99 protein-coding genes, 2 tRNA genes, 1 pseudogene and 1 other annotated feature are annotated in these 109,495 nt (G+C 57.1%); of the genes and pseudogenes, 9 read left to right on the plus strand and 93 right to left on the minus strand.

Going from position 1 to position 109,495, the window contains the following annotated elements; genetic code table 11:
* The first annotated feature begins 118 nt into the window (after positions 1-118).
* A tRNA-Val gene (locus tag ACO4XG_RS02375) sits at positions 119-191 on the plus strand.
* Positions 192-270: 79 nt separating this feature from the next.
* Here the strand turns inward: ACO4XG_RS02375 and ACO4XG_RS02380 are convergent.
* From ACO4XG_RS02380 to ACO4XG_RS02440, 13 genes are all read right to left on the minus strand, one after another.
* Positions 271-2,679: a PEP/pyruvate-binding domain-containing protein gene (locus tag ACO4XG_RS02380; protein WP_308508749.1), complete on the minus strand. Its 2,409-nt coding sequence runs from the start codon at positions 2,677-2,679 to the stop codon at positions 271-273.
* Positions 2,680-2,794: 115 nt separating this feature from the next.
* The gene (locus ACO4XG_RS02385) at positions 2,795-7,360 is read right to left on the minus strand and encodes a hemoblobin-interacting domain-containing protein (RefSeq protein ID WP_308508748.1); all 4,566 of its coding nucleotides are present in this window, start codon (positions 7,358-7,360) and stop codon (positions 2,795-2,797) included.
* A gap of 239 nt (positions 7,361-7,599) precedes the next feature.
* Positions 7,600-8,556 (minus strand): hypothetical protein, encoded by a 957-nt coding sequence (locus ACO4XG_RS02390; protein WP_308508747.1) that lies wholly within the window; start codon positions 8,554-8,556, stop codon positions 7,600-7,602.
* 34 nt (positions 8,557-8,590) lie between these two features.
* The gene (locus ACO4XG_RS02395) at positions 8,591-9,145 is read right to left on the minus strand and encodes a hypothetical protein (RefSeq protein WP_308508746.1); all 555 of its coding nucleotides are present in this window, start codon (positions 9,143-9,145) and stop codon (positions 8,591-8,593) included.
* Positions 9,146-9,817: 672 nt separating this feature from the next.
* Complete coding sequence (locus ACO4XG_RS02400) at positions 9,818-10,774, minus strand: hypothetical protein (RefSeq protein WP_308508744.1); 957 nt, start codon at positions 10,772-10,774, stop codon at positions 9,818-9,820.
* Between the two features lie 705 nt (positions 10,775-11,479).
* Positions 11,480-12,241 (minus strand): PspC-like choline-binding domain-containing protein, encoded by a 762-nt coding sequence (locus ACO4XG_RS02405; RefSeq protein WP_308508743.1) that lies wholly within the window; start codon positions 12,239-12,241, stop codon positions 11,480-11,482.
* 94 nt (positions 12,242-12,335) lie between these two features.
* Complete coding sequence (locus ACO4XG_RS02410) at positions 12,336-13,283, minus strand: hypothetical protein (protein WP_308508742.1); 948 nt, start codon at positions 13,281-13,283, stop codon at positions 12,336-12,338.
* A 70-nt stretch (positions 13,284-13,353) separates the two neighbouring features.
* Positions 13,354-15,966: a peptidoglycan-binding protein gene (locus ACO4XG_RS02415; RefSeq protein WP_485129642.1), complete on the minus strand. Its 2,613-nt coding sequence runs from the start codon at positions 15,964-15,966 to the stop codon at positions 13,354-13,356.
* A gap of 64 nt (positions 15,967-16,030) precedes the next feature.
* Positions 16,031-16,246, minus strand: coding sequence for a BhlA/UviB family holin-like peptide (locus ACO4XG_RS02420; RefSeq protein ID WP_308508740.1), 216 nt, complete (start codon positions 16,244-16,246; stop codon positions 16,031-16,033).
* A 41-nt stretch (positions 16,247-16,287) separates the two neighbouring features.
* Complete coding sequence (locus tag ACO4XG_RS02425) at positions 16,288-16,809, minus strand: RNA polymerase sigma factor (protein WP_485129643.1); 522 nt, start codon at positions 16,807-16,809, stop codon at positions 16,288-16,290.
* 489 nt (positions 16,810-17,298) lie between these two features.
* Positions 17,299-18,996: an amino acid ABC transporter ATP-binding/permease protein gene (locus ACO4XG_RS02430; protein ID WP_308508738.1), complete on the minus strand. Its 1,698-nt coding sequence runs from the start codon at positions 18,994-18,996 to the stop codon at positions 17,299-17,301.
* A complete protein-coding gene (locus ACO4XG_RS02435; protein ID WP_308508737.1) occupies positions 18,989-20,734 on the minus strand; it encodes an ABC transporter ATP-binding protein/permease in 1,746 nt (581 codons plus the stop codon). Before ACO4XG_RS02435 ends, ACO4XG_RS02430 begins: the two co-directional genes overlap by 8 nt.
* A complete protein-coding gene (locus ACO4XG_RS02440) occupies positions 20,731-21,090 on the minus strand; it encodes a nitrous oxide-stimulated promoter family protein (RefSeq protein WP_308508736.1) in 360 nt (119 codons plus the stop codon). Before ACO4XG_RS02440 ends, ACO4XG_RS02435 begins: the two co-directional genes overlap by 4 nt.
* 255 nt (positions 21,091-21,345) lie before the next feature.
* Here ACO4XG_RS02440 and ACO4XG_RS02445 point away from each other — a divergent pair, with 255 nt between their 5' ends.
* Positions 21,346-22,107: a formate/nitrite transporter family protein gene (locus ACO4XG_RS02445; RefSeq protein ID WP_308508735.1), complete on the plus strand. Its 762-nt coding sequence runs from the start codon at positions 21,346-21,348 to the stop codon at positions 22,105-22,107.
* A gap of 94 nt (positions 22,108-22,201) precedes the next feature.
* Here the strand turns inward: ACO4XG_RS02445 and ACO4XG_RS02450 are convergent, their stop codons facing one another.
* The 4 genes from ACO4XG_RS02450 to ACO4XG_RS02465 form a co-directional block, all read right to left on the minus strand.
* Positions 22,202-22,816, minus strand: coding sequence for a hypothetical protein (locus ACO4XG_RS02450; protein WP_308508734.1), 615 nt, complete (start codon positions 22,814-22,816; stop codon positions 22,202-22,204).
* A 467-nt stretch (positions 22,817-23,283) separates the two neighbouring features.
* Entirely contained in the window at positions 23,284-23,772 is a 489-nt protein-coding gene (locus ACO4XG_RS02455) for a threonine/serine exporter family protein (protein ID WP_308508733.1), read from the minus strand.
* Positions 23,773-23,805: 33 nt separating this feature from the next.
* The gene (locus ACO4XG_RS02460; RefSeq protein WP_308508732.1) at positions 23,806-24,621 is read right to left on the minus strand and encodes a threonine/serine exporter family protein; all 816 of its coding nucleotides are present in this window, start codon (positions 24,619-24,621) and stop codon (positions 23,806-23,808) included.
* Between the two features lie 25 nt (positions 24,622-24,646).
* On the minus strand, positions 24,647-25,510 hold the full coding sequence (locus ACO4XG_RS02465; protein ID WP_308508731.1) for a nitroreductase family protein: 864 nt from the start codon (positions 25,508-25,510) through the stop codon (positions 24,647-24,649).
* Between the two features lie 196 nt (positions 25,511-25,706).
* Here ACO4XG_RS02465 and ACO4XG_RS02470 point away from each other — a divergent pair, with 196 nt between their 5' ends.
* The gene (locus ACO4XG_RS02470) at positions 25,707-26,345 is read left to right on the plus strand and encodes an HD domain-containing protein (protein WP_308508730.1); all 639 of its coding nucleotides are present in this window, start codon (positions 25,707-25,709) and stop codon (positions 26,343-26,345) included.
* 72 nt (positions 26,346-26,417) lie between these two features.
* On the opposite strand, the gene ACO4XG_RS02475 is transcribed toward ACO4XG_RS02470, so the two are convergent.
* The 50 genes and pseudogenes from ACO4XG_RS02475 to ACO4XG_RS02720 all read right to left on the minus strand — a co-directional run bounded on the left by ACO4XG_RS02475 (position 26,418) and on the right by ACO4XG_RS02720 (position 76,148).
* Positions 26,418-27,059: a TlpA family protein disulfide reductase gene (locus ACO4XG_RS02475; RefSeq protein WP_308508729.1), complete on the minus strand. Its 642-nt coding sequence runs from the start codon at positions 27,057-27,059 to the stop codon at positions 26,418-26,420.
* Positions 27,060-27,081: 22 nt separating this feature from the next.
* On the minus strand, positions 27,082-27,747 hold the full coding sequence (locus ACO4XG_RS02480) for a cytochrome c biogenesis CcdA family protein (protein WP_308508728.1): 666 nt from the start codon (positions 27,745-27,747) through the stop codon (positions 27,082-27,084).
* Entirely contained in the window at positions 27,747-28,028 is a 282-nt protein-coding gene (locus ACO4XG_RS02485) for a glutaredoxin family protein (protein ID WP_308508727.1), read from the minus strand. The genes ACO4XG_RS02480 and ACO4XG_RS02485 overlap by 1 nt, the downstream gene beginning before the upstream one ends.
* A 13-nt stretch (positions 28,029-28,041) precedes the next feature.
* A complete protein-coding gene (locus tag ACO4XG_RS02490; RefSeq protein WP_308508726.1) occupies positions 28,042-29,724 on the minus strand; it encodes a phospho-sugar mutase in 1,683 nt (560 codons plus the stop codon).
* Positions 29,725-30,054: 330 nt separating this feature from the next.
* On the minus strand, positions 30,055-30,432 hold the full coding sequence (rplL, locus tag ACO4XG_RS02495; protein WP_308508725.1) for a 50S ribosomal protein L7/L12: 378 nt from the start codon (positions 30,430-30,432) through the stop codon (positions 30,055-30,057).
* A gap of 58 nt (positions 30,433-30,490) precedes the next feature.
* The gene (rplJ, locus tag ACO4XG_RS02500) at positions 30,491-30,997 is read right to left on the minus strand and encodes a 50S ribosomal protein L10 (RefSeq protein WP_009532859.1); all 507 of its coding nucleotides are present in this window, start codon (positions 30,995-30,997) and stop codon (positions 30,491-30,493) included.
* A gap of 23 nt (positions 30,998-31,020) precedes the next feature.
* Positions 31,021-31,155 (minus strand) — a sequence feature (ribosomal protein L10 leader region).
* Positions 31,156-31,191: 36 nt separating this feature from the next.
* Positions 31,192-31,887, minus strand: coding sequence for a 50S ribosomal protein L1 (rplA, locus tag ACO4XG_RS02505; RefSeq protein WP_009532860.1), 696 nt, complete (start codon positions 31,885-31,887; stop codon positions 31,192-31,194).
* A gap of 18 nt (positions 31,888-31,905) precedes the next feature.
* Positions 31,906-32,331, minus strand: a complete 426-nt coding sequence (rplK, locus tag ACO4XG_RS02510; protein ID WP_009532861.1) for a 50S ribosomal protein L11 — start codon at positions 32,329-32,331, stop codon at positions 31,906-31,908.
* Positions 32,332-32,398: 67 nt separating this feature from the next.
* Positions 32,399-32,932 carry a transcription termination/antitermination protein NusG gene (gene nusG, locus ACO4XG_RS02515; RefSeq protein WP_308508724.1) on the minus strand — a complete coding sequence of 178 codons (534 nt, stop codon included), beginning with the start codon at positions 32,930-32,932 and terminating at the stop codon, positions 32,399-32,401.
* Between the two features lie 15 nt (positions 32,933-32,947).
* Positions 32,948-33,151, minus strand: a complete 204-nt coding sequence (gene secE / locus ACO4XG_RS02520; RefSeq protein WP_009532863.1) for a preprotein translocase subunit SecE — start codon at positions 33,149-33,151, stop codon at positions 32,948-32,950.
* A gap of 20 nt (positions 33,152-33,171) precedes the next feature.
* Positions 33,172-33,321 carry a 50S ribosomal protein L33 gene (rpmG, locus tag ACO4XG_RS02525; protein WP_009532864.1) on the minus strand — a complete coding sequence of 50 codons (150 nt, stop codon included), beginning with the start codon at positions 33,319-33,321 and terminating at the stop codon, positions 33,172-33,174.
* Positions 33,322-33,454: 133 nt separating this feature from the next.
* Positions 33,455-34,195, minus strand: coding sequence for a ComF family protein (locus ACO4XG_RS02530; protein ID WP_308508723.1), 741 nt, complete (start codon positions 34,193-34,195; stop codon positions 33,455-33,457).
* The gene (gene recD2 / locus ACO4XG_RS02535) at positions 34,188-36,413 is read right to left on the minus strand and encodes an SF1B family DNA helicase RecD2 (RefSeq protein ID WP_308508722.1); all 2,226 of its coding nucleotides are present in this window, start codon (positions 36,411-36,413) and stop codon (positions 34,188-34,190) included. Before recD2 ends, ACO4XG_RS02530 begins: the two co-directional genes overlap by 8 nt.
* A 4-nt stretch (positions 36,414-36,417) precedes the next feature.
* Positions 36,418-37,434 carry a rod shape-determining protein gene (gene mreB, locus ACO4XG_RS02540; protein WP_040799757.1) on the minus strand — a complete coding sequence of 339 codons (1,017 nt, stop codon included), beginning with the start codon at positions 37,432-37,434 and terminating at the stop codon, positions 36,418-36,420.
* A gap of 423 nt (positions 37,435-37,857) precedes the next feature.
* Entirely contained in the window at positions 37,858-39,570 is a 1,713-nt protein-coding gene (locus ACO4XG_RS02545) for a hypothetical protein (protein ID WP_308508721.1), read from the minus strand.
* Positions 39,567-40,784, minus strand: coding sequence for a CCA tRNA nucleotidyltransferase (locus ACO4XG_RS02550; RefSeq protein WP_485129644.1), 1,218 nt, complete (start codon positions 40,782-40,784; stop codon positions 39,567-39,569). The genes ACO4XG_RS02545 and ACO4XG_RS02550 overlap by 4 nt, the downstream gene beginning before the upstream one ends.
* A 99-nt stretch (positions 40,785-40,883) precedes the next feature.
* Positions 40,884-42,323 (minus strand): proline--tRNA ligase, encoded by a 1,440-nt coding sequence (gene proS / locus ACO4XG_RS02555; RefSeq protein WP_308508720.1) that lies wholly within the window; start codon positions 42,321-42,323, stop codon positions 40,884-40,886.
* Positions 42,324-42,338: 15 nt separating this feature from the next.
* Entirely contained in the window at positions 42,339-43,523 is a 1,185-nt protein-coding gene (locus ACO4XG_RS02560; protein WP_308508719.1) for a ribose-phosphate pyrophosphokinase, read from the minus strand.
* Between the two features lie 35 nt (positions 43,524-43,558).
* Positions 43,559-44,572, minus strand: coding sequence for an ATP-binding protein (locus ACO4XG_RS02565; RefSeq protein WP_308508718.1), 1,014 nt, complete (start codon positions 44,570-44,572; stop codon positions 43,559-43,561).
* A 13-nt stretch (positions 44,573-44,585) separates the two neighbouring features.
* Positions 44,586-45,635, minus strand: a complete 1,050-nt coding sequence (locus tag ACO4XG_RS02570) for a DnaD domain protein (protein WP_308508717.1) — start codon at positions 45,633-45,635, stop codon at positions 44,586-44,588.
* 141 nt (positions 45,636-45,776) lie between these two features.
* Positions 45,777-47,186, minus strand: coding sequence for a UDP-N-acetylmuramate--L-alanine ligase (gene murC, locus ACO4XG_RS02575; RefSeq protein ID WP_308508716.1), 1,410 nt, complete (start codon positions 47,184-47,186; stop codon positions 45,777-45,779).
* A gap of 38 nt (positions 47,187-47,224) precedes the next feature.
* Complete coding sequence (locus tag ACO4XG_RS02580; protein ID WP_308508715.1) at positions 47,225-47,728, minus strand: QueT transporter family protein; 504 nt, start codon at positions 47,726-47,728, stop codon at positions 47,225-47,227.
* A gap of 61 nt (positions 47,729-47,789) precedes the next feature.
* Positions 47,790-48,998, minus strand: a complete 1,209-nt coding sequence (locus tag ACO4XG_RS02585; RefSeq protein WP_308508714.1) for a VWA domain-containing protein — start codon at positions 48,996-48,998, stop codon at positions 47,790-47,792.
* Positions 48,999-49,009: 11 nt separating this feature from the next.
* A complete protein-coding gene (locus ACO4XG_RS02590; protein WP_308508713.1) occupies positions 49,010-51,259 on the minus strand; it encodes a DUF5682 family protein in 2,250 nt (749 codons plus the stop codon).
* 17 nt (positions 51,260-51,276) lie between these two features.
* Positions 51,277-52,359, minus strand: coding sequence for an ATP-binding protein (locus ACO4XG_RS02595; protein ID WP_308508712.1), 1,083 nt, complete (start codon positions 52,357-52,359; stop codon positions 51,277-51,279).
* 14 nt (positions 52,360-52,373) lie between these two features.
* Entirely contained in the window at positions 52,374-54,200 is a 1,827-nt protein-coding gene (locus tag ACO4XG_RS02600; RefSeq protein ID WP_308508711.1) for a hypothetical protein, read from the minus strand.
* 16 nt (positions 54,201-54,216) lie between these two features.
* Positions 54,217-55,668 (minus strand): SWIM zinc finger family protein, encoded by a 1,452-nt coding sequence (locus ACO4XG_RS02605; RefSeq protein WP_308508710.1) that lies wholly within the window; start codon positions 55,666-55,668, stop codon positions 54,217-54,219.
* A gap of 91 nt (positions 55,669-55,759) precedes the next feature.
* The gene (locus ACO4XG_RS02610) at positions 55,760-56,452 is read right to left on the minus strand and encodes a flavin reductase family protein (RefSeq protein WP_485129645.1); all 693 of its coding nucleotides are present in this window, start codon (positions 56,450-56,452) and stop codon (positions 55,760-55,762) included.
* Positions 56,453-56,462: 10 nt separating this feature from the next.
* Positions 56,463-56,894, minus strand: a pseudogene (locus tag ACO4XG_RS02615) (shikimate kinase); the annotation flags it as partial.
* On the minus strand, positions 56,887-57,804 hold the full coding sequence (locus ACO4XG_RS02620) for a nucleotidyltransferase family protein (RefSeq protein ID WP_308508708.1): 918 nt from the start codon (positions 57,802-57,804) through the stop codon (positions 56,887-56,889). The pseudogene ACO4XG_RS02615 and the gene ACO4XG_RS02620, both read right to left, overlap by 8 nt.
* A gap of 94 nt (positions 57,805-57,898) precedes the next feature.
* Entirely contained in the window at positions 57,899-58,393 is a 495-nt protein-coding gene (gene greA / locus ACO4XG_RS02625) for a transcription elongation factor GreA (protein ID WP_308508707.1), read from the minus strand.
* A gap of 91 nt (positions 58,394-58,484) precedes the next feature.
* Positions 58,485-59,576 carry an N-acetylmuramoyl-L-alanine amidase gene (locus ACO4XG_RS02630; RefSeq protein ID WP_308508706.1) on the minus strand — a complete coding sequence of 364 codons (1,092 nt, stop codon included), beginning with the start codon at positions 59,574-59,576 and terminating at the stop codon, positions 58,485-58,487.
* A 124-nt stretch (positions 59,577-59,700) separates the two neighbouring features.
* A complete protein-coding gene (locus tag ACO4XG_RS02635; RefSeq protein WP_308508705.1) occupies positions 59,701-60,939 on the minus strand; it encodes a L,D-transpeptidase family protein in 1,239 nt (412 codons plus the stop codon).
* A 45-nt stretch (positions 60,940-60,984) separates the two neighbouring features.
* On the minus strand, positions 60,985-61,224 hold the full coding sequence (locus ACO4XG_RS02640) for a hypothetical protein (RefSeq protein WP_308508704.1): 240 nt from the start codon (positions 61,222-61,224) through the stop codon (positions 60,985-60,987).
* An 88-nt stretch (positions 61,225-61,312) separates the two neighbouring features.
* A tRNA-Gly gene (locus ACO4XG_RS02645) sits at positions 61,313-61,385 on the minus strand.
* 61 nt (positions 61,386-61,446) lie between these two features.
* Positions 61,447-63,501, minus strand: a complete 2,055-nt coding sequence (locus ACO4XG_RS02650) for a glycoside hydrolase family 13 protein (RefSeq protein WP_308508703.1) — start codon at positions 63,499-63,501, stop codon at positions 61,447-61,449.
* A 244-nt stretch (positions 63,502-63,745) separates the two neighbouring features.
* Entirely contained in the window at positions 63,746-64,282 is a 537-nt protein-coding gene (gene hpt / locus ACO4XG_RS02655; protein ID WP_308508702.1) for a hypoxanthine phosphoribosyltransferase, read from the minus strand.
* Entirely contained in the window at positions 64,267-65,664 is a 1,398-nt protein-coding gene (gene tilS, locus ACO4XG_RS02660) for a tRNA lysidine(34) synthetase TilS (RefSeq protein ID WP_308508701.1), read from the minus strand. The genes hpt and tilS overlap by 16 nt, the downstream gene beginning before the upstream one ends.
* Positions 65,665-65,672: 8 nt before the next feature.
* Positions 65,673-65,987, minus strand: a complete 315-nt coding sequence (locus tag ACO4XG_RS02665) for an FtsB family cell division protein (RefSeq protein WP_308508700.1) — start codon at positions 65,985-65,987, stop codon at positions 65,673-65,675.
* A gap of 131 nt (positions 65,988-66,118) precedes the next feature.
* Positions 66,119-66,358, minus strand: a complete 240-nt coding sequence (locus ACO4XG_RS02670) for an RNA-binding S4 domain-containing protein (RefSeq protein WP_308508699.1) — start codon at positions 66,356-66,358, stop codon at positions 66,119-66,121.
* A 1-nt stretch (position 66,359) separates the two neighbouring features.
* The gene (locus tag ACO4XG_RS02675; protein WP_009532893.1) at positions 66,360-66,635 is read right to left on the minus strand and encodes an HU family DNA-binding protein; all 276 of its coding nucleotides are present in this window, start codon (positions 66,633-66,635) and stop codon (positions 66,360-66,362) included.
* 29 nt (positions 66,636-66,664) lie between these two features.
* Positions 66,665-70,066, minus strand: coding sequence for a transcription-repair coupling factor (gene mfd, locus ACO4XG_RS02680; RefSeq protein ID WP_308508698.1), 3,402 nt, complete (start codon positions 70,064-70,066; stop codon positions 66,665-66,667).
* Positions 70,063-70,638 carry an aminoacyl-tRNA hydrolase gene (pth, locus tag ACO4XG_RS02685; protein WP_308508697.1) on the minus strand — a complete coding sequence of 192 codons (576 nt, stop codon included), beginning with the start codon at positions 70,636-70,638 and terminating at the stop codon, positions 70,063-70,065. Before pth ends, mfd begins: the two co-directional genes overlap by 4 nt.
* 79 nt (positions 70,639-70,717) lie before the next feature.
* Complete coding sequence (gene rd, locus ACO4XG_RS02690) at positions 70,718-70,876, minus strand: rubredoxin (RefSeq protein WP_009532896.1); 159 nt, start codon at positions 70,874-70,876, stop codon at positions 70,718-70,720.
* Positions 70,877-71,000: 124 nt separating this feature from the next.
* Positions 71,001-71,804 carry a putative ABC transporter permease gene (locus ACO4XG_RS02695; protein WP_308508696.1) on the minus strand — a complete coding sequence of 268 codons (804 nt, stop codon included), beginning with the start codon at positions 71,802-71,804 and terminating at the stop codon, positions 71,001-71,003.
* 63 nt (positions 71,805-71,867) lie between these two features.
* Complete coding sequence (locus ACO4XG_RS02700; protein WP_009532898.1) at positions 71,868-72,116, minus strand: DUF1858 domain-containing protein; 249 nt, start codon at positions 72,114-72,116, stop codon at positions 71,868-71,870.
* Between the two features lie 119 nt (positions 72,117-72,235).
* Positions 72,236-73,609, minus strand: coding sequence for a uracil-xanthine permease family protein (locus tag ACO4XG_RS02705; RefSeq protein ID WP_308508695.1), 1,374 nt, complete (start codon positions 73,607-73,609; stop codon positions 72,236-72,238).
* 16 nt (positions 73,610-73,625) lie between these two features.
* Complete coding sequence (locus ACO4XG_RS02710; RefSeq protein ID WP_308508694.1) at positions 73,626-74,840, minus strand: sensor histidine kinase; 1,215 nt, start codon at positions 74,838-74,840, stop codon at positions 73,626-73,628.
* Positions 74,841-74,856: 16 nt separating this feature from the next.
* Positions 74,857-75,528, minus strand: a complete 672-nt coding sequence (locus tag ACO4XG_RS02715) for a response regulator transcription factor (protein WP_308508693.1) — start codon at positions 75,526-75,528, stop codon at positions 74,857-74,859.
* Positions 75,525-76,148, minus strand: coding sequence for a GTP pyrophosphokinase (locus tag ACO4XG_RS02720; protein ID WP_308508692.1), 624 nt, complete (start codon positions 76,146-76,148; stop codon positions 75,525-75,527). Before ACO4XG_RS02720 ends, ACO4XG_RS02715 begins: the two co-directional genes overlap by 4 nt.
* A 79-nt stretch (positions 76,149-76,227) precedes the next feature.
* On the opposite strand from ACO4XG_RS02720, the gene aroD reads away from it, so the two are divergent.
* Entirely contained in the window at positions 76,228-77,013 is a 786-nt protein-coding gene (gene aroD / locus ACO4XG_RS02725) for a type I 3-dehydroquinate dehydratase (RefSeq protein ID WP_308508691.1), read from the plus strand.
* Here the strand turns inward: aroD and ACO4XG_RS02730 are convergent.
* The 13 genes from ACO4XG_RS02730 to ACO4XG_RS02790 form a co-directional block, all read right to left on the minus strand.
* Entirely contained in the window at positions 76,960-77,955 is a 996-nt protein-coding gene (locus ACO4XG_RS02730; RefSeq protein ID WP_308508690.1) for a glycosyltransferase family 2 protein, read from the minus strand. The two genes, aroD and ACO4XG_RS02730, sit on opposite strands and share 54 nt — an antisense overlap.
* A complete protein-coding gene (locus ACO4XG_RS02735; protein WP_308508689.1) occupies positions 77,952-79,394 on the minus strand; it encodes a lipopolysaccharide biosynthesis protein in 1,443 nt (480 codons plus the stop codon). The genes ACO4XG_RS02730 and ACO4XG_RS02735 overlap by 4 nt, the downstream gene beginning before the upstream one ends.
* Positions 79,391-80,368: a glycosyltransferase family 2 protein gene (locus ACO4XG_RS02740; RefSeq protein ID WP_308508688.1), complete on the minus strand. Its 978-nt coding sequence runs from the start codon at positions 80,366-80,368 to the stop codon at positions 79,391-79,393. Before ACO4XG_RS02740 ends, ACO4XG_RS02735 begins: the two co-directional genes overlap by 4 nt.
* The gene (gene trpS, locus ACO4XG_RS02745; protein ID WP_308508687.1) at positions 80,365-81,462 is read right to left on the minus strand and encodes a tryptophan--tRNA ligase; all 1,098 of its coding nucleotides are present in this window, start codon (positions 81,460-81,462) and stop codon (positions 80,365-80,367) included. Before trpS ends, ACO4XG_RS02740 begins: the two co-directional genes overlap by 4 nt.
* The gene (locus tag ACO4XG_RS02750; protein ID WP_308508686.1) at positions 81,452-83,299 is read right to left on the minus strand and encodes an alpha-amylase; all 1,848 of its coding nucleotides are present in this window, start codon (positions 83,297-83,299) and stop codon (positions 81,452-81,454) included. Before ACO4XG_RS02750 ends, trpS begins: the two co-directional genes overlap by 11 nt.
* Before the next feature lie 12 nt (positions 83,300-83,311).
* Positions 83,312-84,076 carry an exodeoxyribonuclease III gene (locus ACO4XG_RS02755; RefSeq protein ID WP_308508685.1) on the minus strand — a complete coding sequence of 255 codons (765 nt, stop codon included), beginning with the start codon at positions 84,074-84,076 and terminating at the stop codon, positions 83,312-83,314.
* A gap of 8 nt (positions 84,077-84,084) precedes the next feature.
* Positions 84,085-85,722 carry an ABC-F family ATP-binding cassette domain-containing protein gene (locus tag ACO4XG_RS02760; protein ID WP_009532910.1) on the minus strand — a complete coding sequence of 546 codons (1,638 nt, stop codon included), beginning with the start codon at positions 85,720-85,722 and terminating at the stop codon, positions 84,085-84,087.
* A gap of 19 nt (positions 85,723-85,741) precedes the next feature.
* Positions 85,742-87,088 carry a dihydroorotase gene (locus ACO4XG_RS02765; RefSeq protein WP_308508684.1) on the minus strand — a complete coding sequence of 449 codons (1,347 nt, stop codon included), beginning with the start codon at positions 87,086-87,088 and terminating at the stop codon, positions 85,742-85,744.
* Entirely contained in the window at positions 87,085-87,831 is a 747-nt protein-coding gene (locus ACO4XG_RS02770) for an MBL fold metallo-hydrolase (RefSeq protein WP_485129646.1), read from the minus strand. Before ACO4XG_RS02770 ends, ACO4XG_RS02765 begins: the two co-directional genes overlap by 4 nt.
* A gap of 119 nt (positions 87,832-87,950) precedes the next feature.
* A complete protein-coding gene (locus ACO4XG_RS02775; protein ID WP_308508682.1) occupies positions 87,951-90,713 on the minus strand; it encodes an SMC family ATPase in 2,763 nt (920 codons plus the stop codon).
* Complete coding sequence (locus ACO4XG_RS02780; protein ID WP_308508681.1) at positions 90,710-91,864, minus strand: exonuclease SbcCD subunit D; 1,155 nt, start codon at positions 91,862-91,864, stop codon at positions 90,710-90,712. Before ACO4XG_RS02780 ends, ACO4XG_RS02775 begins: the two co-directional genes overlap by 4 nt.
* 69 nt (positions 91,865-91,933) lie before the next feature.
* The gene (rpiB, locus tag ACO4XG_RS02785; RefSeq protein ID WP_009532915.1) at positions 91,934-92,392 is read right to left on the minus strand and encodes a ribose 5-phosphate isomerase B; all 459 of its coding nucleotides are present in this window, start codon (positions 92,390-92,392) and stop codon (positions 91,934-91,936) included.
* Complete coding sequence (locus tag ACO4XG_RS02790) at positions 92,389-93,744, minus strand: glucose-6-phosphate isomerase (protein ID WP_308508680.1); 1,356 nt, start codon at positions 93,742-93,744, stop codon at positions 92,389-92,391. Before ACO4XG_RS02790 ends, rpiB begins: the two co-directional genes overlap by 4 nt.
* 151 nt (positions 93,745-93,895) lie before the next feature.
* Here ACO4XG_RS02790 and ACO4XG_RS02795 point away from each other — a divergent pair, with 151 nt between their 5' ends.
* A complete protein-coding gene (locus ACO4XG_RS02795; protein ID WP_308508679.1) occupies positions 93,896-94,468 on the plus strand; it encodes a shikimate kinase in 573 nt (190 codons plus the stop codon).
* Here ACO4XG_RS02795 and ACO4XG_RS02800 read toward each other — a convergent pair.
* Positions 94,422-95,573, minus strand: coding sequence for a DUF4317 domain-containing protein (locus ACO4XG_RS02800; RefSeq protein ID WP_308508678.1), 1,152 nt, complete (start codon positions 95,571-95,573; stop codon positions 94,422-94,424). The two genes, ACO4XG_RS02795 and ACO4XG_RS02800, sit on opposite strands and share 47 nt — an antisense overlap.
* An 11-nt stretch (positions 95,574-95,584) precedes the next feature.
* On the minus strand, positions 95,585-96,310 hold the full coding sequence (locus ACO4XG_RS02805; protein ID WP_308508677.1) for an endonuclease III domain-containing protein: 726 nt from the start codon (positions 96,308-96,310) through the stop codon (positions 95,585-95,587).
* Positions 96,311-96,418: 108 nt separating this feature from the next.
* On the opposite strand from ACO4XG_RS02805, the gene ilvB reads away from it, so the two are divergent.
* A complete protein-coding gene (gene ilvB, locus ACO4XG_RS02810) occupies positions 96,419-98,041 on the plus strand; it encodes a biosynthetic-type acetolactate synthase large subunit (protein WP_308508676.1) in 1,623 nt (540 codons plus the stop codon).
* Positions 98,042-98,052: 11 nt separating this feature from the next.
* Positions 98,053-98,526 (plus strand): acetolactate synthase small subunit, encoded by a 474-nt coding sequence (gene ilvN, locus ACO4XG_RS02815; RefSeq protein WP_009532921.1) that lies wholly within the window; start codon positions 98,053-98,055, stop codon positions 98,524-98,526.
* A gap of 50 nt (positions 98,527-98,576) precedes the next feature.
* Here ilvN and ACO4XG_RS02820 read toward each other — a convergent pair whose 3' ends face one another.
* The 10 genes from ACO4XG_RS02820 to ACO4XG_RS02865 form a co-directional block, all read right to left on the minus strand.
* Positions 98,577-99,227: a trimeric intracellular cation channel family protein gene (locus tag ACO4XG_RS02820; RefSeq protein ID WP_308508675.1), complete on the minus strand. Its 651-nt coding sequence runs from the start codon at positions 99,225-99,227 to the stop codon at positions 98,577-98,579.
* Positions 99,227-100,108 (minus strand): YitT family protein, encoded by an 882-nt coding sequence (locus ACO4XG_RS02825; RefSeq protein ID WP_308508674.1) that lies wholly within the window; start codon positions 100,106-100,108, stop codon positions 99,227-99,229. The genes ACO4XG_RS02820 and ACO4XG_RS02825 overlap by 1 nt, the downstream gene beginning before the upstream one ends.
* Positions 100,109-100,271: 163 nt before the next feature.
* Positions 100,272-101,522: a M14 family zinc carboxypeptidase gene (locus ACO4XG_RS02830; RefSeq protein WP_308508673.1), complete on the minus strand. Its 1,251-nt coding sequence runs from the start codon at positions 101,520-101,522 to the stop codon at positions 100,272-100,274.
* Positions 101,523-101,630: 108 nt separating this feature from the next.
* Entirely contained in the window at positions 101,631-102,296 is a 666-nt protein-coding gene (locus ACO4XG_RS02835; RefSeq protein WP_308508672.1) for a nitroreductase family protein, read from the minus strand.
* Positions 102,297-102,343: 47 nt separating this feature from the next.
* Positions 102,344-103,162 carry a nitrilase-related carbon-nitrogen hydrolase gene (locus tag ACO4XG_RS02840; protein ID WP_308508671.1) on the minus strand — a complete coding sequence of 273 codons (819 nt, stop codon included), beginning with the start codon at positions 103,160-103,162 and terminating at the stop codon, positions 102,344-102,346.
* Between the two features lie 2 nt (positions 103,163-103,164).
* Positions 103,165-103,686, minus strand: a complete 522-nt coding sequence (locus ACO4XG_RS02845) for a nitroreductase family protein (protein WP_308508670.1) — start codon at positions 103,684-103,686, stop codon at positions 103,165-103,167.
* Positions 103,687-103,710: 24 nt separating this feature from the next.
* Positions 103,711-104,268, minus strand: a complete 558-nt coding sequence (locus tag ACO4XG_RS02850; protein ID WP_308508669.1) for a hypothetical protein — start codon at positions 104,266-104,268, stop codon at positions 103,711-103,713.
* A gap of 19 nt (positions 104,269-104,287) precedes the next feature.
* The gene (locus ACO4XG_RS02855) at positions 104,288-104,536 is read right to left on the minus strand and encodes a hypothetical protein (RefSeq protein WP_308508668.1); all 249 of its coding nucleotides are present in this window, start codon (positions 104,534-104,536) and stop codon (positions 104,288-104,290) included.
* 251 nt (positions 104,537-104,787) lie between these two features.
* Positions 104,788-106,092, minus strand: a complete 1,305-nt coding sequence (locus tag ACO4XG_RS02860) for an MATE family efflux transporter (protein WP_308508667.1) — start codon at positions 106,090-106,092, stop codon at positions 104,788-104,790.
* 112 nt (positions 106,093-106,204) lie between these two features.
* The gene (locus ACO4XG_RS02865; protein WP_308508666.1) at positions 106,205-106,864 is read right to left on the minus strand and encodes a cupin domain-containing protein; all 660 of its coding nucleotides are present in this window, start codon (positions 106,862-106,864) and stop codon (positions 106,205-106,207) included.
* A 152-nt stretch (positions 106,865-107,016) separates the two neighbouring features.
* On the opposite strand from ACO4XG_RS02865, the gene ACO4XG_RS02870 reads away from it, so the two are divergent.
* Together ACO4XG_RS02870 and ACO4XG_RS02875 are read left to right on the plus strand one after the other, a co-directional pair.
* Positions 107,017-107,727, plus strand: a complete 711-nt coding sequence (locus ACO4XG_RS02870) for a CPBP family intramembrane glutamic endopeptidase (protein ID WP_308508665.1) — start codon at positions 107,017-107,019, stop codon at positions 107,725-107,727.
* Positions 107,728-107,730: 3 nt separating this feature from the next.
* Positions 107,731-108,405 (plus strand): Crp/Fnr family transcriptional regulator, encoded by a 675-nt coding sequence (locus ACO4XG_RS02875; protein ID WP_308508664.1) that lies wholly within the window; start codon positions 107,731-107,733, stop codon positions 108,403-108,405.
* A 473-nt stretch (positions 108,406-108,878) separates the two neighbouring features.
* Here the strand turns inward: ACO4XG_RS02875 and ACO4XG_RS02880 are convergent, their stop codons facing one another.
* A complete protein-coding gene (locus ACO4XG_RS02880; protein WP_308508663.1) occupies positions 108,879-109,436 on the minus strand; it encodes an IS3 family transposase in 558 nt (185 codons plus the stop codon).
* Positions 109,437-109,495 lie beyond the last annotated feature (59 nt).

The raw sequence follows: 109,495 nt of genomic DNA on the forward strand, positions 1-109,495 counted from the left end.
CACGAGTTCGTCATCGGCTCTTTTTTATTGTCCTAGTTCATCTTACAATCATCCGCAAGAAAAAAAATTAAATTTCCGCTTGCTTTTTTCTTGTACCTCCGGTATACTAATCCTCGCTGGAGATATAGCTCAACTGGGAGAGCATCCGCTTGACGTGCGGAAGGTCGCAGGTTCGAACCCTACTATCTCCATTTTTTGTACCCAAAAAGCGCCGCACCTCACAAAGAACGCGTCTTTGCCGACTGTATCGGCAAAGACGCGTTCTGCTTTTTACACTTCCACTTCCTCAATGTTCTCGGTTTCCTCTTCAGAGAAGCGCTCCAGGATTCCGCGCCTGCCGTCGGCGCGCACCCACTCGCCCTCGCGCACACAGTCAAACAGATTCGGCAGGCCAAGTAGCGCAAGTATCCCGAGTTCGCGCGCAAGCACTGCCTCGTGGGACCAAATGCTGCCTTCTCCGAGGACCAGGCCGCAGCTCACAGCAAAGAGCGGCAGGAGCCGCTCCGAAAAGCGCTGTGCAAATAATACGGTTCCGCTGCGGCGTGGCAGGGACTCTCCGTCAAAGAACCCCGCCTCTCCCTCGGCGACAGCGCCGCCCGCCTCGACCGACACACTGTCTGTCTCCGCACTCGCCTTGGCCTCTCGCCGTATCACGCTCATATTTTCCCGCGCGAGCATACCGAAGCAGCAGAGCTCCCGGTAACGCGGCAGCGCGGCATTCCGCTCCTGCTCGCGCTTTCTCTCGTTGATGCGGGGCTGCAGACTCCGGAAAAAGTCCGCTTGCGCTATCTCTCCCGAAAAAGCGCGCCCCAACTCCTCGCGGCGAAGGTAGAACAGATCCTGCGCCTCCGCGAGTTCTCCCAGTCGCACCAGCTGTTTTCCGAGCCACAAAACCTTGCGGCGAAGGCAATCCACGCGCCGCTGCGCGAGAAAATCCAGATTTTCACGGGCGCGAAGGAAAAAGACCAGTTCCTGCAGAAGTCGCTTTCCAAAGAGGCCGCCGAAGAAACCGAGCTGTCGCATCAGCTCTTCCTGTGCCTGCTCGCTGACTGCCCGCTGTTCCGTGCGGATTGGCACCGGTTTCGCGTCGGCGTAGCGCTTCAGGAAGCGAAAGAGCGGTTGCGGATTCTGCCGGAGACTCTCCCGCTCCAGCACATAATCGGCCGCGCCGTAGGCGCCGAACTGTTCCAGAAAGCGATACAACTCGGTCGCAAAAACACTGCGCTCGCGCTGCGCCTTCCCCTCCTCCGCGCGAAGCCGCCAGCAAATGCCCTCCAACTCCTGCGCCGTGTGTGCCGCAAAGAGTCCGCGCAAATCGTCGCTCTCCTGCACGGTGCGGAGCAGGGCACTGAGCGCCTGCACAAAGGCTGCGCTCTTCATACCGCCCTGCGACATAAGCGCCGCGTGTAAAAGCCCCTCGGGATGCTCTGTCTGCCGCACCTTCAGTTCACCGAGCAGCGCCGCATAGCAGCGCTTTGCGCTCTCTTCCGCCTCTGCCGCAAGCTGTCCGAGTTCGCCGAGTGCGGCGCTCTCGGTCTCTATGGCCTTCCAGCGCTCCGCGGCAGTGATATCCGCCTTCTCCTCAGGCTGCTTTTTCTGCTCTGCCTGTTGCAAGTAGCGCGAGATTGCATAGTGCTGCGGCAGTCGCTGCAGGAGCTCTGCCGCCTGGGAATTCTCTCTGTCTTCCTCTGCATTGCCCTCGCGTCGCATGTAGAGCCGCCCTTCAAACAGCACAGTTCTGCAACCCGCCTTCTGATACAGTCCCTGCAGCAGATCAAAGCCGAGCGGTGTGAGCAGCGCACCCGCTCGGCCGTCCCGCGCGGCAGCCTCCAGATAGAAATGCGGCTCCCGCTTATCCAGGTGACGGTATACGGCCATCTCACTCTCCTGGACCAGCCAGAGACTTCCGCTCTTTCCCTCGACGAATTCAAACCGCCGCGCGGTTGTAGGCACATTGTCTCTCTCAAGTTCTCCCGCGAGCGTAGCAAGACGCACAAACAGCACCTCATCCGCCTCGTCCGGCACGCCGGATACCGTGCTTCGGCGTATTTCTCCCGTTCTGCTTAGCACCGTCCGCTGCCGCCCCGCGGCATCGTCATAGACGACAAGCAATTCTTCCGGATCGCCGCTGTCCGGGTTTGTCGTATAGACCACAAAATTCCGTACTGTCGCAATCATCTCCTGGAGAATCACGGCAACCGCCATGTCTTCGTCAAAAAGACCGTAGCGCAACATATAGCCGGTCGCGCGCGCCGAGAAGCAGGAGAGATAGCAGTTCTTCACCGCCGTGAGAATCTCCTCGCCGCACGGCACATGCAAATAACTCTGAAAAATCCCCTCAAAGCTGTGGCGTTCTTCTCCGGGCAAGATTAGGCTGCTCCGCACCGCAAACCGCTCTGCCCGCGGTACAGCGGTCGAAAGTTTCGCAATGAGCTCGGCGGCATCTTCCGCCGTAAACTCACATTCCGCGAGCAGCGCCGAAATCGCCGCTCCCGTCTCCGCATCGGGATGCCGGAGCAGCTCTTCATAGCGCGCCCGGCGCTCGCCCAGAAAGTGAAAAAAGAAATTCCGGTCCAGGACAAAAAAAGCTGGCACGGCGTAACCCAGTGCACGCCTGCGGAGTAATTGCCACGCCTTACTGCCCAGCAGTTGCTTGCCTTCTTCCTCTTTATTCTGCATGTTCTTCCCTCCGACGCCGTCTGTTCTGATAGCTCTATCATCTCATATTCCGGACTTTCTAACAAGCAAAGAAGGGGCGGCGCGTTTCCGCGCTGTCCCTTCTTCCGTTTCTTATTTATTCTGCCGTAAGCGTGAAGCTGCCTACTTGATAACCGCCGGCTTTCACCGTCACCTCGTTGCTGCCGCTCTCAAAGAGATTGCCGCTCAGCGTGAGGCCCGCGCGGCGATAGCGCTTCAGACTAAAGGCAAAGCGATCGTCATACAGGTGGATGTAATTCGCAGAAACCGAACTCAGCTTCTTGCCGTTCACAGAAACTTCCAAGTCATTGCTTCGAAGCCAAGTATCGAGCGCTTCGTCCTCGAGCCCTTCAAAGCTGAGCGCATACGCGGGCTTCGTTCCGACGTCATAGCCCTGCCGCGGAATCACTTTCTCAATGACCGCGCCGGTCGGCACCGCCTTGCCGGCTGCCGCCTCGTTTTCACTCTCTTCCGCGGAAGCGCGCTCCACCGTGAAACGGAAGGGCTCGTAACCCTCTATTTCCAGCACCACTTCATTGCTCGCCTCGGTAAAGCCGTTCGCCGAAAGACGTATGCCGTTCTTCTTATAAGTCCTGTCAAAGAGCGTCACATACTTATCATCCATCGAGAAGAGATAGTTCTTGCTCTGCGCTTCCGTATAACGCTTTCCGTTCACCGTGAGCTTTGTCACCTTTGCGCGGAGGTAGGTATCCAGCGCATCCGCATCGAGCCCCGTGAAGGTGAGATCATAGACCTCCTTCGTGCCGCTGTCATAGCCCTGACGCGGCGAAACCTTCTCTGCCTGCGCGGCGGTCGGCGCGGCTTTCTTCGCCGTTTCGACCGGTGCAGCGCTTCCGTTTTGCACCGCAAATTCCTTCTCTGCGTAGCCCTCGGCCTTCACGGAAATGCGGTTTTCGCCCGCCGCCAAAGCCCCGAGCGCGAACTTGAGTCCGTCGTTTCTGCCGTAGCTGTCCTTGTGGAAAGCGTACTCGCTGTTCTCGAGACCGTAGCTGAAAGTCTTACGCTCGTAGACCGTGCCGTTTACGCTGAGCTCCGTGATCTTCGAGAGATAGCTCTCAAGCTCATCCGCCGAGAGTCCCTCGAAGTGAAGAAACCAGTTTTTGCTGAGGATACTCTCCTCCTTCGTGAGCGTTGCGCTTGTCGGCGCTGCCTTGGTTTCGACCGCCGGTGTCACCGGCGCGGAAGCGCCTCCCGCCGCAGGAATCGTTACCGAAAGTTTTGCATAGCCCTCTGCCGTAATTTCAATCTTCTTTTCGCCGGCCGCTGCCGCCGTGCTGCCGAGTGCCAGGGCATTGTTTCTGCCGTAAGCATCTTTTTTCAGCACATACGCGGTGGCACCGAGGCCGTAGCTAAAGTTGCTCTTTTCAAAAGCCGTGCCGTTCACACGGAGCTCCGTGATCTTCGAGAGGTAGTTGCCGAGTTCCTCCCCGGAAAGTCCCTCGAAGTTAAGGACGGTCTCGCTGCCAAAGACACCGCGATTCGTGCCGAGGGTCGCGCCGCTCGGCGCTGCCTTCTCCTCAACCGCGGGCTGCTCGGGCGTTGCCTCTGCCGCCGCGACCGTAAAGTCTAACTTCACCGGTATCTTGGCATCCGTAAACTTAAGGTAGAGCGCGTAATCGCCGGTCGTCTTAAAGAGTCCGCCCTTCAGAATGAGCTGCGTTCCGGAGAGCACATAGTAGTCGTCGGAACTCGTGCCGCCCTCCGTTGCCGTCATGAGTCTTCTGAGACCGCTCTCCTCCGGATTGCTGAGTTCCACTTTCGCAAGCTTTGCCGCCAGTCTCTCTGCGTTGAGGCCTTCCACGTTCACCCTGACATCCGCGTTCTGCTTTGCCGCACCTTGCAGCGCAAGGCTCGGCAGCGCCTCCGCAGCCGTGTAGCTGAGCGTAAGTTCCGCCGTTCTGTACTTCTGTCCCGCATCGATCTTAAGCTTGTGCTCACCGACCTCCGGCGTGTTGTAGAAGTTAAATGCGCCGCGCTTCACGGTGAGCGTGCCTGCCGCTTGATCCAGCACGTACTGCTTCTCGTAAGCGTCCATGAGGTTACGGCTCTCGCCGTCCACATAGAGACCGCGGATTGCCTCGAGGTAAGCGCTGTCGTCCGTGTGCAGCACAAAGTCATTGCCCGCGACCGCTGTCGTGCCGCGAAAGACCGGAACCTTGTCTCCCTGATAGAACTTAAAGCTTGTCAGTGCGCCGAGGCTGCCGTCCTCAAGGACATTCTGCACCTCGTTCGGGCCCGCATAGCTCGCCGCCGCGTGGGTATCCGTATATTCCTTGAAGCTGAGTGTCTTGCCGCCCGCAAGGCGCGCCTCCTTGTAGGCATCCATGTAGTCCGTGAAGCGATACAGCTTCTCCGCGCCGTCCTTATAGATGTAATCGCTCTCCGTCGTCTCAAAGTAGCGATCCCTCACCGCCTTCGCATCCTCGTTCAGCGCCTCAATCTCATTGAGAATCAGCGCATTGGTCAAGAGATCGTAGTCAAAGACCATGCGTCCGTCCACATACTGGCCGCCGCCGCTCTTGCCGGAGCTCTTCTTGCCGGAAACGGAACCCGTCGTTGCACTCGAAACCGCATCAATTTCAACCGGCTTCGTTCTCGCGCTCTTCTTTGCATTCCGCTCGCTCTCGCTGTCCTCTTCCTTTAAGAAGGACTGACCCGGATAGACTTCAAACTTCTTCTTAATCGTCTGGTAACCCGAGTACTTGAGGGTCAGGGTATAAACACCGACCTCATCCGTATTGACCGTCTTCTCCTCATTGGAGCTCTTGCCGTAGAGCACAAAGAGGTCGCCGAAGTTGAAGAAGTCATCGATGTACTTGAGTTCAACAATCTTACCGCTCGGCTTCTTTAACGTGACGCGCATGGAATCAATCTTCAAATCGTTGCCGAAGCTCTCGCCGCCGCTTGCCTCCACGTTGAACTGGACGCGCTCGCCCGCCTTCGGGTTCGCGGTCTCAACGCGCTGCTTTAAGCTGAATTTTGCGCTGCTCACAAGCTCAAAGGGCACCGTGACCGTCTCGTTCGTATAACTCGAGTGAATGTTCACGCGGTAGATGCCTCTGCTCCGCATGTTATCCTGCCCCGTCGGAATCTGGATGATGCCGTTCTTGCCGTGCTTCGTATCCTTGACTTCCTTCGTGAAGGTCGGGTTCCGGTTGACCGGCCAGTTCTCGTTGTTCATGATCTTCAGGCTGTCGATGCCCTCAAACCACTTCTTCTGTTCCTCGTTCTCGACATTGAACTTGATGACAATGTTGTCCTTACTGACACCCTTGCCCTCTGCGTTAATCTCCACAGCCTTTACATAGAACTGGGTCGTGACTGCGTCACTGTTCTCTTTTCTCTCCTGCAGGAGATCAAAGGTCGTCGTTGCCGGGAGTATGCGGTCCCTGCCCTCCTTGTCCTTCGGTGCAAGCAGGTAGTCAAACTTCGAGACACGCCCGCGGGACAGAATGTAGTCCGGCTGATCCTCCGGATTGCCCGGTGTGACCGTCTCGCTTGCGGTGCCGGCATTCAGGCGAAGCGTCTGCTCCGTGCTGCCGTCCGCCTTGTTGACCACGACCAGCTCCTTCGGAGAAGCCACCGTGGAAGCCCACTTCACCACGCGGCCGGCATCGTCCACCTTCCGCACAGCCTCGGTGACATTCACACCGTCCACATAGATCTCGTGGTCCGCAAGCGTTCCCTGACGGAATACCACCGTCACAAAGTCCGCAAAACCGAGTTGCACCATGCGGCTCTTCAGTTCCTTCGCAGGCTGCTCGTTTTCTTGCTTGGAAGCTTCCTCTTTTTTACCCGGTCTGTCATCTTCCACCGGGCCCACCGGATGCTCGGGAGCCTCCGGGCTTAGCGCCGGATTTACGGGATTCACTGCCGCGTTTGCCGGATCCTCCGGGGTTGTCGGATTCTCCGAGGTTATCACACCCGGCTGCGCGGGGTTACTCGGGCTTGCCGGCTGCGCCTCGGGCTGTACCGGCTTACTCTGCTCCTCGGGCTGTACCGGCTTCACCGGCGTCGTATGAGAACTGCCGCCGCCCGAACCGCCGGAGCCGCCCCCCCTTCTTCCGCCACGGCTTCCGCCGCCGCCCGAACCGCCGCGCTTTCCGGAAGAAGACGTTCCGCCCGACTTGCCGGAGCCGCCCTTGCCTGCGTTTGCGCTCTTGGTGATATAGCCCTCACCCGTGCGGCTCTGAATGTTGCCGCTCGCATCGACCCACTTGCCGTCCTTGTCCACGCGATAGCCGTCCGGCGTCGTGCCGTCCTTAATCAGCTTACCCTCGCGCTCATCCGCCTCGGTCACAAAGTAATAGCAGTTGCCGTCAATCCAGTTCCAGCCGGTCAGCATCTTGCCGAAGCTGCCGTCGTGCTTGTTGCTGAAGAAGTACTGACTGCCGTCCGCAAGGTAAAGCCAGCCGCTGCGAAGTGTTCCCGTCTTCGGGTCTACATAGTACCAGCTGCCGTTTTCATAAATCCAGCCGAGGACATTCTGTCCCTTTTCATCCAAGAAGGACCAGTTTTCACCGCTCTGCTTCCAGCTTCCCGCCGTGTTCGCCCGTCTCTTTGCAAAGACCTGCAGCGGGCTCGATAGGACCATGCTCATTGCGGTTGCAATGGCAAGCGCCTTTAAACCATACTTTCTCATCTCTGTCTCTAACTCCTGTCATTAGATACCTCTAATTATTAGCCTTTTTTAACCTAGCACGGCTTTCCGACAGTCGTCAAGAAACATATCTTGCGTTTTTCTCGCATATCTTAAGATATTCTTGCGAGTGATAGTATCAAGAGTTAGATTCTTCTTATTAACATGGTGTTCGATTCTTACTGTGCTTCGGGCTTGCACTTTTTTTCGAGCAATTTGCGCTCTTGTGTGTTGCTTATTACTCAGAGCCCCCGCGCGCTGTTCCGATACAGAACCACAAACTGACGAGTGCCGAATATAATAATCTTTCCGTGTTTACAGCGTATGGTGCGGATGCCGTCATAATTCGATAGCACTTCCTTCGCGCTCGCTTCCGAAATTTCCTTTTTCAGAAACCTTTCCCAATAGAGCTTCATTTCCGGTGCATTCGGATCCCTTTTTCTTTCTTCATCAACGAACCATATGCATCGATACAGAGCCGCCTCTGCTATCATTGTAATCCCAAGAAGTATCATTCCCAGACAAACACCCATCAGTGCACGCCAAACCATAGCCGACATACTGTGAAATAAAACCAGAACAATCAATGCCAAGACCAGTAAAAAAGACAGCAAAAGGACCGGAATTCCCAAATGGATAAACCCGAGGAAGCACATCCTCTTGACCTCCCCCCAGCAAATATACTCTTGATCTTCTCGTCTCTCTTCCGCTTGCCTTAATTTCTTTGCAGCTTGGATCCAGCCACGAATCTGCGCAAGCTGTTCGTCTGTCAATTCTGCCTTCGGTATAGCCAGGTAGACTTGCGCGGAACTCATAAGCGCTACTGTTTCTTTCCCGACAAGCAACTTAATGCCTAGCCAGCTTCGCTTTCCGGTATCGGATAGAATTCCCTTCTCGTATAGAATCAGCCGTGTCCCCTCTATTTGAAGCATTCGCTTCAGCATCTCATCGCTGTTTTTGAGTCTCCGCCGAATGGCTCGAAGAAGCAAGCCGATTAAACCGAATCCCATCAAGACACAAAACACTTGTGCTCGGTCTGTATCTGCCAAAGACCCTAAAAAACCCGCAATTCCGAGTCCCGCCATCAGGCAGCTACCCCAATGCTTTGCCAGAGACAAGCGTGTTTTTCCTGCCGCCCATCGTATACAACGCACCGCTTCCTCGACATCGCCGTACTCTACCGTAATGATGGTTTGCATCCTATGCTCTCCTTCCCCCCCGGCTTTCCGCATCTCAGCGATTGACCGTATCGACAAATTTCTGAATTTCACCTGCCTCCGCTTCGCTAAGCTGCGTCTTATAAAACCAATACTGCAATTCCCGCTGTTCAAAAGGTCTTGGAACCTTTCTTTTCAGTTTTAGCACATATCCGTTTCTGCCTCGAATCCATCGAGCGGATTCCCAGTCATCCGCATCAAAACAGAGTGACGTCCTTCCTTCATAGAGCATTTCCAACTTCGCTATCGTTTCCTCTGTATAGCTACACTCCCGCATATCTCGAACATCCCAAAGCACAGTCCGTATGATTGTCATCGCATATTCAAAAATCAATCCGATGCCGGCCCCATGCAGCAAAAAGGCAAAGAGAAGATTCGCATGGGTTTTCGATATTGCAATATTATACCCCGAAATCAGAACTGAAAACGGCAGAATCAAAAACAGCCCCCAGGCAAAGTTTTTTTGAAGCAAACACCAAAAGCGAAATGTTCGAATCTCCTGCCAATTCAGTTGCTGATTTCCGCTAAGCGGTCTGTTGGGAATCTCAATTTGATTCACTTGCTCTTTCATTGCTACTTCCCCTCCGAAACCCATTGTATGAGCCGCTGCAACTGTTCATCTGACATATCTCTCACGGAAAAAACAAAATAGATACTCGTTTCCGATACAATCGTTGCATAATCCTTCCGCACCAGCAAGCGTTTATTCTTCCAAGTCCGCATGCCTTCTCGCATTAGAAATCCCTCCTTTGAAAGGAGGAACTTTTCGTCATCGGCCTGCAATAGCCTCGTCACTTGTTCCACTCGAAGCAACCACTGAACGAAAAAAATAAGTCCGCTGAATCCCAAAAGAAAATTCCAATATTAGCTTTTCAGGATGTTCGTATTCCGCATAATAATCACGGAAAGAAATGCGATTCCCGTGATTTTATCAAGGCGCTGAAATAACGGCATTTTTCTCACCGCCCAGAAATATTCCATCAGGCGTTCCTTTTCCAGCTTTGGAACAACTATTTTATCGTTCATATCAGCCCTCAATATAATCCCAGACAGCAGATTTCACTGCTGTCTGGGATTCATTCTATTGCGCGTTAATTATCGGAGCAAGTTCAACTGCCCTCTGACAACACCACCCAATAAACTCCAAAACTGCTATTTCTGCTGCAGTCAGCGCCAAATATACAAAGCTAATTCCGCGCTATACTGCTTCCGACGAAACCGCATTGTAACATCTGCTTTTCAGCTACAGGGCACGCCCTATGTTTTTATACAGGACAATAAATCCCTGATAGCCATACATAATAATTCTCCCGTGCTTACAGGAAATCGTGTAAATCGAATCTATATCCGGGAAAAGTTCCCGCGCTTCTTCCTCAGAAATCTCTCTTTTAGGAAACACTTCCCGATAAAATTCCATTTCCGGAGCACTCGGATCCTCCTTTTTCGCCTCATCCACTGACCATATACATCTATAGAGCATTCCTTCGAGTGTACTAACGATTATCAGAAGTATGATTCCCATCTCAACACCCAGAAGTACACTCCAAAACATATCGGATGCCCTGTAACACAAAACCCACACAATAAGTCCCAACACCAGCGAAAAGCTCAGTGCAAGGACCGGGAATCCCATATTGAGAAAACCCAGGAAGCACATCTTCTTGACTTCTCCCCAACAAATACCTGATTGATCTTCTTGCTTCTCTCCCCTTGCTTCCGCTTTCTTTGCCTCTTGCATCCATATACGAATTTGCGAAATCTGTTCCTCTGACAATTCTGTCTTTGGAATGGCTAGGTAAACTCGTATGGAACTCAGCAATGCTAAGCTCTCCTTGCCAATAACCAATTTAATGCCTTGCCAACTTCGCCTACCGGTATCTGATACGATCCCTTTCTCGCACAGAATCACTCTAATGCCTTGCAACTCGTATTCTTGCCTTCTCATCTGACGAATCGTTTTTGATGTCCGCCAAATATGTTGCATGAGCAACCAAGTGAATCCGAACCCCATTAGAATGCAAAATATCTGTGTACGTTTAATATCTCCCAGCGATTCTGCAAAGCCCACCCCCCCGACACCTGCAAAGCAACAAGCAAGCCAATGCTTTGCCACATCCAACCCTCTTTTTTTATCAGCCCACTGCATACAGCGCACGGATTCTTCTGTATCGTAATATTCCACGACAATTACATCTCGCATTCTTTCCACCTTTTATAAAAATATATGAGCAGGATCCCCTGCCCATATATTATATCTTCAATGTGCTAACCGCGGTGTTAACTGAGGCTGTGCCCTTAACAGTCCTTTATAACATTCTACCAAAAGCTCCGGTAATTCCTCTACTATATTCTTCAAAGTTTCTAAATTTTGTATCAGTGCAGCGAGCACCAGAATGACTAAAGTAATAGCGTCCGCTCCCAACGGTACCGCTTCTCATAGCTTACCTTGCCCTGCTAAGTTCTGATGTTATAAATTTCTTCCATCACCTTGCTATTCCCCATCCGAAGCCTTCGTATCATCTCAATCAGCAACAAAATCTTTCCTTTCGACAACGAAAAAGCCGGCAGAGGGATTCACTCTGCCGGCCGCCTCTCAATACTGGTACAACACACCGTTCTCTTGCACGGACCTGATGCGGCTTAGTTTTCATGCCGCATCGTCGTCATTCCTCTTCCTTCTTTCTATTTTTCCACCGCCAAAAGCTGCAGCTCACAACGTCTCCGACTCTTTACCGTCCGAACAATGATAAGACCGCAGGACTGACACTTTAGTCTCGCACTGCCATCCGCTCGAAGATTTCCATGCAGGTAACGCCCGCAATTTGGGCAATGAAGCCTCACCTCCTGCCAGAAACAGAGAGCGGCAGAGCCTACGCTCTGCCGCTCTCTGTTTTTCGTCAAAACCTCAGCGACGTTTCACATAGAAACCGCTGTCCGCGCCTCTGCCACCGCCTTCCAAAGTCGCATTGATTCCGCCGTCGACCAAGGTAAATACCTCATTGATTCCACCTTGATATGGGTTCCGGAACTCGGTCATTTCCGCATTCGTGAAGGGGACGGTATACTCGTGGTAAATCGGGAATTCTCCAGAAGCATCCAATATGCGTCTGCCGAAATGTATGGTCCCTCCGGCCGAAACATCAAAAACCTCAATGTAGGTATCCTCATTCAAATAATAAATTCCAGGCCACGCCGCCAAAACAGCCGCTCTGCTGTCTCCACTCGCATTCGCCTGACCGATCCACTTTCCATCCTTGTCTACGCGATAGCCGTCCGGCGTTGTCTCATTCGTAAACAGCAGTCCCTCTCGCCCATCTGCCACAGTTCCGAAGTAGTACCAAGCATCATGAATCCACTGCCAGCCTGTCAGCATTTTCCCAAAGCTCCCGTCATGCTTCGTGCTGAAGTAGTACTGTCTTCCGTCCCGAAGCTCCAGCCAGTCGCTGTGCAAGGCCCCCCAACGCGGCGAGAAATAGTACCAACTGTTGTTGTCGTAAATCCAGCCGTACACTGTATTCCCCTGCTCGTCCAAGAAGTACCATTTTCCCCCGCTCTGTGTCCAATGTCCTGCCGTATTCAGATAGGCAGCTGCCGGAATCGCAGCCGTCACGCTTAGCATGGTCGCGGTGAGCACTGCAGCAAACAACTTGAACCCTCGCATTTTCATAGTAACTCATACCTCTTTCTTTGGATTTGAAGCCCCCTTGTTATCTTCGAGTGTAGTAATTTGGCTTATAAAATACAAGGCCTCGCACACAGGATTACAGCAACCTGTCACAGCCCTCATACTGCACGAAATATCTCCTATGTCCGAACATCAGGATGCGCCCGTGCTTGCACGGGATGATATTGACCTCCTCCGGATGTGAGCGTATCAGCTCCGTCCAATTAACGGGCCCTTCCGCCGACGGGAAAACGCGCCTAAAAACTTCCATCTCTTTTGCCGCCGGATCTCGCTCCATGTCCTCAGCGACTGTCCAGAAGCATTCCCTACAAGCGCTTAAAGCAATATAAATAATCCAATATAAGCAAAAGCCAAGTTCCAAGCCTATCAGGGTTCGCCAAAGAACCCCCTCCACACTTCGAAAAAGCACAATACTCACCACTGTGAATACAAAACTAAATGCCGTTCCCAATACCGGAGTTCCCAGATGAATAAAGCCAAGAAATTTCATCTTTCTGACCTCATTCCAATCAATCCCGGCGCTGTCGGAATCCTCCCTTGTCTTATGCCCATTTGCTGTTTGAATCCATCTCCGAATTTTGGCAATATCCTCTTCCCCGAGCATTTTCTTGGGAACAATCAAATAAATTGCCACCCAGCTGATCAAGATTAGTTTGTTCTTTCTGAGAATCAAGCGTACCCCTCTCCAGCTCCTTTTTCCCAGCTCAGATAAAATTCCGCTCTCACAGAGAATTTTCTTGTTCTCATATGGCTGTTCCGTTCTCATTTTTATCGTGCTGCGCAAAAAAGCCGACTTCTGCAGTCTCAAGGATAAAAGTCTGATACATCCGATTGCTATCAGCACAGCAAATACTTGCGCATAATCAACATTTTTCACGTTATAAATAAATCCCGCCACACCGAGACAAGTTATAACTCTCGCCACCCAATGATCCGCTTTTATATTGCCGATCTGATCATAGGACCAATTTAAGCAGTCATCTTCCATTTCAGCAGGATATGACAGAACTATTTTCTCTTCCATAATGTGCTCCTTCGTGCGTTTTAACAAAAAAACAGAAGCAAGGACAGCTTCGCTGTCCTTGCTTCTGTTTTCAAGCTGCTTGCTTCAAATATTCCTCCACCTGCGGAAGCTTATCTATCGTCCTCTCATGGATCTTCACAACATTTTCTATCATCGTTTCTGTCACCACCTCTGAAGCCTCAGCTCTCTGTACGAATACTACCAGTAAAACGACTGCTAGAACACCTGCGCTCGCTATCAACACAGCCGGGTTCCCTTCGTATCGCACTGTTCCCTGTAAAGTCCTGATATTATAGATAGTAGCCTCATAGGCCTCCATGGAAACTGCCGGCGGTAAATTTGTCGTGTCGGGGTGTACCCATAATGTCAATCCGACTGAGTAATTGAAATCCATATTCTCTGCAACACGGAAAGTCTTTTCAAAAACAAGAGATACCTTTAACCAAGCTCCCTCCGCTGATATTTCAATTCTTCCGGGTACTCCCTCAAGCTCCAATGATAAACTCGACAACTTCGATCTCGTTCCTGCATCCAGTCCACCAAAGCTCAAAGAAATCGGTCCTAGCCGACTAGTCATTTCCACACCATCTGACGAGATGTCTAAACTCGCATTTTCATCACAGGAAAGATACCACGAAGCCCCTCTGCTGACTTTAACGCTAAGCTTACTATCCACATTTTGATAAAGGAAGACATCCTTGTCAAGCCCCCAACTCTCCAGTTTTTGAACCAATTCCGGCGAAACCATAACCCCTTTCACAAATTCAAGGGCCAGCTGATCCGCCTTTTCCTGCGCTTCCAGTTCTGTGATTAAACTTCCATATACCGGTTTCCCTCCATTGTCACCATATCCATCAATCGTATCCTCTTTCAGAGAATGCCAGGACTTTCGCACGCTATTTTCGATCCCGTTGCCATCAATCACGAAAATACCGCGTGCATCACCCTCTACCACAATTCCGGTATGTGCTACTCGCCCCTTACTGTAATTATAGAAGAAGATAACATCTCCCTTTTTCGGGATATAACCGCTGTCCCTTTTATAGTAGCGCTTCATCTTGCGATAGTAGTTTACGCCGTCCGGGCAGTAGGCAAAGCGCGGTACAAACACCGGCAGCATGTTCGCCCGATAAGCGCAGTAGCTCACGAACATCGCACACCAAGGCTCTCCGTTCAAACCGTACCACTCCCCATAGGGCGTAATATTGTTCCCATAGTCCTCGGCAAACCCAAGCTGCAGCTCCGCCTCAGCTGCCTGTACAAAGCGCATTGTATCGCTGAAAAGCACTAACTTGCTTCTTACCTCGAACAGTTTTTTCCAGCTCTGTGCGCCAAAAATTCCATCCGACGTAAGCCCGTGTTTCTGCTGGAAATTTTCAACTGCACGTTTCATCTCCGCTCCAAAAACACCGTCCACAGTCACTGCGTAATTTTGCTCTGCGAGCAGCTGCTGAAGATAACGCGTCAGCGAACCGCTGCTTCCCTCGCGAAGCACTGCGCTTAAAGTTCCCCCTGCATTCGCATCGCCAAATAACAGCGTTTTTGTTCCTTTTCCGATCATACCGTCGGCACTGAGTGCATGCTTGCGCTGAAAATCCAGCACTGCCTGATAGCAAGCTGTGTCTACCACGCCGTCTGTGCGACAGCTGTATCCCTTGTTGCGCAGTGCCTCCTGCAGCGGCTTGATTTCCGCACTCAATCTTCCCCAGAGTGCGGTATCCACCACGCCGCTCTCCGCAAGCTGACTTCTCTTCTGATACTTCTTGACTGCTGCCTCGGTGCCGCCTCCAAAGATTCCGTCTGTGCCATTCGGATCGATACAGAGCATTCGAAGCGCATACTGCAGGTTCTGCACACGTTCGCCCCGCGATTTCCGCTTAAGCGGCAGCGAATCCAGCGCATCCCCCTGAACGGCTCCGAACAGCAACTCTTCCGTGGCGGGTCCCACCTGACCATCCGCCGTAAGCCAATTCTGCTTCTGATACGCACGAATCTGTTCAATCAGATTGGCATCCGCGTAACCTTCCTCTGCGGCGGTCGGATATCCCTTTTCACGAAGTGCGCGCTGAATCCGCCGAATTTTTTCTTTGCTGTGTTCGAACAGTGTACTGTCAACAACTACATTATCCGGGAAACCATAGCGCTTCCGGTACTTCCGAACCGCCTCTGCCGTTGCACTGCCATAGACACCGTCCATTCCACCTGGATTACAGCAAAGCGCAAAAAGAGCATACTGTAGATTCCACACATAATCGCCCTTACTGCCCAAGCCGAGCGGAAATACTACGCTTTCTCCGTAACGAAACAACCTGGCGCGCGTTGCTGCCCCCGCCATGCCGTCCGGCTGCAGTCCTCTTGCCCGCTGAAAAGCACAGAGAGCCTCATAAAGTTTCACACTCGGAGCTCCGCTCACATAGCCCTTATAAAAGCCTTGCTCCTTTAACGCAGTTCCAAGCGAAAAAAGCTCTTCTACCAGGCAACGCCAAGTCTCATCTCCCACAATACCATCCGCTTCAATTCCCTGCTGTTTCTGGAACTTCTGAACGGCTGCCTCCGTGCCGCCTCCGTACTTTCCGTCCGGTGTGCCACCGTAGCAGCAAAGCATCTTTAAACCTCGCTGCAACGCCTTGACCTGCTCACCACTGCTTCCTGCCTTCAATAACATTCTCTTGTCCTCCTTCATCTTTCTGAATTTGCAAATTCATAAGAGAAGAAGCCCGGACGAGCCAAAAAAGCAACTCCGTTTCTTATTTTCTATTCGCTGTGTTTTTCTTCTCCTTTTCTTCTCGCAGTGCATGCAGTTCCTCCGCAAATTGTTTTAACAGCTCTTGGCACGCAGCCTCCCGCGCAGCTTCCTGTTTGTCCTGTTCCTCATTTTTTCTGAGCACATAGAAAAGCAGCGCAACAAACAAGACTGCCCAAATACCTTGTTCCCGCAATAATCCATACAGTATTTCTTCCAACGCATTTTCCTCCTGATTTATCTGATTTCCTTCTTCCCGGATTAGCACAGATACCGCTCGGCCTGTACACGAAATTCGCGCTTCAAGCGGTTCACATACTGCCTACTGACTGCGTATTTCTGTGCAAGAGACATCTCCGTTTCTCCGGAAAGATATAGTTCCGCCAGAATATTCCGCTTCTTTTCCGTGAATCCCTGTAATTCTCTTCGCAAGGCTGTCTCCAATAAAACTCGTTCTATCTCACCGTCATGACATGCCCTCTCCGGAAGTTCTTCCTCCGCGTATTCCGCTTGCCCTTTTCTCACATAGCTGCGATAGAGTTTACAAAAATGATGGTGCACAACTGTCTTGCAGTAAGCCAATGCCTGCGCTTCCGTTGCAGGCTCACGCACCTGTCGCAAAGCAAGAAACAGTGCGAGACAATATTCTTGCATCGCATCGTCAAATTCCATGAAATGGGTTCTGCTTGCTTCCGCAGCCAGCAGCGGATACATCTTCTTATAAATTTCTTCCATCACCTTGCTATTACCCGTCCGAAGTCTTCGTATCATCTCAATCAGCAACAAAATCTCTCCTTTCGACAACGAAAAAGCCGGCAGAGTATTCACTCTGCCGGCTGCCTCTCAATACTGGTACAACACACCGTTCTCTTACACGGACCTGATGCGGGCTTAGTTTTCATGCCGCATCGTCGTCATGTCTCTTCCTTCTTTTTATTTGTTTTCCACCGCTAAAAGTTGCAATTCACAACGTCGCCGACTCTTCACCGTTCGAACAATGATAAGACCGCAGGACTGACACTTCATTCTCGCACTGCCATCCGCTCGAAGATTTCCGTGCAGATAACGCCCGCAATTTGGGCAATGAAGCCTCACCTCCCGCCAGAGTTGTTTTGCCTCTTCCATGAAACATCCCCCCTTCCGCGCACAGAACATTTGTTCTTTTCGGAGTATCGCATAAAACGGCGCAAAAAACAAGCGTTTTTTCGAACATATGTTTTCAACTCTGTCTGCTTCTAACATAACCCTGCCCTGTCGCTTTTTCTTCCGCACCTACGAAATTCGCCCGTTGTCCATGTGATAGCGGCAATCCGCAACAGACAGGGTGGACTGCCGGTGCGAGACCAGCACTATGGTTTTGCCTTCTTTTTCCGCAGAGAGGGATTTTAAGATGATGCCCTCGTTCAGCACGTCCAGATTGCTGGTCGGCTCGTCCAATAGGATGAAATCTGCCTCGTGGAGAAAGGCTCTTGCGAGGCCTATTCTCTGCTTCTCTCCGTCCGAGAGCGTGTCGCCGAGCTCCCCGAGTTCGGTCTCATAGCCCTTCGGGAGGCTCATGATAAAGTCATGGATGCTAGCCTTTGCCGCCGCGGCCTCAATCTCCGCCTGCGTCGCATCGAGTTTTGCGACCGCTATGTTCTTTGCAATCGTATCGCGGAAGAGCACGGTGTCCTGCGTCACATAGCTTGTCATTTCTCGTAGTGCCGCAGTTTGAATGTCCCGCACATCCTGCCCCGAGATTCGCACCGCGCCCTTCTGCACATCCCAGAAGCGCATCAAGAGCTTTAAGAGGGTCGATTTCCCGGAGCCGCTCGCGCCGTGAATGCCGAGCACCTTCCCTCTTTCGATCTGCAGGGAGAACTCGCTCAAAATCTTCTCCTCGCGGTAGGCAAAGCTGACTCGGTCAAGCGCCGCCCCCTCGAAGCGCGGCGTCTCTCCATCGCTTCGCTCTGCCACCTCCGGTGTCTCTTCGAGCAGCGAGAGCACGCGTTCCCCGCAGGCCAGGGTCTGGTTTAAGTGATTCGAGAGCGAGGAGAGCGCGACGACGGGACCAAAGGAGCTCATCATCGCGAGGGTCGCAAGCAGCATACCCGAGAACGTAACCTCGCCATTTCGGTAGAGGAAGAGCATCAAAAAGAACATGCCAAAGGAATAGAGCTGAATGACCAGATTCGTGAGCGCGCGCTGCGAGCCCTCAAAGCCGCTCAGCTTCTTTTGGAAACCCGCAAGCTTCTCGGATCTCCGGTTCATCTCAGCGAGTTGAGCTTCTCCCCGATTAAACTGCAGGAGCTCATCCACGCCGTAGAGGCTGTCCAGGACAAAGTTATTGAGTTCTCCCATCTCGCTTCGTAAGGCCATGCCCGCCGCAGCGCTCCGTCTGCCGTTCCAAATCGGAAGGCCTATGCCGACCGTCACATATGCGAGAACGGCAAGCAAGCCCGCAAGTCTGTGCTGCGCCCCGATAAAGCCCACCATGATAAGCGAGGTCAGAAAGGCAATCGCAATCGGAGATATGGTGTGCGCAAAGAACACTTCGAGCAGTTCGATATCGCTCGTGATGACGGCAATGAGGTTCCCCTTATCCCTGCCCTCAAGCTTTGCCGGGCAGAGTTGCCTTAGAACCGCGAACACCTTATGGCGGATGATGGCCAGAATGCGAAAGGCAATGTAGTGGTTACAGTACTGCTCGCCGTAGTGCAGGACGCCGCGCGCAAGCGCAAACACTAAGATTGCCGAAAAGAGCTGACGCCAGGAAGCGCTCAAAAGTGCCGTGAACTGCCCCTGAACTTCGCTGCCCCAGGCCGCAGCGAGCCCCTTGATCACGCCGTAGCCGCCGAGTATCGTGATGAAAATGGCACAGAGAAAACCGAGCACACCGAGCAGAATTCCGGTCAACATAATGAAAGTGAGGGGTCTAACGAGCCCGATCAGGCTTCCCATGATTGCGAGATCCGATCTTCGTTTATTCATGACTGTCACTCCTACCCGCCGCAAAGCGCTCAAGCTGACTCTGCTCCTCAAAGAGGCGCCGATACGCCACCGCTTGTCGCATCAATTCCGCGTGGCTGCCCGCCTCCGCAAGCTTGCCGTCCTTCAACATATAGATTTTGTCGCTGTCCACCACATTCGCAAGCCGGTGCGAGATGAGCAACACGGTTCTGCTCTTTGTGAGCTCGTGTATAACCGCCATGATCATCTCCTCACTCTCCGCATCGATGTTCGAAGTGGCCTCGTCAAAGATATAGACGGGGGTGTCGTGAAGCAAAGCGCGGGCCAGCGCAAGGCGCTGCTTTTGTCCGCCCGAGAGGTTGCCGGCATTCGATGCAAGCCGCATCTCGAGACCGCCCCGGGCTTCGATAAAGGAGAGGAGATTCACCTTTCGGAGCGCCTCTTTCATCTCAAGTTCGGTCGCCTCCGGCTTTGCGAGCAAGAGGTTTTCCCGCACACTCGCGCGGAAGAACCTGCTGTCGTGCCCTACCATGGTCAGGCGATCCATGAGGCTCTCGGTCGAAAAGCGGCTCAGCTCTTCGCCGTTCAGCCGAAGCGAGCCGACGTAGCCCTTGTTCCGCCCCATGAGTATGCCGGCAATTGTGGATTTTCCGGAGCCGGAGACACCGACCAGGGACACAAAGGACTGCGCGGGAAGCTCGAGCGTGATGCCCTTTAATATCTGACGGCTCTCCTCATAGGAAAAGCTGAGCTGCTCCATGCGGATGTCAATCTTCCCCGCGCCGAGCTCTGCCTGCCCTACCTCGGGTTCCAGGAGATCCAGGAAAGCAAAAATGCGGTCACTCGCCTTCATGCCGTTCATGCCGATGTGGAAGAAGCTGCCGAGGATGCGCATCGGCAGAAAGAACTCCGCCGCGAGCAGGATGAACATGAGCACCCCCGCAAGGGAGAGTTCGCCGCTTGCAAAACGAGTCAGCGCCGACACAATGCCGACCGCCGCGCCGCCGTAGGCGATGATATCCATGACCGAGGTGCTGTTTAACTGCATGGTCAGCACCTTCATCGTAATCTTCCGGAAGCGCTCGGACTCCCGGTCCATAGCATCGGCCGCCGCCCGATCCGCCTGATAAATCTTTAAAGTGGCCATGCCCTGCAGCTTTTCGAGGAAGCTGTCCCCGAGCCCGTAGTAGATGTCAAAGTAGCGGCTCAGAAGGCGCTTTGCGACCACCATGACGAGCATGATGACCACCGGAATCAGCGGAACTGCGATGAGCAGCAGGGTCGCCGTTCTAAGATCGATCGGCGATAGCACAAAGAACAAGGTGAGCGGCGCAAGCAGGGCGTAAAAGAACTGGCTCAAATACCGGCCGAAATAGGTCTCGAGCTGCTCAACGCCTTCGCCCGACATCTGCACCAACTCGGCGCTGCTGATTTGTTCGCGGTAAGAGGGGCCGAGCCGCAGTATCTTTTGATAAATGCGGCCGCGGAGAATGCGCTTCACATCCGCGCTCGCGCGGAAGCTCGCCGCGGTATAGAGGCGGTCGCAGACAGCGCGGAGTGAAAGCCCCAGCAGCACGGTTACGAGCGCAACGAGGATGCGCTCGGTGCCGAGCGTTCGGTTTCGGGCTTCCTCGATGAGGCCAGCGATGTTCCACGCAATCACGACCTGTACCAGGAGTGAAAGCCACTGCCAGAGAATCTGCAGAACAATATACTTTCGGGCTCCCTTTAGGAGCCGTATGAGCCGCATTTGAATCATCCTTCTTCCCTCCCCTTTTTGCCCGCGCTTTTGTTTTGTATTCCCGTCAGCATATGCCGCACTGAGAGGAGCGGGTGCCGTATGAGCATGCGCGGGCCGCTGCACAGCATGACTTCGCGTATCCGCTCCCGCATCTTTGGCGCGTAGCAGTGCACTTCACAGTGGCTGCAAAAGCTCTTGCTCTCCGTAAAGGGGCAGCGCTCAATACGGGTGTTTGCGTAGTCCATGAGTTTTCGACAATCCTCACATAGCAATCCCTCTGCGCTGCCGTGCTTCTTTTTACAGTAATACGCAATCATCTCCGCAATGAGCCGTTTCTCATCTTGCCGCTTCTTTTCCGGCGCTTCTCTCCCCATGTTCTGCTCCTCTCAAGCAAGCAAACTCCGATTGCCACTCTGAAGAAATCGCTTTTATAAACTTAAGTCCAGTATAGTTTAGTCAGCGTTAATATTTCAAGCGCCTCTACCCGGAGCGCGCCCCAAAAGACTCCCCTGCGCCCCTATCCGTCTGCCTTACTCTGTGTGAGACTGTAGTGCTGACAAAGCCCTCGCACTAAGCTATAATAAATTCGCACAATTCAGATCAATATTGTTTTTTCGGAGGACAAGGCCATGTACCAAGATGAGTTTTCGGCAATGACCAATGCGGCAGCTGCAAAAGTCGGCTTACTGAAGAAAAACCCCCTCGGGTATTTTCTCATGTCTATGCTGGCAGGCGCTTATATCGGCTTCGGTATTCTTTTGATTTTCACGGAGAGCGGCCTTTTGGCCGGGAACCCAGCGGCCAAGATTGTGATGGGCGCATCCTTCTGTGTCGCACTGAGCCTCGTGATCATTGCCGGCGCGGAACTCTTTACCGGCAACACCATGGTCATGACAGCCGGTGCCCTCGACGGCAAGATCAGTGCCGCCGAGCTTCTGAAGCTCTGGTGTGTCTGCTGGCTCGGCAATGTCGCGGGTTCCGTGCTGCTCTCCCTGCTCTTCTACGCGAGCGGCCTGCAGACCGGTGCGGTCGCGGAAGCCGTTGCAAAGGGCGCCTTTGCCAAGATGTCGGCCGGTTTTGTGCCGCTTGTATCGCGCGGCATCCTCTGCAACATTCTGGTCTGTCTTGCGGTCTGGTGCGGTTTCCGCGTCAAGAACGAGAGCGCCAAGATTCTCATGTGCTTCTGGTGTCTCTTCGCCTTCATCACGACCGGCTTTGAGCACAGCATTGCCAATATGACCCTGCTCACCTCGGCGCTTTTAGTCCCCGCCGGTCAGGCTGTGAGCGTAAACGGCTGGATTTTTAACCTCGCGGCGGTCACCCTCGGCAACATCATCGGCGGTGCGGTCTTTGTGGCGCTGCCCTATTACATCGCTTCGAGAAAGCGCTGAGCGCATTTCTCTGCCTGTTGACGCAAAAATCCCCGCAGCTGCCTGCCGGTCGCTGCGGGGATTTTGTTATCTGCGTTTTGTCATCTGACATTTGTTATCTGTTGTAAATGTAGAGCACCATCTCGCCGTTGGTCACAGCGCCGAGGTACAGCGTGCCGTCTTCCACTTGGAGAATGGTCCCGGAACCGTGGCTTCGGTTGCGTACATAGTACACGCCGTCCTTCGTATAGACCTCTCCATTATCACGCACAGCAGCCTTGCCCTCCACGCGGAAGGTCAGCGATTCTGGCACATCGTCCGCTCTCTGTGTCTTGAACCGGTATTGACTCTCGTCATCCGCCTGCGAAATCTCACAGACATAATGCCAGGTTCCGGCGATGGTCTCATTCCCGGCATCATCGAGCAGGCTGCCGTCGATGCCGAGCCGATAGCCGTCCGGCGTGGTCGTATTGCGGAGCATCTCCCCGGACGAATTCAGGTAATACCATTTGCCGTCAATCTGCCGCCAGCCGGTCGCCATGTACCCGTCCGCATCAAAGTAGTACCAGCTCCCCTGCATCTGTTCCCATTGGCCCGCGGCGTAGCGCCCGTCTGCGTACTGATACCACCAACCCCTGCCATCCCGCTGCCAGCCCGCAGCGAAGGTCGGAAGCGCCATTGCAGCGCTCAGCAGCATTGCCGCCAGTACCGTAGCCGGTTTTCTCTTCATCCCGATTCTCCTCCTGTTCACAGTTTTCTTCTCGCTGTCACCAATACACAGAATGAATCTCTTGAATCGAAATCTCGTTGCCATTTTTATAATACTATATTTTCAATATCTTTACAATACCCTTGTTTTTGTTCAATGCTTCCGTCCGGTTCTTCCGGGTACTGTGTTCTTTTTGAACGCATTCTAACGTTATAGGACAAAAAGAGTTGAAAAGTGCTTTACCCCCTTGATATACAAGGCCTTTCTCTGCTTATATCCTTCCCTGAAACAGTATGAAAGTTCAATCCCGACACGAGAGGATGCAATCACAAGGAAATGACACCAACTCTTTTTGTCCGCTTGGCCGCATTCTAACAGCGAAAACGCCGGTGTCCTTTCCGCTCGTTCGCGACAGGCATACCTCCGCCCATACAAACAAAAAAATAAGCCCCCGCAACGCTGATTCCTCGCGTTGCGGGAGCTCTGTTTTAGAGGTTGTTCTGCCGATTTCGGCGCGCTTCTCTTTTTAACTTCGCCTTCAGCGTGCGCCACATCTCAAAGACCGCCGTGATGACGGAGATGCCGGCCGCAATCGCAAACGCATACTGAACGGTTCTGGAACTGTAGTATCTGGCTGCATCGCTGTCCCCGTGCACAATGGCGCTCATCGTATAGTAAAGGCTGCTTCCCGGCACCAGGGGAATAATCCCCGAGATAAAGAAAATGGTCACCGGAGCCCGCTGCCACCGTGCCAGCAGTTCCGCATAGAGCGCGGTGAAGGCCGAGGCGAGAAAACTTGCCGGGAATACCGCGCCGATGAGCTTCATGAGCAGCAAATACACGCCCCACTCCAACGCACCGCCGAGCGCCGCGATGAAGAGATACTTTCGCTTCAACTGAAATAAAATCGCAAAGCTCCCCGCGCCCATGAAGGCCGCTAAGAGCTGAATGACTACCGTGCGCATTTCCTCGCTCATACGCTGCTCTCTCCTATTTTCATCGTTTTAGGTTCAGGAGAGCATGTTGATCAGCGCCAGGCTTGCCATGAAACCGCAGGCCAGCGCGACTGTCCAGAGCAGACTCTCAAGAAGGCGCATCATTCCCGCCATGGTATCGCCCGACAGGACATCGCGCACCGCATTGGTCATCGCAATTCCGGGCACAAAGAGCATGACTTCTCCGATTATGATGGCGTCCATGTGGAGGAAGGGCAGCGCCTGCACCGTTCCGCCGAGCAGACAACCGGTCAGGAAGGAACCCACAAAGTTGTCGATGACCGGTGTCGGCGTAATTTTCCCGAGGCGCTTTCGCATCGCCGAGACAATCAGCCCGAGGATGCTCGCCGCAATCACATCGGACGTCGTTCCCGCGAAGAAAGCCGTAAAACTGCCGACGCCGACTACATTGCCCGCGTAATAGAGGAAATCCGAGTGCGGCTCCGAGCGGATGGCGTCAAGCTGCTCCTTCAGATCTTCAATGGGCAAGGGTTGCCTGCAGCAACGACGGCTCAACGCATTCAAATCCTCAAGCAAGGTGAAGTCCGTCGAGCCACCGTTCCGTATACGCCTCGTCTGGGTGCGCTCCGTGCCGTCCGGAAAAATCATCGTGATGACGATGCTCGTGGTAATCACAAATACATTCATATGGGATGCGCCGTACGCCATCCCCATGCGGGTCAAAGTATCCTCGACGCGATTTACCTCCGCGCCGCTCGCCATCAAGAGTTCCCCGATGTCCAAGAGGCGGTGCAGAAGTGCGCTATGGCGCGCACTGTTGTCGTCTGTCCATTGCCCTCCGTTGACGAGAGGCGACGTTGTCAGTCCCATAAAATGTTCCCAGCCCTATTGATATTTAGTAGAGGCGAAGCTTTGCCGCGACGCGATATGCTGCCGGAAGCTGCATATCTGCGCTTGCCTCTCCGCCGATCTCCCAGCGAGCAGCCACCGGGTTGTAATTGGAGTAGACCAGCCAGAAGTTCGCCATGGTAGCGCCGAGGCTCAGCCGTCTGTCCTCTTCCGTGGTCTTCTCGTCAGCGCCGTCGAGCAGGTAGAGATCGCGTCCGGCCTGCAGGTAGCGATAGGCCTGACGATTGTGGAAGCTCGGCGCAAGGCTCGCCGCATAGAGCGCCTTGTCCAGCACCGGGTCAAACTGACCCTCGACAAAACTTGCCTCCTGTCCGAACTTCTCTTCAAAGAAGAGCGCCTGCTCGGAAATCTTCGGGGCAATGTGGCCCGCGCGCGTGTCCACCTTTACATTCGCGGGGGTATCAATATCCAGGCGCTTCTCCGCCCGCTCCGCTCTCGCATAGCCGACCGCGAGCAGGGCCGCCGCTTTCTTGTCGCTCTCAATGCCGAGCGCGCGCTTGGTCGCCGCCTCATCGGTCAGGGTGAGCCAGCAGGCGGAAATGCCGAGCTCCGTGAGCTTCAGCAGAAGTTGCTCGCTCACAAAACCTGCGTTTTCAAGCCAGCCTTCCTTTTCCTCCGAGAGTACCATGAGGTAGAGCGGCGCACCGAAGGCATTGCCGCCGTAACCCGCGATGCCCTCAAGTCCCGTGCCGATGCCGGCTGCGCAGTGCAACTCCAGACCGATTTCCGGTAAAATGCGGGCCGTCTCTCCGAAATAGCGCTCTACCTCCTGCAATGCAGCCGCCGGAACTTCCTTCTGCTCAAACGAGCGCAGCGACTGTCTCTCTTCCATCAGTGCTTCATAATTCATGGTAAACCTCCGTTGCCTTCCATTTTCTCTCATTATACACAGATTTGCGCCGCTTTGCAAAATGGCAAAACAAACTGTATTTCACTCTGTCTTTCTCAACATTTCGCTGAAAATGCAGGCTCTGCTTGATTTCACAGACAAAAGAGCCGACAATAGAATCGATACGTATGATGAATCGTCCATAGAAGGAGTTGTCATGAATACTACCATGTCCTATGAACACTTCATACAAGTCGCGGAGCTGAGAACCCAGGTCATGGAAGCTGCCGCGCGCTTTGATTTTCAGGAAACACCGAAAGCTCTGCTCTTTGCGGAGCGCTGTCACGCCGGACAGCGGCGCAAGGGACCGGCCAAGCTTCCCTACATTATCCACCCGCTGACGATGGCCTGCCATGCCTTGTCCTTGGGCCTCGCGGAAGATGAGCTGATTGCCACGACGCTGCTCCACGACACCTGTGAGGACTGTCATTTGCTGCCGGAAGAGCTTCCGGTCAATGCGAGCGTACAGGAGGCCGTGCGCCGTCTCACCTTCTTTCCGGAACCCGGGGTGCCGCACGCGCGCGCGCGGGACAGCTATTTTGCACGGATTCCCGGCAACCGCGTTGCGGTTCTGACAAAGTTACTGGATCGTTGCAACAATCTCTCCTACATGGCCTACGGCTTTTCGCGGGAAAAGCTGCTCGATTATATCGATGAGACCGAGCGCGCCGTGATTCCGCTGCTCGACTACGCCAAGCAGCACTTTCACCGCGATCGCGATGCGCTGTTCCTCTTAAATTATCAAATGTATTCTGTCATGAACTCGATTCGCGCTCTGCTCGAGCGGGATCTTTGAGTCCCAGAATGCGTAACAGAATACGAGAGAAAGGACAAAAAACGGGATGTGCGAAAGCACATCCCGTTCTTCTTATTTTGTTGTAATCATCTCGATACCGTGCAGCAAGGTATCTTTGTCAATGGCGCCGCGCGCCTGCGCGGTCATCATGCCGTTCGCATCGATAAAGTAGGTGCAGGGAATCGAAAACACACCGTAGGTTCTCGCCGCGTCCTGTGCCGTGTCGTAGAGAATCGGCAGGCTGTAGCCCTGTGCCGCGACAAAGTCCGAGGCACTCTTCACGGTCTCGCGGTTGCCGTCGGTCAGGTTGACCATGAGGAACTGGACCTCTGTGCCGCGCTCCTTGTAGACCTCATTGAACTCCGGCATCTCCGAGCGGCAGGGGCCACACCAGCTCGCCCAGAAGTTCAGGACAATCGGCTTGCCCTTGTACTCCGAGAGCTTGTGTACCGTGCCGTCAGCCTCCTGCACCGTAAAATCCGGTGCCGCCGTCAGCGCCTCGCTGCTCCCCTCCGCGGTGCTCTCCGCGCCCGCCTTGGAGGCAATGCTGTCCTGTCCCTCAGCCGCCGGGCTCTCGGCAGCCGCCGTACTCTTGGCCTCCGCCTGCAACTGGGAACCCGCCTGCTTTGCGGCGAGTTTCCGGTAAAGTGTGCCTGCGCCCACCAGAAGCACCAACAGCACCAGTGCCAGAATCCATGTTGTTTTTTTCTTCATGCAGTATTTCCTTACTATCCGTTCAGGGCGTGAGCAAAACCAACAGACGCCCCATGGTACCGGTCGCCATCAGGATGCCGACCAGGATCAGAAAGGCGCCGCTCACGCGGTTAATGATGCCGTAGTGCGATTTGATGATCGCAAAGCTCTCTTTCAGCCTGTCAATCAACGCCGCGCTGAGTAAAAACGGAACGCCGAGCCCCAGCGAATAGGCGAGTAACATGCGCACCCCCTCGCCCGCATGCCCGCTCTGCGAGGCAAGCGCGAGCGCCGAGCCGAGGAACACGCCGACACAGGGTGTCCAGCCGATTGAGAAGATTGCACCAAAGAGCATCGAAGAAAAGAAACCGAGCTCTGTAGTGCCGAGACTCCGCGCCCCGCCCCGGAACAGCTGAAAGCGGAGCACACCGAGAAAATTGAGTCCGAAGACAATCACGATCACACCCGAAATCAGATTGACCGCTGTCCTGTGTTGTCCGAGAAAGCCGCCGACCGTTCCCGCAAGCGCCCCCATCGCCATAAAGACGAGACTGAAGCCGAGCACAAAACCGGCCGCATTCCGAAGCGTCTTTCCGAGACTCCGCTCACCGCCGCCCGCGAAATAGCTCACATAGACCGGCAGAAGCGGCAGGAGGCAGGGGGAGATGAAGGTGATCATGCCCTCCAGGAATGAAATCAGATATTGCATCAGTCGAGCGCTTCATCGAAGACGCGCTTCACAGCGGCCTTGATTTCATCGTAACCCATGCCGATATGGGCCTCGAACTTCTTCACGCCGTCCAGATAGAGGGTCGGCACCGCATAGTAATCAAACTTCTCAATAAATTCCGGCTCTCTGGTCTCCTCGACCTCCCGGATGTGCAGGGCCTTATAAGCCGGATTTTCCTCCATCAGCTCCCGAATGCCCTTGTGCGCCTTCGCGCAGTACCCGCAGTCATCGCGGGTAAAAAGTAAAATTTCTTTTGCCATAGCTTCCTTTCCGTCAGGCGAGCAGCGGCTTCATCGCTGCCGCCAGCTTCTCCTTTTCCTTCTTGGCCTCGTCCATCCCCTTGCCCTTCGTCGTGAAGTAAGTCTTGATCTTCGGCTCAGTGCCGGACGGACGTACAATGACCATTTCGTCGTTCTCCAGCGCAAACAGGAGAATGTTGGCGCGCGGCAGACCCGTCGTCTCCGCCTGCTCAAAATCCGTGACTTTGGTGACCGCATAGCCTGCGAGTTCCTTCGGCGGATTCTTGCGAAGCGCCTCCATGATGCCGCTCATCTTCTCCATGCCGGAGAGACCCGGGAACTCAAAGCTGTCGACCGCGTTCAGATAGTGTCCGTAGGTCTCGTAAATCTCCTCGAGGCGCGCCTTGATCGAAGAGCCGATGCTCCGGTAGTAAGCCGCCATCTCACAGATCAGCATACTCGCGACGACAGCGTCCTTGTCGCGAACATAAGTGCCCGCGAGATAGCCGTAGCTCTCCTCGAAGCCGAAGATGAAGCGCTCCGCCTCATTCTTGCTCTCCAGTCTGTGAATCTGGTCGCCGATCCACTTAAAGCCCGTGAGCACGCTGCGAAGTTCCACGCCGTAGTGCTCTGCAACTCTGTCTGCGAGCTGGGTCGAAACAACGGACTTGACCGCAACCGGGCGCTCCGGCATGGTTCCGGCTTCTTTTCTGCCCGCCGCAATGTAATCGAGCAGCAATACGCCCATCTCATTGCCGCTCACGAGTTCGTACTCGCCGTCCGGCGTCCGCATCGCGATGCCGACGCGGTCCGCATCCGGATCCGTCGCGAGCATCAAATCCGCGCCGGTCTCCTTTGCGAGCGCAAGTCCCTTCTCGAGCGCCTCAAAAATCTCGGGGTTCGGATAGGGGCAGGTCGTGAAGTAGCCGTTCGGGTACTCCTGTTCTTTGACAATCGTCACATCCTCGACGCCGATATCTTTCAGGACGCGCGTCACCGGCACGAGACCGGTTCCGTTCAGCGGCGAGTAGACAAGCTTTAAGCCCGCTGTCTTGCAGATGCCCGGGCGAACCTGACGAGACTCGACCGCCGCATAGAAAGCCTCCTTGCAGTCGTCACCCACAAAGCGAATCAGCCCCTTCTCAACGCCCTCCGCAAAGCTCATGAACTTCGCGCCGCCGAGCACATCGGTCTTCTGAATCGCCGCGTAGACGACAGCGGCATCCTCATCCGTGACCTGGCAGCCGTCCGCACCGTAGGCCTTGTAGCCGTTGTACTTTGCCGGATTGTGGGAAGCCGTAATCATGATACCCGCGTTGCAGTTGTAGTAGCGCGTCGCAAACGAGAGCGCCGGAACCGGCATGAGTTCGTCGTAGAGGCGCACCTGAATGCCGTTTGCCGCGAGCACGGAAGCCGCGTCGCGCGCAAAATTCCAGCCCTTCAAGCGGCTGTCATAGCTGATGGCGACTGTCTGGCTGCCGCCCTTCGTCTTCACCCAGTCAGCAATGCCCTGCGTTGCCTGGCGCACCACCCAGATATTCATGCGGTTTGTCCCGACACCGAGCGTCCCGCGAAGTCCCGCCGTACCAAAGCTGAGGCTCGCGGCAAAGCGCTCGCGAATCGCATTCTCATCTCCCGCAATTTCCGTGAGTTCTCTCTTTAAGTCAAAATCAACCAGTTCTGCCTTGCACCAACGACTGTATTCGTCCCGATACATTCGGATACCCTGCCTTTCTCACCTTTTGCGCTGTCATTTTGAGCCGCCGTTTGAACGGCAGACTCTGTGTTAAGAATACTCGATTCCGCGTACTTCTGCAAGCTGTGCCTAATTTTGGACAAAAGCAAAAGACCTTACAGATTCGTCCCCTCTGTAAGATCTTTTCACGATCAAAAGTGCAAGGTCACATGGATGTGACTCCGTACGACCTATAGATGCAAGTCCCTCATATCTGTCATGGCAAGGTCTTTCGGATAGACAAAATCCAGTGACAACGATACAAAAAAGCCGGCGAACATTGCTGTTCACCGGCTTTTTACCTGGCAATTTTTACTTCAGGGTGACCTTTGCGCCGACTTCCTCGAGGGACTTCTTCAGAGCCTCAGCCTCTTCCTTGGAGATGCCGGTCTTCACCATCTTCGGTGCGCCGTCAACCAGCTCCTTTGCCTCCTTGAGGCCAAGGGCAGTTGCCTCACGGACAACCTTGATGACCTTAACCTTGTTTGCGCCGACCTCGGTGAGCTCGACATCAAACTCGGTCTTCTCCTCCTCAGCTGCTGCGCCGCCCGCTGCCGGACCTGCGACAACAACACCCGCTGCTGCGGAAACACCAAACTCCTCCTCGCAAGCCTTAACAAGCTCGTTCAGCTCGAGAACGGAGAGCTCCTTCAACGCGTCAATGAATTCCTGCGTGCTTAACTTTGCCATCTCTGTATCCTCCTATATCGTGGAATAAATGTTTGATAATGCTTCTGGAACCTGCGGCTTACTCCGCAGCCGGTGCAGCGTCCTTCTCTGCGATCTGCTTGATGACGCGTGCAAAGTTCGTGATCGGGCTCTGCATGCTGCCGAAGAGTCTGCCGAGCAGCTCCTCTCTCGACGGAACCGCTGCGATAGCAGCCATTCCCTTTGCGTCGTAAGCAGCGCCCTCGACGATACCGCCCTTGATCTCAAGCTTCGGTGCGGTCTTCGCAAACTTCGCGAGCACTCTGGCAGCAACCGTTGCGTCGTCCTTGCTGACTGCAAGCGCCGTCGGTCCTTCCAGATAAGCGTCGAACTTCTCGAAGTCCGTGCCCTTTGCGGCGATGCGGACCATCGTGTTCTTATAGACCTTATAGACTACGCCGGCTTCTCTCAGCTGCTTTCTGAGCTGGGTATCCTGCTCGACCGTGAGGCCGCGGTAGTCAACGACCACTGCAGAGCTTGCGCCGTCTAAGAGCGCAGCGATTTCCTTCACGACCGGCTGCTTCTGGTCGATCTTAGAATCTCTCATCTCGTTTCCTCCTTCTTCCGTACTTGCAAAACAAAAGAACCCGCCTGCCGCACGACAGACGAGTTCGTAATATTCACAGATGTGAACATCCTCCTCGGCGGACGAGAGTTCCTTACGCCATTGGCGTCCGCTGTCTTCGGCAAGAGTATTCTAGCTGTTAAAAGCTAACATAAAATCAGCTTTTTGTCAAGCTCTTAGTTTGCAATCTTCGCAGTGTTGAGCTTCACTCCCGGGCCCATGGTGCTCGTGAGTACAGCGCTCTTCATGTAAGCGCCCTTCAGGGACGACGGCTTCGCCTTGTTCAGCGCATCCAGCAACGCCTGAAGGTTCTCTCTCAGCTGCTCCTCGGTGAAGGAAGCCTTGCCGACCGGGCAGTGAATGATGTTGGTCTTGTCCAGACGGTACTCAACCTTACCTGCTTTGATATCGGCAATTGCCTTGGTCAGATCCATCGTGACCGTGCCGGACTTCGGGTTCGGCATGAGGCCCTTCGGGCCGAGCACCTTACCGAGACGACCGACAACGCCCATCATGTCCGGGGTAGCGACGACAACATCGAAATCAAGCCAGCCCTCGTTCTGAATCTTCGGGATCAGCTCCTGGCCGCCGACAAAATCAGCGCCCGCTGCCTTAGCCTCATCCTCCTTCGGTCCCTTTGCGAACACGAGGATGCGAACCGTCTTGCCGGTGCCGTGCGGGAGAACAACTGCGCCGCGGATCTGCTGATCTGCGTGACGGCCGTCCGCACCCGTGCGGACATGTAACTCGACCGTCTCATCGAACTTCGCATTGGCGGTCTTCTTGATCACGCCGACTGCATCTGCAACATCATAGTACTGGCTGCGGTCAACGAGCTTCGCTGCCTCTGTATATCTCTTTCCGTGCTTCATGGTCTCATCTCCTCCCCATTAGTCCTCGACAACAATACCCATCGAACGGGCTGTGCCGGCAATCATGCTCATAGCCGACTCAATGCTCGCTGCGTTGAGGTCGGGCATCTTCATCTCGGCGATCTTCTTCACTTCGTCCTTCGAGATGGTCGCGACTTTCTCCTTGTTCGGAACGCCGGAAGCCTTCTGCAGCTTGCAAGCCTTCTTCAGAAGCACTGCTGCCGGCGGGGTCTTGGTGATGAAGCTGAAGCTTCTGTCTGCGTAAACCGTAATGACAACGGGGATGATGAGATCGCCCTTGTCAGCGGTTCTCGCGTTGAACTGCTTCGTGAACTCGACAATGTTCACGCCGTGCTGGCCAAGAGCCGGACCTACGGGTGGAGCCGGGGTCGCCTTGCCTGCCGGAATCTGCAACTTGATGTAGCCAGTAACTTTCTTTGCCATAATGGCACCTCCTTGTGGTCATGACGGGGCTTATGCCCCTTCCACGCAACCTTCCCTTGCGGGAAAATTACAACTTCTTTACCTGGGTGAACTCGAACTCCACCGGCGTCTCTCTGCCGAACATATCGATGGGCAGCGTCACGGTTCTCTTCTTCTCGTTGATTGCCGCTACCTTGCCGACCGCGTCCTTCCAGGGGCCGCTGACAACGGTGACGGTATCGCCGGGCGCAAACTCCAAAACGACCTCGCGCACCGCCGCCTGCTCTCCGCCGCCAAAGCCGAGCTTCTGCATCTCCTCCTCGGAGAGCGGCACCGGTTTGGATCCCGGTCCCACAAAGCCCGTGACACCTCGCGTGTTGCGGACAACATACCAGGTCTCATCGTTCATAATCATGCGAATCAAAACATAGCCGGGGAACATCTTTCGCTCAATCGTCTTTTCGACATTGTTCCGGAGCTCCGTGACCGGCTGTGTCGGAACGGAAACTTCCAGGATCTGATCCTGTAACTTCCGGTTCTCCACAGACTTCTCGATGTCAACCTTCACCTTGTTCTCGTATCCCGAATAGGTATGCACAACATACCAACTTGCTTCAGCCATGCGCTCTCCCACTTCTCACTGAAATACGCGTGTCAGTCCCAACCGGAAAGCCCAGTCGAGTACGGCAATAATCGTGCCCAGCACGAGGGAGACTGCAACGACCGCAGCGGTCTGCTTTGCCAGCACTTCCTGTGTCGGCCAGACAATCTTTCGGAATTCGGCTTTCAGGCCATCCACAAATCCCTTTTTCTCGGAATTTGTCTTCTCATTCTCAGCCATCTTGCTTCCTTTCTCAAAGATTACTTTGTCTCTTTGTGCAATGTGTGCGTCTTGCAGAATCTGCAGTACTTCTTCACTTCCATACGATCCGGATGCGTCTTCTTATCCTTTGTCGTATTGTAGTTGCGCTGCTTGCAGTCTGTGCAGGCAAGAGTAATTCTCGTACGCATGGTCTCCACCTCCCATTTCAAATTTGCCGATTGAAGTCAAAAAAAAAAGACCTCTCATCTTCTATCGCAGAGTCACTATAGCGCATCCCGGGGGTGCTGTCAAGGCGCACCCCCGAAGAAACGCGCATTTTCTCTAGTCTTCCGGCACAATACAGAGGCAGACCGACATCACGGCTTCCGCGCCCGCCGCGCGGAGCACCCGGGCCGAGGCCTCAATCGTGCTCCCTGTCGTGAAGATATCGTCAACCAGAATCACGCGGCGCACACCGCGCGCCGAAATCAAGCTCTCGTCCGCGCGGAAAGCTTCTGCCAGATTCCGGATTCTTGCGTCCGGACCGAGGCTCTTCTGGGCCTCGGTCTTCTTGTGTCGCAGCAGAATATCCGTATAGAGCGGCAACCCGAGCTCTTTTGCGACTTCTCGCGCGAGTTCCTCCGCCTGGTTAAAGCCGCGACTTCTGCGTCTTTCCGGGTGTAACGGCACCGGGAGCAGGCAATCTGCCCGAAAGTTTCGCAGTTCCGCCGCAAACTTGAGCGCTAGCAGGCGTCCGAGCGGCGCAAGGTACTCTTTTTTATGGTGATACTTGACCGCCGCCATCGCGCGGCGCATACAGTCATCGTAAAAGAGCAGCGCGAGATTTTTTTCAAAGCTACGCTCCCTGGCCTCACAGGAATGACAGTATCGCGCCTGTTCGTCCGCGAGCGTGCGCCCGCATTTCAGGCAGCGCGGTTCCCGCACAAAATCAAGTTTCTTCACACAGGGCGGGCAGATGCGCTGTCCCTTCGGCAGAACAATTTCGCCACAGACCGGACAGCGCCGCGGAAAAACAGCGGAGAGCAGCGTCTCCGCAAAGCTCTCTCTGAAATTCTCACTCAAACTGCGCCTCCTGCTGCAGCAATTCCCGCAGCCTGTCCGCCAGGCCGGTATAGCGCCCGAGCTCCTTGGTATTCGCGACCATTTCATAGAAACAGGATGGTTCACCGATCAGAACCACGCACTTCTTGGCGCGCGTCACCGCCGTATAAATCAGATTGCGTGTCCGGAGCATCTTTGGGCCGCTCCAGACCGGAATCACGACAGCCGGGTACTCGCTGCCCTGCGACTTGTGAATCGTGACCGCATAGGCGAGCTCCAGCTCTTCAACATCCGCAAAGCCGTACTCGACCTCCCGTCCTTCGTCGAAGCGGACGGTCAGGGTTTCCGAGAAGCGGTTGATGTCGGAAAGAATCCCCACATCGCCGTTGTAGACGCCGCGCTGGTAATTGTTCTTGATCTGCATGAGTTTGTCGCCGACCCGGAACAGCGCATGGGGAAATTCCCGCTCCGCTTTTCCGTGCCCCGGCGGATTTAGCTTCGCCTGCAACACGGGGTTCAGCCCCGCGACGCCGAGCGCCCCGCGACGCACCGGTGTGAGCAACTGGATGCTCTTCGCATCCGCGCCGATATAGGCCGGCAGTTTCTCCGTGATGAGCCGCAGCATGGTCTGAATCACACCTTCCGCACTTCCTTGCCGGATAAACAGAAAGTCCTTGCTCCGCTTTCCGAGGTCTATGGGCTCCTCGTCCATCATCTTATGGGCATTCACCACAATATCGGATTCCGCGGCCTGGCGGTAAATCTGTGTGAGTTGCGCGACCGGCAGACACGCGGAGGCAATCAAATCGCGAAGCACATTGCCCGCGCCGACACTGGGCAGCTGATTGCTGTCGCCGACCAGAATCAGGTGGGCGCCGACCGGCACCGCAAGGAGCAGCGCATGGAAGAGCCGTAAATCCACCATACTCATCTCATCGATGATGATGCAGTCGGCCTCGAGCGGCTGCTCCCGGTTGCGGTCAAAGCGGACCGTGCTCCAGCTCTCCCGCCCGGCATCGCCCTCACCGTCGCCGGTCGGCGCGCCCGTGACTTCGAGCAGGCGGTGTATCGTCTTTGCCTCCCGCCCGGTCGCCTCTGTCATCCGCGCCGCTGCGCGCCCGGTCGGCGCCGCGAGCAGAATCTCCGCGCCCTCCGCCTCAAAACAGCGGATAATCGCATTGATCGTCGTCGTTTTGCCGGTGCCGGGACCGCCGGTGATGATGAGCAGGCCGGACTGCACGGCCGCGAGCACGGCGCGCCGCTGGGTCTCGTCGAGCACGAGTCCCGCCGTCTCCTCCTCGAGTAGTGCCAGCGCTTCGGCCGCGCGCGTACCGGGCCGCGCTTCCCGGAGGTCCAGTTCCTTCAGCATCGCGGCGACATGCAACTCCATGCGGTCGTAGTTTGCGAGATACACCCGGTTTTCTTCCGCATCGTTCGGGGCGCGCCGAAGAACCAGGCGCTTTTCCATCTGCAAATCCAGCAACAGCTGACGCAGGTTCTCCGGCTCCAGACGGAGCAGTGCCTTCAGGCGCTCCGTGAGCAGCGACTCGGGGAGATAACAGTGCCCCTCCTGAACGGCAAGGCGCAACACATAGAGCACCGCGCTCCGGATTCGGGTCTCCGCGTCCGCGCGGACGCCCATGCGCCGCGCAATCTCATCCGCGGTCTGAAAGCCCACGCCGCTCAAATCGTCCGCAATTCGATAGGGGTTTTCGCGAAGCAAGGTATAGACCTCGTCTCCGTAGCGCCGGTAAATCTTGACGGCGAGGTTCATCCGGATGCCGTAGCCGGAGAGAAAGAGCATCGCGCGGCGCAGTTCCCGCTTCTCTTCAATCTGCCCCGCGATTTCCATCGCAAGGCGCTCGCTGATGCCCTTCACCTCCGCCAGGCGCTCGGGCTCCTCCTCGAGAATGCGAAGCGTGTCGTTCTTAAACTTTTTGACGATGCGCTTCGCGAGCGCCTCGCCTACCCCTTTGACAGCGCCGGAGGACAGGTAGCGCTGCACACTCGCACTGTCCTCCGGCGTCTTGATTTCGTATGACTCGACCGCCAGCTGTTCGCCGTAAGTCGGATGAAGCTGAAAATGTCCCTCTGCGCTGATGTACTCTCCCTCCGATATCATCGGAAAGGTGCCGACCAGCACATAGTCCTCGCCGCCGCTCTCCACGCTGAGAATCGCATAGCCATTCTCCTCGTTCCGGTACTTGATTTTCTCAACAAAGCCGCTCAGCGAGTCCATCCGGTCAATACTCCTTCTTTGCGTCTGCGCTGTCGCCGTTCTGGAACTCGATGAACTTTCCGGTTCCGATCGCAACCGCCGTGAGCGGTGCCTCGGCAATCATGGTTGTGATGCCCGTCTTCTCCTGGCAGAGCTGATCGAGACCGTAAATCAGAGAGCCGCCGCCCGTAAAGACAATGCCGCGGTCGTAGATATCGGCTGCAAGCTCCGGCGGGGTGCGCTCCAGCACATTGTGCACGGCGTCGACAATCTGCATTGCCGGCTCCTGCAGTGCCTCCAGGGTCTCATCCGAAGTCACGACGATAGTCTTCGGCAGACCGGTGACCAGGTTGCGGCCGCGCACCTCCATGGTCAGCACCTCGGGGCGGCGGTAAGCCGCGCCGATCTGAATCTTGATGTCCTCACCGGTTCTCTCACCGATCAGAAGGTTATGCTTCTTTCGCATGTAGCGGACCACTGCCTCGTCAAAGTCATCGCCCGCGACCTTAATCGAAGTCGAGACGACGGGGCCGCCGAGGGAGATAACGGCGATGTCCGTGGTGCCGCCGCCGATATCGACAATCATGTTGCCGCAGGCCTTCGAGATATCAATGCCCGCGCCGATGGCTGCCGCGACCGGCTCCTCAATGATCGAGACCTCCTTCGCGCCCGCCTGGTAAGTCGCGTCCTCGACGGCCTTTCTCTCGACTTCGGTCGCACCGGACGGAATGCAGACCGCGATGCGCGGGCGGAGCAGCGTCTTCTTGCCGACCGCCTTATTGATGAAGTATTTGAGCATCTTCTCGGTCACGGTGTAATCCGAAATCACACCGTGGCGCAACGGACGAATCGCAATGATATTGCCGGGCGTGCGGCCGATCATGAGACGCGCCTCCTCGCCGATGGCGAGAATGCGGTTGGTGTCGCGGTCAATCGCGACGACGCTCGGCTCTTTTAAGACGACGCCCTTTCCCTTGATATAGACCAGGATACTCGCGGTACCCAGGTCGATGCCGATGTCATTTGAACTCATTCCAAACATATTAAACATGAAACCCCTCCGGACAGTATAAAAAGAGAGCCTGCGCCCTCACAACCTCTTGACAATGTTTGGAATTCATTATATCTAAAAGTATTGCGCAATAAAAGCCTTTTCCCAAGAAAGCGCATTTAAATTGTCTTAATGACTTCGACCGGCTTTATTCAGAAATTTTATGCTTTTTTTAGAGGGCCGCCACACTTTCGACACAGATCTCAGGTATCATATCCTTGTCATCAGAAATGATGACGGAAATGCCCTGGTTTCAGTTGGCTGAGACCGCAAAGCTTTTTCATACTCATACCGGGCGGCTTACCCCCGCCCGGCCCCCCTTACCAGCTCCTAATCTGAGATCCCCCTCTTAAGATTATTTGCATATTTTGTTTCACCAAAAAAAGCATCCGACTCGCAGCGGATGCTTTTTTATTACTCCGATTCCCTGTGGCGAAAGGCAATCGCTGCCTCGTCGAGGCACTGTTTTGTGCCGTCCGCGCCGTAGTACCAGAGCTCCTTTGTATCGCCGTACCCGGTGAGCAGAACCGCACTGCCGTCCTCCTCCGCCTCGTAATCACTGACGCCGTAGAAGAGCTCCTCTCCGCTGCTGTCCGCGCTGCCGTCCCACTTGACCAGGGTTCCGCCCTTGTCGTCGCCGTTCGGAAACACGTCTTTCAGATAAAAGAGCGCCTTACCCGTCTCGCTGATGCGCTCGTAACTCGCGACACGCTCGGCAAGCTGTTGTCCGTCGACCACCAGACTCGCATAGCTCTCATTCGGATGCTCCGCGCCCGCAAAAACATTGCCGCCCTGTGCGTTGGAAATACCGCTCACGCCGGAGAAGAGCGCCTCTTCCTTCTCAATTCCCTCTGCCGTGTAGGCCCGCGCAAAGACTGTGCCGCGCTGGGGATCCTGCTCGCCCTCTCCCCCCGGCTGGAACAGCACATAGTAGAACTTGTCTTCCCCCGCATCGAGCGCGAGGTCCAGAAGCCCCTGGTCAATGAGGTGCAGCCCGGTGTTCAGTGCCACGCTGTCCCGCAACAGATAAATCGAGAAGCCGCTCCCGCTGCCCTGCCAGGCGAGCGCACGGTCCGCCTGCACGCGGTCTGCGTAGACTGCGCTGAGCCGCGACACATTGTGCAGCAGAATCTGATTCTTTGTCCCGTCAAAATAGCAGAGCGTCTTGCCCTCTGCCGGCGTAATCTCGCTCATCGCCGTCTGCTGCTGCGCCGAAGCCGCGTCCGGCTCTTCCGCGACAGCCTCGCTCTCCCGTCGCGCCAGCTCTTCGCCGCGCTCCTTCACATCCGAAGCTGTTTTTTTCTGCTGCTGTTCGTCCGGAACACGGTGTTCGTCCCGCAGATAATAGGCGTGCCCCGTCTTCCGGATAAAGATGCTCTGATCCACATCGACGCTCACAACCTGCACAGGGTGCAGATCCGCGCTGTAGCAGAGAGAGCCGCTTGCATCGCTGCAGTAAAGCTGCCGCAAATCCGCACTTGCGAAGTTAATCTGCTGCATTCCGGAGGCCAGCTTTACTGTCGCACCGCGCTGTTCGCCGCTCTCCGTGAGTTGCAGGGCGTATAAATTGCCGTCTCCGGTCAGGTAGACCGCCGACTGTCTGTCCGCACTCACCCGGAAGTCCAGCACCAGGGAGGCAAGCACCTCTCCCTGCCAGCTCTTCTCTGTCCGGCGATACAGGCTGAGTGCCCCTGTCTTATCCTCTCCGAGCAGTGTGCCGCCCGCCGTCGGCTCGTATTTGACAATATCCGCCGCTACGGTCTCGACCGCACCGCCGAACTTCCGCGCGCAAAGTTCTCCCGCGAAAAAGCCGTAGCTTGTGTCCTCCCGGTAATTCCGGCAGAAATAGACTTGCTCCCGCGTCTCGTCAAAACGCACATCGTGCGTCGGATCGTGACGCCCCAGAAAACGCTGCACTGTATTGGTCTCGCCTGCGCTGTCAAAGCCTGCGATTTCCTGCGCACTCTCTCCCGGAAAGCAGGCGTAGAGCCCGCTCCGGTTGTACCAGATCAGCGGATCCGCCGCATGACTTGCCTGTGTTGTCCGCTCTGTCTTCCCACAGCCTCCCAGAGCTGTCGCCGTCAGGCAGAGGCCGAGCACCGCCGCCGCCAGCTTTCGCACTCTCATTTCACCGCTCCCCCGTTCTCTTTTTTCTGCGCTTCCAGCCATGCCGCCGCATGGGCGAAGAGGTATGCCTTTTCGTTGCGCGCCGGATCTTCGAGCACTGCATTGAGCAGCGCGCGCAGACAAGCGCCGAGCGCCGGTCCCTTCGGAATGCCGAGCGCGAGAAGCTCCGCGCCGCCGAGCGCGAGGCCGCGAATTTCCAGGCAGTCTCCCCGCTCCGCAATCTTCTGTTGCAGCGCGCGAAGCTTTGCAATCCGCTCTGTCCGCAGTTCAACGCTCCCCGGCGTCTCGCCGTTGCCGTAGCCCGCCTCTTTCAGGAGAAGCAGCTCGGTGAAAGCATCGTGCCCGATCTCCGAGAGGCAGCGCCGGACTTCCGTCTCACTCTCCGGCAACGGCTTGTGCAAGGCCGTCAGCAATAATACCGCCCGGTCTCTCGTCGCGCGGTCGCTCTTTAATTCGGTGAGCAGCTTGCCGAGGGCCTCCGGTGTGATCTGCTCACCGGCCGCCGCAAAACGCAGCGCCTTGCAGCGCGGAAGTCTTGCCGCCCGACTGTCGAGATGCACGCCCGGGAAATGCGCCGCCATCTCGGGCGCCAGCCCGGCCACATACAGGAGTTCCAGTTTTTCCGGGTGGTTCGAGAGCAGCAGTTTCGTGAGTTCCGCGAGAATCCGCTCCTTGCTGACCCGCGCCAAATTGGGAGAGAGCTCCGTGAGGGCTTTGAAACTCTCGGCCTCTATTTCAAAATTCAGCTGCGCCGCAAAACGCACCGCACGAAGCATGCGGAGTGCATCCTCCCGAAAGCGCGCATACGCATCCCCGACGCAGCGGATACAGCCGCGCGCGAGGTCTTCCTGGCCGCCGAAGAGATCCACGAGTTCTCCGCGCGCAGAGACCGCCATTGCGTTGATGGTGAAATCCCGGCGCTTTAAATCCTCCGCGAGCGAGGGCGTAAAGCGGATGCTGTCCGGGTGCCGCCCGTCCGAGTAGCTGCCGTCGATGCGGTAGGTCGTGACCTCATAGCCCTCTCCGCCGAGCAGCACCGTCACCGTGCCGTGCTGCAGTCCCGTGTCCACCGTGCGCGGAAACAGCGCCTTGACCGCTTCCGGCCGCGCATCGGTTGTGAGATCCCAGTCGTCCGGCTCTTTTCCCAGTATGCTGTCCCGCACACAGCCACCGACCGCATAGGCCTGAAAACCGGCCGTCTCCAATTTGTTCAAGATGTCTCTCACCGTCTCCGGCAAGCGCATGCGCATCACACTCCTCTCCGCAACGCCAAAAAGAGAGCTGTCGCGTTTGCCGCGGCAGCTCTCTGCGTTTTAGTATGCAACACCCCAGTAAACCATCTTCTTCGCAGGTTTTCCGCAGCAGACACAGCGGTCCGCGAGCTTTTCCTGGGCGAACGGAATGCAGCGGCTGGTTGCCCCCGTCTCCTCTTTGATTTTATCCTCACACGCCTGATCGCCGCACCACATCGCGCGAACAAAGCCCGGGCGGTTCTTCACGGTCTCCGCAAACGCTTCCATCGTGGTCACGTCGTAGGTATGCGTGTCGCGATGCTCCTTGGCTCTCTCGAACATGGCCTTCTGGATGGTCTCGAGCATGTCCGAAACCGTTGCCGCAATGCCTTCGAGCGAGGCCTCAGACTTCTCACCGTTATCGCGACGCACCAGCACGCAGCTGCCTGCCTCGATGTCCTTCGGGCCGAGTTCAATGCGAAGCGGCACGCCGCGCATCTCGCACTCGGCGAATTTAAAGCCCGGGCGACGATCCGTGTCGTCTAAGTTGACGCGAACCCCTGCCGCTCTGAGCTCTGCCGCGAGCGCCTCGGCGCGCTCCAGAACGCCTTCCTTGTGCATCGCGACCGGGACAATCGTGACCTGCACCGGCGCAATGTGCGGCGGCATCTTAAGACCGGAGTCATCGCCGTGCACCATGATGATTGCGCCGATCATACGGGTTGTCATGCCCCAGGATGTCTGGTGCATGTACTTGAGGCTATTGTCCTTGTCCTGGAACTGCATGCCGAAGGCGCGCGCAAACCCGTCGCCGAAGTTGTGGCTCGTGCCGCTCTGCAGCGCCTTGCCGTCGTGCATCAGGGACTCGATCGTATAAGTCGCGACCGCACCGGCAAACTTCTCCTTGTCGGTCTTCTGGCCGCGCACCACCGGAATTGCGAGTTCCTGCTCACAGAAATCCGCGTAGAGATTCAGCATCTGCTCGGTTCTCTCCTGTGCCTCCTCTTCGGTCGCGTGCACGGTGTGTCCCTCCTGCCAGAGGAATTCACGGGAGCGGAGGAAGGGACGGGTCGTCTTTTCCCAGCGCACCACCGAACACCACTGGTTCAGCACCTGCGGCAGATCGCGGTAGGAGTGCACATGTTTCGCATAGTAATCGCAGAACAAAGTCTCCGAGGTCGGGCGCACGCAGAGGCGCTCCTGCAGGGGCTCAAGGCCGCCCTGCGTGACCCAGGCGACTTCCGGCGCGAAGCCCTCGACATGATCTTTCTCCTTGTCGAGCAGACTCTCGGGAATAAAAAGCGGCATGTAGCAATTCTTTACGCCTGTCGCCTTGAAGCGCCGATCCAAAAGACTCTGGATGCGCTCCCAGATTGCATATCCGGCAGGCTGAATGACCATACAGCCTTTGACGCTCGTATAGTCGCAGAGCTCTGCCTTCCGCACAATATCGGTATACCACTGTGCGAAATCCTGTTCCATCGAAGTAATCTCTTTGACCGCTTTTTTCTCCTCTGCCATACTTTCCTCTCTCCCTCAGTTCCGTTCCTGCGCGGCTCTGTGCTTGGTGAGCGCGCGGTGAATGCGCTCGCTGGGCTGCAGGAGCTCACTCACGGACGTATCGTGATTCAGACTGTCAATCAAAAGTGCAATGTATTTGCTCATCTCGACGCTCACATAGTAGGGGCGGCTTAAGAGCTCCGGGCTCTGATAGACCAGATTGGTCGTGAAAATCTTATCAATCATGCCCTCTTCGTAGTAGCGGTCAAAGCGCGCGAGGCCGTTCGTAAAGAGACCGAAGGTCGCACAGACAAAGACCTTCCGCGCGCCGCGGCGCTTTAACTCCCTTGCGACTTCCTGCACGGTCTCGCCGGAGGAAATCATGTCGTCCACGACAATCACTTCTTTGCCGGTGACATCCGACCCGAGGAACTCGTGCGCAAGAACCGGGTTCCTGCCGCCGACCAGACGCGTGTAGTCGCGGCGCTTATAAAACATGCCGACATCAAGGCCCATCATGTTCGCAAAGTAAATCGCTCTGCCCATGCCGCCTGCGTCCGGGCTGATGATCATCATGTGCTCGGAATCCACCTTGAGTTCCGGCTCCGCCTGGAGGAGGGCCTTGATAAACTGGTAGATGGGCTGCACGGTCTCAAAGCCTTTCAGCGGAATCGCATTCTGCACGCGCGGCTCATGCGCGTCGAAAGTCAGAATGTTATCGACCCCCATGTTCACGAGCTCATGCAGCGCGAGCGAGCAGTCGAGCGACTCTCTGCCGTCCCGGTGCGACACACGGCTCTCGTAGAGGAAGGGCATGATCACATTGATGCGGCGCGCCTTTCCGGCCGCCGCCGAGATGATGCGCTTCAAATCCGCGAAATGGTCATCCGGCGACATATGATTGGTCATGCCGCAGAGCGAATAGGTCAGGCTGTGGTTGCAGACATCCACCATGAGGAAGAGATCCTTGCCGCGCACCGACTGTAAGAGCGTTCCCTTGCCCTCGCCCGTGCCGAAGCGGTTAATCTGGCTCCGGACAATGAAGGAGTCTTTCTCGTAGCCCATGAACGCAAGGGTGTCCTTGTGCTCGCTCTGCCGCGCATTCCGCCAGCGCACCAGATAGGCATCGACCTTTTTCCCGAGCTCCTCACAGCTCTTCAAGGGCACCAGCCCAAGCGGTCCCACCGGAATGGTCTCAATCTCTTTGTCTTCGTTCGACATCTGTTCTGCTCCTTTTTCTTCGATGATTCGGAAAACTATTGCTTGCGCTTCTTTGCGCGGATATCGCTTCCATAGAAGGGAAGTATATCATATTCGCCCAAAATGCGCGATGTGCTTCTCTCGGTATATTGCGCTTTCAGTTGCTTCGGGTCCAGATTGGTGGAGATCAGCGTGCCGCGCTTTGTGATGAGACGCTCATTTAAGAGCGTGAAAAACGCCGAGGCCGTAAAGGCATTGCCGAACTCTGTCCCGAGGTCGTCTATGATCAGGAAATCGCAACCGTAAATATATTCGCGGAATTCTCTCTCCTCCCGCGCCCTGATTTTTTCCTCGTCGCTCTCCGCGCGCTGTCGCCACTGGGTTGCGGCGAGCAGGGAAAAAAGCTCCTCCGCGCTGAGGTAGACGACGGTCTTGCCGCGCGACAAGAGTTCCCCGGCGATGCAGTGCGAGAGAAAGGTCTTGCCGAGCCCGGGTTTTCCGGTGAACAACAGATTGCCCTTTCTCTTGTCAAAATTCCTGAGATAGGCCTTGCACTGCGCGAGCACAAGCTGCTCCATGTAGGCGCGCTCGCTCATGTTGAGGCCCGGGACCTTCCGCTCGTCGCTGTAGTAGTCGAGCGAGAAATGTTTGAAATTCTCTTCGCGTATGCTCGCCGCAAGTCTGCCCTGACGGCTGAGCCGCGCAATCATCTTCTGCCGGAAGCAGCGGCATTTTTCGCCGTCCGCAAAACCGGTATCTTTGCAGTGCTCGCAGTGATAGGGCGGCGTGAGAAAATCGTCGGGATACCCGGCCGCGCAAAGCAGCTCGCTCTTTTGCTTTTCCAGTCCCTCGAGTTCCGCCTTCAGTCCCGTCAGCGCTTCCTTGTCTCCGCCGACGGCCGCGCGGTAGCGCGCCATGGCGCGGTCGGCAATTTTCTGCTCGAGCGCGTGGTAGCCGGGCAACACACGGTTCAGTTCTGCCTTCCGCGCCCGCAGCAGCTGCTGCCTCGCAGCCTGCAGCGCCTCGTATTCGCGCAAAATGGCATTGTACTCTGTATTGCTGAGTGCCACGCCCTACCTCCTCTCAGGACTCCTGCTCGAGCTTACGCTTGAGCTGCTGCAGCACGAGGTCGTTCGGATCTTCCTCCCGCTCCTCGAAATTATGAAAGCGCGTCCCGTTCTTTTTGGCGCCGCTCTCGGCGCCCTTCTTTCGGCCTGTCTCCTCCCGCTTCTTGTCCTCTTCCGCAATGTCCTGCATGCTGTGAACGCCCGCGCGATGCCATCTGGTCAGAATGCCGTCGGCATAGGGGAAGCTCGGCTTATTGACATGGCGAAGGGTCCGGCTGCAGGCCTCTACAACCAGTTCCTCGGAGAACGCATACTCCCGGTACCACTTCTCGATAAACTTCTGTTCCTCGACGCCGGGACCGCGGTCGCGAATGCCGAAGGCCTTTAAGACCGCATAGACCTCTTTGGTATAGCTCTGGCCGCGCTGCTCTGCCTCCTCCGGCGTCCGGATGCCTCTCTCGTACCAGTCGAGCGCAACTTTTTCAAAATAGCGGAGCGAACTCTTTTTCTTTTCCGCGCAGTACTCGCCGAGTTTAATCAGCAAATCCGCCGACATGCCGAGTGTCCCGTAGAGATAGGCGACAGTCTCGGTGTCCGTCTGCGAAAAGGTTCTGCCGAGATAGCGCTGCAGCGCATAACTTAAGCCCGCAAATTCGCTGTCATCCTGCAGACGCCGGAAATCCACGCCGGATTTGTCCGGCAGTTTGGCCGGCGGCAGAACGGGTTCCGCCGGTTCCGGCTCCCGGCTATCGGGCAGCGGTTCCGACTCCGGCCGCGTTTCGGGCAGCTCATACCCGCTCTCTGTCTCCCGGAGTCCGTCCTGTCCGATATCGCCCGCGATCAGACCTTCCCGCTGCCAGCGGAGCAGCGCGCGCTTCACATCGCCCTCCGTGAGTTCTAAGCTGTCCGCAATCCGGGCGTCTGTGACCTCCTCGCCCCGATGGCGCAGGAGATAGAGATAAACCTTGACATATGCGCCGTTTACCGATGGCATATAGCGGTCGATAAATTCGTTGGAGACGACCGTCACGCCGGGCGCGGCGTCGCCCTGAAAAATAATTTTCATCTCATCCTCCTTTTCTCACTGCTCATCTTAACATAAAGTATCCCCGAGAACTTCACATCTTTTTCCACAATTTATCCACAAGGCTGTGGAAAAGCCGGTGTGCAGTTTCGCACACCGGCTTTTCTCGCGCCTTTTCAGGTCTTATTTTTTCACATCGGCTGTTTTTGCCCGCTCTAAAAGTTCTTCGCCGACCCGGAAAATATCGCCGGCTCCCATCGTAATCACGAGGTCTCCGGGCTCTGTCACCCTGTCGAGATAATCCTCGATTTCACCGAAGCTGCCGAAATACCGCGCCTTGCCGGGCTGATCCGCATTGATGGCCTCTGCGACATCGCGCGAGCTGATCCCGAGGGTGTCGGTCTCCCGCGCCGCATAAATATCGGCGAGCAGCACATGATCCGCTCCCTCAAGCGCCTTGCCGAAATCCGGCAGAAGTGCCTTGGTTCTCGTATAGGTGTGCGGCTGAAAAACGCACCAGAGCGCCTTGTGCGGATAGTTCTTTGCGGCCTTTAAAGTCGCCGCAATTTCCTGCGGGTGATGCGCATAGTCATCCACGATGACAGCGCCCCGGTACTCCCCCTTTTTCTCAAAGCGTCGCTCCGTGCCGCGGTAAGCCTCGAGTCCCTCGCGCACGGTTTCCGCCGGAATGCCGAGCAGGCGGCAGGCCGCCAGGGCCGCGAGCGCATTGTAGACATTGTGCTCGCCCGGCACAGAGAGCTGAATACGCGGGAGTGCCTTGCCGCGCTCCGTCGGCGTAAAGGCCGCGTTGCCGCGTTCGTCAAAGCGGATATCCGTCGGATAATAGTCCGCCGCTTCGGTTCCCACCGTCACGACCTTGCCCTTGAAGTCCCCGACAATTTCCCGGTAATCCCGGATCCGATTGTCGATGACGAGGCTGCCGTTCTCCGGCATGCGCTGCACAAAGCGCCGGAACGAGCGGCGAATGTCGTCGATATCCTTGAAAAAGTCGAGGTGATCCGCCTCGATGTTCAGAATCACTTCGAGCGTCGGAAAAAAGGACAGGAAGCTGTTCGTATATTCGCAGGCCTCGAGCAAAAAGGTCTCGCTGCCGCCGACCCGGATATTGCCGCCGATTGCATCCAGATTTCCGCCGAGCGAAATGGTCGGATCCTTTTTTGCCGCGAGCAGAATGAGAGACAGCATCGAGGTTGTCGTGGTCTTTCCGTGCGTGCCGCTGACCGCGATGCTCTCCCCGTAGCAGCGCATCAGCTGCCCGAGGAGCTCCGCGCGGCTCAGCATCGGAATGCCCTGCCGCTTTGCCTCCCGAAACTCCGGATTATCCGGGTGAATGGCCGCCGTATAAATCACATAGTCAACCGGACTGCTGAGATTCTCCGCCCGCTGTCCGATATAAATCCGTATGCCCCGTGTTTTCAGATGTGCCGTGAACTCGCTCTCCTTCGCGTCGCTTCCGCTCACCGAGAATCCTTCTTTCTGAAGAATTTCCGCAAGACCGCTCATGCTGACGCCGCCGATCCCCATAAAATAGACGCGGCAGGGCTTTTTGAAATCAATACTGACTGTATCCATTCTGTCTCTCCTCAACCAATCCGATTCGTCAATCGCGCTCAGCCTATGCTGCCCTCCGGAAAGAGCTTGCTGCCGTAGCGCAGCAGCGCGAGGCGGAGCATATTCCCCAAAATTCCGACCGCAATGATTTCGCCGACACCGACTGTCAACACAAAGAACGGCAGGAAGCCCTCAATCCCATAGCCGTAGCGCAGCACGAAGGGAATGATCAGCGCGTTGCAGAGAATGGGCGGCAGAGCGGCGAGATAGCCTTTGTCGCGGAGCCGGTAAGTGCCGTAGGCACCGAGCAGCGTCGCAAGACTTCCGAAAATCACATCGAGCGCCGCTGCGCCGGACAGGAAGTTTGCGAGGAAGCAGCCCACAAAGAGCCCGGGCACGGCTGCGACCGTAAAGACGGGCAGGATGCAGAGCGCCTCCGAGACGCGAAACTGCACGGCGCCGAAGCTGATGGGCTTCGTGACATAGGTCAGCGCGGCGTAGACTGCGGCGAGCAGCGCGGCATTCACCAGCGCCCGCGTGTTGCCAAGGGATGTTTCTCTCATTTTTTGTTTCCTCCATAGTTTTGTTTTAGGTGAGGATGGTCTCGAACTCACCGGTGCAACATTATAGCACGGATTTCCCTCCTTTTCGCGCTTCTCCGGAAAACTGTGAGAGATCTTCGTCTTTCAGCGCGGCCTCCAGGAGTTCCGGCAGACGCTCCGGTGCGCAGGCAAAGCAGGGAATGCCGAGCGAGGCGATGTGCTTTGCGTTGTGCTCATCGTAATAGGGGGCGCCGCCGTCCGCAATCGCGAGCAGCACAATCACGCGGACACCGGCTTCCTTCATCGACGCAATGCGGCGCATCAGCGCAGCGCGGTTTCCGCCCTCCATGAGGTCGGTAATGAGAAAGAAGAGAGTCTTCTTCGGCTCCTCAATCAATGTCTCGCAGTACTTGACCGAGTTATTGATGTCGGTGCCGCCGCCGAGCTGAAAGCCGAACAGCAGCTCGACCGGGTCCTCAATCTTATCGCTTAGGTCGACAACCTCCGTCGTAAAAGCGACCACATGGGTCTTCACGGCGCGGAGCGAGGCGAGGATGCTGCTCATGACCGAAGCGTAGAGCACCGACTCTCCCATCGAGCCGCTCTGGTCGATGTCGAGGATGATGTGATACTTTGCGGCGTTGTTCTGCTGCTTCGCAAAGAAGTAGTACTTCTCGGGGAGGATGCGCTTTTTCGCCGCATCGTAGTTTTTGAGGCCGTGGCGTATGGTCTTCTTGAAATCAAGTCCCGAGGCCGAGGGAATCGGCGTGTGCTCTGTCCGCTTGCAGGCGGCCACAACCGCACGGCGCACATCTTCCGCGAGACGGCGCTGAATTTCCTCGACAATGCGCTGAATAAAGCGGCGCGCGCTCTCCTTACTCTGTTTCGGCACCTGATCCTTTAAGAGGAGCAACATGCTGCCGAGGTCCACGCTCGGCTCGGCGGCGTCGAGAAGCTCCGGCTCAAACAGAAGCTCTTTCATGCCGCAGCGCTCCACGGCATCGCCCTGCACCAGCTTAACCAAGTCCGGCGGGAACAGGCTTCTGATGTCGCCGAGCCAGCGGCTTATGGTGCTTGTCTCTCTTCCGCCCCGCATACCGCCGGAAGCATTGCCGTCTCCGTAAGAGAAATAGGCATTCGCATTGTAAATCGCATCGAGCGCGAGATCCATGAGCCTATCCTCATCGGAGAGAAGATTGTCCGTTCCGCTCCCGTACTGTTTCCAGCGCTCCTCGCTCTCTCTTCCGAGGAGCAGTCTCCACTTTCGAATTCGCGCTTCGTTTTCGTCCATGTCCTGCCTCCCTAGAAATCGTCAAAGTCAAAGGATTCGAGCGCCTGACTTTCCTCTTGGCTGAGCTCCGCGTTCAGAACTTCGCTGAGCTGTTCCTTCTGTAAGCCCCAGAATTCCGCCAGATTCTCGGCGACCATATCCTTTTCGCCCGCCGTGTAAGTCGCGAAGGCACGGCGCAGAAAGACCATGGCGCGCTGCCAGCAGTCCTCGGGAATCGCATCGATATAGCGGCTCAGACTCTCCCAGACCACGCGCCGCACAATCAGCGCATAGTGATTTCGGAGCGAAAGTCCCTCGAACCAGAGCGCGCCGAGTTCCGCCCGAAGTCCGATTGACATGCGGCGGCTGATTTCCCGGGAAAGTTCTTCCTCGCCGAGGTCGCCGAGATCGAGGCGTATCGCCGTTGCAAGCCCCGAGAGCTTGGCGTTTAAATCATCCCGGCGCGAAAGCTCCCGAATGGCCTGCTCCCACTTTTCGCTCGGCAAGTCCTTTTCCACACTGAAGATACTCTGGATATCCTCGATGCTCCTTGCGAGATGCCCCGCCGCCTCGTCGTCGCAGAAGCAGGCGTCCGTAAGGGTAAGACTCGCGCGGAGCAAAAGGCGCTCCAAGATGGGGCGGAGCACCGAGACATCCGACTGCCTCACATCCCCGAACTGCAACATGCGCGAAAGAATTTTGGCTGTCCGCGCAATCTCCTCGATGGAAATCTGATCGATGCTCGCGCTGTCAAGACGGCTGACCGCCGCCTGCAAAAGTTCCGGCATGCCGCAGAGAAAAGCGCTCTCGAGGAGCTCCGTAATCTCCGCAATCTGTTCTGCCGCCGCGAGCCTCTCCTGCAAATCAAAGCTCACGGCGTGCGCGATCGTGTCGCCTTTTAAGACGGCCTCGGCGAGCTGCATCTCCGCCTCCGGCGTCCTGCTTACTACCCAGTTTTCCTCCCAGCTCGCATCCTGCTGTCTGCTGCCTTGCAAAGCGGCAAAACCGATGCCGAGGAGGCGTAGGCGCTGCAAAAAGAAGGAGCGGCGCAGCTGTAAAAAGGCGCTCTTCTCGCTCTTTGCGCGGCGATTTTCGCGGAGATCCAAGCGGAGCTTTTCCGCGACCGGGCCGAAATTCAGCTTTAAGTCCGCACACTGATCCGCAAAATCCTGCTGAATCGAAGTGAGCAGCCCGCTCTTCGGCACCTCTCCGATTTTCGTGCCGATATCGGTGAGCGCGAGTCCCTCGGCAATCTCGCCGAAGCTCCCGTGCCCCATGCAGGTCACCGCGGCATCCTGCAGCTCTTCGTGCGTCGGATATACCCCCTCGCGCAGCCTTGTGAGGCTCTCGGCGAGTAAGGTCGCCTCCAGCACTTCCGCCGAAGAGACCAGACCGCCCCGCTCCCGGATGTGTACGGCCAGCGCGGACAGATAACGCGCCGCGTGGCTCTCGGGCTTTCCCGCCGCAAGCGCTTTCCAGAGCAGTTCATAGTAGGCGGGCACACGGTTGCCGGCCGCATAGCCCGAGCGGCTTGATAAGCGCCGGTACGAGTAGGGCATCAGTGTGAGCTGCGCCTTGCACTGCGGCAGCTTTTGAAGCGCTGCATCGTCGAGCAGCTCCCCCGCGGAAAGTGCCGGTGTGTGAAAGGCACCGGTCAGAACGACCAGGCGGTCCGCCGGAATCCCCGCTGCGATTTTTTCCGCAATCACGCGGCGCATATAGGCCTCCCGGACCGCATTGTGCGCCTGTTCGAAACGCTCACCGGGCATGGCGGCCCGCACTTCTTCGCCGAAAATCCGGGAGCGCTCGAGATAGTCTCCGAGCGTCGGGCTCTGCTCGAGATAGCGCTCCCAGAAGCCCTCCATGTCGTCGGGTTCCGCGGCGCTCTCTGTCTCTTTTTCCGCTGCCTCGTCCCGTTTCCGGTCGAGATAACGCTCCACGGCGCCCTGTAGACCCAGCATATAGGAAGAAGGCAGATCGCAAAAGGCGACCGGAATTCCGAGTTCCCGCGCGGCAAGCAGCGCCCGGTACTCGGGAGAATAGACCGCAAACGGGTAGAGGACACTCCGCACCGGCGCCTCCGTCGTATAGGCCATCACGGCAAACGGCGGCTTCAGCGCCGGGTCCGCAAGCCGGTCAATGAGGCTTTCAAAGTCCGCAGGCGCCTCAATCAGAACGCAGGCGGGCCGCCTCTCCCGGAGCAGTTCCCGGATAAAGCGGGCGCCGGTCGGCGAGTGGTGGCGTATGCCGACAAAGACCGGCGCTCTTTCCCCGCTCTCCATGCCGCCCCTCTCTTCGCTCACAGCGAGCGGCAGGCGTCATAGAGCTTTGCCCACTCGCTGCCGCGCCGCTTCATGATGTGCTCGAGATACTCTTCCCATATTTTCTGATCCTTCTCTTCGTCTTTGACAATCGCACCCTGCAGCGCTGCCGCGAGGTCACTGTCTTGCACTTCGCCGGTGCCGAAGCTTCCGGCCAGCGCCATACTGTTCACGAGGAGCGAAATCGCCTCCGCAGTCGAGAGTACATTTTGCGTTGTCTTGACTTTCTGGGCACCGTCGATGGTCTGTCCCGCACGAAGCTCGCGGAATACCGTGCAGACCTTGCGGACGGCGGCCTCGGCCGGCAGGACTGCCGGCAGACGGAGTTCCGCCGAGAGCTGACGCAGGCGCGTCTCCACAATTTCGACCTCCGCCTCGAGGTTCTTCGGGCTCGGCAGAATTACCATGTTAAAGCGGCGCTTCAGCGCGGCGGACATTTCGTTCACGCCCTTGTCGCGCGTATTCGCGGTCGCAATCAGCGAGAAGCCGCGCAGGGCAGCCTGCTCGCGATTCAATTCCGGAATCGAAATCCGCTTCTCCGAGAGCAGGGAAATGAGAGCGTCCTGCACCTCCGGCGCGCAGCGGGAAATCTCCTCAAAGCGCGCAATCTTGCCCTCTTCCATCGCGCGGAAAATGGGCGTCTTTACGAGTGCCCGCTCACTCGGACCCTCGGCAATTAAGAGCGCGTAGTTCCAGGAGTAGCGAATCTGCTCCTCGGTCGTACCGGCCGTGCCCTGCACGACACGCCCCGAATCCCCGTTGATGGCTGCCGTCAAATGCTCCGAGAGCCAGGACTTTGCGGTGCCGGGCTCGCCGATTAAGAGGAGCGAGCGGTCCGTGAGAAGCGTTGCGACCGCAATCTCGACAATGCGGCGGTCGCCGATATACTTCGGGCTGATGACCTTGTCCCCTGCCTTGCCGCCGAGAATATAGGTGAGCACCGAGCGCGGCGACATATGCCACCCCTCGGGGACTTCGTTCTGTTCTGCTGCCATAAGTGCGGCAATCTCATCCGCAAACAGGCTCTCGGCCGCGCGACGCTGTACTTCCTTCTGTTCCATCCTGTCTCCTTTTCTTACCAAGTGAGCGCTCTCGGGTCCGTACCGTCCTTCAGCGCCTGAATCGCCGCGTAGAGCCTCTGTGTCGCGTTTCCGTAGTTGTTGCTCCGCATGTTCACGCCCTTATAGACCCGCTCCAAAAGAGCAATGAGTTCATCCTTCGGGAGTCCGATTGAAAGCGCCTGCTCACTGAGTTCCGTGAGGTCGTAGTTATAGAAACCGCGTCTCTGCCAAGTCTTTATGCTGCCGTCAAAGATCTTCGAGAAGTCCGTCCAAGCGTAGGCTTTCAGCCGCTGAATATCTTCCTCCGTCGCAGGGCGGTTCTGTACGTTTTTGTACTCCCAGGCACTCCAGAGTTCCTTAGCGTTTGGAATATCCTCCCGGTAGAGCGCGCGAAGCCCCTTTTCGTACTCACTGTAGCGCTTCTGTTGCAATAAAAGCGGATACCAGCGCGGGTCCATATGTTCCCGGCCGTATGCGGGACGGAGGCAGAAACTCTCCGTCGCCTCTAAAATGCCGTCCTGCCTTTCCTGCCTCTCCTGATTTTCCGCCTGCGAGCCGAGCGCAGCCTTCACTTGGCCAAGGAGTCCCTGCCTCTCCGCAAACAGCCCCGAGAATATTTCATAGACCTCTGCCGGCGTCTTTTCCTCCAGGGCGAGAAAAAAGTCCAGCTTGGTCTGTTCCCGCGGCGGCAGATCGGGAAGCAGGGTATGAAGCGCCGCGCGGAAGTCCGCACTGAGCGGAGTCTTCCAGAGTCTCGAATTGAGATAGACGCGGCGCACATGCGACACAATCGCGCCGGTTCGCGTGAGCTGTCGAAGAAGCGCCGGGCTCTCCATGTCGATTGCCGCATACCAGAGTTCCTTCATCTTTTCCAGATAGGTCCGGTTTTCCCTCTCCTTCTCGGCATCCGGATACATCTTCTCCATCTCTGCCGCGACGAGATCCGCTGCGTACGGGAAGGGGCAGTGCGCAATCGCATCGAGATAGCGCGCGGGCTTTTTGAGGAAATTCTCTCTGACCACTTCCTCGGCCTCCGGATATTTTGCGAGCGCCGCAATCACCGCGGCATGCGCCTTGTTTTTTTCGGTCTTCTCGAGAGACAGGAGGGTTCCGTAAAATTCCGGATGCGCGCCGAGCGCCGCAATCGCTGTCTCCTTCAGCTCTCCCTGCGATCTCGCAATGACATCCGTATAGAAGGACTCGCTCTCCCCGCCGCTCAGCACATCGATCAGCGTAAAGTAGCGGCACTGCAATCTTTCTTTCTGCTCCGGTGCAAAGGCGTGTCGAAGCAGGGGCAACATGCTCTGCGGTCGCTCCTCCCGGATCCAAGTCTCGACCGCATCCGCAAACTCCGCATAGCGGTCGCCGAGCGCACGGAGAAAGAGCTCCTGGAGTCTCAGATCCTCGAGATAGGGGCGCTTGCTGTCTCTTGCGGCCTTCAGCACTTCCATGCGCCCCTTGCCGCTCTCGGTCAGAGCAAGGCGTAATCCCTCGAGACTGCGATAGCTCTCCTGCCGATAATAGATCTCCGGGATTGCCTCCTTTTGCACAGCTTCCTCTAAGGGAACTTCGTCCCCGCTTCCCGCAACCTTGCTCTGCGTGAGCAGGACTGCGTCCAACAGAGCCAGTAAGTCCAGAAGCTGCGTGCCTCTTTCCTCCGCAGGCAAAAGAAGCTGTTCTCCGCGGCGCGCGAGTTCTTCTAAGACCTTCGCCTCACTGCGGTGATTCCCGAGTTCCGCGAGAGCGCGCGAAAAGCGGGGATCCTCCGCAATGCGTTCGCTTCCCGTGAGGGCACACTGAAAAAGACTCTCTCTCATCGAAGTCAATATTTCCGCATTCATGCGTTTCCCTCCCCGCTCAAAGCATGAGGCGGATGATGCCCCGCCCGGTCACCAGACTCTGCGGCAAAAAGCAGAGTTCCCGCCGCACTTCATCCGCAAAGAAGAGCCCGAAGACCGCGCTCTTCCCGGTATCAAATTGCGAGAGCAGGCGAAGCGCTACCTCACTGCCGTTAGCATCTGTGATGCGAAGCTGACTTCCCGCCGCATCCCTTAAGTAGACTGCCTCATCTTTTACCTCTATCTCCGAAAGCTGCAGGAGCGCCGGCGCTTTGTCCTCCGCAAGCACCGACTGAAGCGCCTTGATCGCCTGCTTTTCCGCCTGCGCAATGGGAGCCGCAAAGCCGATGATGCGCGCAAAATCCGTCGCTTCCGGCTGCTCCGCCGTCGCATCCTCGAGTCGAATGCGCGCTGCCTCGCCCGGGAAGGCCGGGTAGTAAGGGAAGCACTCCGCGCGGAGTCTCCGATCGGAGCTGTCCTTCTCCGCAATGTAGTTTTTTGCGCTGAGCGGTCTAAAGTTCATCTCGCGGTAAAGCGTTCCGTCCGCAAGCGAAATCCAATGTCCCAGATCCAGAAACTCCCGCTTCGCCTCGTCGTAGCGCACTTCGAAGGCAAGCTGCATCAGTGCTGTCTCGGAGAGCATTAGCCCGAGCGCCTCCAATTCTTCCTTCTTCCGCACGCCGCCGAGCGCATCGTAGAGCGGATTTGCGTCCGGCGCAGTCGCCTCCAGTCTCTCTGTTAAGTAGGCGCTGCCGCGGCGCACTAGGGTGCGAAGCTTTTCGAGCTCCCGCACCGCCTCTCTTAAATAGCGCTCCTTTTCGCCCTGCTCCCGCATATGCGCCGCCGCACCGAGTGCAAGGCTGAAGCGGCGAAAGAGCTGTTGCGGCCCGGAGAGATAGTTGTCACCGAGTCGCTTTACAAGGAGCGCATCCTCTTCCTTCGTATCCGTAAGACTCGAGAGTAAGCCGAGCTTCATGCGCCTGTTTAACGCCTCGTCAAGGAGAAGAAGGCCCTCAAGCTGTTTTTCCGTCTTCTTTCGGAAGGCAGTCTGTCCGCTCACACTCTTTTTCTTTGCCTGCGGCTTTCCCTCGGCAAGCTCGGCCTTTTCTTCGCTCTTTTTCTCATCCCGCTTTTTGAGCTTTTCCTGCTTCTTTACGATATCCTCGGGGATTTCTGTCTCTGCAAAGTCCTTGCCCGCGGCAATTTCAAAGAGGAGGGCAATCCCGTGCTTGCAGGGAAACTGACGGCTCGGGCAGCTGCAGCGTATCACCGGCGCCTTGCCCTCTTCAAAGCAGGCGGAAACCTGATAGAGGCTCTTTCCGGAGCCCTTACAGCTGCCTGCGTAGTAACTCTCGTCCTTGGAACAAACCCGCTCCGTAAAGGCACCGCTGTCCGAAATTTTCTTTCCGTTTCGAAAAGCGCTGTCATTGGGGGCAAGCGGACGTATTTCCTGTTCGCTGAGTATTCTCATTCCTCTCCTCCTGCGCTGTGATTGTTAGCTATCCCTTCATTATCCCAAAAAAATACAGCTACCGCAACACGCCGTAGCTGTATTCTAAAACTCACTTTTTTGTTTTCTTCCGCACCGAATAGCCGTAAGTACCGAGCAGCGTGCCGAGTGCATAGTACTCCCCGTGGGAATACGCGACCAGCTTGGCCTTTTCGAGACAGAACTTTCCCTTCTCGTCCATCAGGCTCTTGTCCACATCGACCGCAAGCACTTCCGCGAGAAAGAGGTCGTGGGTCCCCAGCGGGATACGCTCTGTCACGCGGCACTCGAGATTCACAGGACTCTCCTTGACGAGCGGTGCCTTGATTTTAGATGCCTTCTCCTCGGTCAGTCCGAGAAGCTCCCACTTATTGCAATCGCGCCCCGAGCGCACGCCTGCCTCATCGGCCTTTCGGACCAGCGCCTCTGTCGTCAGATTGATTGCGAACTCGCCGCTCTCCACCAGAAGACGGTGGGAGTGACGCTCCGGACGAACGGAGATCGACACCATCGGCGGATCGGAGCACACGGTCCCCGCCCACGCGACGGTGATCAGATTGCTGCTTCCGTCGTTGCCGCGGCAGCTCACCATGACTGCCGGCACCGGATACAGCATGTTTCCGCCGCGCCACACTTCCTTTGCCATCGTTTCTCCTCTTTCTTCTCCACTGTTTTTTCGGTTCCGGCGGCGCGGGCGAATCGCCGCCCTCGCCGATTGCCCGTGCAATGGCCTCGACCACTTTCCGCGTGCTGAGTCCGTTCTCATCGATCACAAGATCGGCATACTTCTCATAGAGCACCGTGCGCTCCCGGTAGAGATCCCGGAGTGTCTGTCCCTCTTTGATGCTGACGCCGCGCGCAGTCAGATCTCCGAGCCGCCGCTGAATGGCGGGGTAGGAGAGCTTCAGATAAATGACTTTTCCGAGCGCCTTGAGTCTGGCCATCGCCTTCTCGCCGTATATCACCGAGCCGCCTGGCGCAATCACGGCATTTTCCGTCTCGAGCGCCGCCAGGGTCTCATCTTCCAACGCGCGAAACCCGTCGTCCCCGCGCTCGGCAATCAGATCCTTTAAGAGCTTTCCGCTCTGCTCCTGAATCAGAAGGTCGCCGTCTATAAAACGGCGACCTGTCTTTTTTGCAAGCACAACGCCGACGGAGCTCTTGCCGGAAGCCGGCATCCCGATCAGCGTGAGGCAATTCTTAGTCATAGAGCTTCTCCGGATACCGGCCGCTCTCAATCAGCGCGCGAATCGCCGCGACGACCGTCGGCTTGTCCTCCTGATAGGTCACGCCGAACCATTTGTCGTGGGTCGGCAGCACTTTGACACTGCCTCTGCCGCTCTGGATGCAGCTGTCCACGATGCTCGGCAGGAGGTATTCGCTCTTTTGCTCCGTGCCGTGCGCCTGCAAAAAGGCCGGGAAGCCCTCGGCGAGGACGTCGAGAAACTGCGGCGGCAGGCCCCACATATTCATCGAGACGTACTGCTCGGGCGTCAGAGAGACCGGATTGCCCGCGCCGTCCTTGGCCTGCAGACCCTCCTCCGTCATACGGATCTCAAAGGTTTCGCGGACACTCTTCAGCATATGTCTCTCATCGACTTCGCAGACACCGCGCGTCACTGTGCCGTTGTCCGAGAGCGTGTTCTTCAGAATGAAGCCCGCCATGCACATGTCGAGATGCCCGCCGCCCTGCAGCATCTCTTCCGTCATGTACTTGTGGACCGCGCGGAAGCCCTCCGGACCGTAGTAATCGTCCGCGTTGATGACCACGAACGGCTCATTGACCTTGCCGCGCACCGATAATAACGCCTGACCGGTGCCCCAGGGCTTCTTTCTGCCCTCCGGCACGGAGAAGCCCGCCGGCAGATCGTCGATCTCCTGGAACGCATAGTCGGTCTCGATGACCTTTGAGATGCGGTCGCCGATGATGCTCTTAAAGTCCTGCTCGAGGTCCTTGCGGATGATGAACACAACCTTGTCAAAGCCCGCGCGCTTCGCATCATAGATCGCATAGTCCATGATAATCTCGCCGTTCGGTCCCATCGGCGTGAGCTGCTTGATGCCGCCGCCGAAGCGGGAGCCGATGCCTGCCGCGAGCACCACCAGTGTCGTTTTCATATGCATTTCCTCCTGTGATCGCCTGCTTTCCTTTCAAAGCGTGCGCAATATACTTCCATGATACGCGATTTTACGATATTTCGCGACTATTTTCTTAAAAGGAACTAATTGCATCGTCGCTGTGATCCTCGGCAATCGAGCGGATTTCGACCTCATAGCCGCCCTGCGGCAGGCTGACTTGCACGCGGTCGCCGACCTTGTGTCCGAGCAGCGCCTTGCCGAGCGGCGACTCGATCGAGATGCGCCCCTCCGTCGTCTCGCTGCGAATCGAAGTCACGACCTTGTAACGCTCACTCTCGTCCTCATCGACAAAATAGACTTCCACCATCTTATTGAGCCCGACTTCATCGGCCGCGGCGCGATCCTCAATGATGGTCGCAAACTTCAGCATACGCTCCAGATAGCCGATGCGGCTCTCATTCCGGTTCTTTTCCCGCTTTGCGGCGTAATACTCAAAGTTTTCGGAGAGATCGCCCTGCGCCCTCGCCTCCTTGACTGCCTGAATCAGTTCGGGGCGCAGCACAAGCTTGCGGTGCTCAATCTCCTCTTCTATCTTTTTGACATCCGCCTTTGTCAGTTTTTCTCCCATCGCTTCCTCCCCGGGCAAACAGCCCGCCGCACAGGAAAAGGGAAGTCTTCCCTGCCGTTCGGAAGACTTCCCCGCACGTTCCGGTGCTGTCTTATTTTGTAAAATACTGCGTAACGCCGTCCGCAAGCCCCTCGGCGAGCTTTCGGAGTGTCGCCTCGCTGTGATCCGAGACTTTATCGCCGAGCTCAATGTCCACGCTCGGCACCGTCGAATACGAGGTCTGCGTGAGATCCACATCCATCGAGCCGCTGCCGAAAATTTTGACGCCCTTGCCGCGGAGACCGCCGATCAGCGCCTCGCCGAAGGCCTCGCTCTTTTGCCAGGTCGAGGAGACCGGATCCATCTTCTTCATGCCGTCCGGCACGCTCATGAAATACGCGCCCTTATCGGAAGAGGTGCTGTCCCAGTGAACCGCAATGTGGCAGGCCGCATAGTTGTTCGCGAGCACCGTGCGGGCAATGTTGTCGAGCTGCACATCGCTGCCCTCGCGTATCATGAGGACACTGAAGCCCCGCTTTAAGAGCACATCGCGGAGAATCTGTGCCTCCTGCAAAGTGACCCGGCTCTCCGGCGTGCCGTCCTGAAACGTCATGCCCGAGGAGACCGCCATGGACTCCACCGCTCCGCGCTGGTTCGTGCCGCCCGTGACCTTCGGGCTGCCGTCCGGGTGCGAGAGCGTCTTCACGCGCTCACCGCCGCTCGTGCCATGCCCCGCATTCACGCAGATTACCTTATCACCGTAGGCTCCCTTGGTATTCTTATAGAGCTTTGCGGTCCCCGTCTTAATCTTCGAGGACGAGGCAAAGCGCAGGTTGTCGCTGAGCGAAATGTCGCTGACCGTGACACCTTCCGGGACAGAGACCGGCGTACTCGCCGCTGCCGTTGCCGTGCTCGCCGCCGCGCTGTTTCCGCTGCTCAAGTAACGGCTCGCGACATAGTAATTCTTGCCGCCGAGCGAAATGCGCGCCCACTCTCCGGAAAGTCCGTTCACCTGTACCGCCGTGCCGTGCGTCAGGCTCCGCACCCGGCTCGCGCCGGCCGAAGGCTCTGTCCGCACATTCAGGCTGCTCGCGCTGACATACATCTGCTGATTGACCGATTGAAACGAAGCTGCCGCTGCGCCGAACGAAAGTGCCGCACAGAGCGAGACTGTCACTGCCGCTGTCAGATATGCTTTTCTCATCTTTTCTCCTCTCACTCGCGCCCCACACGCGTTTCTATCTATCTTAAAGTTACTTGCGGTGCGCCGCAAGCGACAATACTCTTAAGAAAAAGAGACGGCTTTCGCCGTCTCTCGTAAGTTTGACTCACGGTAAAACTACGGTAGCGGTCGCCGGGAGCTCCTTGGTCGAAGCCTTGAACTCTCCTTTTGCCGCCGCGCCGCTCTCGCTGAACGCACCGTAGACCTGCTCGAACTGACCCTCCGGGGCCTGCGCGATGTACATACCGCCCTTTGCGTACTGGCGGAGTACCGCTTTCATCGCCTCCGGCTGAATGGCCACACAGCCCGCCGTGCTCGGTTTGTCGTTGCTCGTGCAGTGCAAAAAGAGCGCGGAGCCCGTGCCGGGCTGGCGATTGTCCTTGTTAAAGCCGGTGTTCAGCGCATAGGCGTAGATGTTCTTTGCCCAGTCCTCCCAGAGCTTTTCCCCCTTCTGCTCGGCCGCCTTGGCCGCGCTCTCGAGGCGATTAGTGCGGTCGGACCAGTACTGGCGCTTTGCCTCCGCCTGAATGTGCGTGTAATCGGACGGGAAACCCTCCTCGGCCGCATTTCGTCCGAAGGGCGTATCGGTCTTCCAGAGTCCGATCGGGGTCGTACCGTCGCCGGTTTTCCGCTCTGCGGACATACCGCCGTAGCCGTAGACTCCCGCGGACTGAATCTTTGCCTGCCACTGCCCCGCCTCATCTTTGACAAAGACCGTGACGCGCGCCTTATTCCAGCGCGACTCATCGCTCACCTTGGTCTCGCGATAGGTGTCCTTGCCGCCCTTGACCGCAAAGCCCTCGACGACAATCAGGGACTTGGCATCCGCCGGGAGTGTGAACCGGGACACATCATAGCTCAGCGCCGTCACATCAATCTTCTTCTGATCGGATGCCGCCGCCGTGTTATCCGCTGCCGCCGCGGTCGTCGCCGTGCTGTCCTTCGGCTTCGACGGCGCCAGGAGTGCCTGCGTTGCGCTGCCGTTTTTCTGCGCGGCTTTGCTGCTGCCCTGATTCAGCGCAGGCACGGTGCTCTCCTGCGCGGTCTTCGCCTTGCTCGCCTCTGTGGCTTTCGCTGCGCTATTTTGCAAAGCCGCTGTCGTTTCCTGCGGCTTTGCCTCCGCCTTAATTTCATTCTTCTCGGTCTTTGCCTCGCGCGGCGCATAGACTTCATCGATCGGCTTTTCCACCCGACCGCGCCGCGCTGCGGTATCGCTCTCAGTCTGCTTGACCTCCCCGGCCTTCACGATTTTTCCGATTGCCGCATAACTCGTCACATTTCCGAGCAAAACACTGCCACAGAGCAGTGTTGCCGCTGCCGTTGCCTGCAAGTGTCTCAGTTTCATGATGGTTTACTCCTTTCGCAATTCAGTCTGCCTACCGCGCCATGCTTACCTGCGCCTTGTGGCCAGCCAGTAAATCAGGACCAGATCCAGAACCGCTATGATTGCCCGCGGCGGGACAGCCGGGATATCGTTTGCAATCCGAGCGCTGACACAAAGCATTGCGAGACCGAACAGAGCCGGTAACTGCTGCCGAAATCGCCTGTCCCGTGCGGCACTGCGCTTCTCCGTCTCTTCCTCACCCGGCAGTTTCGGCCACTCCGGTAATTTCGGTTCTTCTTTTCCCAAGCTTCTCACCTCCGCGACCTTGCTTCTATGAAAAAATCCCCGCAACCCGTCGTCAAGGGAGTGACGGCAGATTGCGGGGAGAAGCGAGAGCGATAGACGGGACTCGAACCCGCGGTCTCGACCTTGGCAAGGTCGCGCGTTACCAACTACGCCACTATCGCGTCTGTCCATATCTCGGACATTCAGAGTATAGCATAGCCTCTCTCGCACGGCAAGTCTTTTTTATGACGGTGCCGTGCCGAGATAAATCCCCGCCGAATTTTTGGTCACATAGACCAGAATCATACCGTCCTCGAGGACATAGCGGACATGCCCCACATTGTAGCCGTTTTCATAGGTTAACATAACGCGCTTCACGCTCTGCGGAATCGAATCCGCCAGTTTCCAGTAGGGGAGTCGGAGCAATTTTTCCTCGGCGCCCGTGTAGACAAAAATCAGTGCCTGCTCCCGCCCGTAGACTCTGCCGTAGCAGACCAGATCCTGCTCCATGAGGAGCGGAATCAGAGAACCGCGGCGAAGTGCCGCCGAGTTGCGGTGCAGCTTGCTGAGGTAGCGGTGATATTCGAGGAGCTCCAGATTCTCGTGCCCCCAGGGATAACTCCGCCGACTGTCCGGGTCCGTAAAGCCGCAGACACCGACTTCATCACCGTAGTACATGGTCGGCGCACCGGGCCAGGTAAAGAGCATCAGTGCCGCCTGCCGCATCACAGAGAGCTGCACGCCCTCTTCCGCCGCCGCCGAACCGAGTTCCGCGAGTCTCCCGACTTTGCCGTTGGTCCGCGTCAAAAAGCGCGAGTGGTCGTGGTTCGAGAGCTGGTTCATTGCCGTGTGGAGCGAGGGCTCCGGCAGTTTTGCCATTGCAAGGCTCATCTTGTCCCAGAAGTACGCGCCGTTGCCGCGAAGCCCGGGATCCCTGCTGTCCGAATGCTTCTCCATGCCGGTCAGAAACCAGCTGACCGGCTCCATAAAGCCGTCGTAATTCATCACGGAGTCCCACTCCCTGCCGTTTAGCCAGGACGCCGGACTTCCGTAGTGCTCCGCCAGAATCAGCGCATCCTCTCGCACGGCCTTGATGCGGCTGCGGAAGCGCTGCCAGAAACTGTGATTATAGTCCGGCGAGTGCCCGAGATCGGCGGCGACATCGAGGCGCCAGCCGTCCGCCTGATAGGGCGGCTTTAACCACTTTTCGCCGACTTCCAAAATCTGTTCCGCGAGTTCGGGGCTCGCCTCGTAGTTTAACTTGGGCAAGGTGTCATTGTCCCACCAGCCGTCATAGCTCTTGTTGTCCGGCCAGGCCTCCGGGCGGTTGTCGGCAAAGACAAAATACTTGCGATACGGGCTGTCGGGCGTCAGATACGCGCCCGGCGCATAGCCGCCCTCGCGCGCATAAATTTTTTCGCGGTCCAGCCACTTATGGAAGGAACCGCAGTGGTTAAAGACGCCGTCCAGGAGAATGCGGAACCCGAAGCGGTGAGCCTCCTCGGTAAATGCCGCAAAAAAGCGGTCGGACGCCTCGAGATTCTTCGGATCCGCGCTCCGCTTCTGGTAGCGCGTCGCATTGAGGTTATCACCCGCCTCCGCCGGAAGCAGCTCTCCGCCGTCCTCCGCAATCACCGTGAGATGCGGATCGATGTGCTCATAATCCTGGGTGTCGTATTTGTGATTGGACGGCGACACAAAGAGCGGATTGAAATAGATGACTTCGACGCCGAGGTTTTTTAAATAGGCGAACTTTTCGCGCACGCCCGAGAGATCGCCCCCGTAAAAATAGCCGACATCGAAGGCCGAGGGCTTTTCATCCCAGTTCTCGATGTGCTGCACCGGGAGCCCAATGTAGAGATACTCGTCCGTATCCACATCGTTTGCGGAATTGCCGTCCCGGAAACGATCCACAAAAATCTGGTACATCACGGCGCCCTTGGCCCAGTCCGGCGTCCGAAACCCCGGAATGTGCTGGAAGCAGAGTTCGGGGCGCGCCGTTTTACTGCTTCCCCGCCTGTCGTAGTAGAGCTTTTCTCCGCTCTCTCCGTCCTCAATCAAAAAGAGCCAGGAGACCGGACTCTCTGTCACAAACGTACAGGCGTATTCGCGAAAGCGGCTGCCGCCGCTGACCGGCGAGAGCGAAACCGTCTCTTCTCTCTCCTGTAACAGCAAACTCACGCGAAGCTTGTCGGCGAGTGCCGCGCGAAACCGCACCCGCAGGGTACAGCAGCTCCCCTGTATCCACTCCGTGACGTAATGTTCATTTGTGTCGCTGAAAAATGCGTTTCTATCCATGCCCTATGCCAACTTCCTTCTGTTTTTCCGAGCAGTCGCGCGGCGCATATTCCAAGCTGTCCCGATGCAATGTCCCCTGTTGTCGCTTGCTTCGCGGTAACACTCGTCTGTGATGCGTTTTTCTTTCCTGTCACGAAAGAGCTCTGATCTCCTCGCTGTCTTCTGCTTTGCCCTGTAACACCTCTCTGCGGAAATTGCCCCGCCTTTGTCCCGGACTGTCCCTGTCCGGCGTACGGTACTTCTCTTATGCTTTTTCGTCTTCGAACTCGACGACGCCGATGTACGGATAATTCCGGTATTTCTGATCGTAGTCGAGGCCGTAGCCGACCACGAAGCGGTCCGGAATCGTGAAGCAGACATAGTCCACTGTGACCTGCTTCTTCACGCGGCGCTCCGGCTTGTCGAGCAGGGTGCAGAGGTGAATGTCCTTCGGCCCTCTCTTTTCCAGCACCTCGATGAGGTAGGCGAGCGTGCGGCCGGTGTCGATGATGTCCTCGACAATCAGGACGTGCTTGTTCTCGAGCGACTCGTCGAGATCCTTGACAATCCGCACCACGCCGCTCGACTCCGTGCCGTTGTAGCTCGAGACCGACATAAAATCAAACGAGACCGGCATCGTGAGCCGCTTCGCGAGCTCGCACATGAACATCGCGCCGCCCTTCAGAATGCAGATGAGGTGCAGCGGCGTGTCGCCGTAATCGCGGTTAATCTGATCCGCAACCTCCTGAATTCTTTGGTTGACCTCTTCCTCCCGAAACATTATCTTCACATGTTCTCCCATGTTTCTTCCCCTTCGTATCGCAATTCCAAGATTGTTGTTGTCGTCTCGTCCACCTGATACAGAGCACTCCGCCGAAGGCCGATTGCCCAGATAATCTCCCCCTTTGCCGTGAGCAGCGGGAGCCGTTCCCGCAATTCTACCGGCACGTTCTTCTCTGTCATAAGCGCGCGGAGACTCTTGTGCCCGCCGCCCCGCAGTGCAAGTTGATCGCCCGGACGGCGCGTCCTGATTTCATAATCCGCCGGCATCTTGTCCCGGTCAAACCACTGGAGGAAGCGCCCGCCGGGAATCGGTTCCCCCTGCACATACGGAAAGATTCGGGCGTGAAGCCTCTTCCGCACAGCCGCTTCCGAAAAGACAGGATACTCCGCCGTTCCTTCCGGTCGAAACAGAACAAGGCGCTCGCCCCGCCGCTCCGCAAAAAGCCCCTGCGGGAGAGAGACGCGCTTGCCCCGCACCTTGCCGGCAAGTGCCTGCAGAGCTTCCGTGTGCCGCGCGGTGAAGTTCTGCCTGCTTCCCCCGGCTGCTTCGAGGAGTTGCCAGAGGAGATAGCTTCGAACAATCGACGGCTCCCGGTTCAGCAGCACGCAGTCACAGCTCGCGCCACCCTTTTCACGCCGTATGAGTCTGTCCGCCTTTTCGCGCGACAGTGCCTCGAAATAGGCGTCGGCCTCGCGGAAATACTGTCCCGCACGAGCCAGGTGAGACACTGCCTCCGCGTTGATTTCCGCGCAAAGGCGCGGCAGAATCTCTCTCCGCAGGCGGTTTCTCGCAAAGAGCGCTGTCGCATTGCTCTCGTCCTCCACATGCGGCTGGTGAAGCCGCGCGAGATAGGCCTCAATCTCCCGCCTGGAGACCGCGAGCAGCGGGCGCACAATGCGCCCCCGTCTTGGCGGAATCCCGGCAGCGCCTTTCAGGCCGCTCCCGCGGGCCAGCTGTAAGAGCACAGTCTCCGCCGCATCCTCTTCCGTGTGTGCGGTCGCAATCTTGACCGGGCGTCCGAGGTCTTTTCCCCAGCGTTCTGCTGTCTCTTCGAGTGCCGCATAGCGGAGTTCCCGCCCGATGTCCTCGAGAGATCGGTGCGCGGACACAGCCGCGCTACGCACATCAACTTCTGCCAGAAAAAACGGGATTTTCTTTTCCGCGCAGAGCGCCTCGACAAAGGCAGCATCCCGCGCCGCCGTTTCGCCCCGGAGCCCGTGGTTTACATGGAGTACCGCGAGTCTCAGGTTCAGCGCCTCGCGGAGCGCCGCGAGACAGCAGAGCAACGCCGTCGAGTCGGCGCCGCCGCTCACCGCGAGCAACAGGGCATCGCTTTCTTCGATTACGCCGCTTTGCCGCACCGCCGCTTCCAAGCTGTCCCGCACCTTCTTTCTCCCCACCGTCTGCCTCAGTGCTCTACTTTAAAGATCACTTCGCCGGGGTCCGCGAGTCCCAACTTCTCTTTTGCCACTTTCACGACATACTCTTTGGTGTCGACGATGGCGCTGTCTTTTTGGAGGGAATCGTTTCGCTCGACCTCACTCTGATACTTTGCTGCCAATTCCTTGGTCTGTTTTTCGATTTTTTCCGCCCGCTCTATGTTTTTCTGACAGCGCTGCAGTACCAGCACCGCAAGCAGCATCAGCGGCAGAACATAGAGAGCCGCCAAAAAACGGGCTCTGAAACTTTTCTTTTTCCGGGCTTTTTTTTGATTCCGAACCATACCTCTGCCCCCTCTCGTCGCATACATCCCCTATTTTTATTTTACTCCAGACAGGGCATTTTTTCAATTTTATGCAAAAAAACGCGCCGCCTTGACTGCAGGCGACGCTGTTTTTCTTGGAAGCTCCGGAATCACAGATAGCGAAACAATTCCTTTGCTTCTTCTTTTTTGGTGGTCTCCGCAAGGTCTAAGACCTCCGCCTTGACCGTGTGCTGCCCGAAAAGTAGTTCAAGGACATCTCCCTTTTTGACTTCATAGGAGGCCTTGACCGCTTTGCCGTTCACCAGCACTCGTCCTGCGTCGCACGCCTCGTTCGCGACCGTGCGGCGCTTAATCAGGCGGGAGACTTTCAGAAACTTGTCTATTCTCATCTCAGGCGTTGACAGCGTCCTTCAGAGCCTTGCCGGCCTTGAACTTCGGGGTCTTTGCAGCGGCAATCTTCATGCTCTCGCCTGTTCTCGGATTTCTGCCCTCGCGCGCAGGTCTCTCGGAAATCTCGAAGGTTCCGAAGCCGACAAGCTGGATCTTCTCTCCCTTGACGAGCTCCTGCTCGACAGTCTCCGTGAATGCCTTCAGTGCTGCCTCGGCATCCTTCTTGGAAATCTCTGCCTTCTCTGCGATCGCAGCTACCAACTCGGTCTTATTCATCCTTGAATCCTCCTGTGTTATGGTTCCTTTTACTCTTTACCTTTATAGCGGGGCTCTTCCCTGTTGTCAATATCCAAGGTCGTTTTTTCAGGCAAAAGCGCCTCAAAACGCTGAAAAAGCGCCAGTGTTTCCCGCAACATCGCATCCTCCGCGCGCCGCGCGCTCTGCTTGGTCAGCAGGAATTCGACCGGGCGCGCCGGGCGCACCGAGAGGTGACCGGCGTAGTCGGAGAGCAGGCCGGGCAGCTTTTCCGTGTCGAGCACCGCAGTCTCTGCCATCGTGACGCGGGTGCTCTCGCGCTTCACCTTGACTTCGGATGCCCGCACCTTTTCCGCCGAAGCGCGAATCCGGGCAATCAGCAGGAGATTTGTGACTTCGATCGGCATGTCGCCGAAGCGGTCAATCAGCTCATCCTGCATCTCCCGCTCGTCCTCTTCGTTTTGAATCAGCGCGATTCTCTGGTAGAGGTCAAGCTTCTGCTCTTCGCTCTTCACATAACTGTCCGGAATATAGGCGCTCGCCTCGGCTTCGACCGTCGCGCGCACGGTCTCCTCCTCTTCCTCCGCTTCCTGACCGGTCAGACGGCGCACCGCCTGATTCAGGAGCTTGCAGTAGAGGTCATAGCCGACCGCCTGCATGTGGCCGTGCTGCTCGGCGCCGAGCACATTGCCCGCGCCGCGAATCTCCAGGTCGCGCATGGCAATTCGTATGCCGCTGCCAAGCTCCGTGAACTCGCGAATCGCGCGGAGCCGCTTCTCGGCCTCTTCGCGGAGCAGCTTGCCCCGCTGGTAGAGTAAAAAGGCATAGCCGATTCGCGAGGATCTACCGACGCGCCCCCTGAGCTGGTAGAGCTGGGAGAGCCCGAAGCGGTCCGCCTGTTCAATGATGATGGTGTTGACATTCGGAATGTCGAGGCCGGTCTCGATGATCGTCGTCGTGACGAGCACATCGATTTCGCCGTTCATGAAATCCAGCATGATGCGCTCCAGTTCGCGCTCCTGCATTTTCCCGTGCGCATAGGCGACCTCCGCATCCGGGAGCTCCGCCGCGAGCTTTGCCGCAATTTCCGGCAGACGGCTGATCTTATTGCAGACATAGTAGACCTGGCCGCCCCGGTTCAGCTCGCGTTGCACGGCCTCCCGCACAATCGCAGGGCTTTGTTCCATCACATAGGTCTGCACCGGCTGCCTGTCCTGCGGCGGCTCGGAGAGAACCGAGAGCTCTCGTATGCCCGCGAGACTCATGTGCAGTGTCCGCGGAATCGGCGTCGCCGAGAGCGTCAGCACATTGACGTCCTTCCGGAGCTGCTTCACCTTCTCCTTGTGCGCGACGCCGAAGCGCTGCTCCTCATCGATGATGAGAAGCCCGAGCTTATGGGGTTTGATGTCCTTTGAGAGCACGCGGTGGGTGCCGATCAGGATATCGACCGTTCCGCGCGAAAAATCCGCGAGCGTCTTTTTCTGCTCGGTGGCGCTCCGGAAACGGCACAGGAGATCGATTCGCACCGGAAAGTCTTTTAAGCGCTGCGAGAAATTGTTGTAGTGCTGCTGGGCGAGTATCGTGGTCGGCACGAGGAAAATGACCTGATAGCCTTCCTGCACGACCTTGAAGGCCGCGCGGAGCGCGATCTCGGTTTTGCCGTAGCCGACGTCGCCGCAGACCAGGCGGTCCATGATCTTTCCCTCCTCGAGGTCCTCCTTCACATCGGCAATCGCCTGCAGCTGATCTCCGGTCTCCGCATAGGGGAAGAGTTCTTCAAATTCGGTCTGCCACACCGTGTCCGGGCCGTAGCGATGCCCCTTCTCCTTGAGCCGTGCGGCGTACAGGGTCACCAGTTCCTTTGCGATTTCCCGCACGGCGCGCTTCACGCGCGTCTTGGTTCTGCTCCACTCCGGGCTGCCGAGGCGGTTTAACTTCGGCACGACGGCCTCCGCCGAAGCGTATTTCTGAATCGCGTCGAGGCGGGTCGCCGGGACATAGAAGTTGTCGCCGTCCTTGTACTCGATTTTGATATAGTCCCGCGCGACGCCGTCGGTCTCTATCTTCTCGACGCCGCGGTAGATGCCGAGGCCGTTCTCCTCGTGTACCACGTAGTCCCCGACCGCGAGTTCCGAGAGCGCGGAAATCCGGCTGCCCGCCTGCTCTGCCTTCCGCTTCCGCGACTTCTTCTCCTTCCGCCGCCCGAAGAGATCGCTCTCCGCAAGGAGCGCGAAGCGGAGCAGCGGGTACTCAAAGCCCCGGTGCAGCTTTCCCTGTAGCAGCAGAATACTGCCGGGCTCTGCGGCGGGTAACTCGTCTGTGTCCTCGTCCGGACAATACGCCGAGAGCTCATAGCTCCTCAGATTTTCGGCGAGTCGCCGTGCCCTGGTTCTGGACGGCGTCATCAGAATCACGGCCCAGCGCTCTCTCCGATAGCGCCGCAAGTCTTCTAACAGCAAGTCGAAATTGCCGGGGAAACTCGCCACGCTCTTTGCGGCAATCGAGAACTCACTGCGGATTTTAAAATCCGGCAGACGCGTGTCCAGTCCCGCGAGACAAACCGTCCGGCTGCTCTGCAAGTCCTCAAAGAGCAGGTCCGCCGTCACAATCGCCTCCGCCGCCTGCTGCGTCTCCGCCTTGCCCTCCGCACTCTCGAGATATTCCCGCTCCACTTCGCGCGCTCTCTCGCGGAGGCGCGCCGGTTCGTCCAGAATCAGCAGACTGTTGTCCCCCGAAAAATAGCGCAAAAAGGAGTCGCTGCCGCCGAGCAGCTCCTCCTGTGCCGGGTAAATCCGGATTTCTTCCGCGGGCTCCGTGGAGCGCTGCGTCTCCGCGTCGAAGTAGCGCATGGAGTCGATTTCATCGTCCCAGAGTTCGATTCGCACCGGTGCGTCTCCGGTGACCGGAAACACATCCAGAATGCCGCCGCGCACCGAAAACTGACCGCGCCCGTCCACCTCGGCCGTCCGCTCATAGCCAAGCGCCGAGAGTTCCTTGACAGTCTCACTGAGCTGCAGACGGTCGCTCGCCGTGATCCGGAGGCAGCGGCGCAAAAAGCGCTCCGGCGCCTCCAGTTTGTCCATCAGACCGTCAATCGTCGTCACGACAAACCCGCTCCCGCTCTCCGCAATGCGGCGGCGGATATCAATCCGGAGCGCGGAGAGCTCGTTGCTGCGCACATCCGCCGCGAAAAAGAGCAAATCCTTCGCGGGATAGAGCAGCGCATCGGCGCCGAAGCTCTGCAGATCTTCCTGTAGCTCCCGCGCCCGCACCTCGTCGTAGGACACCAATAATTTAAGAGGGTACCGCTCGTCGCCGAGTGCCTCGGCAAACTGTCCCTTTGCGGCGTCCGCAAGACCGCTGACCAGCACCGGACCCTCGCGGCGCCGAAGCTTTTCCGTGAGCGCCCGGTAGACATCCAGCGCCTGCAGCGGATTCCGAAATCTGCTCATTGACCCTGCTCTTTCCGGTTCACCTTGTTCATCGTCCGGTCAACCCCTTCTTCGAGAATCGAAAGCACGGCCTCGGCGGCATCGCGGTAGGCCTGCTCCATCTTCTCGGCGTCCTCGCCCTTTGCGCGCCCCAGCACATAGTCCGCGAGATCCCAGCCCGCGGGCTTACTGCCCACGCCGACGCGGACGCGGATAAAATCGCCGGAGCCCAGGTTCGAGATAATCGACTTCAGCCCGTTGTGCCCGCCGGCACTGCCGCTCTTCCGGATCCGGAGTCTTCCCTCCGCGAGGTCGATGTCATCTGAAATCACGAGAATGTGATCCGGTGTCACCCGGTAAAAGGCCGCCGCACTGAGAAGGCTCTCCCCCGAGAGGTTCATATAGGTCTGGGGCTTTAAGAGCAACAGTTTTTCGCCCGCGTATATCGCTTTCCCGGCGAGCGCCTTGTGCTTCTTCTCCCAGTTTGAAACCTGCAGCTGTGCCGCGAGGCAGTCAATCACCTCGAAGCCTGCATTGTGTCTTGTCTTCTCATACTCCCGCCCGGGATTTCCCAGGCCCGCGATGATATACATCGTTCCCTCCTTCCGGACAGCGAAAACAGGGGCCTTGCATGCGCAAAGCCCCCGCTCTTTCCTGTGATGCTACCGGCGATCAATCCTCCGCGGAGAACTCATCCTTGCCGACGCCGCAGAGCGGACATACGAAATCCTCCGGGACATCCTCCCACTTGGTGCCTGCCGCAATGCCGTTATCCGGATCACCGGTCGTCTCATCGTAAACGTAACCGCAAACGTTGCAAATGTACTTCATCTCAATTCTCCTTTCAGTCTGCGCTTCGTCGCGCTTGTGTAGCCGATTGTACTCTATGTATCCACACTCCGCAAGTTGTCAGAACTGCCGGAAATATGACATCTTTGCTCCACATTTTGGGCATTTAGTGCTTTTTTCCGCCGAGATGCTCTCTCAGCTCCTGCAAAAGCTCCGCATGCCAGTTGGGTTTCAGCTCGGGAAAGGCATTCAACATGCGCCCGGTGCCAAAAAAGCGTGTCCTCTCCGCCCGCTTCTCGAGGAGCGCAAAGCGCGCCTCCGCCGCACTGCGCTGCCGTTCCAGCTCCGCCTTGGCGCGAATGCTGTCTTCGCCGATTCGCTGGCTCAGCCCGTCGGAGACCGCGCGAATCCGGTCTCTGAGTTTGCCGAGCTCACCGAGATCCCGGCTCAGTTTGTGCGCCGTCAGCACCGAGGCGACAAAGTCGACGAGCAGCGTGAGGTAGGCGAACGCCAGCAGCCACTGTCCGAGCGCGGGCGGAAACAGCCGCACATAGCCGCGCACCAGCGGATGCACAATGCGTATCATAAACACGGTGCCAAGCCCCCAGAGGATACTGAACCGCAGACAGATATAGCCGTGAAACTGAAACGGCTCCTTGCTGTAGTCCCACCAGCGCGCGTGGAAAAAGGTATTTAAGAGCCAGCCGCCGAGCAATTCGATTGAGGTCGTAAAGACAATACCCGCCAGAAAGAGAGTCGGCAATCCCACCGCTTCCTCCTGCCCGGGTGCGAGCACATTCATGAGTGCACAGATGGCCAGCATGCCGAAGCCGTAGATCGGGCAGACCGGGCCGTTTAAGAAACCGCGGTTGATGATTTTCCCAAGACGCAGCGCGTGAAACGCGACCTCCACGACCCAGCCAAGGAACGCATAAATCACAAAATAACAGAGTGCCTGATAGAGTGTCATTGCCTTCTCCCCGTTTTAAAAAAAGCCCGCACAGGTCTCCCCGCGCGGGCCAAGAAAACTTCGTTACTCTGCCTTGCCTTCTTCCTTCTGGCTTGCCTGGAACTGCAGGTACTCGTTCACATAGTCGACAACCTCATCCGCATTCATGCCGTGCACCATGCTCGCATCCTGCAAAGACTCCGCCTGCGAGGCCGGGCAGCTGATGCAACCCATGCCGCACTGCATCAGTGCGAATGCCGCATCCGGATACTTGCTGATGATTTCTCCGACCAACATGTCCTTTGTGACCAAAGCCTTCTTCTCTTCCGCCATATTTGCTCCTTCCGTATTGCTCCGCCGGAAACCCGGCCGCAACATTCTTGACAATTTCGATTCACATTGATTCTACCACAGCTGTCACAGCAGCCGCAAGTGGCTATGGCAACACGCCGTCAATTCTTCATCGAGACGCCGCGCATCGCATCGCCGCGCTGATTCTCCCCGAAGTGATAGTCGTTTCCGGGCAGAATCGCATTCAGAAGCACACCGGCAATCGAAGCGATGGCGAGCGCCGTCAGCGTAATCGGCGTGCCGAAGACCGTGAAGCTAAGTCCCTTCGAGAAACCGAGGCCCGAGACCAGAATGACGGCCGCGATGATGAGGTTACGGCTGTTCGAAAAGTCCACGCGGTTCTCGACCACGTTCCGGACGCCGATGGCCGAAATCATACCGTAGAGGATAAAGCTGATGCCGCCGATAATGGCTGTCGGCAACGAGGCCACGACTGCCGCAAAGCGCGGCACAAAGGAGAGCAGAATCGCATAGAGCGCCGCGAGCCGGATGACCCGCGGATCGTAGACATGCGAGAGCTCAAGGACGCCGGTGTTCTCGCCGTAGGTCGTATTCGCCGGACCGCCGAAAAATGCCGAGAGCGAGGTCGCAAGGCCGTCGCCGATCAGTGTACGGTGCAGACCCGGATCCTCAATGAAGTTTTCGCCGACGGTCGCCGAGATTGCCGAGATATCGCCGATGTGTTCCATCATCGTCGCAATCGCAATCGGCGCCATCACGAGAATCGCCGTCAGGTCAAACTTGCAGAGCTGAAACGGCGGCACGCCGAATATCGGGCTCCCCGCAATTCTCGAAAAATCCATGACCGCGCTGCCGTCCGCGTTCCGCAGACCAATCGCGTAGAAAATCAGCGCCGCCGCATAGGCGACCACGACGCCCATCAGAATCGGAATGATGCGGAATATACCCTTGCCCCAGATATTGAAGACCACAATCGTGCAGAGCGCAATCAGCGCGAGCAGCCAGTTGGTCTCTGCCGAGGAAATGGCCGTACCCGCGAGCGAAAGTCCGATGCAGATGATGATGGGGCCGGTCACGACCGGCGGCAAAAAGCGCATGACCCGCTTCACGCCGATCAGCTTGATCACCGCCGCGAGGACCAGGTACAAAAGCCCCGCGATCACAATGCCGCCGCAGGCATAGGGCAGCTTTTCCCCGTAACTCATATTCGCGTAGATGCCCGTGTTCAGCTCCGCTACGGTCGCGAAACCGCCGAGAAAGGCGAACGAGGAGCCGAGGAAAGCCGGCACCTTGAACTTCGAGCAGAGGTGAAAAAAGAGGGTTCCGGCCCCCGCCATGAAAAGCGTCACCTGAACGGACAGTCCCTCGCCGTGAAAATAGCTGTCCACGAGAATGGGCACCAGTACGGTCGCGCCGAACATCGCAAACATGTGTTGCAGGCCAAGCAGCAACATGCGCCCCCGCCCGAGCGTTCTCGCGTCATAAATGCCGCCCTGCTTCTTTTGATTCTCCATTGCTTCTATCTCCTTTTCAACTTGGCAGTTGTACGATAAAGTACATGACCTTATCCCGCCACTGCGCGCGGATCTGTCCCTTATACATGCGGACAATGCCCTCTGCCATCGAGAGCCCTATGCCGTAACCCTCTTTCCTGCAGTTGTGAGACTTGTCCTCGCGGTAAAAGCGGTCAAAAAAGCGACTGCAATCGACCTCTGCGCCCTCCGCATAATCATTTGAAATCGTGAGTACGCTGCCGCGCCAGTTTCCGCGCCGCACGAGTCGGATGCGCACGGTTCCGCCCTTGTCGCAATACTTGACCGCATTGTCGAGCAGAATGTTCACGAGCTCCGGGAGCTCCCGCTCCGTCGCAGTCGCCGTGACATTGTCCGCGATGTCGGCGCTGAGATGCTTCCCCTGCTGCTCCGCGACCGGATAAAAAGCCTCGGCGCTCTGCCGCACAGCTGCCGTAAAGCTCTGGCGGCTCAACTCCTTTTGGATGCCCTCCTCGACGCGCGTCAGCACAATGAGGTCATCCACAAGTCTGCTTAAACGCCGCACCTGGTGCAGAATGCTGTCCGTCCACTCGGAACTGCCGTGCATGATCTCGAGGAGCTCCACATTGGCGGAAATCACCGCAATCGGCGTCTTTAACTCATGGCTCGCATTCGTGATAAAGCGCTTCTGGCTCTCCATGTTCCGAACCACAGGCTCCACCGCCCGCGCCGAGAGCAGCAGCATGATGAAGCCGAACAGGAACAGCACCGCTCCCGATGCGAGGCAACTGTCCCGCCAGATGCGCCGCAACTCGCGAAAATCGCTGCTCACATCGAGAAAACAGAGCAGGGTCTTATCACTGCCTTCCCGGCGCAGGAAAAAATAATGCTGCTTGCCGTTCCAGAGGAGCCCCCGGGGTCTCGGCATATGGAGCGCGCGGATGCTGAGCGCCTGCAACTCCTCCGTCCCCATGCCGCCGAGGCTCATCACCGGCGTCAGGGCGGCACTCTCCTGTTCGTATTGGACCGAAAAATAGCGTGCCGCATGCGGCAGCTCTACTTCTTCTTCCGAACTGCCGATGCGCCCCGGTAGGGCGCCGCCGTAGTAGCTGATGAGTTCGAGCGTATCCATACTGTTCTCATAGAGGGAGAGATAGCTCATCCGGTTGACCAGCATCAGAACCAGCACCAGAACGGCAAACACGGCGCTCGTCGCGACCAGGACAAACTGCCGCTTCAGTTTTCGTGCCATTCCTGTTCTCCCTGTCTCAGGCATCCCGCTGCCGGAGCACAAAGCTGCCGCCGCGCTCCCCCTCAATCAGGAGATCCGCCTGAATCGCGCCAAGCTTCTGGCGAAGATACGAAATGTAGAGAAACAGCTGCTCATCGCCGCTCTCCTCGCTCTCGCCCCAGACCCGCCGGAAAAGTTCCTCGCTCCCGAGGAGCTTACCCGGGTTCCGTATGAAAATTTCCATGAGGCGTGCCTCCTTGCTGCCGATGCGGATGGAACTAAACGCCTTGAGCTCCTGCTCCCCCATGTCCAGGGTCACATTGCCGGCCTGAATGCGCTCTTCCTGATACCCCGAGCGCCGCGCCATGCTGCGGATCCGGGCGAGCAGCTCCCGCATCGCAAAGGGCTTTGTGAGATAATCATCTGCGCCTGCGTCGAGCCCCGTGATTTTGTCCTCAAGCTGGGTCTTCGCGGTCAGAATAATGATGGGCGTCCTGTCACCCTCCGCGCGAAGGGTCCGCACCACCGAGATGCCGTCCTGTCGCGGCATCATCACATCCATGACCATGCAGTCGTAGCTGCCGGCACGCGCCTTTCGGAGCGCTTCTTCTCCGTCATAGGCCGGATCCACCTCATTGCCCTGGTGGCGGAGAATCGCACAGACGGCGCGCGACAGCTCCACCTCGTCTTCGGCAAATAAAAGCTTCATGCTTCCTCCTTTCTGATCATATTGCGTATCGTCTGCATCGAGAGATCGCAGGAGGCCAGATCGTCCGCGACATGCTTTAACTCTGCCGCAATCAACGCGCGGTTGCCGCCCTCCCGCTTGTAGTGCATCTCGTGCTCGAGACTCGCCCAGGAGTCCATCGCAATCGTGCGAATCTGCACTTCGACAAAGAACTGTCCCGGCACCCGCCCGTAGAAATCCGGCGCATTGGTCTCGCAGCGGAGTATGAGATGCAGGCTCCGGTAACCGCTCGGCTTGACATTCTGAATATAGTCCTTTTCCTCCGCAATTTCCACACCCGGCAGTGCCGCGAGTTTTGCCTTCACGCGGTAGATGTCGTCGACAAAGCGGGTCACAATCCGGAGGCCGATTGCGTCGGTCAGGCGGCAGAGCGCATTCTCCGTGGTCTCTTCGAGGCCCCTGCGGAGAAGCTTGTCCCGCATGCTGCGTTCGGTTTTTACCCTGCTCGTCAGGTGCTCAAAACACTTGTGCTCGCCGCGCTGCGCTGCCTCCTCATTCCAGGCCAGAATCTGCAGCTCGAGTTTCTTCTTGACTGCAAACAGTGTCTCCGTAAAATTGCCGTAAATGCCGCTCTCTGCCATGCCTTCTCCTTCTCTCTTTGCTTGCGTTTCCGCAGTGTCTCCGATAAAATACCTCTAATTCACCTTAGGGAGGCTCATTATGCGCGAAGTCAGACTCGGAACTCTTACACTCGGGCGCGGTCCGGTCAAGGTCGCTGTCCCGCTGGTCGGAAGCGACCGGACCGCACTGCGGGCGGAGCTCGACGCTCTGCCGGACAGCGCCGCCGATCTTGTCGAGTGGCGCATTGACTGTCTGTCGCCGTTTCCGGACACCGAGGCGCTCCTCGCGCTCGCGCGGGAGTTGAAACAGTCTCTCGGTTCTCTCCCGCTCCTCATCACTTTCCGGAGTCTCCCGGAGGGCGGCCGCCTGCCGTTCGACGCGGCAGCCTATCGAGAATTCCAACTGCGGCTCGCCAAGGAACAGCTCCCCGACTTATTGGACGTAGAGCTCTTCTCCGGCCTTCCGGATCCCGCCGCGCACATCGCCGCGCTGCAGCGCGAACATATCCCCGTCATCGCATCCCGCCACTTCTTTGACGGAACCCCCGCACCGCAGGTGATGCGCGAAACCTTTCAGCGGATGCAAGACTGCAATGCCGACATCCTGAAACTCGCTGTCATGACCGGAACCACCGAGGATCTTCTCTCACTCTTACGGTTCTCCGCTGCTCAGAGACAGACCGCCGACCGTCCCTTTGTCCTGATCGGCATGGGACCGCACGGCGTTCTGAGCCGCATCTCCTGTGCAGAATTCGGCTCCTGCCTGAGTTTCGGCGCTCTGCGGGAAAGTTCTGCGCCGGGTCAGCTCCCCGCGCGGGACTTAAAGCGGATTTTATCCCTCTTGCCGGAATATCCGGTCTCTCAGACGGCGGAGCCCCGAAAATAAGAAGGGCAGCGTCCGCTCCGCTCGGATAAAGCAGCGATCCCGGAGAGAGAGTTCCCGGTAATAGCGCCGGTAGCGCGGCGAGAAAATCTCGCCGTAATCCCGAAGATTTACCCGCGTCAAAAAGTAGACGCGCCGCGCGGCCGAAACCGCTTCGCGGTGATAGCGCCCGCCGCTCTCCCGGTCAAAGGCGCGGTATAGCTCCCGCATCGCAAGGGCATAGCGATCTTGCTTCTTTTTGAAATCGCCGCTCTTCATCTCCTCGGTCCAGGACCCCGCGCCGTGAAAACGGTACACGCTGTCAAAGCGGTCCGCATAGTGGCAGTATCCCTTTAACGCCGCGAGGAGTTCCAGCGGCCGATCGCCGACCGGGCAGCGGAAATACCAGTCCGGCAAGTTTTCGACAACTTCGCGGCGAAGAAGCATCGCCCCGAAGGGAAAACTTCCCGCCTTGTCGATTAGTTCCGCGGGACTCAAATCGCGATCGCCGCGGTAAGGGCGCATCAAATTCCGGTTCACGAGCTCGCCGCGGTCGTTTTTGACGGCCGCCGCGTGCACGGTCATCGCACAGTCCGGATGCGCTTCCAGATAGCTCACCTGCGCCTCCAGTTTACCGGGATTGCACCAGTAGTCGTCGCAGTCCATCAGAGCGATGTACTTGCCCCGCGCGCGCGGGAAGTTGAAAATACCTGAGATGTTTTGTCTCCCCCGACTGTACTGATTTTCCTCCTGTAAAATCGGGAAAATTTTATCCGGGTAGCGCGCGGCATAGCGCCGCAGAATCTCCGCGGAGCCGTCGGTCGAGGCGTCATCGTGGACCAGTATTTCCGTGTCAAAGTCGCCCCGCTGGGCGAGAAAGCCATCCAGCGCCTGCCTAAGGTAGTTCGCGTGGTTATAGCAGACCGCGCAGATACTGACGAGCGGGCGTTCTTTTTTCTGTGTCATGCCTGTTTTCCTCTCATCCTGACAAAATTCCGGAGATAACGCAGCATGTCGCGCTGGAACAGCGCGGCGAGTACTCCGTAGCACACGATGCCTGCGGCAAGCTGTGAGAGCAGAAGCAGCGGCGCACTGAGCGGTAGACGCTCCATCCGATAGACCAGAACGCCCATGAGGAGCGAACAGAGCGCTGCCGGGCCGAGATCCCGGTACTGCCTGCCGGGCCCGTAGCCGAGAAGCTTGCCGAGCGGCCACGCGTTCAGCGCGCTGCAGAGCGCCTCGTCGACCGCCTTGAAGATGAGCAGGCCCATCATCCCGTAGCGGAAACTCAGCACCAGCAGTGCCGCGCCGAGCAGCTTCTTGATGCATTCGAGTTTCAGGAACAAATCGCTCCGCCCGAGCGCCGTAATCATCTGCAGATTGCTGACATGCAACGGCCAAAACGCATAGCAGAGGCAGAGCAGGCGGAGATACGGCACGGAAAAAAGCCAGTCTTCGGTCAAGAGCGTGCGAATCAGGCTTGTGCCGACCGCCGCCATCCCCGCCATCATCGGAAATATCACAAAGGCCGAGAGGCGTATGCTGTCCCGCAGCATGTCGCGGAGACTTTCCTTTTCCGACTGCCGTCTCGCATACGTCGGCAGCAGCACCGACTGCATCGCCGCCGAAAGATTCGAGGTGATGAGCTTCGGAAACTGTTCCGCGCGGTTATAGCCGCCGAGCGCCGCTTTCGAATAATACTTGCCGATCAGGAGACCGTAGATATTGTTCCAGAGCGTGTCGAGAAGACCCGAGAGCAGAATTTTCCAGCCGAACGAAAAAAGCTTCTCCACCCGTTTTAGAACAATGCCGCTGCGCGGCCGAAACGGAACCGCGACAAAAAGTCCCGCCATCAGCGCGGTGTAGTAAATGAGCTGCTGTGCCGCCATCGCGAAAACGCCGTAGCCCCGCTCCGCCATCAGAATCGCGACGAGACCGGATACAATCACCGCCGCCATAGTCGCCTCAAAGAGCTTCCGGAATTGCAGGTTACGGGAGACATAGGCCGTCTGCACCGAAATAACCGCACCGGGAAACAGCACCAGTCCCATCGCGCGGAGCAGCGACAGCAGCACCGGCGTCTCATAGTAGTGCGCAATCAGGGGCGCCGCGGCAAAGAGCAGCCCGTAGACCGGCACGGAGACCAGAAGGCTGATCCAGAAGACCGAGCTGAAATCGCTCTCTTCCACCTGCTCCGCCTGAATCAGTGCCGTCGCAAAGCCCGATTGCACGAATACATTCGCAAGCGTGATGAAAATCATAATCAGGCCTATCGTTCCGTACTCCGCAGGCGTCATGAGCCGCGCGAGAAACAATGCGACAACAAACTGAACGCCCTGCGCACCGAGCAGCTCTAAAAGCTTCCAGAACAGCCCGCCTGCGACACTCTCTTCTCTCTGTCTCATAAAAAGAGTAATTCTCCCAGTGTGCGGTGCGGCAGATTAAAGGTAAAGCCGCCGCGAAGGATGCCCACTGCCTTTCCGATTCTTGTTTTGTGTTGCAGCGCGAGGAAGTCATTGAGTGTCTTCCTTGCCGCTGCCGGAAGCTCTGCCCCGTACTGCCGCCGGAACTCTTCGGCCTGTAAAAACAGGGCGCGGTAAGCGGCGCCCGATTTTTCGTTCATCTCCCCGAGGCTCTCTCCCGAGAGCCCGAGCCGCCGCCGAATTTCCGAGAGCGCGCCGCCCTTCTTTGCACCGAGTACATTGTCGCCGTGCTGCCGGTAGTCATAGAGTGCGCGATCCAGATAAGCGATGCGCCCGAAGGCAGCCGCGACCAGCGCAATCCAGTGGTCGTGCATTACCGCATGTTCCGGCACTGCGTGTGCGACCAGAAGCCGCACGAGCGCGTGGTTCATGAGCATTGCGCCGCCGGTCACATTGTTCTGTACGAGCAGCTGGCGGAAGCGCCGCCTCGCAGGGCTCATCTTCTGATAGCGCACATAGGAGGGCGCAAGCTCCCGCCCTACGGCATCGACTACCCGCATATCGCAGTGCACCAGGAGCGGCAGCTCTTTCCCGTAGCGCGCTTCGAGGCAGCGCATCGCGCGGGCCTCAACCGCCAGTTTGTCCGGATGCCAGACATCATCCTGGTCGGAGAATAAATAGTAGTCGCTCTCATCGGCCGCGGAAAAGAAGCGCGGATCGCGCAGTCCCTCAAGAAAGTGCCGCGCCGCACTGCCGCTCCTTTCCGCCCGCCGGATTGCCGTAATGCGTGCATCGCGCGCGGCGGCCGCCTCGCCGATTGCAAAGCTCCGGTCCGTCGAGGCATCATCCGAAAGAAGCAGACGGAAATTACTCTCCGTCTGCCCTTCCATCGAAGCCAGTTGCGCCTCCAAATATTCCTCTCCCTCGTAAGTGCAGAGCAAAATACGGTTCGTCATTCCGCCGCCTTCCGATAGCGCTCTGCCTGCTCCCGGATGAGTTCGCTGTCCTCAAAGTAGTTAATTCGCATCGCGTCCTTGACCTCATGCAGTGTCTCCGCCGCAATCTCTCTCGCCCGCTCCGAGCCCTTCTTCAGAATCTCATAGACCGCCGGAATATCGCGCTCGTATTCCTTTCTGCGCTTCCGAATCGGCTCCAGCTCTTCCTGCATGACCGCCGTCAGGAATTTCTTGACCTTGACATCACCGAGACCGCCGCGCGTGTAGTGCGCCTTCAGCTCGTCGAGAGATGCGTACTCCGGCAGATAGCGCTCAAAATGTTCCGGGCGCGAGAAGGCCTCCAGATAGGTGAAGACCGTATTGCCCTCGAGGTGTCCCGGATCGCTCACGCGGAGATGTTCCGGGTCTGTGTACATGGTCTTGATGCGCGCCGCCACGGTGTCCGCATCGTCCGAGAGGTAGATGCAGTTGCCGAGCGACTTCGACATCTTCGCCTTGCCGTCCGTGCCCGGAAGACGGCGGGAAGCCGCATCGCTCGGAATCAGCGCCTCCGGCTCCACGAGGACCGGCGCGTAAATCGAGTTGAACTTCCGGACAATTTCTCGCGTCTGCTCGATCATCGGCAGCTGATCCTCGCCGACCGGCACCGTGGTCGCCTTAAAGGCCGTGATATCCGCTGCCTGGCTGATCGGGTAGGTGAAAAAGCCGACCGGAATATCCGCCTCGAAATTCCGGAGCTTAATCTCGTTCTTCACGGTCGGGTTGCGCTGCAGTCTGGCGACCGTGACGAGATCCGAGTAGAAAAAGGTAAGCTCGGTGAGCTCCGGAATCTGCGACTGAATGAACAGAATGGATTTCTCCGGATCGAGCCCCACCGAGAGATAGTCGAGCGCCACTTCAATGATGTTCTGTCTGACTTTCTCCGGGTTGTCAAAATTGTCCGTCAGCGCCTGGGCGTCCGCAATCATGACCATGGTTCTCTTGTACTCGCCCGAATTCTGCAGAACCACTCTTCTGCGAAGCGAGCCCACATAATGTCCCACATGCAGTTTTCCTGTCGGGCGGTCTCCGGTCAAAATAATTTTATCTGCCATTGCTTCTGGTATCCCCCTGTCTCTTCTTGCTTCGTTTTGTCTTTTCTTCCGTCGGCACTTCTTTCGCGAGCAACACGACGATGCTCCGCGCCGGCAGCAAAAATGTCTCCTGGTCTTCGAGGCGCTCTTCTTCGCCGGGCTTCAGGCAGTGCGCCGTCTCGCCGTAGGTCCGGACGGCGAGGTACCAGGCCCTTCCCTTGCCTGCGCCGGGCAGCGAAAACGTGTGCGCCTCCCAGTGCATATTATAGATGCAAAACAGGGTGCTGTCTGCCTCGCCGTTTGCGAGCTTTGCGTAATGCCCGTTATACAGGATGCCGATCTGCCGCCGGAAAGGTTCGGTCTGCGCCTGCCACGGCTGTTCCCCGTGGTAGGAGACATCCGGCAGGCCGACCGCATCCGTGTCAAGGAACAGCGGCGGTGTCTGTCTGCCGAGCGCCGGGTGCGCCTTCCGAAACGCTATCAGCCCCCGCACAAAGGCGAGGTTCTCTGCCTCCTGCTTTGCCTGGCGCCAGTCGAGCCATGAGACCGCATTGTCCTGGCAGTAGGCATTGTTATTGCCGCCCTGGCTGTTCCCGAATTCGTCGCCGGACAGAAACAGCGGCGTTCCCTGACTCAGAAATAACAGCGCAAAGGCGTTCCGGCGCTGCTGTGCCCGACAGGCGAGGACAGTCCGGCGCTTCGTCTTGCCCTCGACGCCGCAGTTCCAGCTGTCGGTTTCGCTGCCGCCGTCCGTGTTATTCTCGCCGTTCTCTTCGTTGTGCTTTCTCTCGTAGCTCACAAGGTCGGCGAGCGTAAAGCCGTTCGTGTGCGCGAGGTAATTGACCCGCGGCGCCTCTCCGGCCGTGCGGCGGCTGTAGCCGAGCAGGGCGCGCACCATACTCTCGTCGCCCTTTAAGAACTTTCGCATATCCTGCTGAAAGGCGCGGTCGCAACAGTAAAAGTTTGCGCCGGGCTCTGCGGGGCGCTCCTCCGCAAAGAGGAGAAAGCCCTTGAGATACGGGTCCCGCAAAATATCGCCGAGCGGAAACCGTCCGCTTAAGCGCGCCCCGTCGAGGTGATAAAAGCGCCGGTAGTAGCGCAGTACCTCGAGCACATAACTCACGGTCTGCTTCCCGTCGAAGTAGAACTCCATCACGAGCTCCATGCCCGCGGCGTGAAGCGCTTTCACGAGAGAACGGAGTTCCCCCGCCGGGTCGCGGCGGCGCTTTCTGCAATAGCTCGCCTTCGGCGCAAAATGAAAGGTCTCGCCGTAGCCCCAGTAATTGACACGCGCACTGCCGAAGGGAAGTTCCTCGAATTCCTCGGCCGGCAGGAGTTCAAGTGTTGTCACGCCGAGTTCTTTCAGATACGGGAGCTTTTCGACAATGCCGTCGAAGGTGCCGCGCTGCACTACGCCGCTGTTTTTCGCCATCGTAAAGCCGCGCACATGCAGGCGGTAGATGACGCGCTCCCGCGCCGGAATCACCGGCGCCTCTTCCTCTTCCCAGTCAAAGTCCGACAAAAAGAGCGGCGAGCGCTTCACACAGTCCGCCTTCAGCGCCTTGCCGAAGCTGTCATGTCCGCTGAAACTCTTTCCGTAAGGATCGGCGAAACGCTTGCCGTCGGCCTCAAACTGATACTCCGCGCTCTTTAACGCAGCGCCGCGAAACCCCGCCGCGCGGAGTTCCCGGAAGCTCACGGTCAAGCTGTACACCTCTCCCAGCCGCCGGTCTTTCGAAAACGGAAGCCGAAGTCGCGGCGCCTCCTCATTTCTGAAAAAAAGCAACAGCTCCGGCACTGTCTTTGCGACGACAGAGACCGAAATGCCCTCTTTCTCAAGCTGTATTCCGAGCGCCATGCTTCCTCCTCCTCAAAGATCGATTTTCAGTTCCACCGGGCAGTGGTCGCTTCCCAGAATTTCGCTGTGAATCGACGCTCCCTGTATCCGGTCTTTCAGCCGCTCCGACACGATAAAATAATCGATGCGCCAGCCGACATTCCGCTCTCTCGCCTTCATCCGGTAAGACCACCAGGAATAGGCATCTTTCTCCTCCGGATGGAGGTAACGGAAGCTGTCCACAAAACCATTCGTTAAGACGCGCGTCATCTTTTCGCGCTCCTCATCGGTAAAGCCCGCATTCCGTCGGTTGGTCGATGGGTTCTTGAGGTCGATTTCCTCATGCGCGACATTCAGATCGCCGCAGTAGATGAGCGGCTTCTTTTGATCCAGTTCCTTGATGTACGCAAAGAAGGCATCTTCCCATTCCATGCGGTAGTCGAGACGCTTTAACTCGTTCTGGGAGTTCGGCGTGTAACAGGTCAGCACATAGTAGTCCGGAAACTCGAGTGTAATCACGCGTCCTTCCTTGTCGTGCTCCGGTATGCCGAGCCCGTAGCTCACGTTCACCGGCTTTTCCTTCGTGAACATTGCGACGCCCGAATAGCCCTTTTTCTCCGCATAATTCCAATAGTCGTAGTAGCCCGGCAAATCCAGCTCAATCTGCCCTTCCTGCAGCTTTGACTCCTGGATGCAGAAGATATCCGCATCCAACTCGTGGAACGCGTCAAAAAAGGTCTTGCCCGCTGCCGCGCGGAGCCCGTTCACGTTCCAGGAAATCATTTTCTTTTCGCTCATACTCTTCCTCAGTCGTCGCTCTCATCATCCGCGCTGACCGTATAGGTGAAGCGCTTTCTCGCCATCTCGTCGCTGTCCAGGTAAGCGTCGTAGGTCGTAATCTTGTCGACCAGCTTGCCGTTGATGATCTCCATAATGCGGTTTGCGGTCGTCTCGACAATCTGGTGATCGCGCGACGAGAACAGCAGCACGCCCGGGAACTTGATAAGGCCGTTGTTCAGCGCGGTGATCGACTCCATGTCGAGGTGGTCGGTCGGCTCGTCGAGGAGCAGCACATTCGCGCCGGTGATCATGAGCTTCGAAAGCATCACGCGTACCTTCTCGCCGCCCGAGAGCACGCGCACTTTCTTCACGCCGTCATCGCCCGCAAAGAGCATACGGCCGAGGAAACCGCGCACATAGGTCGCGTCCTTGTTCTCCGAGTACTGGGTGAGCCACTCGACTATCGTCTCATCGCCCGAGAAGTCCTTCGTGTTGTCCTTCGGGAAGTAGGCAGTCGTCGTCGTGATACCCCACTTGTAATCGCCGGAATCCGGCTCCATCTGTCCGGAGAGAATCTGGAAAAGCACAGTCTTTGCGCGCTCGTTCGGTCCGACCAGCGCAACCTTATCCGTGCGGTTTAAGGTGAAGCTGATGTTATCGAGAATCTTGACGCCCTCAATGGTCTTACTGAGGTTCGTGACCGTCAGCACCTCGTTGCCGATCTCGCGGTTCGGGCGGAAGTCGATAAACGGATACTTCCGGCTCGAGGGCTTCATCTCGTCGAGCTCAATCTTCTCGAGCGCGCGCTTTCTGGAAGTCGCCTGCTTGCTCTTCGAGGCATTTGCGGAGAAACGCTGAATGAACTCCTTGAGCTCCTTGATCTTCTCCTCCTTCTTCCGGTTGGCCTCCTTCATCTGGCGAACAATCAGCTGACTGGACTCGTACCAGAAGTCGTAGTTGCCGGTGTAGAGCTGAATCTTGCCGTAGTCGATGTCGGCTGTCATCGTGCAGACCTTGTTTAAGAAGTAGCGGTCATGCGAGACAACAATGACGGTGTTCTCAAAGTTAATCAGGAACTCCTCGAGCCAGCCGATGGCCTCGAGATCCAGGTGGTTCGTCGGCTCGTCGAGCAGGAGAATGTCCGGGTTGCCGAAAAGGGCGCGCGCAAGCAGCACCTTGACCTTCAGGGCACCCGGCAAATCCTTCATCGGCGAGTAGTGGTAGTCCGGCTCCACGCCGAGGCCGTTCAAGAGGTTTGCCGCGTCGCTCTCGGCATCCCAACCGTTCATATTCGCAAACTCATTCTCGAGTTCCGCCGCCTTGATGCCGTCCTCGTCGGTGAAGTCCTCCTTCGCGTAGAGGGCGTCCTTCTCCTTCATGATGTCATAGAGGCGCTGATTTCCCATAATCACGGTGTCCAGCACCGAGAACTCATCGTACTTAAAGTGGTCCTGCTCCAGAAAGGAGAGACGCTGTCCCGGCGTAATCGCGATGTTGCCGTTCGTGGGTTCCAGCTGACCCGAGAGAATTTTCAGGAAAGTGGACTTTCCCGTTCCGTTCGCGCCGATGAGGCCGTAACAATTTCCCTCTGTAAACTGAATGTTTACGTCCTCAAAGAGCGCCTTCTTGCCGACGCGGAACGTAATGCCGTTTGCACTGATCATATCTTCTTTCCTCTCCTCATCACAGTGTTTTTTTCTTGCTGCCGACCGGCAGCCTTCTGCCCGCAAACAGGCGCTCATTCTCGTAGACAACGCGCCCTGCGCAAATGGTCACCAGTACCTTGCCCCGGAGTGTCTTGCCGAGCCAGGGCGAATTGGTGGACTTGGATTCCGGCACGAGATAGGCCCAGCTCTGTGCCGGGTCAAAAATCGTGAGATCCGCCGGATGATCTTCCTTAATCACGCCCGCGTCCAGCTGATAAAGCTTCGCGGCCTCGGTGCTCATGCGCTGCACAAGCTGTAAGAGCGTCAGATAACCGGGCTCCACGAGATTCATGCAACCGAGCGCAAACGCGGTCTCGAGACCGATGATGCCGCTCGGCGCCTCGGTGAAAGGTCTGTCCTTCTCAACCTTTGCGTGCGGCGCATGGTCGGTCGCAATCATATCGATGGTGCCGTCCGCAAGTCCCCGGATGATGGCCATGCGATCCTCTTCTCCGCGGAGCGGCGGGTTCATCTTGGCGTTGGTGCCGTAGAGACTCACGGCGTCATCGGTCAGCGAGAAGTGGTGCGGCGTCGCCTCGGCGTAAACCCGCACGCCGCTCTGCTTCGCGCGACGCACAAGCTCAACTGACTCTTTTGCGCTGATATGCTGAATCACAATCGCCGCGCCTGTCTCCCGCGCAAGGCGGCAGTCCCGCTCAACCATCACAATCTCCGCCTGCCGGTCCGCGCCCGTTAAGCCGAGACGCTCCGCGGCGGGGCCGCTGTTCACGCCCGGCTCTTTCACAAAACGCGGATCTTCCTCGTGGAACGAGAGCGGCAGCTTTAAGCGGCGCGCTTTCTGCATGGCCTCCCGAATCAGCGCCTCATTGTTAAGCGGTCTGCCGTCGTCGGTGAAGGCGACGGCGCCGCTCTCTTTCATGAGCTTCATATCAACGAGCGCCTCGCCCTGCATTCCCTGACTGACGGTCGACGCACTGTACACACGGATGCCCGTCGTCCTGCCCTTCCGGATATTTTCGACAATTCGCGCCTCGCTGTCGATCGGCGGCGTTGTATTGGCCATGCAGACCACCGAGGTAAAGCCGCCGGCCGCCGCCGCGCGCGCGCCGCTCAAAATATCTTCCTTGTGCGTCTGTCCGGGGTCCCGGAAATGCACATGGCCGTCCACAAACCCCGGCGCTACGCAGAGCCCCGCGCAGTCAAAGACCTCGAGCACCTCGCCCTTGGCCCGTGCAATCAGCGAGGCATCCAGCCAGAGATCCTCTCCGACGCGGATAATCTTGCCCTCAGCGAGCAAAATATCCCGGATGTCATCCGTTCTGCTCTGCGGATCCAAGAGCCGCACCCCTTGCAACATAATCATAGCGTAAACACCTCACCTTCTCTGCCTGTCCCCAGTATCCTGTCGCGATAGGGCCGTGACGCCTCGCGCTCCCGCAGTTTTTGAATCACGGATACATCGCCGTAGAGATGCATCGGCACCAGATAGCGCGCGCCGACCTCCCGCATGTAGGCGTCCGCGCCGCGCCAGTAATCCGCACCGAGCCTCGAGTCCACCGGCACAAAGGCAATGTCCGGTATTCGCTTGCTCCGCTCGACTTCCGCGCGAATTTCCCGCAATTCTTCCAGATACAGCGTGCGCTGGGCATTGTTCTCCGCCGCCGTATTCTCTTCCCAGTGCCAGTCGTTCAGATCGCCGGCGTGGTAAATGCGCGCCTCCGCCGTGTCGATCAAAAACGCGACGCCCTCATCGGTTGAGCGGTAGGTATTGACCTTCAAGAAGGTCTCCTGCCGCGGTTCTCCGCTCTCGGCATCCCGCACGAGGCGGCAGAGTTCGGTCTCGGTCTCCGGCGCGAGCAGTTTGACATTGCCCTGCACCCAGAGCGGCAACGCGGAACGGCGTATATCGTCCGAGAGAAAGTAGACCACATTGTCCGCCCGCTCGGCGAGCGAAAAGATACTCTTCTGAAAGTGATCCGGATGCGCATGGCTCACAAACACAAAGAGCGGTTTATCTGTGTCAGGCGCGGGGAGCTCGCCCCGATAGTAGTCGAAGAGCAAATTCATCTCTTCCAGTTCCACATAAAATCCGGAGTGTCCAATCAAGCGGATTCTCATCTCTTACGGCACCCAACTTTCTGTTGCGGCCTGTCCGTCAGGCCCTTGTTGTAGCAACAGCAAGTATAACATAGGAAAGGGCGCGCGACAGCCTTTTTCCGTTCTGCTCAGGGTAGCACGAGTTCCGCGGAGCTCCCGCCCTCGGGCTGCTTCCGGATTCGAATCTGGCGTTCAATCTTTTCCTTGAGTTCCGGGACATGGGAAATCACGCCGACCAGCCGCGCATCAGCCGCGAGCTTCAGGAGTGCCTGCAGTGCATTCCTGAGCGCCCCCTCATCCAAGGTTCCGAAGCCCTCGTCGATGAACATCGCGTCGAGGCGGATGCCGCCGGCCTCTTCCTGCACCGTGTCCGAGAGCCCGAGCGCCAGCGCGAGCGAAGCCTGAAACGACTCGCCGCCGGAAAGGCTCTTCACGCTGCGCTGACCGCCATTGTAGTGATCGATTACATCGAGCGAGAGTCCCGACTGCGATCTCTTGTTCTCGGCCTCTTTGCTCCGCACGAGCTCATAGCGCCCCTCAGTCATCTCCATGAGGCGGATGTTGGCGCGCACAATGATGCGCTCAAAGTAGTCGAGCTGCACATAGGTTTCGAGCATCAGCTTCTCCTGTCCCGAGAGCTGTCCGCTCGCCGTGTCGGCGAGACTTTTCGCCGCCCGGAAGTGCTGCAATGCCTTCGCCTGCTCTGTCGCAAATTTTTGCCAGCTGAGAAAGGCCTCTCGATTTCGCGAGAGGGCTGCGCTACACTGTTCCGCGCGCTTTCGCAGCGCGTCGCGCGCTGCCTCCGCCTCGCGAAGTCGCGCCGTCAAAGCAGCCAGATCTGCGGGGTTCGAGTCCTCGCGCTCCGACGCGAGCGCCTTTTGCTCGCCCTCGAAGCGACTCAGCCGCTGCGCGGTCTCCGCAATCGCCGCGAGCAACGCCTGTTCGTCTCTCTCCGCTGTCTCCTGTTCTGTTTCGAGCGCCCGGATCTCGCGCTGCAAATCGGCGGCCTCTCCGGCCGGAAGCTGTTTCTTTCCCGCTTCCTCGGCCGCGCGCAGCCCCTCGAGTGTTTGCCGCGCCGCACTCAACCCTTCCTGCGCATTGCCCCGCGCCGTCTCAAGTGTCGCGCGCTGTGCTTCGAGCGCCGGAAGTTCCTCGCTGAGCCGCTGATACTCCATAGCCGCCGCTTTGCACTGCGCCGATACAGCCCGGCTCTCCGCAATCTGTGCCTGCAGTATCGCCTCTTCGGCCTTGGCGCTGCGGTCCAGATCCTGAAAGGCAATCCCCGGAAACAGCTCGGCCGCCCGCTCAATGAGTTTCTTTTCCTGCCCCAGCATTCGCTCCTGGCTTACACTGTGGCGCTTTGCAGCCTGCTCGGCCGCCTTCCGGCACGCTTTCCAGTCCGTCTCCAGCGCCTGCAGTGCTGCCTCGCTCGGCGTCCCGGCGGCTCTCACCGCTATCTTCGGATGGTTTAAGCTCCCGCAGACCGGGCAGGGTTCGCCTGCCTTCAGCTGTTCCGCGAGAATTCCGGCCTGCCCGGCGAGAAACTGCCGGTAAGCTGTCGTATAGGCCGCATTCGCCTGTTCATAGGCCGCATCGCTCTCTTTGTAATTTTTCAGATCTCTCTGCCGCTCGCGGTAAATCCGCTTGTAGTCTTCAATCTGCTGCCGCACGAGGGCAAGCAGCTTCTGCCGCGCCGCCAGTGACTCTGCCTTGGCCTCTGCCCGCGCGAGGTTTTCTCCGGCACCGCCGATTTCCCGGTGCTTTTCCCGCGCCGCGCCGAGCGCCCGCTCCGCCGCCGTAAAGTCTGCCTCCGCGCGCCGAAGCGCCTGTTCCGCCGCCTGCACTTTCTGTTCGCCGCGCTTTCGCGCCTCCGTCAGCGCAGCAACTTCCTCATACTTCGGCAGGAGCTCCCGGTAGGTCGGCAGTTTTTCCCAGCGCGGCTTTTTTGCGGCAATCTCCGCGGAAAGAGCTGCTTCCCTCTGCCGCTGCGCCTCGAGTTTCCGCTGTTCGGCCAGAACCTCACGCGCCTTCTCCTGCCTGCGTCTTTTCCGCTCTGCGGCCTCCTCCGCCCGCGCGAGTTCCGCCGCGAGCATTGTGATTTCCTTGTCCTTCTCCGCCCGCACCGTGACCGCCTTCTCCCGCTCCCGCTCTCCTTCCGCAAGCAGCTCCGGCAACTGCGAGAACAGTTCTTCCGCCGGCTTCTCTCCGCACAGCACCGCCGCGCGCAGGGCTTCCGCCTCGCCCTCCAGCCTGAGCTGCTCTGCGCAGCTCTCTATCTTCTGCGCGAGCCGGTCACAAGTCCGCTCACAGTCGGCACTCTGCTGTTTCAGCCTGTCCTGCAAAGCGGCGAAACGCTCCGTGTGAAAAATACGGCGGAAAATCTTTTGTCTCTCCTCCGTACTCGTGAGCAGCAGCTTTAAGAATTCTCCCTGCGAAATCATCGCGGTCTGCAAAAACTGCTCGCGGTTTAACCCGAGTATGTCCTCGAGCGCTTCATTGACCTCTTTGACCTTAGTTCTGACGCTTCCGTCCGGCAGCCGGAGTTCCGCCTCCGGAAGCTGCTGAGTCTCTCCCTTGCCGCGGCGCGCGGGGCGCAGGTAGCTCGGCGTGCGCCGCACCTCGTAGGTTGCGCCCTTATCCTCAAAGCGGAATAAAACCTCTGTCTTCTGCTCCGGAGAAGCGTACTTTGAGCGAAGCATCTCGGGCTTTCGCACCGTGCCGCTCCCCTCGCCGTAAAGCGCAAAGCTGATTGCATCAAAGAGCGTCGTCTTGCCCGCGCCCGTGTCGCCGGTGATCAGATACAGTCCGGCGCCGCCGAAGCGCTCAAAATCAATTGTCGTCTCGCCCGCATAGGGGCCGAACGCCTTCATCGTGAGCAGCAGCGGTCTCATGCGTCCACCTCCCGCTCCGCAAGTGCCTGCGTGAGCATCTTCTGTTCGAGCGGGTTCATCTCCCGCCCGTTCTGTTCCTGAAAGAAGTCCGCGAACAGTTCCTCCGGCGTTCTCGACTCTGCGCGGCTCTGTTGCCCGAGCGCCATCCGGGTTCTGGTTCGCCGGTTATCATAGGCGAGCTCCATCAGATTGTGATAAATGGTTCTGAGGCGTTGCAGGGCGCCCGGCACATCGCTCTCATCGGTCAGCGTGATGCGGTAATAGTCCTCGAGGCAGAGCGGCGCATAAAAAGGCCGTGCCGTGAGTTCTTCATAGCTTCCGCGGAGGCAGCGAAGTTCGTGAAGCGGCGTGAGCGGCAACTCTTCAACCTTGAGCGCCGCCATTCCGTCCGCCTGTTGTTCACCGAGCGTCACAAGGCTGATACTCTTTTCCTGCGCCGCCTCGGAAAAAGAGTATTTGAGCGGCGAGCCCGAGTAGCGGATGCGCTCGCTCCCCGCGTTCTGCGGCCTGTGGATATGCCCGAGCGCCACATAGTCAAAGCCCCGAAAGACCGCAGCGTCCACGTTATCGAGGCCGCCGACCACCGTCTCTTCCGAGTCGGAGCGCAGCGCGCCCGTCACAAACTGGTGCGCGAGCAGCACTTTTCTGTGTGTCGGGTCCGCGGTCTTAAGCGTCGCCTCTAAAACTGTTCGGACGGCATCGGTATAATTCTCGATTGCGGCATCCGGAAAGAAGCTCCGCACGGTCGCGGGCTTCAAAAAGGGAAGCAGATAAAAATCAACCGCGCCGAAATTGTCCGAAAACGTCACATGGCGCACAATGCCGTCAAAGACCGGTGACACGTAAATCCGTGCTTTCCGGAAGAGACCGCCGCCGTAGGCTGTGCGCTCCGGAGAGTCGTGATTGCCGTAAATCGCAAGCACCGGGCAGTGCTCCGCTGCGAGCGCTTCCAAGAATAAATTCAAGAGCTGTACGCTCTCGGCGCTCGGCATCGTCTTATCGTACAAATCGCCTGACAGCAAGACGGCATCCGGCCTCTCTTGCCGGACGGCCTGCAAAATCTTCTCCAGAATATCGCTCTGGTCCTCACGCAGGCTGTACTCGTGCAGGCGCTTCCCGAGATGCAAATCCGAAAGATGAAAAAATCGCATCCTATCTCCTCCACAAAAAAACCGAGCCGGAGCTGCATACCGCGCTCCGACCCGGCTTCTCAACTTTTGTCACTCGCAGGAGAGTTCTCCCGTCTCCTCGATCTCGTCAATCAGCGCGACCCGCTCTGCGTGACGGCCGCCCTGGAACTTCGCATCGAGCCAGCTGTCCACAATCATCTTTGCGAGATCCTCACCGACCACACGCGCGCCGAACGCAATCATATTCGCGTTGTTGTGCTCCCGCGCCATCTTTGCGCTGTAGGGCTCCGAGCAGACCGCCGCGCGTATGCCTTTTACCTTATTCGCCGCGAGGCTGATGCCGATGCCCGTGCCGCAAATCAGCACGCCGCCGTCCGCCTCACCGCTCGCGACCATCTTGGCTGCGCGATACCCCGCGAGCGGATACTGATAGCGCTCCTTCGTGTCCGTGCCGATGTTCACGACTTCGATGCCGCGCTCTTTTAAATGTTCAAGAATCGCAAACTTTAAGTCGACCGCCGCGTGGTCGTTTGCAATCACCAATTTCATTCCTGTGCCTCCCGTGCGAGGAGAGCCTCTCTCTCCTTCTCATAGCCCGGCTTGCCGAGCAGTGCGAACATGTTGCGCTTATAGCTCTCGACACCCGGCTGGTCAAACGGATTCACGCCGAGCAGGTAGCCGCTCACGCCGACTGCAAACTCAAAGAAATAGAAGAGTGCGCCGAGCGAATACTCATCCTGCGCCGGGATGTTAATCTGCATGACCGGAACACCGCCGTCCATGTGCGCGAGCTTGGTGCCGCGCATCGCATTCTTGCACACAAAGTCCATGGTCTTGCCCGCAAGGTAGTTGAGGCCGTCCGGATCGCCCGCCTCTTCCTGAATCACAAGTTCGTTCTTCGGCTGCTCCACATTCAAAACCGTCTCCATCAGGATGCGTCTGCCGTCCTGAATATACTGGCCCATCGAGTGGAGATCTGTCGTCAGGTTGACCGAGTGCGGCAAAATGCCCTTCTGATCCTTGCCTTCGCTCTCGCCAAAAAGCTGCTTCCACCATTCGGAAATCATCGCGAGACTCGGCTCGTAGTTTGCGAGCACCTCGACCTCCTTACCCTTGCGGTTCAAGACGGTTCTCGCGACCGCATAGCGCATCGCATCGTTGTCCGCATACGCCTCGGTGAGCAGCGCCTGCCGCTCTGCCGCCGCGCCCTCCATCAAGCGGGAGATGTCGGCGCCGGAGACGGCAATCGGCAGGAGACCGACCGCAGTCAGCACCGAGAAGCGTCCGCCCACATCATCCGGAATCACGAAGCACTCATAGCCCTCGCGGTCCGCGAGCTGCTTTAACGCACCGCGCTGCTTGTCCGTCGTCGCATAAATGCGGGCCGCCGCGCCAGCCTTGCCGTACTTCTTCTCGAGCAGAGTCTTGAAAACGCGGAAGCTGATCGCGGTCTCGGTCGTTGTGCCGGACTTCGAAATCACATTGACCGAGAAGTCGCGCTCGCCGATCACATCGATCAGTGCGTTCATATACTGCCCGCTCATGTTGTTGCCGACAAAATAAATCTCCGGCGTCTTCCGCTCGCCCTTCGGCAACTGGTTGTAAAACCCGTGGCGCAAAAACTCAATGGCCGCGCGCGCGCCGAGATAGGAGCCGCCGATGCCGGCGACCACCAGGACATCCGAATCCCCCTGAATCTTCGCCGCCGCCTTCTGAATGCGCGCAAACTCTTCTCTGTCATAGGCTTCCGGTAAATCCATCCAGCCATGGAAATCGTTGCCCGCACCCGTGTGCTCGACCAGTTCGTCCTTTGCCGTTTCCGCAGCCTGCTCCATCTGGACCAGTTCCCGCTCACTCAGAAAAGAAAGTGCGCCCCGCAAATCAAATTGAATGCAGCCCATATTTTTTCCTCCTCACACCGCGCCCCGCGGCATCCTTTTTCATTTCATTCTATCACAATTTTACAAGAAAAACGCAGTCGTTTGTAAAGCCCTGCGCCCCGTGTTACACTGTCCCCGAAACAACCGGAGATTCACAGAAAAGGAGTCTTTTATGTCCGTTGATGCATCCTCCGCCGCGGTTCGTCACCGCTTAAAGCAGCACCTCTTCCTGATCGGCTTCATGGGAAGCGGCAAGTCCACGGTCGCAAGCACACTGTCGGCAGCGCTCGGCCTTCCCGCACTGGACAGCGATGCCTGCCTCGAACAAGAGCTCGGCTGCAGCATCGCCGATTTTTTTTCGCGTGAGGGAGAGCAGGCCTTCCGCGACCGGGAGACCGAATTTTTACGAAGGCTCCGCGGGCAGAGTCCCTGCCTGGTTTCCTGCGGCGGCGGCATGGCACTCCGCAGCGAAAACCGCGCGCTGATGCGCCTGCTCGGCCCCGTCATTTACCTCACGGCGACGCCGGAGACCGTCTTTTCGCGCATCGGCACCGATACTGCCCGTCCGCTCTTAAAAGACAAGAAGACCCCTGCCGACATCGCTGCCATGATGCAGGCGCGCCTCCCGCTTTACGAGGACGCTGCCTCGCTGAAAATCGCAACCGATCACCTAAGCCCTGCGGAAATCACGGATGCGCTCATTCGTCTGCTGCAGCCGTTTTTGTCCGGAGACGAATCCCGTTGACCGTGACGTCCTCGGAGACCGGAATCAGAAAATACTCCCGGCCGTCGATCACCCGGGTGCTGAGAAGTTCGCTCGCATCGCTCTGCAGTTTTAATTGCAGCGAATCCGTCGCGACCGTAAGTGTCTTCGGCGCGCTCAGGTTTTCGACCAGCAGGGCTTCCCTGCTCTCCCCGAGCACCTCTTCATAGACTTCATCGAGGCGCGACAGCGCCTCTTCCTCCGCGCCGCACTCGTCGAGCAGACGCTTGAATTCGCCCTTCGATAACACCGGCGGCTCCGTGACTTCACTGTCTCCGGCCTCTTCCGCAAAGCGATTCACCGCCTCCTGCAGGCTCTGCACCAGGGTAAAGTTGCAGTCCTCCCCGAGACTGCGCTCGACAATCTCCCGGAAGGCATCCTTCTCCGCACTCTCGGCGCGAGGAAGTTCCGTTCCGAGGAGCACTGCCGCGAGCTCCTCGTGGCGCGTCTTCTCGCTCCGCGCATACCAGAGCGCCGCGTGCAAATCCGTATTCCTCTCGTTGAACGCCGGGTAGAGAAGACCGATATCCGGCTTTTTTACGCTCCAGTTCTCCATGCGACTCAGGAAGGACTTGGCCTCGGCATCGTAGCAGAGCCCCTCGCGAAGCAGTTCCACCGGGCAAATCGAGAGCTCAAGGAAGGGGTACACATATTCCGAGCCGTCGCTTAAACCGACACGGTCTTTGGTTCTCCCCGGAATATCGTAGACACCGTGCACCAGGAGAATCAGATAATTGCCGGTGAAGGCGTAGTGCTGAATCATATCCTGAAAAAATTCCTGCAGAAGCGCCTCATCCTTTAACTCACTCTTTAAGAGGCGGTACAGCTTCTCCTGCGCGCCGCCTTCCTTCTCCGCATCGAGCGGAAATTCGATGTTAAAAAGCGTCCGTCCGATTCTTCCGGAGACTGCCTTCTTAAAGAGCTCACAGTACTGAAACAGTTCCTCGTCCTCAAAGCTGTAGAGCTGGTCTTGAATTTCCGCGAGTATCTGCTTCTCGCCGTTCACATAACAGCCGCGCATGCGGTCGATGCGGCAGTCGTTCTTGTCAAATAATTTTCTCACCTCGAGCACTGCTTTTCTATCCATTCTTCTCCTCCTCAAAGTTCTCCGAGCCCGAAGGGCTGCTCTTCTTTTGCGTAGCGACATAAATCGTTCAACACACAGCCTCCGCAATTCGGCTTCCGCGCCGTGCAGACCGCCCTGCCGTGATCCACGAGGCGGTGGCAGAACTGGTTGCTCTCCTCCGGCGGCACCAAATCCCATAAGAGCTTTTCGACCTTCGCGGGTTCCTTGACCTGATCCACGAGCCCGATGCGGTTCACGAGCCGTATACAGTGGGTGTCGGTGACAATCGCCGGTTCCCCGAAGACATCTCCCATAATCAGATTGGCGCTCTTCCTGCCGACACCCGGCAGTGCGAGCAGCGCCTTAAAATCACGCGGCACCTGATCCCGGTATGTTTCATGGAGCACCGTCATACACTTTTTGATGTCCCTCGCCTTGGAATTGCCGAGTCCGCAAGGACGCACAATTTCCTCTATGTCCTCAACCGGCGCCTCCGCAAGAGCCCGTACTGTCGGAAATCGCTCGTAAAGCCGCGGCGTCACCTGATCCACGCGGAGATCCGTGCACTGCGCCGCGAGCCGCACCGAAATCAGAAGCTGCCATGCATCTTCATAGGTCAAGGTACACTTCGTATCCGGGTAAAGCGCTTTTAAGCGCTCTATGACTTTTTTTGTGAGTTCTCGACGCGCGTTCAAATCTGCCTCCTCACCGTGCTTTCCCTTCTTGCTCCCTGTCTTTTTCTCTGTTCCCTGTTTCATTTCTCTCTGTCTTGCCTTTCTCTCTCGCTTCCCGGCTTTCTTTCGCCTTCTCTTTATGCTATCATACTTTCTACTTTCATTTTCAACGGAATAAAGGAGGCGAAGCTGATGAACGGTGCAGAGGCAATGGTCAAATGCCTGACCGCGGAAGGCATCTCCCGCATTTTTGGTTATCCGGGTGTCGCAATTTCACCCTTTTTGGATGCGCTGAACCAAGACGCATCGATCGAACATATACTGGTACGCCAGGAGCAGGCCGCAGGACACGCCGCGAGCGGTTATGCGCGCATCACCGGCCGCCCGGCGGTCTGCGTGAGCTCTTCCGGCCCGGGCGCGACCAATTTAATCACGGCACTCGCGACCGCCTACGCGGATTCCATCCCGCTCATTGCCATCACGGGACAGGTCAACTCCTCTCTCCTCGGACGCGATGTGTTTCAGGAAGCGGATATGCGCGGCGCGACCGAGTCTTTTGTCAAATACTCCTACCTCGTCAAAAATGCCGACGAGATTCCGCGCGTCTTCAAAGAGGCCTTCTACATCGCGAATTCCGGCCGCAAGGGGCCCGTGCTCATTGATATTCCGATTGATGTCCAGATGCAGACGCTGAAAAAGGCTTTCGCCTATCCCGAACAGCTCACGATGCGCGGCTATAAGCCGAACGTCAAGGGCAACAGCCTCCAGCTGTCCCGCGTGATTGCCGCGATTCAAAAGGCGAAAAAGCCGCTGGTCTGCGCGGGCGGCGGCGTGATTCTCGGACAGGGCGAAGCGGAACTCCGTGCCTTCTGCGAAAAGTACCGGATTCCGCTCGTCCACACGATGATGGGCATCGGCGTACTGCCGAAAAATCACTCGCTCAACTTCGGCATGCTCGGCAACAACGGAAAGCCCTACGCAAACCGCGCCGTTGCCGCGAGCGACCTCCTGATTATCGTCGGCGCACGCATCGCGGACCGCGCTGTCCCCAAGCCGGAAAATCTGGAGCAACGCGTCAACATCATCCACATTGACATTGACACTGCGGAAATCGGCAAGAACTTAGGTCCCACGATTCCGCTGGTCGGCGATTCGAAAATTGTGTTTGCGGCCCTCGCCGAGGCGCCCATCTCGATTGATACGAGCGCGTGGCTCCGGGAACTCGAAGAGAAGAAGCACAGCACCGTGGATTTGCGCCGCTTCAGCGACAAACTCGTAAACCCGGTGGAGCTCGTGAAACTGCTCTCCGAAAAGATGGAGGACGATGCCATCTATGTGGCGGATGTCGGTCAGAATCAGCTCTGGTCCGCCGACAATTATGTGATGAAGCGCGGTCGCTTCCTGACAAGCGGCGGCATGGGTACCATGGGCTACTCGATCCCCGCGGCCATCGGTGCAAAGTTTGCCGCGCCGGAGCGCCAGGTCGTCGCAGTCTGCGGTGACGGCTCCTTCCAGATGTCCCTCTATGAGCTCGGCACCATTGCCGTCCAAAAACTCCCGGTCAAAATTCTGATCATGAAGAACCGCTTCCTCGGACTGGTCCGCGAATACCAGGCGAAAACATACAACCGTCGCTATGAGGCAGTCGAGCTCTTTGACTACCCCCGCTATTCGCATATCGCCGCTGCCTATGATATGGCCTACTTCCACTGTGACAACAATGCTGCGCTCGGAGAAACGCTGGATGCCTTCCTCGCCTGCGAGACAGCCGCACTCATGGTCTGCGATGTGGACAGCGAGAACAACACCCAGTAAGGAGGAGCCCTATGAAAGGAATTTTTTCTGTGCTGGTCGAGAACCGTGACGGCGTGCTCTCGCAGATTGCGGGTCTCTTTGCGCGCCGCGGCTTCAACATTGACAGCCTCGCGGTGGGCGAGACCGAACAGCACGATGTATCCAGTATGACCATTGTCTCGAGCGGCGACAGCCGTACCCTCGACCAGGTCGAAAAGCACCTGAACAAAAAGATCGATGTGATCAAAGTGCGGCGACTCGAAGAGAGTAGCTCCATCTTAAAAGAGATGATGTTAATCAAGGTCGCGCACTCCGTGACCACGCGTGCCTCCCTCATAGAGCTCTGCTCCGTAACCGACGCGAAAGTGGTCCACTTCTCGCAGAAGACCATGGTCATTCAGCTGACCGCCGAGCCCGAGGCCATTCTGAATTTCATTGAACTCGTGCGAAATTACGGCATTCTCGAGATTCAGCGCACCGGCAGTATCTGCGTGAGCAAGGACTGAAGAGAACAGGAGCTGTGAAGAAACATTCTTCACAGCTCCTGTTTTCTGTCTCAGGCTTGTCCGCTGCGCTTCGGCACCCGCGGCAGGTTCCAGTCATAGCGCACGGCTACGCAGCGCACCAGAATCACACAAAGGCTGCCGATCAGCGCAGCCTTGTTTTCCGAGCCGAGCATCCGCCAGGCGAGAACCGTCAGGATGGCTCCCGGCACCGAGGCCATCGCATAGATGTTTTTCCAGAATATCTCGGGCATCTGGTTCGCGAAGATATCGCGAATTGCACCGCCGCCGACTCCCGTCACCGTTCCGAGGAAGGTGCAGAGGAACAGGCGGTTCATGCCAATGTTAATCCCGGCAAAGACACCGTCCACCGTGAAGGCCGCAAGCCCCAAGGTATCACACCAGAAGAGCAGTGCATTCAGCGTCTTCTTCGAACCCGGCAGACGGCGGTTCGTATAAAGATACAGAAAGACGATGTTGGCCGTAATCACCGCAACTAACACATAAATCGGATTCACAAACATGACCGGCGGCTCCTTGCCGATCACCACATCACGCGTCATACCGCCGCCGCAGGCCGTGATGACCGCGAGGATGTTGATACCGAAAATATCCATATCCCGCTTGACACCGACCAGCGCGCCGGAAATTGCAAACGCAATGGTACCGAGTAAATCCATAAAACCGATGACTGAAAATACCATTATCTTACCCCGCGGCTAAAGCCCTCACCGTGAACCTCCGAAATACGTCCCACAATCAGAAAGCAGGCCGGATCGATCTCATGCGCAATGCGAATAATCTGCGGCAGTTCGCGGTTATAGATGACCGAGAGCACCACCTGGGTGGGCCGCTTCGTGTATCCGCGGTCCGCATGCAGCATGGTCACGCCGCGTCCCATCTCCTTGAGTATGGCGTTCTTCACTTCCTCCGGTTTCTCACTGATAATCTTGACTTCGGTGCGTGTGGTTCCGATCAGCGTCATCTTATCGATCGAGATGGAAGTCACAATGACACAAATCAGACCGAAGAGCACGCGCTCCCAGGAGAAGAGGAGTCCCTGCGAGAGCAGCGTAATCATATCCGTGATGATGAAGCCGGCGCCGAGCGGCAGGCTCAAATACTTCTTTGCCATAATCGGAATTACATCCATACCGCCGGTCGAAGAGCCCGCGCGGAGCACAATGCCGAGCGTGAGACCGGTTCCGAGTCCCGCAAAGATCGCATTCAGCATGAGATTCTGCGTGAGCACCACGCCCTTCAGTGCGTGGCTCCAGAACTCCAGCGCAATCGGGCTGATGAAGGAGCTTAGAATGGTCGACATGCCGAAGCCCTTGCCGATGAAGATGAAGCCGAGCAACAGCGTAAATATATTCAGAGCGAGCAGGAGCGGCGGCACCGGAAGTCCCGTAACCTTGTGTAACACGAGGGAAATACCCGTGGTTCCGCTGGTGAGGAGATCCATGGGCAAAATAAAAAGCTGTACGACCAGCGCATAGCCTACATTGCCTACAATGATTTGCAGGAGACCGATTAATTTCTCCTTATATTCCATTCCCCTCAGCATTTTCCGCAATTTTTCCATAAAAACCCCGTCCTGTCTTCTTTTTTTCGTGCTTCTTTATTATAACGCTTTGTCCTAAAGAGACAAGCGCGAAAAAAGGCACCCTAGTTTCCCGAACAGGGTATCAGAACTGCTCGGAAAACGGGTGTCTTTTCTCTATAATCAGTCATTTATCTTTCCGATATCACTCTGCACCGGGGGCCGTCAGGCTCTCGTTCGCATCGCCGCTGCCCTTCGGCGAGACATAGCGCACGCCGCTGTCCTGCGCTACATTGCCCGCGGCGGCTGTCGATGCGCCGTTCGAGATGCTCTCGCCGCTACGGCCGAGCAGTGCGTTCACGAGTTCCGGAAGCAGTCCCTGATTCTGTTGCCAGATTTTCTCAATCTGGTTCTCCGGCACCGGCGAGACACCGAGTCCCACCTCGAGCGTGATGTTCGGAATGCCTTTTTCCCAGTCGAGCCAGTCCTTAAAGCCTGCGCCATAGCGGGATCCGTCCGCGGCCGGATCCACCAGCGCATAGCCGGTGCGACGCGCCGCAATCACCGCCATCGCTTTGTCCTTGGCCTGCACCTCCTTGGAGGCATGCATCTGCGACCAGTAGATAATCTGTCCCTGCGCGTGGTAATTGATGACCTCGCTAAACTTCTGCTCATTCACGAGCTTTATGATTGCCTGGGTCTCCGGCTCCGAAGCGGCCGACGGTCCTTTGTAGAACTCCGAGGACGCCTTGCCGCGGTTATCGTTTAACTGCGCCCAGCCCTTGGTCGGAAAATTGTGATTCAGGTCGACACCGTTCACATTGTTCTTCCACTTGTTCAGATACCAATTGTACTTGTCCTTGTTCTCCAGAAGCCCCCAGTCTGCCCAGCTCTCAATGATACGCTGTACGGTCTGCTTGGAATTTGCGTTGTTCAGACCGTCCAATGCGCGCTGGGAAATCTGCACGCCGTCCGGGTTCGCCATCGGCACAAACTGGATGCAGACATCGTTCAGCGCAGTCTCTCCGCTCGCCTTCCGGTCCAGCATCTCCCGCACCTGCCGCATCACGAGCGGCGTCGTGATATACTCGCGCGCATGGATTGCCGCGAGCACCAGCACTTTCTTCTCCGCGTTCGGATTGCCGATTACAATGCGGTAGATGTTTCTGCCGTCCACCGTTTTTCCGATCGAATCCGTCGTGACACCCTCATACTTTGACTTGAGAAGCTGCATATCCGCCTCCAGACGCTGGTAGGTATACATCTCCTGCCCTGCAAAATAGAAGTCGGTCTGCGCCGCCTCCGCCGTATTACTCGGCGCGCTGTCCGCGGTTCTGCCGCCCGCCTGCGCTGCGCTCCTTTTCACAACGCCGGCCATCGCGGGCTGTGCCATTCCTGCTGCCATGCAAACCGAGAGCGCTGCCGCCCACAGTCGCATCCGCTGTTTTCTCTTCATCTCCACCTCCGTCGTCAAAGCGCATTGCTGCGCGAAATTGCGAACTATCCCAATTATACGACAGGTAGGCGTTACAAAATACCGACGATTTTGTTAAGAATCTGAGTTTTATTCCGTATCCGCGAAGCGGAAATTCTCCTTGCCCGCGCCCTGCTCAAAGAAATACTTGATAATACCGCGGTCCACATCCGAAAAAGCACCTGCCTTATAACTGACTTGCACCAGAGCATCCTTGCCGGTAATCATAAAGGCCTGCTTGTTCATCGCCGTCGGCGCGAGCAGTGCGGCCTCCACGCCGTGCGAAAACCACTCCGGCTCACTGCCCTCATAGCGGCTCACGCGCATCGCGTCCTTGGAGCGATGCGGCTTTCCTTCCTCTTTGCCGTAGCCGAACGCAATCACGCCGTAGAGCTCACCGCCGGCCTCTCCCTCCACCTTCTTCATGCTGTAGGTGCCGCCAATCCACCAAGTGTTAATGCCCTCCTGCTGTGCCAGCAGCAAAAGGTTCGCACCGCAGTACCCGACCCGCTCGGCCGCCTTGCTGCCGTGGGGTCCGGCGAGCAGAATAAAGTTCTCGACGCCGCTCGAGAAAAACAGCGTCATGCCCGGCCAGAGCTGCAGCTCTTCGTTGGCATGTAGGCTAAGCTTCAGACCGAATTCCGCATTCAGTGCCTGAATGCGCTCTTGCAGTGCTTCCAGCACTTCCTCTTCGACCGCCTCATCCGTAAACTGCCGCACTGTGTGCCGCTCTTCAATTGCTTCCCAAATCGTCATATCGCATTTCCTCAAATTTCGCTTTGACATCGGTTCGTCGTATTTCTTTATAAGCTTCCGTAGAGTTCTTCCCGTCTGTCCTCAAAACTCGGGAGCTTTGCGCGCACCTCACGAAGCCGCTCACTGTCCAAGTAGACCGGAAATACCAGCTCGCCCTCACCCGCGCTCGCCGTCACAACGCCCATCGGGTCTATGGCCGCACTCTCTCCCATGCGAATTTTGCTGTACTGATTTGCCGCGAGCAGATAGCAGGTATTCTCAACAGCACGCGCCTTGAGCAATGTGCGGAAGTGTTCGCTCTTTAAATCGCCCTTGACCCAGGCCGAGGGCATCAACAGGATTTCGGCACCGCCCGCCCGCGCAGCCCGCGCAACTTCCGGAAAACGGAGCTCATAGCAGACAAAGAGTCCCAGCTTCCCGAACGGGCTGTCAATCGGCCGGAACAGCCGCTCCCCGCGCAGATAGTCATCCGACTCCCGGTACCCGAAGGCGTCATAGAGATGCGTCTTCCGGTAATGACCGCGAATCTCTCCCTTGTCATCCAGAATCAGCGCACTGTTATAGCTGCGGTTTTCGCTGTCCGCCGTCTCCGAGCGCTCGTAAAAGCCGAAGACTGTCCAGAGCGAAAACCGGGCGGCAAGTTCCCGCACGGCACTGACAAAAGTCCCGTCCAACGGTTCCGCGGTCTCCGCGCGCATCTCTCGCGTCATCCCGCGCGAAAATTCCGCCATGCAGGTCTCCGGAAACAGAATCAGCTCCGCCCGGAAGCGCTCCCGCGCTTCCCGCATCATCGCTTCCATTTTCTTTCTATTCTCGGTCACCTGTTCGGCCACCGTCATCTGGGCAATCGCAAAGGTGTGCCGCATCGTCAGAAGCGCTCCAAGAAATCCGCAGTCGGCTTTCTCTTCTCATGCAGATGCGCCGGATGCGCTTCCGCTGCCTTTTCCCCGATCGGGAAGAGCGCAATCAGTTCGTACGGCGCCATCGCAGGGAAGAGCTCCTTCGCGCGCGGTGCGTCGAAATGCCCCACCCAGGTCGTGCCGAGTCCCTCCGCCTCGATTGCAAGCATGATATGCGTCGCCACGATGCTGGCGTCTATCTCCGCGAAATTCTTTTGATCAAACTCACGCACCCAGGCCTCGCCCGGAACAGCCGCCACCATCAAAAAGCAGTTGGCTCCGAAAATGCAGGGCGTTATCTCATGTACCTTTGCCAGCGCCTCCGGGCTCTCCAGCAAAAACAGGCGATAAGGCTGTAAATTCTTTGCGGTCGGCGCCACTCGGGCCGCCTCTAAAATTCGCTCCAGTTTCTCCGCCGCCACCGGCGCCCCCGTCAACTTTCTGCAGGAATAGCGCGCACGCGCAAATTCCAAAAAATCAATCTTATCCATACTGAACCTTCTCCTTCTCCTGCCTCAGGAAGCCTTCTTCTTCCGGTTCCAGAACAGCGGAAATCCTGCGCCGAGTGAGCGGAACTTTTTGCCGCTTTTCTGCTCAATCCACGCCGCAAACCCGGCCGCATCCGCCGGTTGCAGCGCTCCCATGTCGACGACAACCGCGGTCTGCGGATTGCGGAACAGGTAAAAGCGCTGTGCGTCCTTTGCGAGGCGCAGAAGCTCCTCGTATCTCCAGGATCCGCTGTCCTCAATCTGAATTTCTTCCTCCGCAAAGCGGTAGATGACATGTCCCTCGGCGTCGCCGCGCTGTTTTAAGACGGCGTCCGCCCGTGCCTTTGCGACGGTATTCCAGCCCAGCAACAGCCAGATACCGAGCGCAATACAGAGCACCCGCTGCGGTGTCCCGAACACAGGGCTGAACCCGAAGGCAGTCAGCACTGCGCCCATCGCAACCCGGCTCCAGATTCGCAACTTTTCAAATAAAAGGAACTGTGCGCGAAATAACCCCCGCACAGCCTCCTCCGTAAACACGGTCTCCGTCTCGTAGCGCATGCCGCTCTCTCTCTGCTCACCCATCGTACTTTTCCTCTTGTTGTTATGCTACTCTTATTTTGCTACGGTTCTCTGCAAAATGCCATGAATTTTTGATGAATTCCCCGTCAAAGCGCTTCGCCATAACAAAAGGCATACTTGACAAAAAACGGACGCCGGACGCAAGGGCGCCTTCCTCGATTTGAAACCGCGGGCTGTGATTCGGATAGCGCTTTTCTGCGTCCTCACTCCCACCGCCGCGTGCCGGAAAACACTTCGGGTTTTCATATTTTGCGAAGTCCTCGCCGCGCATGCGGACACCGCCCGACCGCAATCGATCACCAAAGACAGAGCCCGGCGCGCGCAATCCGCTGTAAAAGTGCCGGGAAGCGCTCTCTGACCTTTGCATCAAATCAGCGGCCGGTTCCGAGCAGCACCGCCCGGTCCGGAATCACATTGGCGCTCTGTCCCGCCGGAATCGGATCGATTGCTCGCTGCGGCGCCGCGCCATGAGTTCGTCTCTGTGTTGCGCCACCCTCACAGCAATTTCTTCTTCCGGTTTTGTCACGCCACTTTTCTTTCCTTTCCCCGCAGCATACGGATGCCTATGCCTGTGACCACAATCTCTGCCGCCGGCATCGCAATCCAGACGCCGGTCATGCCAAAGAGTGCGGAGAAGAGCAACAAGAACGGCAACACCAGGACAACTCCGCGGAGCAGTGACAAAACCTGTGCCTGCTTGTCCCGCGCCGTCGACACGAAGTACATAATGGTCAATAAGTTAAACCCGAGAAACACACAACTCGTAAAGTAAAGGCGGAAGCCCTCCACGGCGAGCCGCTGCATCTCCGCATTGTTCTCGTGATTAAAGAGCGCCGTAATCTGTGCGGGGAAGCCCATCGTCGCGCCATAGAAAACAGCCGAGGCAAGTCCGACCGCGATCAAGGCGTCGCGATAGGTGAGATGCAGCTTTTCAGTGTCGTGCGACGCGAAAAAGCGCCCGAATAGCGGTTGGGATCCCTGTGCAATGCCGTTGTAAACCGCAATCACGACGAGGATGATATTTGCCAGAACGCCGTAGGCCGCAACCCCGGCATTGCCCGCGAGGCGCAGAATGATACTATTGAAGACAATCATCACGATGCCGGTCGTAATCTCACTGATCAGCGAGGAAACGCCGAGTGAAAGCATGCGCCGCAGTTCTTCGAAACGATAGCCCCGCTTGACCGGATAGAAACTACTCTTTTTCCGGATCAGATGCAACGAGAGCACCAGAATACCCATGACAGGCGAAAAGACCGTCGCGAGCACCGCGCCGAAAATACCGAGTCCCATCGGGAAAATAAAAATATAGTCAAAAATCGTATTAAAGACACTGCCCGCAATCATGCCGAGCATTGCAAGTTTGGGGCCTCCGTCGTTCTTGACAAAAGCCGAAAAAATCGAATTCGAGATAAACGCCGGGGCAAAGAGCAGCACCATGCGGAGATAAATCTTTGTCATCTCGTAGGTTTCTGCCTTCGCGCCGAGAAGCACGGTCAGAGGATCTACAAAGAAAAGGCCGAGCAGAGAAAAACAGAGTCCGGCCAGCACACCGGAAATTGCAGCTGTCGTATAAATCCGCCTGGAGCGCTCGGCGTCTCCGACCGTGCGGGATATAATGAAGCGCGCCGCGCCGCCGATGCCGATCATCAGGCCGACGCCGTTGATAAAATTATAAATCGGTATGGCCAGATTGAGCGCGGCAAGGCCGTTGGCGCCAAGTCCCTTGGCGACAAAATAGGTGTCTGCCAGAATATAAATCGACTGTCCTATCATGGCAAGCATACTCGACAAAACATACTCCAGAAATTCCTTCTCGCGACTCACACTTCCCCCAGTTTACTTATGTTCTTTATTGTTATACTAAAAGAATCGGCGCACAAAAGTCAAGAGGCGGAACCCTCGAAAGAGTTCCGCCTCTTGTTGCCTTTCATCGTGCTCACGCCAGCGTGAGCAGCAGCGCCATCTTGAACTGCCCGTTGGCCTTGACGCTGTGCCGTCCGCCCTTTGCCATGCGGAACTGGTCACCCGCTTTCAGGCTGTGCGGCGTGCCCTCATAGACAATCTCGCCTTCGCCCTCCAGCGCAAAAATCAGCGCATCTCCGGGCGCGCTGTGCTCCGAGAGCCCTGTGCCCGCATCAAACGCCATGACTACAAACTTCATGTTCGGATTGGATGCAACATCCATATTGACGACGCTCCCCTTCTCATAGGAAAGCAAATCGCCGAGCCGAAATACCTCACCTGCCTTAACCCGTTCGTTCATTGTAATATCCTTTCCCGGAATCACTTCCGTATAAATGAATCCCTCTTCCGTTCGCACACCGCAGAGCGTATTTTTTCTGACCAGCATCGCAGTCCCCGCTGTAAGCGTCCGGCACTTCTCCTTGTCCTCCACCGCGTTGCGAAGCCGGAACTCGCCGCTCCCGAAATTACCGAGATAGAGTACGTCCTCCGGATAGCGCTCCGCGCTGATATCTGTGTTGCCGCCGAGCGAAAAATACGTCACACCGACGCTGCCGCTCTCCGTTTCTCGCGTGGAAATCGTGAGTCCTGCCTTCGGCGCGTGATCCTCTGAAAGCGAAAACTTTCTCTCCATAAGTCTCCTCCTTTCGTCAACTATTATCGCAGATACTCTGCTCTTTCGCAAGGAGATTTCGCTGCGCTCATTCATTTGCCCTCCTCCCGGCGCTCTTGTCTTTTCTCGCCGTTTCCAGTATAGTTTTACCAAACTATTTGCTCGGAGGTACTATGAAAATTCAAAATTCCCGGAAAAGTGATGTGCTTCTGCTCATCACCTATTTTGTCTTCTACACCCTGGTTCTCTCACTCCTGCTCGCCTTTGCCGCCGCACACATCCCGCTCTTTCGAAACGGCGCGGTTTACTACGGCGCTTACGGCGCAGGTACACTGCTCACCTTTCTGATTTTCTTTTGGCAGAAAAGGAAAGTGCTCCGCGAAGACTATGAAAAATTCCGCGCGCATTTCGGCAAGAACTGCCGCGTGGTGTTTCTCGCGCTGCTCATCATCTATCTCTGCAATATTCTGATTAATCTCCTGCTGCGGCATTTCCACATCAGCAACCAGAATCAGAATGTGCTCGGCGGTCTGGCGGCCGGCGGTTATCTCTGGCTTCTGATTTTGCTCGCCGTCGTATTCGCTCCGGTCGTCGAGGAACTGGTTTTCCGGAATATCATTTTTAACCGCCTCTATGCGAAGAGCCGTCTGCTCGCCTACTTTGTCTCAATGGTCACCTTCTCACTGCTCCACGGTGCGGCGGCCCTGACAAGCGGCAAGCTGCGGGATATGCTTGCCACACTCATCTATCTGCCGCTCGCCTTTTTCCTCTGCCGGCTCTATGAGACGCGAAAAAATATAATTTTTCCGATTGCTCTTCACTTCGTCAACAATCTGCTCGCCGTCCTTCTTCTTCTGTTACTGCAGGCAGTCAAAGGAGCCTGAGCTATGAAAAAAGCCTTTCCCGTCATGAGAACCTGCCCGCTCTTTGCCGGCATCGCAGAGAGCGACTATGAAAATCTGCTCGCTGCACTCTCCGCCAAAGAAGACTTCTTCCCGAAGAACGAGACAGTGATTCAAATCGGGGATTCCGGCAAACGCGCCGGACTGGTGCTCTCGGGCGTTCTCGAAGTTTCCTTTTACGATGAAAATGCCTCCCTGGTCAGTGTGACCCGGATTGAACCCGGCAATGTCTTCGGTGCCATGATGCTCTGCGCCAAGGTCACTGACAGCCCCATTCATCTCCGCGCAGTCTCCGACTGTACCCTGCTCTTTCTGGACTTCTCACGCCTCTTGCAGAATGCCGCGCGCCAGAGCGCCGCGGAGACGCAGCTCGCCGCAAACCTGCTCGGCTATTTCGCCAGACGCTCTTTTCTGCTCACACAGAAAATTCGCATTCTCGGGCAAAAAAAACTGCGCGACAAATTAAAGCTCTACTTCACTACCCTGCCCAAGCAGAAAAACGGCATCCGGAAACTCCCGCTCTCGAAAACCGAGCTCGCGAGCTTTCTCTACGCGGACCGCAGCGCTCTCTCCAGAGAGCTGTCTCGCATGCAGGAAGAAGGTATCATCGCAATGGACGGCAAGGAGATTGTCATTCTGGATCCGGATTTCCTCGACTGAGTCCGGCTTTTCTTCTCCGTACGGCTTGCAAAAAGCGGTTCCGACGCCTGCCTGATATGTACCCTCTTTACTGGACACGAAAGTGTCACAGTAAGGAGGGTTTTATCATGCGCTATGATTATGAATTCAAGAAGATGTGTGTCGACCTGTATCGACAGGGGAAATAGCCAGAGACACCAGAGGGTTATAACGATCCGGGTAACTTTCACGCCATGATTCGTCGATGGGCTCGTGCCGAAAAGGCAAATGGCTCCCAGGTCCTAAAGCATGGAAAGCAGCATCCGTGGACGCCTGAAGTAAAGTGTACCCCTTGTCAAGGACACAGAGCACATTAGAAACCATTAGATTTTTGTCAGGCTGTTCTTCTTGGAACCGGCCGATTACTCAGCCGGTCTAGGTTCTTTGATTGACAGTGGATATACCCCGGTTGTGATGTACCTGTAGTATTCGTCCGGAGCCAGCTTTGCAAGCTGCTACTGATAACGTTCTGTGTTGTAGTAGTCCATCCAGTCATCTATGATTCGTTTGACCTGTGAAAAGTGAGTGTAGCCATAAAGGTCGATTTCATCCTTCATGTGCCCGAAGAAGCTTTCCTGGGGAGCATTATCCCAGCAGTTTCCTCGACGGGACATCGACTGCCGTAGATCGGAATCCTTTAGGATCTGTATAAACTTCAAGCTGGTGTAGTGAAACCCCTGATCAGAATGAACTATGGTCTCTGCCTGAAGAGATATCCCATGTTTATCGACCATATGTACAATGGTCTGAAGGACAAAATCCACTTCCAAAGACTCGCTGAGCTTATAGGCCAGTACCTGTCTTGTGTAAGCATCCAGTATCGTTGATAGATAACAGAACGTGCCATTGTACGGTATGTAGCTTACGTCTGTCAGCAGCACCATGCGTGGTCCCTTAGCAGTGAATTCCCGGTTAATCAGATTTGGCGCTATATGACTCGTGTGAGTGGCCTTTACAAGTCTCCGATAAGGATTCGCTCTGCGAATCGGGCAATACAGGCTGTATTTTTCCATAATCCTCTAGATTGCAAGATCAAGTAGGACAGTCTGAAATAATTCCTCCGGCGAACTGT

The organism is Stomatobaculum sp. (assembly GCF_057248925.1).

Bases quoted from the DNA above. Each gene is read 5' to 3' on its own strand.
- rplK (WP_009532861.1), bottom strand. From the start codon at position 32,331: ATGGCAAAGAAAGTTACTGGCTACATCAAGTTGCAGATTCCGGCAGGC.
- ACO4XG_RS02735 (WP_308508689.1), bottom strand. From the start codon at position 79,394: ATGAGACAGAGAGAAGAGAGTGTCGCAGGCGGGCTGTTCTGGAAGCTT.
- rpmG (WP_009532864.1), bottom strand. From the start codon at position 33,321: ATGCGTACGAGAATTACTCTTGCCTGCACAGACTGCAAGCAGCGCAAC.
- ACO4XG_RS02635 (WP_308508705.1), bottom strand. From the start codon at position 60,939: ATGAAACTGAGACACTTGCAGGCAACGGCAGCGGCAACACTGCTCTGT.
- ACO4XG_RS02490 (WP_308508726.1), bottom strand. From the start codon at position 29,724: ATGTATCGGGACGAATACAGTCGTTGGTGCAAGGCAGAACTGGTTGAT.
- aroD (WP_308508691.1), top strand. From the start codon at position 76,228: ATGCGCGAAGTCAGACTCGGAACTCTTACACTCGGGCGCGGTCCGGTC.
- greA (WP_308508707.1), bottom strand. From the start codon at position 58,393: ATGGGAGAAAAACTGACAAAGGCGGATGTCAAAAAGATAGAAGAGGAG.
- pth (WP_308508697.1), bottom strand. From the start codon at position 70,638: ATGTATATCATCGCGGGCCTGGGAAATCCCGGGCGGGAGTATGAGAAG.
- ACO4XG_RS02395 (WP_308508746.1), bottom strand. From the start codon at position 9,145: ATGAAAGAGCAAGTGAATCAAATTGAGATTCCCAACAGACCGCTTAGC.
- ACO4XG_RS02440 (WP_308508736.1), bottom strand. From the start codon at position 21,090: ATGGGGAGAGAAGCGCCGGAAAAGAAGCGGCAAGATGAGAAACGGCTC.
- ACO4XG_RS02780 (WP_308508681.1), bottom strand. From the start codon at position 91,864: ATGCGATTTTTTCATCTTTCGGATTTGCATCTCGGGAAGCGCCTGCAC.
- ACO4XG_RS02445 (WP_308508735.1), top strand. From the start codon at position 21,346: ATGTACCAAGATGAGTTTTCGGCAATGACCAATGCGGCAGCTGCAAAA.
- nusG (WP_308508724.1), bottom strand. From the start codon at position 32,932: ATGGCTGAAGCAAGTTGGTATGTTGTGCATACCTATTCGGGATACGAG.
- ACO4XG_RS02380 (WP_308508749.1), bottom strand. From the start codon at position 2,679: ATGCAGAATAAAGAGGAAGAAGGCAAGCAACTGCTGGGCAGTAAGGCG.
- ACO4XG_RS02545 (WP_308508721.1), bottom strand. From the start codon at position 39,570: ATGAGAGTGCGAAAGCTGGCGGCGGCGGTGCTCGGCCTCTGCCTGACG.
- ACO4XG_RS02875 (WP_308508664.1), top strand. From the start codon at position 107,731: ATGAAAAAAGCCTTTCCCGTCATGAGAACCTGCCCGCTCTTTGCCGGC.
- rplL (WP_308508725.1), bottom strand. From the start codon at position 30,432: ATGGCAAAGTTAAGCACGCAGGAATTCATTGACGCGTTGAAGGAGCTC.
- ACO4XG_RS02865 (WP_308508666.1), bottom strand. From the start codon at position 106,864: ATGGAGAGAAAGTTTTCGCTTTCAGAGGATCACGCGCCGAAGGCAGGA.
- ACO4XG_RS02415 (WP_485129642.1), bottom strand. From the start codon at position 15,966: ATGAAGGAGGACAAGAGAATGTTATTGAAGGCAGGAAGCAGTGGTGAG.
- ACO4XG_RS02580 (WP_308508715.1), bottom strand. From the start codon at position 47,728: ATGAGAGAAACATCCCTTGGCAACACGCGGGCGCTGGTGAATGCCGCG.
- ACO4XG_RS02830 (WP_308508673.1), bottom strand. From the start codon at position 101,522: ATGAAGAGAAAACAGCGGATGCGACTGTGGGCGGCAGCGCTCTCGGTT.
- hpt (WP_308508702.1), bottom strand. From the start codon at position 64,282: ATGGGAGAACATGTGAAGATAATGTTTCGGGAGGAAGAGGTCAACCAA.
- murC (WP_308508716.1), bottom strand. From the start codon at position 47,186: ATGGATACAGTCAGTATTGATTTCAAAAAGCCCTGCCGCGTCTATTTT.
- rplJ (WP_009532859.1), bottom strand. From the start codon at position 30,997: ATGAGAGATTCTAAGATCGACCAGAAGCAGCCGGTCGTGAAGGAAATC.
- ACO4XG_RS02845 (WP_308508670.1), bottom strand. From the start codon at position 103,686: ATGGATAAGATTGATTTTTTGGAATTTGCGCGTGCGCGCTATTCCTGC.
- ACO4XG_RS02585 (WP_308508714.1), bottom strand. From the start codon at position 48,998: ATGGACGAAAACGAAGCGCGAATTCGAAAGTGGAGACTGCTCCTCGGA.
- ACO4XG_RS02485 (WP_308508727.1), bottom strand. From the start codon at position 28,028: ATGGCAAAAGAAATTTTACTTTTTACCCGCGATGACTGCGGGTACTGC.
- ACO4XG_RS02405 (WP_308508743.1), bottom strand. From the start codon at position 12,241: ATGAAAATGCGAGGGTTCAAGTTGTTTGCTGCAGTGCTCACCGCGACC.
- ACO4XG_RS02880 (WP_308508663.1), bottom strand. From the start codon at position 109,436: ATGGAAAAATACAGCCTGTATTGCCCGATTCGCAGAGCGAATCCTTAT.
- ACO4XG_RS02820 (WP_308508675.1), bottom strand. From the start codon at position 99,227: ATGGTATTTTCAGTCATCGGTTTTATGGATTTACTCGGTACCATTGCG.
- ACO4XG_RS02410 (WP_308508742.1), bottom strand. From the start codon at position 13,283: ATGGAAGAGAAAATAGTTCTGTCATATCCTGCTGAAATGGAAGATGAC.
- ACO4XG_RS02390 (WP_308508747.1), bottom strand. From the start codon at position 8,556: ATGCAAACCATCATTACGGTAGAGTACGGCGATGTCGAGGAAGCGGTG.
- ACO4XG_RS02795 (WP_308508679.1), top strand. From the start codon at position 93,896: ATGTCCGTTGATGCATCCTCCGCCGCGGTTCGTCACCGCTTAAAGCAG.
- ACO4XG_RS02840 (WP_308508671.1), bottom strand. From the start codon at position 103,162: ATGCGGCACACCTTTGCGATTGCCCAGATGACGGTGGCCGAACAGGTG.
- ACO4XG_RS02610 (WP_485129645.1), bottom strand. From the start codon at position 56,452: ATGAGAACGGACTCAGCACGCGGAAAGTGGTCGAGGCCATTGCACGGG.
- ACO4XG_RS02825 (WP_308508674.1), bottom strand. From the start codon at position 100,108: ATGGAAAAATTGCGGAAAATGCTGAGGGGAATGGAATATAAGGAGAAA.
- ACO4XG_RS02590 (WP_308508713.1), bottom strand. From the start codon at position 51,259: ATGGAGAGCGGGGAAAGAGCGCCGGTCTTTGTCGGCATACGCCACCAC.
- ACO4XG_RS02695 (WP_308508696.1), bottom strand. From the start codon at position 71,804: ATGACACTCTATCAGGCACTCTGTTATTTTGTGATTTATGCGTTCCTT.
- ACO4XG_RS02470 (WP_308508730.1), top strand. From the start codon at position 25,707: ATGAATACTACCATGTCCTATGAACACTTCATACAAGTCGCGGAGCTG.
- ACO4XG_RS02570 (WP_308508717.1), bottom strand. From the start codon at position 45,635: ATGAAAATTATTTTTCAGGGCGACGCCGCGCCCGGCGTGACGGTCGTC.
- secE (WP_009532863.1), bottom strand. From the start codon at position 33,151: ATGGCTGAGAATGAGAAGACAAATTCCGAGAAAAAGGGATTTGTGGAT.
- mreB (WP_040799757.1), bottom strand. From the start codon at position 37,434: ATGTTTGGAATGAGTTCAAATGACATCGGCATCGACCTGGGTACCGCG.
- ACO4XG_RS02600 (WP_308508711.1), bottom strand. From the start codon at position 54,200: ATGAATGCGGAAATATTGACTTCGATGAGAGAGAGTCTTTTTCAGTGT.
- ACO4XG_RS02805 (WP_308508677.1), bottom strand. From the start codon at position 96,310: ATGAAACAGGGAACAGAGAAAAAGACAGGGAGCAAGAAGGGAAAGCAC.
- ACO4XG_RS02620 (WP_308508708.1), bottom strand. From the start codon at position 57,804: ATGAAAACGACACTGGTGGTGCTCGCGGCAGGCATCGGCTCCCGCTTC.
- ACO4XG_RS02760 (WP_009532910.1), bottom strand. From the start codon at position 85,722: ATGATCAGTGCAAACGGCATTACGTTCCGCGTCGGCAAGAAGGCGCTC.
- ACO4XG_RS02700 (WP_009532898.1), bottom strand. From the start codon at position 72,116: ATGGCGGAAGAGAAGAAGGCTTTGGTCACAAAGGACATGTTGGTCGGA.
- ACO4XG_RS02385 (WP_308508748.1), bottom strand. From the start codon at position 7,360: ATGAGAAAGTATGGTTTAAAGGCGCTTGCCATTGCAACCGCAATGAGC.
- ACO4XG_RS02790 (WP_308508680.1), bottom strand. From the start codon at position 93,744: ATGGGCTGCATTCAATTTGATTTGCGGGGCGCACTTTCTTTTCTGAGT.
- proS (WP_308508720.1), bottom strand. From the start codon at position 42,323: ATGGCAGAGGAGAAAAAAGCGGTCAAAGAGATTACTTCGATGGAACAG.
- ACO4XG_RS02710 (WP_308508694.1), bottom strand. From the start codon at position 74,840: ATGGCACGAAAACTGAAGCGGCAGTTTGTCCTGGTCGCGACGAGCGCC.
- ACO4XG_RS02855 (WP_308508668.1), bottom strand. From the start codon at position 104,536: ATGCGCGGCGAGGACTTCGCAAAATATGAAAACCCGAAGTGTTTTCCG.
- ACO4XG_RS02755 (WP_308508685.1), bottom strand. From the start codon at position 84,076: ATGAGCGAAAAGAAAATGATTTCCTGGAACGTGAACGGGCTCCGCGCG.
- ACO4XG_RS02720 (WP_308508692.1), bottom strand. From the start codon at position 76,148: ATGGCAGAGAGCGGCATTTACGGCAATTTTACGGAGACACTGTTTGCA.
- ACO4XG_RS02800 (WP_308508678.1), bottom strand. From the start codon at position 95,573: ATGGATAGAAAAGCAGTGCTCGAGGTGAGAAAATTATTTGACAAGAAC.
- ACO4XG_RS02400 (WP_308508744.1), bottom strand. From the start codon at position 10,774: ATGCGAGATGTAATTGTCGTGGAATATTACGATACAGAAGAATCCGTG.
- ACO4XG_RS02675 (WP_009532893.1), bottom strand. From the start codon at position 66,635: ATGAATAAGACCGAGTTGGTAGCTGCGATCGCAGAGAAGGCAGAGATT.
- recD2 (WP_308508722.1), bottom strand. From the start codon at position 36,413: ATGGACTCGCTGAGCGGCTTTGTTGAGAAAATCAAGTACCGGAACGAG.
- ACO4XG_RS02455 (WP_308508733.1), bottom strand. From the start codon at position 23,772: ATGAGCGAGGAAATGCGCACGGTAGTCATTCAGCTCTTAGCGGCCTTC.
- mfd (WP_308508698.1), bottom strand. From the start codon at position 70,066: ATGAGCAGATTTCGGAATCCGCTGCAGGCGCTGGATGTCTACCGGGCG.
- ACO4XG_RS02460 (WP_308508732.1), bottom strand. From the start codon at position 24,621: ATGGGACTGACAACGTCGCCTCTCGTCAACGGAGGGCAATGGACAGAC.
- ACO4XG_RS02670 (WP_308508699.1), bottom strand. From the start codon at position 66,358: ATGAGAATAGACAAGTTTCTGAAAGTCTCCCGCCTGATTAAGCGCCGC.
- ACO4XG_RS02870 (WP_308508665.1), top strand. From the start codon at position 107,017: ATGAAAATTCAAAATTCCCGGAAAAGTGATGTGCTTCTGCTCATCACC.
- ACO4XG_RS02775 (WP_308508682.1), bottom strand. From the start codon at position 90,713: ATGAGACCGCTGCTGCTCACGATGAAGGCGTTCGGCCCCTATGCGGGC.
- rd (WP_009532896.1), bottom strand. From the start codon at position 70,876: ATGAAGTACATTTGCAACGTTTGCGGTTACGTTTACGATGAGACGACC.
- ACO4XG_RS02850 (WP_308508669.1), bottom strand. From the start codon at position 104,268: ATGGGTGAGCAGAGAGAGAGCGGCATGCGCTACGAGACGGAGACCGTG.
- ACO4XG_RS02475 (WP_308508729.1), bottom strand. From the start codon at position 27,059: ATGAAGAAAAAAACAACATGGATTCTGGCACTGGTGCTGTTGGTGCTT.
- ACO4XG_RS02665 (WP_308508700.1), bottom strand. From the start codon at position 65,987: ATGGTTCGGAATCAAAAAAAAGCCCGGAAAAAGAAAAGTTTCAGAGCC.
- ACO4XG_RS02730 (WP_308508690.1), bottom strand. From the start codon at position 77,955: ATGACACAGAAAAAAGAACGCCCGCTCGTCAGTATCTGCGCGGTCTGC.
- ACO4XG_RS02560 (WP_308508719.1), bottom strand. From the start codon at position 43,523: ATGTCGAACGAAGACAAAGAGATTGAGACCATTCCGGTGGGACCGCTT.
- ACO4XG_RS02750 (WP_308508686.1), bottom strand. From the start codon at position 83,299: ATGGCGCTCGGAATACAGCTTGAGAAAGAGGGCATTTCGGTCTCTGTC.
- ACO4XG_RS02715 (WP_308508693.1), bottom strand. From the start codon at position 75,528: ATGAAGCTTTTATTTGCCGAAGACGAGGTGGAGCTGTCGCGCGCCGTC.
- ACO4XG_RS02595 (WP_308508712.1), bottom strand. From the start codon at position 52,359: ATGGAACAGAAGGAAGTACAGCGTCGCGCGGCCGAGAGCCTGTTTGCG.
- ACO4XG_RS02435 (WP_308508737.1), bottom strand. From the start codon at position 20,734: ATGATTCAAATGCGGCTCATACGGCTCCTAAAGGGAGCCCGAAAGTAT.
- ilvB (WP_308508676.1), top strand. From the start codon at position 96,419: ATGAACGGTGCAGAGGCAATGGTCAAATGCCTGACCGCGGAAGGCATC.
- ACO4XG_RS02430 (WP_308508738.1), bottom strand. From the start codon at position 18,996: ATGAATAAACGAAGATCGGATCTCGCAATCATGGGAAGCCTGATCGGG.
- ACO4XG_RS02465 (WP_308508731.1), bottom strand. From the start codon at position 25,510: ATGAATTATGAAGCACTGATGGAAGAGAGACAGTCGCTGCGCTCGTTT.
- ACO4XG_RS02605 (WP_308508710.1), bottom strand. From the start codon at position 55,668: ATGAGAATACTCAGCGAACAGGAAATACGTCCGCTTGCCCCCAATGAC.
- rplA (WP_009532860.1), bottom strand. From the start codon at position 31,887: ATGAAGCACGGAAAGAGATATACAGAGGCAGCGAAGCTCGTTGACCGC.
- ACO4XG_RS02480 (WP_308508728.1), bottom strand. From the start codon at position 27,747: ATGCAATATCTGATTTCATTCCTGGAGGGCATGATCACCTTCATCTCC.
- ACO4XG_RS02765 (WP_308508684.1), bottom strand. From the start codon at position 87,088: ATGATTATGTTGCAAGGGGTGCGGCTCTTGGATCCGCAGAGCAGAACG.
- rpiB (WP_009532915.1), bottom strand. From the start codon at position 92,392: ATGAAATTGGTGATTGCAAACGACCACGCGGCGGTCGACTTAAAGTTT.
- ilvN (WP_009532921.1), top strand. From the start codon at position 98,053: ATGAAAGGAATTTTTTCTGTGCTGGTCGAGAACCGTGACGGCGTGCTC.
- ACO4XG_RS02835 (WP_308508672.1), bottom strand. From the start codon at position 102,296: ATGACGATTTGGGAAGCAATTGAAGAGCGGCACACAGTGCGGCAGTTT.
- ACO4XG_RS02740 (WP_308508688.1), bottom strand. From the start codon at position 80,368: ATGACGAACCGTATTTTGCTCTGCACTTACGAGGGAGAGGAATATTTG.
- trpS (WP_308508687.1), bottom strand. From the start codon at position 81,462: ATGGCAGATAAAATTATTTTGACCGGAGACCGCCCGACAGGAAAACTG.
- ACO4XG_RS02450 (WP_308508734.1), bottom strand. From the start codon at position 22,816: ATGAAGAGAAAACCGGCTACGGTACTGGCGGCAATGCTGCTGAGCGCT.
- ACO4XG_RS02630 (WP_308508706.1), bottom strand. From the start codon at position 59,576: ATGAGAAAAGCATATCTGACAGCGGCAGTGACAGTCTCGCTCTGTGCG.
- ACO4XG_RS02650 (WP_308508703.1), bottom strand. From the start codon at position 63,501: ATGGATAGAAACGCATTTTTCAGCGACACAAATGAACATTACGTCACG.
- ACO4XG_RS02705 (WP_308508695.1), bottom strand. From the start codon at position 73,609: ATGGAGAATCAAAAGAAGCAGGGCGGCATTTATGACGCGAGAACGCTC.